The sequence below is a fragment of the Alcaligenes sp. SJTW-7 genome, from assembly GCF_047716895.1.
Classification (GTDB): Bacteria; Pseudomonadota; Gammaproteobacteria; order Burkholderiales; family Burkholderiaceae_B; genus Alcaligenes; species Alcaligenes ammonioxydans.
Window position 1 is genome coordinate 1,258,536 of record NZ_CP136682.1, and the last position, 114,218, is coordinate 1,372,753.

Consider the following 114,218-nt stretch of genomic DNA (forward strand, 5'->3'; position numbering starts at 1 on the left):
GCTTTTGTTTCAACCGACTACTAAAGGGAATCCATGCCTCTACACGCCAAGGATGATATCCGCAATGACCTTCTCGATGACGTTTACGCGTCCACCGATTTGTCGGTCTCCATGCCCAAGTACAAAATGCCCGAACATGAGCACGCTCCCAGGCACGCGTACCAGGTAGTCCACGATGAGCTGATGCTCGACGGTAACTCCCGTCAGAATCTGGCGACGTTTTGCCAGACCTGGGTTGAGGAGGAGGTCCACAAGCTGATGGACGAGTCAATCGACAAAAACATGATTGACAAAGATGAGTATCCCCAGACGGCCGAAATCGAGTCACGCTGCGTGCACATGCTTGCTGACTTGTGGAACTCTCCGGACGCGAAGAACACCTTGGGTTGCTCGACCACGGGCTCCTCCGAGGCCGCCATGCTCGGGGGGCTGGCACTTAAGTGGGCATGGCGCAAGAAGCGCAGCGCGGCAGGACTTTCGACCGATAAGCCCAATCTGGTTTGCGGTCCTGTGCAAATTTGTTGGCATAAATTTGCGCGTTATTTCGATGTGGAATTGCGTGAAATTCCCATGGAAGAGGGTCGGCTCATTATGAGTGCCGAAGAAGTATTAAAACGCGTCGATGAAAACACCATTGGTGTGGTGCCCACCTTGGGTGTCACCTTCACCTGCGAGTACGAGCCGGTCAAGCAGGTTCATGATGCCTTGGATAAATTGCAGCAAGACACGGGGCTGGATATCCCGATTCACGTTGACGGTGCCAGTGGCGGGTTTCTGGCTCCCTTTTGTGCCCCTCAATTGCAGTGGGATTTTCGTCTTCCTCGTGTGGTGTCGATAAACACCTCGGGTCATAAGTTTGGGCTTGCCCCCCTGGGGGTAGGTTGGGTGCTCTGGCGTGATGCCGCCCATCTTCCTGAAGAGTTGATATTCAATGTGAACTATTTGGGTGGCAACATGCCGACCTTTGCATTGAATTTTTCCAGGCCTGGCGGCCAGATCGTGGCCCAGTACTACAACTTTTTGCGTCTTGGCAAAGCGGGCTATCGTCGTATTCAGAACGCTTGCTATGACACGGCACGTTATCTTGCGAGCGAGATTGGCAAGTTGGGTCCGTTTGAGATCTTGTTTGACGGTGACCCTGATAAAGGTATTCCAGCCTTGTGCTGGAAGATCAAGGACGGCGCGAACCCGGGTTTCAATCTGTATGACTTGGCCGATCGCTTACGTTCGCGCGGTTGGCAAGTACCTGCGTACTCCATGCCGGCCAATCGCCAGGACCTGGTGATCCAACGCATCCTGGTGCGCCATGGTGTGACGCGTGACCTGGCTTCCCTATTGCTGGATGACTTCCGTCGTTGCCTGGATTATTTCTCCTCCCATCCCGTTGCCGTACAGGGGCAGCAGGACGAGTCTGGCGGTTTTCATCACTAACTTGACGCGGTGAACCCTCTGTAAAAACGATGTGCTCAGGCGTGGAATCTTCTTTTTGAGAGGTTCCACCAAATGAGCGTGTCGAAATTTGCGGGGGCTAGCCAGGTTCTGGAGGCCATCCAGCATCTGCTAGCCGTTTGGGCACGATGCAGGGTGCACGCAGGCTTGGTTGCAACCCCAGGCATGTATGGCGGATATATCGAGAACTTAATCTGAGTAGCGCAAGCGGCTTCATAAAGTGCGCCTATCAGTTGCTTTCGGTATGGGAAAGCGAAACCATTGATTTTATGAGTATGATTGTTGGGTTTCAATGGTTTTAGATTAGCTGGTGCCGATGAAAGGAATCGAACCCTCGACCTTCTCATTACGAATGAGCTGCTCTACCGACTGAGCTACATCGGCTAACCTAAGACGATAAGTATATCCTGTTTCTTTCTGGTTTGTAAATTCTCTGTGCGCATGAAAGGTGCAACATGCTATGTTGAGCGTTTTCAGCCTGTTAAGGGGATGATGATGCTAGGGATCAAGATTGGTTTGGTGGTAGCGGCTTTCTTGCCTTGGTTGGCCGCCATTTGTGCCAAGGCGGGGGGTTCAGGTTTTGATAATCATGACCCGCGGCCCTGGCTGGCGGGGTTGACAGGCTGGCGGGCGCGCGCCAATGCGGCTCAGGCCAATGCGTTTGAGGCCTTGCCTTTCTTTTTTGCGGCGGTGTTGTTGGCGTTGTGGTCAGGAGCCGATCCTCTGCGTGTGCAAAGTCTGATGATTTCCTGGATTGTGCTGCGTGTTTTGTATTTGCTGATGTACATCATGAACAAGGCAGCCTTGCGCTCCTTGGTCTGGTTCCTGGCCGTCGTGGTCAATATCTGGATTGTGTTTTTGCCCGTATTGCGGACTTGAGATACGGCGCTGGGCATGCTGGGCACCTTATGAAACCGGTGTTCAGCACGCCCTTGAGATGCTTGATGGTGAAGACGAGCAGGCCAGCCATAAGGCCGGCCTGTTTTTATTTGTTGGTGCTTTCCTGGTCTTCTGCTTCAATCCGGGCGCTGATGGCCGAGGGAAACAGATCCCAGCATGCGATGAACATGGCGGCGATCAGCGGGCCGATCACAAAGCCGTTCAGGCCGAAAATCGACAAACCGCCCAGGGTGGAGATCAAGATCACGTAGTCCGGGATCTTGGTGTCTTTGCCGACCAGCAAAGGGCGCAGCAGGTTGTCGACCAGCCCAATGACCATAATGCCAAAAGTAGTCAGGATAATCCCGGGGACGTAGTGCCCCGAGACGAAAAAGTAGATGGCAACGGGAGCCCAGATCAGCGATGCGCCCACGGCGGGCAGCAAGGAAAGCACAGCCATCAGGACACCCCAGAACAGAGCGCCCTGAATGTCCAGGAACCAGAACATGACGCCGCCCAGCGCACCTTGTGTGGCGGCCACCGCAATATTGCCTTTGACGGTGGCGCGTACCACGGTGGTGAACTTGCGGAAAAGATGAGTCTTTTGGTTCTCGCTCAGTGGAATCAACTGACGGTAGTGACGGCCTAGCTCTACCCCGTCGCGCAGCAGGAAAAACAGCATGTACAGCATGATGCCCAGGCTGACCAGGAACTGGAAGGTGTTCTGGCCGACATTGAGCGCCTGTTTGGTCAGGAACTGGCCGCCCTGAACGGCGAACTGCGAAAACTTTTCTTGCAGGGAAGCGGTGTCATGCAGGCCAAAGCGGGCGGCAAAGTCAAGGACGCTGGGGGGGAGGGCACTGAGGATCTTTTGTAGATAGGCTCCGGGATTTAACTGGCCACTGTTCATCAGATCGTATAAGGAGGCGATCTGCTGCACCAGGGATATAGAGATCAGGATGACCGGAATAATGACAATCAGGATAATGATCAGCAGACTGATCAGGGCTGACAGGGAACGGCGGCCTTTGGTTTTGGCCAGGAGTTTGCGCTGCAGGGGGGCAAACAAAATGGCCAGCACCGCTCCCCAGAATACCGCGCCATAAAAAGGAAGAAGTATCCAGACAAAGGCGGCGGAGACTGCGGCCAGCAAAAGCAAAAAAGTATGGAATTGTAGATTTGGCCGGGTGGACATGGAAGTTTTCCATTAGCGTGAATTTGAGGCGATTGTAAGGGGGAATCCTGACTGCCGGAGTGAATCTTGGTATCTGTTTATTGGGTTTCTGCTGACGTTAAAACACGCCTGCGCCCTTCTTGTTTGTCACGGCGGGGGCAAATCGGCGGGCAGGGGCTGGGCCCCTGAGGTCAGCGCTTGGCCTGACGGGCCAGTTCCAGGTAATGGCTGGCGCGCCAGATGTGCTGGCTGCTGCGCTCAAACCAGCGGTGAGTATCTGTGATTCGCAACGTGCGCGAGACATCGTCCTGTCCTTGGGGGGCAGCCAGAAGCTGGCCGCGTACCGTATCCAGCAATTGGGCCTGAGACTGAGCCCGAATCTGCATTTGCTCCTGCCAGTCAACGGGGGCTTGTGCATGCAGGCTTTGCTGAGCCAATGTAGTCAGTTCTGACGCCAGGCTCCGGGCGTGCTGGTAGCGTTGGTCCAGCAGATCCGTGCCCGGCTGGTACTGTAAGCGGCCACGCAGGCGCTGCATATGATCGATGGCATGCAAAAGCGCGCTGATGTGGGCGGCCACTGCTGGATCATCCGCCGCGCTGGGAATGCGCAAGACAAACTCGTAAGCCTGATCGAGTACAGTCCCGATCTGCTGCAGATCGGTTGCTGCCGTATCGGGGCGGCTCATGGCCAGACTGTGCTGATACAGGTTCAGCAAACGTTGTGCCTGCTCTTGCAAGGTGCGTTGTGTGGTCTCCAGTGCCAGGGCAGGCACTTGCAGCAGGCTGTCGTCCAGATGATGCGGGGGGCGAGCAGCCCGGTCAGGCACCAGCTTTTGTACCCAGCGGGCAAAAGGCTGGGTAAAGGGCAGGCACAAGGCGGCGCCCAAGCCAATGAACAGGCTGTGAAAGGCCGCCAGGCCCAGGGCTCCGGGAGAGGTATTGATATAAGAGCCGGTGGCGTACATGGCTTTGAGAAACAGCGGCAGAATCAGCAGGCCCAGCAAACCGGCAATGACGTTGAACAGGATATAGGCAATGGCTGTGCGTTTGGCATAGATTGTGCCGCCAATAGCGACCAGAACGCCAGTCAGGGTGGTGCCGATGGAGGCTCCCACGACGATGGCTGCCGCTTGGTCAAAGCTGATGGCTCCTGCATCCAGCGCGGTCAAGGTCATGGCGATGGCCGCCGTCGAGGACTGCAGCACCGCGGTCAGGGCCAGCCCGGTCAACATGATCAACAAGTGAGCGCCATAACCGCCGGCAGGCAAGTGGGCCAGGCTGAAGTTGGCCGCCAGACCTTGCATGCCATCCTGCAACATGCTCAAGCCCAGAAATAGGGTGCCGAAGCCGGCCAGGGCACGGCCCAGTTCCTTGTGACGACCCGGAGCCAGCAGTTTGAGCAAAGCCCCCAGACCGATTAATGGCAGGGTGTAAAAACCCAGATTCACTTTGAGCCCCAGGCCAGAAATGATCCAGCCGGTAGCGGTATTGCCAAGGCTGGCACCAATAACCACGCCAATGGCTTGTGTAAAGGAAATCAGCCCGGCACTGACAAACCCGATCAAGGTGACGGTCGTGGCTGTCGATGACTGGGCCAGTGCCGTAATCAGCGCCCCAGAGGCAAAGGCTTTGATGGGGCGACCGGTAAAAGCCAGCAGTATCTGTTTGAGGGAGCCGCCTGCAAACGCGACCAGTCCTTCGGACAGAAGCATCATGCCAATCAGGAACAGGCCAAGTCCCCCTAAAAAGGGGAAAAGAGTATCGAGCATAGAAGCGTGCGAACAACGGAATAATCGATAGGCCCAGGTGTGACAAACCCGGACAAAAGGTTGGATGCTGCATTATCGCCAGTTACGCTCGCAGATGGCGTGAAATTCTCCAGTGATGAACACGGCTTGTTCCTGACGACGAAGAGGGCATACGCAGTGCAGGCTCTTTGTATTGAATAAGAGCGTTGACGTTTTTAGTGCTGAGGAAAGAGCGCAGGTTCGAACACGTTGGGGAGCCGGCTCGCAGGGGCAGACGGCAGGGCGCTTTGAGGGCTGGGCAGGTATAGGGAGTTCATAGGTGGCATGTCTATGCCGTCCTGGCGCATCAGCGCTTGCGCACGACGAGTTTTATCCTTGATGCCTAACTGGAACGAGCTCAGGACTTAACGGTGCATACGCCGGTGCTGATCAAGAAAGATTATAAAGAGTGGCGGGGTACGTGATTGAGGTAGAGGATGGAGGGAGAGAGAGCCGAGCGTTTTACTCCTGATAACTGACAAAAGGAGATCGCCTGCGCTCAAAAGCTGCGGGCCCTGGCATGGGGTAAACCGCGTTGCGGGATGGCTGGCGCGTCAATCCACGGGTTGCGCAGCGTCGATAAAGCGGGATCTGTGGGAGTCGGTCTATCACCCGCACGAGTAGGCACGGCTGATGATGGTTGTGATTGGCCCTATTGAATGAACGAGGAACTTGGTTCAGGCCAGATGTAGAAAAGCCCAGCTGCTTGCGTAGCTGGGCTTTGGTATTTTTGGCTCCCCGACCAGGGCTCGAACCTGGGACCTGCGGATTAACAGTCCGTCGCTCTACCGACTGAGCTATCGGGGACCAGCAAAGAAAATAATTATAGAGTGAAGGTTGCGGGTTTGTAAAGCGTTATTTTTAGAAAAAGTGAATTTCATCGACGCAAACTGGGGAGCAGGCTTGGCAATAGGCGTAAATCCTGAGTTTTTCGGCAGGAACATACCGTCCGGTCAATGAATCAGTCAAGCCGATTTGTAGCATATGGTTGCAAGCCGTTTGTTTAAAGGCTTTGCGGCTTGCTAGCTGGCTTTTGGAAAATTCTCGGCAGATGAGAAAACTAGGGAAAATGCGGATAAAACCCCGCAAATATGCGAGTTCCAGTTGATTGACATCAATATTGTTTATGTCTGAAATATAAATGCTTGCAGTATATGGGTCTCAACTATCCAGCCTGTTTTGAGCCGCGTCTCAAGATGTGCCGGTTGGGGTGTTTTGCTGTCAAGACAGAGGAGGGAGTGCAGTGAGCTCGTGCCGGGACTTTTTGTCGGCAGGCTGGCTCAGCACTTGAACAACAAGGCCGGAAAAAATCATAAGTCCTCCGGCATTCAGACGTTTACAGAGAACAGAGAACATGAAAAAAACTATCTTGGCAGCTTTGCTGATGCCTGCACTGGCAGTTCCCGCTTTCGCTGCATCGAATGTGACCTTGTATGGCGTGGTCGATACGGGCCTGGGGTACGAACAATGGAAAGGGGACGACATGAAGGGAGGGGCAGGCAAACGCAGTCGTTTTGGCTTGTATGACCAGGGTTGGATGGGTAACCGCTGGGGGCTGATGGGCAGCGAGGATCTGGGCGGCGGGCTCAAGGCCAACTTCATGCTGGAAAGCGGCTTTGATCTGGGCACTGGCAATCTGCGCCAAGGCCGCTTGTTCGGCCGTCAGGCAAGTCTGGGTTTGAGCGGTGAGTCTTGGGGGCGTGTTGACCTGGGTCGTCAGACGACGGTCACTTCCCTGTATGTGGCGGGGGTAGCCAGCCCGTTTGGTGGCAATGGCTATCAGTACGGCGTCGGGGCGGCATTTGATTCGGCCAATACGGTTCGCTATGACAATATGGTGGCTTATCAGAGCCCCGAGTTCTCCGGTTTTCAGTTCGGTGCGGGTTACTCGTTCAACACCAATGGACCTCAGCAGTGGGATCGCAGTGGTTTGAGTGGCAATGCCATCAACAGCGATGAGGCCAACGTGAAAGCCGTCAGCGTGGCCATGCGCTATACCAATGGTCCCTTGAAAGCCGCGCTGAGCTTTGACCAGGCCCGTTATGGTTCTGCTCGCGAGCGTGGCGGCAATCTGGTGGCGGCCCAAAGCGGGAATGTGAGTGCCTGGAATCTGGCTGCCAGCTACAAGTTCAGCTTTGCAACGCTGCATGCCGCTTTTGGTCAGAGCCGCAATGGGTATATTGGCGGCTCCTTGCAAACCGAGCAGTTTGGTCCCGGCTTGCATAAAGACCTCAAGGTCAACTCCTATGCGTTGGGCGTGACGGTACCGGCAGGCAAGGCAGGTTCTGTGCTGGCTTCCTGGACGATGGCTGATCCACGTTCGACACCGCGCAGCACGGATGATGCCAAGACCCAACATGTGTTCAGCGCGGGCTATTTGCACAATTTGTCCAAGCGCACCAGCCTGTATGCAATTGGCTCTTACGCTCGCAACATCGGCTACTACAGCGACCTCAAGAGCACGGTTGCCACGGTGGGTGTGACGCACCGGTTCTGATCTTTCCGACTGATTCGGTCAATTTTGAGCCGGGGTAGTGCGTTAGCAGCGGCGGCGCCGGCTCAAGCAGGAGCGAAGTCAGGGGAAAGAGCCACAGCGGGCCTGCATCTCATGCAGGCCCGCTGTCTTTTTTGGGATCGGGTTTTGTTTGTCCAAATGTTAATGACGCGGTCTACGCGTGCCGCGTAACGGACAAAGACATGCACAAAAAAAATCAGCCCAACGCAAACGCGATGGGCTGATTTTGACGGTTTTCTTGGCTCCCCGACCAGGGCTCGAACCTGGGACCTGCGGATTAACAGTCCGTCGCTCTACCGACTGAGCTATCGGGGACCAGAGAAAAAGAATATAGCACGTATTTTGAAAAGTGTGCAAGTTTTTAGAGGGGAAAATGGCAAGGATCTGGGCGGGATGGCGGGTGGTCTGTTTTTTTGCTGCTCGCAGGCCGCCGTGGGGCGACTCTCAGCCCTCTGAACGCGCGTGCGCTTTGTGGGGCAGCATGGTCGTTGCACAGGGCAAAGAGTAGAATCGAATTCTTCTTGCTTTTATTGACTCTTTTTTCTGTCGGGGCCAGCGGCTGTTTTGCTGACAGTGTCGCCCTGCAAAGTGATGAATCTCCATGCAAGCTCGTCAAGGCCCCAGTGCGCAGCGCAGTTCCTTTTTGATTGGACTGGCGCTCTCAGGGGGCGGCTCTATCCTTTTCTCGGCCAAAGCGGTGGTGGCCAAGCTGACGTATCAATATGATGTCACTGCGCTGACCGTCATTGGGTTTCGGATGCTCCTGTCCTTGCCTTTTTTCCTGGCCATTGCCGTTTGGCAAATCCGCAAAGTACGACAGGGCAAGCTGGCGGCGTTAACCGGCCGTCAGAAGCTGGAACTGGTGGTGCTGGGTTTTCTGGGCTATTACCTGGCCAGTCTGCTGGATTTTATCGGGCTTGAGTACATTTCGGCAGGACTGGAGCGGCTGATTCTGTTTTTGTCGCCGACCTTTGTGCTGATGTTCTCGGCCATTTTCCTCAAGCGCCGTATTCTGCCCAAGCAATGGTTGGCCTTGGCGCTGGCTTATCTAGGGGTAGGGCTGGTCTTTATACAGGATCTGAGCCTGACAGGTGACGACGTTCTGCTGGGTGCATTGTGTGTGCTGGGCTCGGCTATTTCCTATGCCATCTATCTGATTGGCTCGGGTGAGTTGCTCAAATCCATTGGCTCCACGCGTCTGGTGGCGTACGCCATGTCATTTTCGGCGGTCTACACCCTGATTCACTTTTTCGCCGTGTTGGGCTGGCAGGGGCTGGTGCAGCCTGCGCCGGTCTACGGCCTGTCCATGATTCATGCGGTCTGCAATACGGTCTTGCCCACCTTCATGACCATGTGGGCCGTAGAGCGCATTGGCGCACCGATGAGTGCGCAGATGGGCTTGATCGGGCCGGTCTCGGTACTGTTTCTGGCCAACTGGTTTTTGGGGGAACCCATTACGCTCATGCAATTGCTGGGCACGGCCTTTGTGTTGAGCGGCGCGATGGTTTTGAGCCGCCGCTAGGCGCAGGCCGGGGCGGGCTTATTTCCCGCCTGCCAACCTTTTTTCAATTTCTTCGCGGTGCACGTCATACGTAGTGAAGCCGGCCAGGTTTTGCGGCATATTCAGCTTGTCCCGATGCTGCAGGGTTTGACGGATATCCTCCAGGCCACTGCGCCAGTGCTCGCGCATGGTTGTGCGGCCAAACTGATAGTCCTTGTAATGCTGCTCGTAGGGCTGGTTGCGGTAAATCAGGTGCACTACGTTGTAGCGCTTGTTGCTGGCCAGTTCTTCCGCCAGGCGGCAGGGTAGCCGCTCTTTGCGCTGGTCCTCGGGGATCAGCGCCAGCAGTTCGGTCAGGATATGACGCATGTACTGCGAGTGGCGCATGTCCTCGGTCACCATACGTGTCCGGCTGGAGTAGCGGATTTCGTTCAAGCGGTCGCTGACCTCACCCATATTGGTTGGGACCGGTCCTCGAGCACTCCATAAATCCACTTGAAAGACCAGGGTGTCACGGCGGGGCGATTGATCCAGCACATAAGACAGTGGGGTATTGGAGACCAGACCCCCATCCCAGTAGTACTGGCCGTCAATTTCCACCGGGGCAAAGGCGGGGGGCAGAGCGCCCGAGGCCATGAAGTGCTCGGCCCGCAAGACGGTGCGATGGTTGTCAAAATAGACAAAGTTGCCCGTGCCCACATTGACCGCGCCCACTGAAATACGCTGACGCTTGTCGTTGATGCGATCAAAGTCGCATAGACGCTCCAGCGTGTCTTTCAGGGCACTGGTGTCATAGTAACTGGCTCCTTCGGGTACGCCCGGCGTGGCCTGCATAGGCGGGGGGAAGCGGGGACGGAAGAACCCGCGCTGGCCCAGAACGAGCGCATTGCTGGCATTAAAGGCGCTGATCGCCTCACGCATCATGTCGTTAATCCCAAAGAGCGCACGCTCCAGACAGGCTGGGCCAGACCAGCCGAAATAAGGTTCGCAAATGGTGTTCCAGAACTCGCGCAGACGCTCTACCTGGCGCTCGGGGGGATTGCCCGCAATAATCGCCGTGTTCAAGGCGCCAATCGAAATGCCGGACAGACAGTCGGGCTCGATTCCGGCTTCCAGCAATCCCTCGTACACACCGGCCTGATAGGCTCCCAAGGCACCGCCTCCTTGCAGTACCAAGGCGACAGTCTCGTAAGGGGGAAGATAGGATGGGCGGGCAAAATCGGGGGTATCTTGCGCTTGCGGCATGGGGGCAAGGTTCATGACAGGGCTCGGTTCAAGAGGGGCAAAAGATCGGGACTGGTGATCCCATCTGTTTGTGCTGCACTGCAGCAAGAATACCATTGCTGTGTGTCAGAACGCGGACCAGAATGCAAACTAGCGTCAATTTTCAGGAGACGAGGAGCCGGCTGGCGGGTTGTGCAGGTGTTGTGCAAAGGCGCTTAACACCTGACTGCGGTAGCGCTCTTTATGCAGCACCAGCGACAGACGACGTTTCAGATCCAGAAAGGGGGTATCCAGAATACGAAGTCGCTGATTGGCCACCGCATCCAGGGTGGCCGCCTGGGGAAGGCAGGCCAAGCCCAGTCCGGCGATGACCGCCTGTTTGATGGCCTCCACCTGGCCCAGCTCCATCAATACATGTCCACCGGGTAATGTATTCAAGGCTTGTTCGGTTAGTGCCCGCGAGGCTGAGCCCCGTTCGCGCATGATCCAGTTCATGCCTGCAAAGTCCTGTTTGTGCAGGGTGGTCCGGGTTGCCAGTGGGTGATCGGGGGCGGCGCAGACGACCAGCGCGTCCTCGCGCCAGATCCAGGTCTCCAGTTGGGGGTGGTTGACCGGCCCCTCTACGCAGGCAATATCGCAGCGGTGTTCCAGTAACTGGCTGATGATATTGGCCGTATTGTCGACCGATACATGTAAAGACACGCGCGGGTGCTGGCGTACAAACGACCCCACCAGATCGCCAATCAGGTAATTGCCCACGGTATTGCTGGCTCCGATGCGGATTTCACCGCGCAATTCACGTTCTTCCTGCTGGCTTTGCATCTCGCGCAAGCGCTCCAGAATTTCACGTGCATGCGGTAGCAACTGTTTGCCGCGACTGGTCAGTTGCATACGCCCCGGCGTGCGCTCGAACAAGGGGCTGTCCAGTTGCTTTTCCAGTTCGGCCAGCGCCATGCTGGCCGCCGGTTGGGATAGGTGAATCTGGGCCGCGCAGGCGCGCACGGTGCCTAAGGTGGCTATACCGACAAAGACTTCCAGTTGTCTGATGCTGATCGCGTTCATGATAAATAAAATTGATACTTACGATAAGTAATAATGAATTTTTTAATACTCGGGGTCAACCTAAAATTACTTTTACTTATTACCCTATCTGGAATGACACGATGAGCAGTGTGACCGATTTACCCGCCGCACCTACCGCCTTGAAGGCGCCGGACACATCGGGTTTCTCTCTGAAGCCGTCGCGTTGGTGGGGTTTTTTGTTGGCGGTGGCGGTGGGTGTCGCCGCCATGGGCCTGGGCAAGCTTTGGCCTTTGATTGGTGGCCCCGTCTTTGCCATTGTGCTCGGTATGGTGTTGCGTAACACGATGGGCGTGGCGACGCTGTTTCAGCCCGGCTTGCGCTTTTCGTCCAAAGTGTTGTTGCAGTGGTCAATTATCGGCCTGGGCTTTGGACTGAGCCTGCCGCAAGTAATGCGTACCGGTTTGGATTCTCTGGCGGTGACTTTGGTGACATTGACAGTGGCCTTTGTGACGGCTTTGCTGCTGGGCCGCGCTCTGGGGATTGCGTCCAAGCTGCGTACCCTGATCGGGGTGGGCACCGCGATTTGTGGCGGCTCGGCGATTGCGGCGGTCACTCCAATTCTCAAGCCTGAAGAGCATGAAACGGCGCTGGCGATCTCGACCATTTTTATTTTCAATATTGTGGCAGTGCTGGTGTTCCCCTTGGCCGGTCACATGATGAATATGTCGGATGCGGGCTTTGGGGTATGGGCTGGCACGGCGATCAACGATACCTCCTCGGTGGTGGCAGCTGGTTACAGTTACAGCCGTCAGGCAGGCGACCATGCCACGATCGTCAAGCTTACTCGCGCGACTCTGATCATTCCGATCTGTCTGATTCTGGCCGGGCTGGAAGTATGGCGCTCGCGTCAGGCCGGTCGGGATTTTGATCTGATGCGGGTGTTCCCCTGGTTCATTGTCTGGTTCATGGTGGCTTCAGCTGTGCGCTCGATGGGCTGGGTGCCCGTGCAATGGCTGGAACCGCTGCGTTTTATGGCTGAGTTCCTGATGGTGCTGGCATTGGCCGCTATTGGACTGTGTTCAGACCTGCGTGTGATGGCCCGAGCCGGTGTGCGACCTGCCTTGCTGGGACTGGGGGTGTGGATAGCGGTGGCCGTCAGCAGTTTGCTGGTTCAGCGCTGGATTGGCGTCTGGTAAAAAGCAACCGGAAAAAAACCTGGCCGTGGCTTAATCTGCCACGACCAGGTTTTTTTTGTGAGCAGCCGGCTGGTGCTCAGACGAACCAGGAAGCAGGGCTGCGGTAAATGGCCACGCCCACGATGTAGGCAAAGATCGCAATCGCGATCAGTGCCGCAACCCCCCGGCTGAAAGCCGTCTTGCCACGCTTGATGGCATAGCTGCCCACCACGATATACACGATCAGCAGCACGATTTTGGTAATGAGCCAGGGCTGATTGGCCGCGGCACCCAGCATGCCCGCCAATGCCAGGCCACAGACCAGCAAAACGGTGTCGATCACATGGGGGGCGATTCGTACAAAACGATGTTGCAGACAGGCAGAGCCACTGACTGACCAATAGGCCCGGATGATGAAAAACAAAATACTCAGCCCGGCGGCTGTCATGTGCAGGTGTTTGAGGACCATGTATGTCATGCCTGTTGTTTCCTTCTGAAGTTCAGGGTGCAGAAAAAGGCAGTATACGCAGGCTGGGCCTCAAAAGTTTTTCTGTGTCGGGGCTCACACTTGCCCCGACGCAAAAGTCCGCCGTACTTAGAGCAGATTGACAGGCAGTTTCAGATAGACCTGACCGTTGCTTTCGGGCTCGGGGAAGTGCCCCGCCCGGATATTGACCTGGATGGAGGGCAGGATCAGGCGCGGCATGCCCAGCGTTTTGTCCCGTGCCGTGCGCCGCTCGCAGAACTGCTCTTGGCTGATGCCGTCACGCACATGGATATTGCCTTCTTTTTGCGCTTGCACCGTGCAATGGGATTGAGGTTCGCGCCCTTCTGGCGGGTAGTCGTGACACATGAACAGGACGGTCTGTGCTGGCAGTGCCAGCAGGCGTTGAATGGATTGGTAAAGCTGACTGGCGCTGCCACCCGGAAAGTCACAACGGGCGGTGCCGACATCGGGCAAGAACAAGGTATCGCCCACAAATACACCCAGTCCCTGGACGTGATAGGCCATGTCCGCGGGCGTGTGACCAGGGACATGCAGGGCCTGAACCTGGAGGGCACCGATCTGGAAATACTCCTGGTCGCGAAACAAAGTATCAAACGGCGTGCCGTTGGCCTGAATTTCGGCCTCTATATTAAAGATACGGCTGAAGGTGGCCTGCACTTGCTTGATATGTTCACCAATCGCAATTTTCCCTCCGGTTCGCTCCTGAAGCCAGACCGCGGCAGATAAATGGTCGGCATGGGCATGGGTTTCCAGAATCCATTGCACCTGAAGTTGATGCTGCTGCACAAAGTCCAGCACCTGTTGAGCGGTGGCGGTGTGGCTGCGGCCCGAGGCCGCGTCATAGTCCAGCACCGAATCGATGATGGCGCATTCACGTTGGCCGGGCGCATAAACCACATAGGTGAAAGTGGCCGTATCGGTATGAAAGAAGCTGGCGACCTGGGGTTGGAGCATGTCAGACCTCGTGGTGCTTATAAAATATTAAAAAATATTATATAATAATATATATTGTGTTTTTGTAGAATGATATGAATCAAACTGAACTGGAAGCCTTGCGGCAGGTGGCTGGCCGTGCCAGCAGTCTGCTGGCTAGCCTGGCCAACCCCGACCGTCTGATGATTCTCTGCACCTTGGTGCAGGGGGAATGCAATGTGGGGGAGCTGGCTCAGCGTAGCGGTATTGCACAGCCTACCTTATCCCAGCAATTGACGGTATTGCGGCGGGAAAATCTCATTGCCAGCCGTAAAGAAGGCAAATACGTGTATTACCGCCTGGAAGATCCGGCGGTACTGGCTGTCATGCAGACGTTGTATGGAATTTTTTGCGCCCCGGGAGGCACTGATGATCACCATTGATTGGACTTCGTTTACCCCATGGAGCGCCCTGCTCGGGGGCGCCCTGATCGGTTTGGCAGCGGCCATTCTGGTGCTTTTTAATGGCCGTGTGTTCGGCATCTCCGGGCTGCTGTCGGGCACCTGGACCGGGCAGGCTGGTGACCGGGCCTGGCGTTGGATGGCGCTGCTGGGCATGGCGGCGGCCCCTTGGCTGTATCGCCTGATCGGCGAGACCGTACCCCCAGTACAAGCCCAGCCTTGGATGTGGGTCGTGGTGGCAGGCTTGCTGGTGGGGTTTGGCACCCGTTTGGGCTCGGGTTGCACCAGCGGGCATGGCGTGTGCGGTTTGTCACGCCTGTCACCGCGCTCATTGGTGGCGACCCTGGCTTTCATGGCCAGCGGTTTTTTGACTGTGTTTGTGTTGCGTCACGTGCTTTAAGGAGCCGCCATGCATTACTTCATCGCGTTGATTTCCGGCCTCATTTTTGGCTTGGGCTTATTGATTTCCGGCTTGGCGAACCCCAGCAAGGTTCTGGCGTTTCTGGACCTGGCGGGAGCCTGGGACCCGTCTTTGGCGTTGGTGATGGCAGCCGCTATTGCCGTGGCCATTATTCCTTTCAGCGTGGCGCGTCGTCGTCCTTGCGCGTTCGTGACGGGCCAGCCCATGAACCTGCCCAAGCAACGGCAGATCGATCGTCCACTGGTATTGGGCTCCTTGATCTTTGGGGCAGGGTGGGGGATTGCCGGCTTTTGCCCAGGGCCGGCAGTGGTGTTGGCAGCCTCCGGCGCTCCCTTGGCGCTTGTCTTTCTGGTCGCGATGCTGATCGGTATGGGGGTGGCAGGCCGGGTGCGCACTTAATTGTCGGGCTCACATGTGCGGCCCACGCGGGTTAACCCAAGTGGGTGCTGGGAGCCGGAACGTGATCCGGCTCCATATTGACCAGGCCTTGCAAAATACCGCAGTGCTCCAGGCCCCCGGCTTGTCCGCAACGGTGACGCAGTTCGGTCAACTGCTGTTGCAGATGCTCCAGCTCGGCAATTCGCACCGCCACATGTTCAATGTGTTCATCCAGCAGCTCGTTGACGGGGGCACAGTCCTGGGCTGGACCATCCATAAAGGCCAGCAGGCTGCGGATTTCCTCATGGGTCATATCCAGGCTGCGGCAATTGCGGATAAACCGCAGCCGCTCCAGATGAACCGGACGATACAAGCGGTAATTGCCTTCGCTGCGCTCAGGTTCGGGCAGTAGTCCGACCTTCTCGTAATAGCGGATTGTTTCCGTGTTGCAGTGGCTTTTTTCTGCCAGTTCACCAATTTTCATTGCTCTGCCTCCAGGGGGCTTGACCTTGTAGTTACTTTAGGCTTTCTACTGGGCTCATGCAAGCAGCGAGGAATTGCGATGACATCCGCTAACAAGACATCAAGGTTCGACAAAGGGCAGGGCGCAGCCAATGTTCGTCCGGCTGAGCACGACCATGCGCATAGCCACGATCATGAACACGCCGTTGGCGATCATAGTCATGACCATAGTCATGAGCATGATCAGGTTCGTCCAGACTCCCAGGCCCATGAAGGAGCGTGCTGCTCGAGCCCGGCTGTTGGCCCTACGGTGGCGCTGGCGGCCAGCACCGACACGCGGCTGGTGGTTCATATTGCCGATATGGACTGCCCGGCCGAAGAGAATATGATCCGTTCGGGTCTGAAACGTCTGGACCAGGTACAGAGTCTGGGCTTTGACCTGATGCAGCGTGTCCTGACCGTGGAGCATGCAGAAGGGGCACGCGACAAGGTATTGAATGCATTGCGCGGTTTGGGCTTTGAGCCTCGCATGGCTGACGAGGCGCCGGTGCCAGCAGCCTCGCCCCGCCAGGGACTGGTTCGCATTGTCGCTGCGGTGGTGCTGGCCTTGGGCGCCGAGATTAGCCATTGGCTGGCGGCCCCAGAGTGGCTGATTGTGGTTCTGGCTGGGGCGGCGATCCTGTCCGGCGGCGTGCAGGTGTACAAAAAGGGCTGGATTGCCTTGCGCAATGGTCAGCTCAATATCAATGCCTTGATGAGTATTGCCGTAACCGGCGCGGTGATTCTGGCACAGTGGCCGGAAGCAGCCATGGTTATGTCTTTGTTCAGCCTGGCAGAATGGATTGAGGCCCGCTCTCTGGATCGTGCTCGTAGTGCGGTCGACAGCTTGCTCAAGCTGGTACCCGATGAGGTGCTGGTCAGTACGGATGGTAGCCAATGGCAACGGATGCCGGCCAATCAGGTTCAGGCGGGTTGGCAGGTGCGCGTGGCGCCCGGGGAGCGTTTCGGCCTGGATGGCAAGGTCTTGCAAGGTGTAAGCACGGTTAATCAGGCTCCGATCACGGGCGAGAGTGCGCCCGTGGACAAGGCCCCCGGCGACGAGGTGTTTGCCGGGACGATTAATGGCATGGGCGAGCTGGTGTATCAGGTGCAGTCCGCGCACGATGAAACCTTGCTGGCTCGTATCACGCGCTCGGTTCAGGAAGCCCAAGCCAATAAGGCGCCCATTCAGCGTTTTGTGGATCAATTCTCGCGTGTCTACACCCCATTGGTGGTGCTTGCCGCGGTGGTGATGGCCTTGGCCTTGCCCCTGATGGGGGGGGTGAGCTGGACGGAGTCTGTGTATCGGGCTCTGGTCTTGCTGGTGATTGCCTGTCCTTGCGCTCTGGTGATTTCCACCCCGGTGGCGGTGGTCAGTGCTTTGGCGAGCGCCGCACGCGCCGGTATTTTGATCAAGGGGGGCGTGTATCTGGAGCGTGCCCGACAGTTGCGGTATCTGGCTGTGGACAAGACGGGCACATTGACCCTGGGCGAGCCTTCCTTGAGCGAATATGGCAGCCTGCGTCAGAGCCTGTCGGATGGTGATGTGCTGGACATGGCGCTTGCGTTGGCCGAGCGTTCTGACCACCCGGCCTCTCAGGCGATTGCACGAGGCCGTGTCAGTTCGGGCTCATTAAGCCTGGATCAGTTCGAGGCGATAGCGGGTAACGGTGTGCAGGCGCAAGGTGTGACGGGTCAATTGCGTTTGGGCAAGCGCAGTTGGGTGCTGGGATCCCATCAGGCCCAGACCAGCCCGGCCGAGCTGCAGGCCGTGCAAAGTGGTGCCACCATGGTGTATCTGGGGGACGAGCAAGGTTTGCTGGCCTGGTTCGCGATGAGCGATACGCTGCGTCCCACCACCACACAGGCGATCCGTGACTTGCAGGCGCTGGGTGTGCAGGTGGAGGTGCTCTCTGGTGACCATGAGCAAGCCGTGCGCCATGTGGCCCAGCAAGCCGGAATTCAGGATTTTCGAGGTGGTTTGCTGCCACAAGACAAGTTGGATCGGATCGAGGAAAAACTGGGTAAAGGCCTGGTAGCCATGGTGGGCGATGGCATCAACGATGCCCCCGCCCTGGCTCGTGCGGATGTGGGTATCGCCATGGGTGCTTTGGGTTCGGACATTGCGATCGAGACGGCCGATGTGGCTTTGATGGACGATGATCTGGGCAAGATTGCCGTGTTGATGCGTCAGTCCCGGGCTTTACACCTTGTGCTGTGGCAGAACATCAGCCTGGCCTTGGGCATCAAGGCTGTGTTCCTGGTGATGGCTCTGACCGGTCAGGCCACCATGTGGATGGCTGTGTTTGCCGACGTGGGGGCCAGCCTGCTGGTGGTATTGAACAGTTTGCGTCTGCTGCGTGCCCGGAACGCGTAACCCTCTTGTTTGCTAAAAAAACTCCACCTGATTGAGGTGGAGTTTTTTTATTGCCGGGCTGCCCCCCAACTCGGCTCCCCCTCTCGGTCAAAATGGGCTCCTTGGGGATGAGCTCTAACCCCCAGTAATGCATCACAGACTGCTGTGTGCCAGGCCAGTTTGAACGGCCTGCAGGTCGCGAGCTGGAGCGCAAGCCGCGGGCGCAGCATGGGGTTTCTTTTAAGCGTCATCAAATAAGGCCATCACTAACGTGAAGGTTGCGGCGTGCGCGGTAGTATCATTAAGACTCCATTTGAGTGTAGGCCCCGCTTGTTTCTCATCTGTGTCGAGCAGGCTGGGCATGATAAGGACGCGCGATGATTGCACTGCTGGAGGCGGGTCGAGCCGGATTTCTAGGGCGAAAATATTGGCTGAATAATGTGCTGGCCGGTTTGGTGGTGGGCGTGGTGGCCTTGCCGCTGGCCATGGCCTTTGCCATTGCCTCCGGGGTCAAGCCGGAGCAGGGTTTGTATACCGCCATTGTTGCAGGTCTGGCGGTTTCATTATTTGGCGGGAGTCGGGTTCAGATTGCAGGGCCTACGGGCGCTTTTATTGTGATCTTGTCCGGCGTGGTGGCGCAGCATGGCGTGGCCGGGCTGCAGATTGCCACCTTGATGGCCGGGGTGATTTTGCTGCTGCTGGGCCTGTTGCGCCTGGGGGCGGTGATCCGCTTCATCCCCGATCCGGTCATTGTGGGGTTTACGGCCGGTATAGGCGTGATTATCTGGGTAGGGCAGTGGCGGGATTTCTTCGGTCTGCCCGCCGTTCAAGGCCAGCACTTTCACGAAAAACTCTGGTTCCTGCTGCATAATCTGCCGTCTCTGGACTGGGCAACCACGCTGCTGGGGATGTTGTCCCTGGCTATTTTGATCGTTGTGCCCAAGATTCCGTCCCTGGCGCGCTTGCCTGGGCCCTTGGTGGCTTTGGTCTTCATCACCCTGCTGCAGGCCGTGCTTCGGTTTGAGTCTGTAGCGACCATCGGTTCCAGCTTTGGCGCCTTGCCCAGTGGCTTGCCCGCTTTCCAATGGCCGCAGATTACGCTGACCCGTGTGGTGGAGTTGATCGGGCCAGCTTTTGCTATCGCCATGTTGGGGGCGATCGAGTCTCTCCTGTCCGCAGTGGTGGCCGATTCGATGACAGGCTCACGCCACGACTCCAATCAGGAGCTGGTCGGCCAGGGGATTGCCAACGTGCTCTCACCCTTGTTTGGCGGGATTGCCGCCACGGGGGCGATAGCCCGTACCGCCACCAATATTCGCAATGGCGGTAACAGTCCCATTGCTGGTGTGGTGCATGCGATTTCTCTGGTGCTGGTCCTGCTGCTCTTGGCGCCTTTGGCCGCATATATTCCTTTGACGGTACTGGCTGCCATTTTGTTCATGGTGGCCTGGAATATGAGTCAGGCCAAGTTGCTGCTGCGTTTGCAGCGGCGCATGCCCCGGGCTGACCTGTTCATTTTGTGGGTGACATTTGCCCTGACCGTGTTCGCGGATCTGGTGGTGGCCGTCAATATCGGGGTGATCCTGGCCATGTTGTACGTGCTCAAACGCACCTCTGACGGGGTGCAGGTACGGGCGCTGGAAGGCCGTCGTTTGCAGCGGGCACTGGATGTGTCTTTTAGCCAGGAGCTGCGTCAGGATATCTCGGTGCTGACCCTGGAAGGTCCTTACTTTTTTGCCAGTGTTGAAGCAGTCAATCGCGCACTGCTGTCCGTGCCAGACCCAATTCGAGCGGTGGTCGTGCGCCTGAATTATGTGCCTTTTGTGGACGCCACTGCCATGCAGGCCCTGGAGTCTGCTCTGACAGAGCTGGAGCAGCGCAATGTCATGGTCGCCTTGTGCGAGGCTAATGAGAAAGTGACTCGCAAGCTGATTCGCATGGGCTTGTTCAAACAAATCCATGCCCAGCGTGTTTTCGATAGTTTGCAGACGGCCTGGGACAGTGTCAGCGCGACACTGGACCATCGGTCCGGTCAGGACAACGGGGCGGCAAGCTCGGACGTGCAAGCGGCCCCGTAGGCCTGGAGAGGGGGCTCGGTCACCGCTGGCTGTTGGCAATGACAGAAGGCTTAACGGAGCAGTTTGAACTCATCGTCACCCATAAAGGCATAGCGCAGGGCGTCGATCAAGGCCAGAAAGTAGGCCAGCGGGGACCAGATGGCAAATAAAACCAGGAACAGTAGGCCCATGCCGATCTGACCCAGGTAAAAACGGTGTACGCCCAGCCAGCCCAGGAAAATTGCCAGAACAATGGCAATCTTGCGATGGCTGTTGGGTTTGGTCAGCTCGTCTTTCTTGCTGGTTGAGATCCAGATGACCAGCGGGATGGTGATCAGAAGGGCGATCAATGCCTTGCCCCAGTGGACTGTCAGGTATTGCTGGACTTCACGCATCAGGTCGACGAAGTCATGAAACAGAAACCCCAGGTAGGACGCGAGGTAGCGGAGAATGGCTTCGCCAAAAGTCAGGCCCAGCATGACGATCAAAAAGATGGCAATGCCCAGAATGATTTTTTGCAGCATGGTGTTTCCGTCAAAAAAACAGCAGGTTCAATAAGTGCGGGCCTGACGCACGGCGTGCTCCCAACTGAGCATCAGGTTTTGCGCTTCATCGCGCGACATGGTCGGTTCAAAGATCCGGTCACACTGCCACAGCGATGCGATATCGGCTGGACCAGCGTACAGCCCGCTGCCCAGGCCCGCCAGGTAAGCGGCGCCCAAGGCCGTGGTTTCAATAGTAACGGGGCGCACGACGGGCAGGCCTAACAAGTCTGCCTGAAATTGCATCAGAAGATTATTCGCGCACGCGCCGCCATCTACGCGCAGCTCGTGCAGGGCCGGGCCGCCATTGGCTTGGACGTCACGATTCATGGCCTGCAATACCGCAGCGCTTTGATAGGCGATGCTGTCCAGGGCCGCGCGTGCAATGTGTGCCATGGTCGAGGCTCGTGTCAACCCGGTTATGGTCCCACGCGCCTGTGCATCCCAATAAGGCGCTCCCAGGCCGGTAAAGGCAGGCACCAGTCGCACACCCTGGGCATCGGGAACGCTGCGCGCCAGCGCTTCCACCTGAGCGCTGTGCTCCAGAGCACCCAGACCGTCGCGTAGCCACTGGACAACCGCGCCGCCGATGAACACGCTGCCTTCCAGCGCATAGGCGGGTGCGTCTTCATACTGGGCCGCGCTGGTGGCGATCAGCCCGTTTTGGGAATGGGGCACTTGCGAGCCACAGTGCATCAACAAAAAGCAGCCTGTTCCATAGGTGTTCTTCGCCATGCCTGGTGTGGTGCAGGCCTGGCCGAACAGGGCGCTTTGTTGGTCGCCCGCCACACCGCAGATAGGAATGGGGCTGCCCAGGACATCCGGGCTGCACCGGGCAAACTCCGAGGCGGAGCGCTGGACCTGGGGCAGGACGCTGGCAGGAATGTTGAACAGCTCCAGCAGCTCCTGATCCCACTGATGACGATGAATGTTGTAGAGCAGCGTGCGTGAGGCGTTGCTGACATCGGTGGCATGCACCTTGCCGCCGCTCAAGTGCCAGATCAGCCAGCTGTCGATGGTTCCAAAGGCCAGTTCGCCACGCTGTGCCCGTTCTCGGGTGCCGGGCAAGGTGTCCAGCAGCCAGCGCAGTTTGGAAGCGGAAAAATAGGCATCAATCGGCAGGCCAGTTTTTCCGGTAATGCGGGCTTCGTGCCCTTGCTCGCGCAACTGGGCGCAGAAGTCCTCGGCGCGCCTGTCTTGCCAGACAATGGCCTTGTGCAGGGCTTGTCCGGTTTGCCGGTCCCATAGCACGGTGGTTTCACGCTGATTGGTAATGCCGATAGCGTGAATGTCCTGGGGGCGTAGACCTGCCTGCTCGATTGCTTGTCGGGCGGTCCGAAACTGAGTGTCCAGAATTTCCTGGGGGTCGTGTTCCACCCAGTCTGTGCGCGGATAGTATTGTTGAGTTTCCTGCTGCGCCTTGGCCAGAATGCGGCCATCTGCCGCTACAACAAGGCTGCGCGAGCTGGAGGTTCCCTGATCGAGAGCAAGTAGGAATGTCATGCGAATGAGGCGGTAAAAGCGGAGCAGTCCACAGTGTACTGGCTCTGTGTGCTACTCGGGGGGGTGAGCACAGGAGGCGGACAAGTTTCACTGGACGGTAAAAGATCAGGGGCTAAAATCAGGGTAAATCCCGAGCCAGTCAGTGTTTTTTCGGGTGTCTGCTAATTTCAGGTCCAACTTTTATTTATGACTACATTAAGTTCCCCCTTATTGACCGATAGAGCCCAGATGCTGGGTGCCCTGGCGCGCACCACGCAGGTGGATATGGTCGTGATAGGGGGTGGCGCGACAGGACTGGGCGTGGCCCTGGATGCCGCCCTGCGCGGTTTGAGTGTGGTGGTGCTGGAAGCCTGGGATTTTGCCAAGGGCACGTCTTCGCGGGCCACCAAGCTGGTACACGGTGGGGTGCGTTATCTGGCCCAGGGCAATGTCAGTCTGGTGCGGGAGGCCTTGCGCGAACGCATGCATTTGCTGAGCAATGCGCCGCATCTGGCACAGCGCCTGCCTTTTGTCATGCCCAGCTACAAGTGCTGGGAAACCCCATTCTATGGGGTGGGTTTGATGGCATACGACGGTTTGGCGGGACGCGAGGGATTGGGGCATACCCAGTTTCTGAGTGCATCCAAAATCCGGCAGCTTTTGCCCGGAGCCCGGCAAAGTGGCTTGAAAGGGGGTGTCAAATATTGGGATGGTCAGTTTGACGATGCCCGTCTGGCCTTGGCGCTGGCTCGTACGGCAGCCTTAAAGGGGGCTTTGCTGATTAATTATTGCCCGGTGGTGGAGGTGATGCACCGGGAGGGCAAGGTCTCTGGCGTGCGTTGCCAGGACAAGGAAAGCGGTCAGGTTTATGAGATCCAGAGCTCTTGTGTCGTCAATGCCACTGGAGTGTGGGTCGACCAGATTCGGCAGCTGGATGCGCAGGAAGCTGGGCGCGAACTGCGGCCCATGGTCTCACCTAGTCAGGGCGTACACCTGGTCGTCGACCAGGAATTCTTGCCGGGTGAGCATGCATTGCTTGTGCCACGCACCCAGGATGGGCGGGTCTTGTTTGCTGTGCCCTGGCTGGGCAAACTGATTCTGGGCACAACCGATACGCCTAGAGACGATATCCCGTTGGAGCCGCGTCCTTTGGCTCAGGAAGTGGATTTTATTTTGAAGGAATCCGCGAACTATCTGCAAAAAGCGCCCACCGTACAGGATGTCCGCAGTATCTGGGTGGGGCTACGACCCTTGGTGCGTCCGGCTGCTGAGTCGGCCGCGGGACAGACGCAGTCCATCAGCCGCGAACATAGTATTACGGTGAGCGCCAATGGCCTGTTGACAGTGACGGGGGGGAAGTGGACAACCTACCGGGCCATGGCTGAAGACGTGCTGGAACGCTGTCAGCAGTCCGGCCTGCTGGGGCCCTTGCCGGCCTGTCGAACGCAGGACCAGCGTCTGGTGGGCGCTTCCTATGTGGGGGATCGGCGCGTTTTGGGCCGTACGCCCGGCTTGGATGCCTATGGCAGCGAGGCCGATTGGGTGCAGACGCTGCCGGGAGCCGATCAGGAGCTGGCTCCTGGTTTGAGCGTCGCCATGGTGCGCTTTGCCTGTCGCTTTGAATATGCCCGGACGGTTGAGGATGTGCTGGCCCGTCGTTCGCGTCTTTTGTTTCTGGACGCACGTCTGGCGCAGTCAATCGCCCCGGCGGTGGCGGCGATTATGCTGGAAGAAACAGGGCGTTCGCCGGAATTGGATGCCTTTTTGCAGTTGGCCGAGCAATACGCCACGGTGCCCACGTCATAAGCGCCTGTTCTGCTGCTGACAGGCCCTTGCCTGAGAGAACGTCAATGAAAAAAGAGCCTTGCTGACCAAGGCTCTTTTTTATGCCGGCTTGCCGGGGCATCAATCAAAAAAGGTGCGGGCGGTTTCAAAGCGTTTGGCGAAATAGGGATTATCAAGCGAATCAATCCGTACCCGCCCTCCACTGGAGGGGGCGTTGATGAACTGTTGCTTGCCGATATAAATGCCTACATGTGAGTTGGGTGTGCCCAGCGTGTTGAAAAACACAAGATCACCGGGGCGCAGTTGTGCCCGGCTGACGCGACGGGCAACGCTGGCCTGATCGCGGGTGCGGCGCGGAATGGGGGAGCTCGATTCCTGGCTAAAGACATAGTGCACCAGTCCGCTGCAATCAAAACCGGTTGAGGGTTCACGGCCTCCGTAACGGTAGGGCGTCTCCAGCAGGGTCAGCGCCGACAGGACGACGGCCGAGCGACGCTGATTATCCAGGCTGATGGATTGCCCCGTAGGGAGACGGGACGAGGGGCTATGGGCGCATGCCGCCAGCACCAAACTCAGGCATAAGGCGAACAGACGTTGCGTAAAAGCAGCAGGAACCATGGGCTGTTACAAAACGGATGAGGGCGCAGCGGGCAGGGGGGCTACTCGCAGATTATCCGATATTTCGTCGCTTTTTAGGCCAAGCCTGAGAGGGATCGTCGAAATATGCATTAATTAATGACCAATATCTGCAACAAAACATATTTTTGATACAAGCGTTTTGATTTTTGTCATGTTACATCTAGTTTATATCTACAACATTAAGTGAGCATCTGATAATATTCTGCTGTGCCTTGATGCATTTATTGCATATATACGACGTTTTCTATGTTTTAAGAGCATTTATAGACAGTGTGTGTCAGAAGCGTCGATAATGTAAAAAATATATTCACGCAATAGATTGCCAGGCATGATACATATTTATGTAACTTTATATGTTTTAAATGTGTTTTGTTACAAGAAACTAGCTGATTAACAGATTTACAAGGATGGCTGACATGCCCGTATCGGAAAATTCGCTGCTGAATGATATTCAGGAAGTCAATTTGTCGTACTTGTTACTCGCGCAGCGTCTGCTGCGGGAGAATTTTTCGGCAGGTATGTTCCGTTTGGGCTTCGACACCGATGTGGCAGAGACTTTGTTGCGTCTGTCACCGGCCCAACTGGTCAAACTGGCCAGCTCCAGCTCGTTGATTTGCGGCTTTCGCTTCAACGACTACGACCTGCTCACCACGTTGACGCAGAATGTGCTGGGAGGGGTATTGCAGCAGGCTCACTCCACCATTCTCCTGTCCCAGCGGGCGACGGCAGAACAGGCTGGCTGAGCCAGTCCCGAACTTATTACATCAAGAACTATGGCTATAAAAAGCGTCGCCAAAGAGGCCCAGGAAATTGGGCTTGCTTCCGACATGATTGAGCTGGGGGCGCGCTTGCAGGTTCTGCAAGCAGAAACATCGTTAAGTTACGACCGGCTGGCCCGTTTGTACCGCGAAGTCAAAGGCTGCTCGCCGCCTAAAGGCATGCTGCCTTTTTCGGTTGACTGGTTCATGACCTGGCTGCCCAATATTCATTCCAGTCTGTTCTACAGCATTTACCAGTTCATGGCCTTGCATACGCCTTGCGACAAAAGCCGTGCGCTGGTCGAGGCGTATCGCCTGTATCTGGAGCAGTCTTCGGCAGGTCGTCTGGATGTGGGGCCAGATGAAGAACCGGTGCTGAGCTTCACCCGCGCCTGGATGCTGTTGCGCTTTTTTGATAGTGGCCTGTTGCAGTTGTCCCAATGCGAGCGCTGCAAGGGGGGGTTTGTGGCCCATGCGCACGATCCCGAAGCCGGCTTTATTTGCGCTATTTGTCGCCCGCCTCCGCGAGCTGGCAAGACGCGTGCCAGCAAGGCGCGCAGCACAGCGAAATCGCCTGCCGGCAAAAGTCGAAAATCCAACTCGACCAGAGAGCCGCAAGCCGGGGTCTCGGGGCACGTCGCCGTTCAGGCAGACGTGCCCGTTTAGCAATAGCTTTTGTCGTCAGTATGCAGCAAAGCCGGATGGATGCTGGTTTTTGATGTGGATCTGATACCAATCTGAATGTGTCAAGGCAACCGGAAGCGTTGATCTAGGCTGGAAAAAGGCCGTTAACGTGTCGTTTTAGCCCGGTTGCTTGCCGCCATCATTAGCAGCGTGTATTTGAAGAAGGCGTATCCGTGCTTATTATCCTTGGATATATCATTGTTTTCGTCTCCGTTTTCGGGAGCTTTGTAGGGCTGGGCGGGCATTTGGGTGCGCTCTACCAGCCTTTTGAATTACTGCTGATTGGTGGCGCGGCCCTGGGGGCCTATTTTGCGTCCAACAGTGGCAAGTCCATCAAGCTGCTGGCCAAAGCCTTGCCGATTGCCTTTCGCAGCAGCCCCTACAACAAGCAGTTGTACATGCAGTTGATGGGCATGCTGTCCGTACTGCTGAACAAGGCTCGTCGCGATGGCATGATGTCCATCGAGGCCGATATCGAAAACCCTGAACAAAGTCCCATCTTCGCCGATTACCCCAATGTGGTGAAAGATCCGGCCTTGATGAACTTTGTGTCCGATTACTTGCGTTTGATGATCAGCGGCAATATGAGCTCGTTTGAGATCGAAACCCTGATGGATCAGGATATTGAAACCCACCAGCACGAGCGCAATGTGCCCGCGCGCGCCTTGCGAGAGGTCTCCGATGCCTTGCCCGCCTTCGGGATTGTGGCGGCAGTGCTTGGCGTGGTGAAAGCCCTGGCATCGGTGGATCAGCCGCCTGCTGTGTTGGCCGATCTGATCTCCAAGGCCATGGTCGGGACGTTTCTGGGTATTTTGCTCGCTTATGGTTTTGTGGCTCCTTTGGCCGCGACCATCGAACGCCGCACTTCGGATTCGGTCAAGGTGCTTGAATGCATCAAGGTGACCTTGCTGGCCAACCTGAACGGCTACCCTCCCCAGTTGGCGGTGGAGTTTGGTCGCAAGGTGCTGTTTTCCTCCGATCGCCCTTCGTTCCAGGAACTGGAAGAGCATGTCCGTCAGGCCCGTTCGGGTGGCGGTCGCAAAGCCTAAGCGGATGCGTTCATGAGCAATCACAAGGATCGCGTGGTCATCCGTCGCAAGAAGATGGCCCATGCCGAACACCATGGCGGCAGCTGGAAAATTGCCTATGCCGACTTCATGACGGCGATGATGGCCTTTTTCCTGGTGATGTGGATTCTTTCGCTGGTTCCCAAGCAGGACTTGAAGGAAATCGCCGATTATTTTCGCATGCCCTTGATGGATGCGATCTCCGGCGGTTATCAGGCCGACTATTCACGCAGTGTGATTCCAGGCGGTCAGCCCAGTCTGGTTCCCAACCCCCATTCTGGAGTCAACTCCAGCCAGGCGGCAGACGACCGTCAGGATGTCGAGCGTCTGGAAGATTTGAAGTCCGCTCTGGAGGAGTTGATCCGCATCGATCCGGTCTTGAGCGAGTTTCGTCCGCAATTGCTGCTGGACATGACTCAGGACGGTTTGCGCATTCAGATCATTGACCGCCAAAGCCGCCCCATGTTTTCCACGGGCAGTGCGCATGTGCAGATCTATATGCGGGCGATTTTGCGCTCGCTTAGCGCCCCGCTCAACGAAATGCCCAACCGCATTCTGATTTCCGGTCATACCGATTCGCTGCCTTACGCCAGTGGCGAGCGCCTCTACAGCAACTGGGAACTGTCCGCTGATCGGGCCAATGCGGCTCGCCAGGAGCTGGTGGCCGGCGGTCTGGCCGAGGCCAAGGTCAAGCAGGTGCTGGGTTTGGCCGATACTGTCAGCCTGGTTAAAGATAACCCCGCCGCAGCCGTAAATCGGCGTATCAGCCTGCTCGTGCTCAATAGCCGGGCGGAACGACGCATGGACGAGCAGGCGGCAAGTGGTTCGCAAGAGTTTGATTTGCGCGAAGCCATGCAGGAGACCGACGGGCCAATCAGTATTCATATTCCCGGTTTGCCTGCCATGCCTTCTGCTTTGCCGGTAGTGCCTTAGGACCTGTTTTCAGGCCCGGATGGCCCACGGGTTTGGGCTGTGCTTTTTGTTTTGTTGTTCTAAGCCATAACCAAGAAGGAAGTGTTCATGAGCTCCGGCGTGGATCTGAGTCAGTTTTACGAAACCTTTTTCGATGAAGCCGATGAGTTGCTGGCGGACATGGAGCGCTTGCTGCTGGAGCTGGATCTGGATGAGCCAGATCGTGACCAGCTCAATGCCATCTTTCGGGCCGCGCACTCCATCAAGGGTGGGGCGGGCACGTTTGGCTGTTTCGGTCAGTTGGCTGAGACGACTCATTTACTCGAAAATCTGCTCGATCTGGTCCGTAATGGCGAGATGCAATTGCGCAAGGACATGATTGACCTCTTTCTGGAAACCAAGGACGTGCTAACCGGACAAGTCAATGCCTACCGCGAGGAACAGGAGCCTGACGAGGAAGCCTACACTCGCATCTGCGCGCAGTTAAGGCAACTGGCCCTGGAACAAAAGGGCATTCTGGCAACGGACACGAAAGGCGCAGAAGCGATTTTGCAAGCTGAAGCCGAAGCAGAGCCCGAGCCGGAACCGGCCGCCAATACGGAAGGCTTGCCGCTGTGGGTGTCCATGGGGCCGGTCTCGGATAAGGATGCCGAGGCCTTGCAACAGGAAATGGAGTTGATGGGCACCATCGTCCATCAAACTCGCGAAGGTGATCGCCTGGATATCTGGGTGGAAACCACGGGTTCGGCTGACGATATCCTGGCCGTGTGCTGCTTCATTCTGAATGCCGATCAGGTGTCGGTAAAACCGGCCGCCGCGCCTGGGCAAGCGGTGACGTCTGCGTTCACTGCGGCACCCGCCGTGGTTCCCGCGGCTGCAGTGGTTGTCGAGCCTGCAGCCCCCGCTGTCGCGCCGGCCGCTCCGGCGCCCGCAGCGGCTCCGGTTGCCGCTGAGCCTGAGAAAACGGCAACGACGGTTCCTGCTGCTCCCAAAGCGGCCGACAAACCCGCCAAGGCGGCAGCACCCAAGGAGTCCGGCACCATTCGTGTGGGCGTGGAGAAGGTCGACCAGATCATCAATCTGGTGGGCGAACTGGTCATCACGCAAGCCATGTTGGTGCAGACGGCCTCTACGCTGGACCCGGTGGTGCACGACCGTTTGCTCAACGGTATCGAGCAGCTCGAGCGCAATGCGCGTGATCTGCAAGAGTCGGTCATGTCCATTCGCATGATGCCCATGGACTATGTGTTCAGCCGCTTTCCGCGCGTGGTGCGTGAAAGTGCCGCACGCATGAACAAGAAGATTCGTCTGGTCACCAAGGGGCAGGCCACCGAGCTGGACAAGAGCCTGATCGAACGCATTATCGACCCGCTGACTCACCTGGTGCGCAACAGTATCGACCACGGCATTGAAATGCCCGAGGATCGGCTGGCAGCGGGCAAGGAAGAAGAGGGCGTGCTGACCTTGTCAGCCCAGCATCAGGGTGGCCACATCATTATTGAAGTGGTGGATGATGGTGCCGGCCTGAACCGCGAACGTATTCTGAAGAAAGCCATGTCCTCGGGCCTGCCGGTAACCGAGAGCATGCCGGACGACGAAGTCTGGCAACTGATCTTTGCCCCCGGTTTTTCCACCGCCGACAAGGTTACGGAAATTTCCGGGCGTGGCGTAGGCATGGACGTGGTGCGACGCAATATTCAAAGCATGGGTGGCCATGTGCAGCTGTACTCGCGTGCGGGCAAGGGAACGACCACCCGTATTGTTCTGCCGCTGACGCTGGCGATTCTGGACGGCATGTCGGTACAGGTGGGCAATGAAGTGTTCATCCTGCCGCTGGCTCATGTAACCGAATCCATGCAGCCTACTGAAGAGCAGTTGCGCCGCGTAACCGATACCGATCACGTCATGTTTGTGCGTGGCGAGTATCTGCCCCTGATTTCCTTGCGTGACATCTTCTCGGTTGAGGGGGCCGAGACCGATGTGACGCGCGCGATTGCCGTTATCTTGCAGGCTGAAGACATGCGCTTTGCCTTGCTGGTCGATCACCTGATCGGGCAGCATCAAGTCGTGGTCAAGAACCTGGAAGCCAACTATAGAAAAATTCCGGGTATTTCCGCTGCCACCATTTTGGGCGATGGCAGCGTAGCCCTGATTGTTGATGTTTTTGCCTTGCAACGTCTGGCGCGGGACCCCGCCTCGACGTGGGCCTGATTATTCGGAGATCTTTATGTCCAACGACTTTACTTCCCACTCCGAAGCTGCCGAGGCTGGCGGCAAGGAGTATCTGGTATTTACTCTGGGCGACCAGGAATACGGCATCGATATTCTGAAAGTTCAGGAAATACGCGGCTACGACTCTCAGACCGTAACGCGTATTGCCAACGTGCCCAACTTCATCAAGGGTGTCACCAATCTGCGCGGTGTGATTGTGCCTATCGCCGACTTGCGGGTGCGCTTTAACATGGAGCGGGTGGAGTACGACCACCAGACCGTGGTGGTGATTCTGAATCTGCACGACCGCGTAGCAGGTGTGGTGGTGGATGGGGTCTCGGACGTGCTGGTTTTGCAGTCGTCCCAGATCAGTGCCGCCCCCAGCTTTGGCACAGCTTTCTCGACCGAGTACCTGACCGGGATCGGCACGCTGGGTGAACGCATGCTGATTTTGGTGGATATTGAAAAACTCATGACCAGCGAAGAGATGGCACTGGTCGATAGCGCGGTGGCCTGATCACCCGAGTCTGCAAAGACTTGCAAAGCGGGGCCTGTTGAGCAGGTCCTTCAAGGATTGTTCGGGTCGGGGGAGGCGTCACAAGCGCCTCTGATGTTCTGATCTACTCTAGACAAGGTGCTTGCGATGCTGGATGGATTACGTTTGGCCAATCTGAAGGTGCGGACCAGTCTGATTCTGGTACTGGTGTTTTTTCTGGCAATGCTGGTGGCGGGCGCGGCTTTGGGGATTTTGTCCCTGCGTGCCAATAACGGTGCGCTGCAAAGCATCGTGGTCAACCAGCGGGTAGGCTCGGCCATGTATCAGGCGATCGAGCACTACAAAGAGACCCAAACCCTGATTGGACGAGCGGCCATCAGCTATGTGGTCAGCAACGATCTGCAAAACCAGGACCTGATGGCCGAGTGGAGCGATGCGGCGCCTGAAACCTCAGCGATCAGTTCGGCAACCCGTGATGCGCTGGAGGCGACACGCAAGCAGTTCGAGCGTGCCCAGGAAGCGTTTTTTGAGTATCAGGGCGTGGCCACGCAGCTGGAAGGCACCAATGACTACTATCAGCGTGTAGATGCGGCATTCATGTCGCTGATGCAAGGCGGGGTGCTGCCTTTGATTGCCTATCTGGAGCAGGGCGATATTGCGGGTTTTCGCAGTTATGTCGCCACGACCACCAAGTTCCTGGAAGAAGATCTGTACAGCGCCTTGAACTCCTTGCAAGAGGCTCAGCAGCGCTCGATTGATACCCAGTACCAGAAAGAGAACGAGCAATACAACCTGGTAATCCGTCTGGTCGGACTGGCCATGGTGCTGTGTCTGTTTATTTCCTTGGCGGTGTATGTGTTCTTGAATCGCATGGTGCTGCGTCCCCTGCGTCAGGCTGGGGAACATTTTGACCGGATTGCCAGTGGTGACCTGACCCAGCGTGTAGAGGTCAAGTCCACCAATGAGATCGGCGTGCTCTACGATGCGGTCCGCCGTATGCAAAACAGCCTGCAGTCGATGGTGCAGACCGTGCGCCAGGGGGTGGAGGAGATTACCTTTGGCTCACATGAGATTTATGTGGGCAATACGGATCTGAGCAGTCGCACGGAAGAGCAGGCTGCCTCCTTGCAGGAGACGGCGGCCAGCATGGAGCAGTTGGCCAGTACGGTTCGCCAGAACTCCGATAATGCCCAGCAGGCCGACAAGGTTGCCAAGAACGCATCGGAAGTGGCGCTGCGTGGCGGTCAGGCGGTCTCTACCGTGGTGCAGACCATGGAGGATCTGTCTGCCAGTTCGGGGCAGATCGCGCAGATCGTGAACGTGATTGACGGCATTGCTTTCCAGACCAATATCCTGGCCTTGAACGCTGCCGTGGAAGCAGCGCGCGCCGGCGAGCAGGGCAAGGGTTTTGCCGTGGTGGCCGGGGAAGTGCGTAGCTTGGCGCAGCGCAGTGCGCAGGCCGCCCGCGAGATCAAGGGTTTGATCGAGCAGTCGCTGGCCAAGGTCAAGGAAGGGACCCGTCAGGTGGACGAGGCGGGCAAGGTGGTGATGGAAGTGGTTAGTTCGGTACAGAGCGTGACCACCATCATGGCAGAAATTTCTTCCGCCTCGAACGAGCAGTCCGAGGGGATTGAGCAGGTAAACCGGGCGGTTGCACAAATGGATGTGGTTGTGCAGCAAAACGCGGCTCTGGTGGAGCAGGCGAGCGCAGCGGCCGGGTCTTTGCAGGATCAGGCTACCCGTCTGTCCGATGCGGTGTCGGCGTTCAAGGTGAGCGCGCACGACATTATTGATGATCCGTTTGAGTCGTCCGGACCGGAGCGTTTGCGTTCCACCGAGCGTCTGTCGACGGGGCCTTTTAGCGGGACCTTGGCCAGCCTGTAGCGATATGAGCACATCTGTGGAACCTTTTGTTTATACATTGCCCTCGATCCCGCAAGCCTCGAGGGCCGACTGTGAGCGAGCCGCGCGCTTGCTCAAGTCGTATGCGGGCATCATCTTAGGTACCCACAAAGAAGACATGGTGGCCCGCACGTTGGGCATGCGCAGCCAAGGTGCGGGGTTGCGGGAAGTGCGTCAGTACCTGGACGTTCTGGAGCAGGACACGCATAGCCAGGAATGGCAGGATTTTGTTAACGCTTTCACCATCAATCACACTGCATTTTTTCGCGAGCAGCATCACTTCGATATTCTGGGCAAATTTGTCAGCACACGCGGCAAGCCGCTGGATATCTGGTGCAGTGCGGCCTCGACCGGCGAGGAGGCATATTCGATTGCCATGACTGTGCGCGAGCACTGTCCCTCGCCTGATGTCAACGTGTCCATCCTGGCCAGCGATATTGACTCGGCTGCCCTGGACAAGGCCCGGCAGGGGGTCTACACCCTGGAGCGCATCCAGCCTGTGCCCGATCTCTGGTTGCCCCGCTATTTTCAGCGCGGCGTGGGCGCGCGCAAAGGGCTGGCACGGGTTAAGCCCGTGTTGCGCAACATGGTGGAGTTCGAGGAGTTCAACCTGGTGGGGCCAACCTGGCCCTCGTCCAGTCGTTTTGATGTGATCTTCTGTCGAAACACCATGATTTATTTTGATCGGGATGACCAGACGCGCATTCTGGAGCGATTTGCCGCCGTGACCAAACCGGGCGGCCTGCTGTTTGTCGGGCATTCGGAGAATTTCTCTTACCTGACCAAGGCATTTCGCCTGCTTGGTCAGACGGTATATGTCCGCAATTAGGGCCTGACCGCCTCTTGCCAAGCGCCAGGCTCTGTCGGCGCTTGAAATTGGGATTATGAGTAGCATGAAGAAAATTCGAGTTTTGTGTGTAGACGATTCCGCCCTGGTGCGCAGCCTGATGGTGGAAATTATCAACAGTCATGCGGATATGGAAGTGGTGGCGGTAGCCCCGGACCCGCTGGTGGCGCGCGAGCTGATCAAAGAACACAATCCAGATGTCCTGACGCTGGATGTGGAGATGCCTCGCATGGACGGCCTGGATTTTCTGGAGCGCCTGATGCGCTTGCGTCCGATGCCGGTCGTGATGGTCTCTTCGCTGACCGAGCGCAATTCGGATGTCACCTTGCGTGCACTGGAGCTGGGCGCCGTGGACTTTGTGACCAAGCCCAAGCTGGGCCTGCGCGATGGCCTGCTCGATTACTCGGACCTGATTGCCGACAAGATCCGTGCGGCCTCCATTGCCCGTCCGCGCCGTGCTGTTCCGGCCGTGCTAGGCGCGGCCCCGGCGCGCCGCCTGACGCATAATTTTTCAACGACTGAAAAACTGATCATGATTGGCGCCTCCACGGGTGGCACGGAAGCCATCCGCCAAGTGCTTGAGCCCTTGCCGGCCAATTGTCCGGCCATCATGATTACCCAACATATGCCTGCCGGTTTCACACGCTCGTTTGTGAACCGACTCGATGGCTTGTGCTCCATGCAGGTACATGAGGCTGAGGACGGTCAACGCGTGCTGCCCGGCCATGTGTATCTGGCGCCAGGCGGGGTCGCTCACATGAAGCTGGCCCGTTCAGGGGCCAATTATGTGGTCAAGCTGGTCGATAGTGAACCGGTCAATCGTCATCGGCCTTCAGTCGATGTCCTGTTTCACTCTGCCGCCGAGCTGGCCGGACGCAATGCCGTGGGGGTGATTCTGACCGGCATGGGCAAGGATGGCGCACAAGGCCTGCTGGCCATGAGACAGGCAGGAGCCTTGACCTTTGCCCAGGATGAGGCCACCAGTGTGGTCTTTGGCATGCCGCGTGAAGCCTTGCAAATTGGCGCAACGGATATCGCCTTGCCGTTGGGGCAGATCAGCGAACGAATTCTAGCCAGTGTGGGGGCCTTTGGGCACCGTGTATAAACGGGCCTGAACGCACTGGCATGCTACTCATTTGGAGAATGTAAATGGTACAAAAAAATATAAAGATTCTCGTCGTCGATGACTTTCCTACCATGCGCCGGATCATCAAGAACCTGCTCAAGGATCTGGGATACGAGAATGTGGATGAAGCTGAAGATGGCCAGATGGGCCTGGAGAAATTGCGTAATGGCAATTTTGAGTTTGTGGTCTCGGACTGGAACATGCCCAATCTGGACGGGCTGGAGATGCTCAAACAGATTCGCGCCGATGCCAACCTGGCTTCGTTGCCGGTGCTCATGGTGACGGCTGAAGCCAAGAAAGAAAACATTATTGCCGCCGCCCAGGCAGGGGCCAATGGCTATGTGGTCAAACCCTTTACCGCCGCAACGCTGGAAGAGAAGCTGAACAAGATCTTCGAGAAAATGGGCGGTTAATACGGAGTACGTCATGGACCCACAGCAAACACCGACTCATCCTGATTCCCAAAGCGTACCGGTTGATCTGGTCTACCGCATCGCCAATCTGACCCGCCTGCTGCGGGAAAGCATGCGCGAACTGGGTCTGGATCAAGCCATCAAAGATGCCGCGCACGCGATTCCGGATGCCCGCGATCGTCTGCACTATGTGGCTCGCATGACCGAGCAAGCCGCCAACCGGGTGCTCAATGCTGCCGAGCAGGTGCGTCCTTTGCAAGAGTCTTTGCAAGCCGACGCCCAGGCGCTCGATGTGGAATGGGAGCAATGGTTTGAGCAGCCCCTGGACCAGGATCAGGCCCGCGAGCTGGTCAAGCGCACGCGTGGCTTTTTGCGCGATGTGCCCGTCAAGGCCCAGCAGACCCAGGACAACCTGCTGGAGATCATCATGGCCCAGGATTTTCAGGATCTGACCGGGCAGGTGATCACGCGCATGCTGGGCGTGGTCGGCACCATCGAGACCGAGCTGGTCCAGGTGCTGGTCGACAATGTGCCCACGGAAAAACGCGAAGAAACTCAAAGCCTTATCAATGGTCCAGTGGTCTCGCCGGTGGCCTCGGAAGTGGTCACCAGCCAGGATCAGGTGGACGATTTGCTGGCCAATCTGGGCTTTTGAACCTGTCCCTTCGAGACGGCTTGTGTCGACATTAAAAAGGCGCTGCGCACTGCAGCGCCTTTTTGCTTGTGGGGAACAGCCTGCTTTTATCGGGCTTTCTCCGCGCTATCAGAGCGGCGGTGCTCTTTTAGAATGACCCCGCGACCTGTAGTGCGAGCGCGACATTTGTGCTGGGCGCCTGATTCATTCCTTCAATTCCTGCGTCTTGGCAGTCCATGGCAGAAGACAGCGATCTCGAAAAAACAGAACCGGCCTCGCCCCGGCGCCTGGAAAAGGCGCGGGAAGAAGGGCAGGTGGCCCGTTCCAGAGAGCTGACCACGTTTTTGATGCTGCTGGCCGGCATTGGTGGAATCTGGGTTGGGGCTGCGTATCTGTATGAAACCTTCGGCGGTATCGTGCGGCGCAGCGTCTGGTTCGATCCCCGTGTCGCCCATGACCCCAATGCCATGGTGGTCCAGGCGGCGGGGCTGGCTGGCGAAGCACTCAAGGGGCTGGCGCCCTTGTTTGCACTGCTGGTGCTTGTCGCGATACTGGCCTCCATTGCACTGGGTGGGATGAGTTTTAGCGGCAAGGCGCTGCAACCCAAGTTCGAGCGCATGAATCCGGCCAAGGGCATCAAGCGCATGTTTTCCATGCAAACGGTGATTGAACTGATCAAGACCCTGGCCAAAGCGGGTCTGGTCGGCTCCGTGGCGGTCTATGTCATTTGGACCGAGCGCGAGCAGATGACAGCACTGATGTATGTGCATCCCACAGCGGCCATCGCCACGGGAATGACCTTGATCATCAAGTGTTGCGCCCTGATTGCCGCCAGCCTGCTGGTGATTGTGTTGATTGACGCGCCCTGGCAGCTGTGGAGCTTTTATAAGAAGCTGCGCATGTCGCGTCAGGACGTAAAGGAAGAACATAAGGAAAGTGAGGGCGATCCGCATGTCAAAGGGCGCATCCGGCAGCAGCAGCGGTCCATGGCGCGTTCGCGCATGATGTCCCAGGTGCCGGGCGCCGATGTGGTGGTCACCAACCCCACGCATTATGCGGTCGCGCTGAAGTACCAGGATGGCAAAGGTGGCGCGCCACGCGTGGTGGCCAAAGGAACGGGCCTGATCGCCGCCAAGATTCGCGGGCTGGCGGCAGAGCATAAGGTGGCGATGCTGGAAGCACCCGCGCTGGCGCGAGCCTTGTATTTCAATGTTGAGCTGGAGCGTGAGATTCCTGTGGACCTGTACTCGGCGGTGGCCGAGGTGCTGGCCTGGGTCTATCAGCTTCGTAACTGGAACAAGGGGCAGGGCGAACGTCCGATCATGCCCACCCGACTGAACGTGCCCACGGGCATGGATGAAGGTCCACTGCGTTCGCGCAAACATTAAAAGCAATGAACAATTTTTTTGCCTTACTGAAACAAAACGGGGGACAACACGCCCGGCTTCTCGCCGGCCCGGTGCTGATTCTCATGGTGATGGCCATGATGATTTTGCCCTTGCCGCCGTTTCTGCTGGACCTGCTGTTTACCTTTAATATCGCCCTGGCCGTCATGATTTTGCTGGTGGCCATGTTCACCAAAAAGCCCTTGGATTTTGCGGCTTTTCCGGCGGTGCTGCTGTTTGCCACCTTGTTGCGTCTGGCCCTGAACGTGGCCTCCACGCGGGTGGTGCTGATGAACGGTCATAAAGGACCGGATGCGGCGGGGCAGGTGATTGAGGCCTTTGGTCACTTTCTGGTCGGCGGCAATTTTGCCGTGGGTCTGATCGTGTTCGTGATTCTGGTCATCATCAACTTTGTGGTGATTACCAAGGGTGCGGGCCGTATTGCCGAAGTGGGAGCCCGCTTTACCCTCGATGCCCTGCCGGGCAAGCAAATGGCCATTGATGCGGATCTGAATGCCGGTCTGATTGGCGAGGAAGATGCGCGACGTCGCCGGGCGGAAGTCTCGCAGGAGGCCGAGTTCTACGGTTCCATGGACGGTGCGAGCAAGTTTGTGCGCGGTGATGCGGTGGCCGGTCTGCTGATCATGGTCATCAACGTCATCGGCGGTCTGATTATCGGCGTGCTGCAGCACGGCCTGTCTTTCTCGGAAGCCGGCCATGTGTATACCTTGCTCACCATTGGTGACGGGCTGGTCGCGCAGATTCCCGCCCTGATTATCTCCACAGCGGCCGGGGTCGTGGTCTCGCGGGTGGCCACTGATGAGGATGTGGGCCAGCAGATGGTCAACCAGCTTTTCCGCAATCCCATGGTGCTGTATATCACTGCCGGGATTCTGGGCTTGATGGGTTTGATTCCCGGCATGCCCAATCTGGTGTTTCTGTTGTTGGCGGCCATTCTGGGAGCGGGGGCCTGGCTGATGCAGAAACATCAGGCAGAACAGGCACAGCAGACCAGTGAACCCAATGATGAGGTCTTGGCGGCAGCCGATTCAGCGGCCAGCGAAGCCAGCTGGAATGATGTGTCCATGGTCGACCCCTTGGGGCTGGAAGTGGGCTATCGCCTGATCTCGCTGGTGGACCACGCTCAAAATGGCGAGTTGCTGCACCGTATCCGCAGTTTGCGTAAGAAGTTTGCGCAGGAAGTGGGCTTTTTGCCGCCCGTCGTTCATATCCGGGACAACCTCGAACTCAAGCCCAATGATTACCGCATTTTGTTGGCCGGTGTGGAGATCGGGCGCGGTACCGCCACGCCGGGGCAGTGGCTGGCCATCGATCCTGGCGGTGTCACCATGAAGCTGCCGGGCACCCCGACCAGCGATCCGGCCTTTGGTCTGCCCGCTGTGTGGGTTGACGTGAGTATGCGTGAACAGGCCCAGATTGCGGGCTATACCGTGGTCGATGCCAGCACGGTGATTGCCACGCACATCAATCATTTACTGCATCGCCACGGGGCTGAATTGCTGGGCCGTCAGGAAGTGCAGCAACTGCTCGACCATGTGGGGCGCGAGGCTCCCAAGCTGGTCGAGGATTTTGTGCCCCAGACCCTGTCTCTTAGCCTTTTGCTCAAGGTCTTGCGAGGTCTGCTGGCGGAAGATGTGCCGATTCGCGATATGCGCAGCATTGTGGAGACCTTGGCCGAACATGCGCCGCGCATTCTGGCTCCCGGTGCCGTCCAGCCCGGGCAAGAGGCAGGCGAGCTTCTGGCCGTTTTGCGGGTGGCACTGGGCCGGGCCATCGTACAACAGTGGTTCCCCGGCGAGGGCGAACTGCGCGTGATTGGCTTGGATGCGCGTCTGGAGCGTGTCATGACGCAGGCCTTGACCAGCAGCGGCGCTCTGGAGCCCGGTCTGGCCGAGTCGGTGCTGACCGATACCATGCGGGCCGCCCAGTTCCAGGAAGAGCATGGCGACCCACCCGTGCTGGTTGTGCCGCCCATTTTGCGGGCGACCCTGTCTCGTTTCCTGCGTCACCACATTCCCCAGTTGGGTGTCTTGTCTAACGCTGAAATTCCTGAAGAACGCATTCTTCGGGTCACCACCATTATTGGTCAGTCTGAATGAATATAAGTCGCTTTTTTGGCAGTACCAGTCGTGAGGCCATGCGTCAGGTGCGCCTTGCTTTAGGCCCGGATGCATTGATTGTGTCCAACCGTCGAGTCAATGGCGGGGTGGAAATTCTGGCCACGGATTCCAGCTCGGTTCCCGGTGCTACGGCCGAGCGTGCGCCCATGCCCACGGGCACAGCGCATCAGGCAGCGGGCATACGTCAGCAGGACATGGCTGCGCCACCGGCTGCCGACAATGTGATGGGGGCAATCGGTGCGTTGCGCGGTGCCTTGGAAGGCCGGATGGATGATCTGGTCTGGAGCCATCAGATGCGCCGCTCTCCGGTTGCGGTCAATCTGTTCCAGAGCCTGTTGTCGCAGGGTTTTAGCACCGCGTTATTGCGTGCGCTGCTCAAGCGCCTGCCGCCCGAGCTGGGCGCGCGTGCTGCCTTGCAGTGGGTGCGTACCGAACTGGAAACCCATTTGCCCGTGTTGCGGGCTGAGGATTCCCTGTGGCAGCCGGGGCTGGCCCTGGCGCTGGTCGGTCCTACGGGGGTGGGCAAGACCACCACGCTGGCAAAGCTGGCGGCCCGCGCCGTACGTCGTTTCGGCCCGGATAAAGTGGTTTTGCTGACCACGGACACCTATCGGATTGGTGCTCATGAACAATTAAAGATTTATGGCGACCTCATGCGAGTGGCCGTACATATTGTTCAGGATGTGGCGCAGTTGCGCAGCGTGATGCTGGGCGTGCGGCCCGATCAGGTGATCCTGATCGACAATATGGGGATCAGCCAGCGGGATCGCTATGTGCGCGAACAGGCCGCTTTGCTGGCAGGTGCCGGTCGCCGCGTACAGCGCCTGCTGGTGCTTAACGCCGCCAGCCAGGGGGATACCTTGGATGAGGTGGCCCGCAGCTATACCCAGGACGGCGGCACGCCGTTGAACGGCTGCATCATCTCCAAAGTGGATGAGGCCATCAAGCTGGGTGCTCCCCTGGATACAGCCATTCGTTTCAAATTGCCAATCCATTATGTGTCCAACGGCCAGAAAGTGCCCGAGGACTTGCGCTTTATGAGTGCGGGTGAACTGGTCGATTCTGCCTTGCAGGTTCGCGAGAGTCAGCGCCCTCTGTATGCGGCCAGCTCTGGCGACCTGGCCGCCTTGCTGGAAAGTGGCGGGCAGTCCGCTCAGGAGCATCAGGCCGAGGAAGAGCGCCGGGCGCGTGTCTTGCCGCGTCTTTTGTCTGCTGCCTCGGCGGGTGGCCCCGTCGGCTTGGAGCAGGCACGGCGTGCCGCCGCTGATCTGGACGAGCGATTGGCCTGCGCCGAAGCTTATGACTTTTGGCGTGACTTGCACGCCCCTCATGCTGCTGTGCAGGATGGGGCGGCTGCACAACGAGCCGAAGGCTTGATGCGCGCCGCGTGTCAGGAAGTGAGCGAATGCGATGTGTCTCGTTTGCTGGTGATCCACGCAGATCATCAGCCTGCAGGCAGTCAGGAGCAGTGTTCGTTCAGTTTCCTGTTCAGCCCCAAAGGTCAGGCTCTCAGCGTTCCCTACTATCAGCGTCAGACACCGTCACAGTGGTCGGATGTACGTGGGGTGCGCAGCATGGAACGGCCCAGTCCCACACAAGCGCTTAACCAGGCCATGCAGGTTTTGAACACCCAGGCCCAGCCGGTGAATCTGCTGCATATTTTTGAAGGCGGATCGCCCACCATGTGGCGTCAGTGGGCCGACATGCCTGCAGACTGGCTGGCGCTGATCCCCGGCGCGACCTCCCTGTGGCACAAGGACGGTAAAACCACGCCGAATGCCCTGAGCAAACCGTTGGCCTTTCATGCCATTCCCGATCTGGCTGCTCGCCTGCACCTTGAAACACTGGGCCGGGTCAGGCTCAGTGAAATCGCGCTGTGGTATGCCGTTGAGCCGGTGCAGTTGCGCCAGCGTCAGGGCGAGCCTGTTCATCTGGATCTGATTGTGCTGCGTACCGTACGTCGGCATGATGGCAAGGTGTTGAAGACCCGTTTTGCGCTCATGCATCAACATGCAGGTGCCGAGCCGATCGCTCCGGCCAGTCTAGCCTGCTACATGATGCTGCGTAGCGAAGTGCAGGAAATGGCACGCTTGTTCAACACCGTGCGCGGCATTTTGCCAGCCAGCCACTCTGAGTTTGAAGAAGAACTTCATCTGCTGGCAGCCGCCCAGTTAACGCTGGCCTGCTGGGACTTGCTGCAGGCCCCCGACAACCGTGGTGTGCGGCAACTGAGTGCCCGCCTGCTGGGCAAACCGGGGCTGAAGTCCAGTCAGTCGGTCGATGCGCTGGTGAAGATGCTGGTGTTGAAAGAAGCGATGAGTTAAGTCCAGCCGTCCAGCCCTGTGTAAAAGCCTGCCAAACGGCAGGCTTTTTTTATGTTTAGCGTCGTCGCAGATGGCCGGGCGCTCAGTGAGATGCGTTGTGATGATGCTCGGGCAGCTCGTTGCGCCGCCAGAGCGCATGATGCATGAGCAGTTCCTGCCTTGTGCAGGAAGCGCTGGCACACTGTAACTTGTCTTGGGGGGAGGTGGAGTTTGCCCTGACCGGACGTTCGCAGGCTGTCAGGGCGAGGTGTCAGACTTTCAGACTTAAAGAGGACTGCGTATTTTGCGTCTTGCCCGACGCATCGTAGAACGTATTGCGGCCCGTGAAGGCTTCTAGCGCATCCAGGTTTTGCTGGGTGTCGGCCAGAAAAGTATCAACCAAAATGCGATTGTTGTCGCTGGCGTTGCGCACTTTTTGGCTCAGCTCGATCAGTTGCTCCAGCTCGTGCTCCAGCTCATCCTGTTCGGCAGCGTAGCGCAGGCCCTGATTGCTGTTTTCCAGTCCGCGTGCTTGCAGCAGTTGGGCGCGGGTCTGCTCCAGTTGCTCAATGCGTTCGAGCACCTGGTACTTGCTCAGGGTGATCTGGGCCAGTTCCTGAGGCTCAAAGCGACGCAGCAGCAAGGTATTTTCTTCGACCAGCAACTGCTCGAAATCCAGCAGGGCTTGGTGTTGATCGGCAAGGCAGGTTTGCAAAGGCATGGCCGTTTGGGGTGAGTTACTTGAGAAGATCGCGCACGGAGGCGATCAGGGAGTCGGCAATCCGGCTGGTGTCAATTTTGAGCTCGCCGGCGGCAATAGCCTGGCGCAAGGCCTCGACTTTTTTCATGTCCACATCGGCGCTGCTGTCTTGCAGCGAATTGAGCTGGCGGGCTGCGGCGCTGAAATCCACTTCGTTGGTGCTGGTGCTGTTGTATGCCTGGCGTGCACGACTGGGAGCCGTGCTGCGTTCTGCGGCAGAGGTTTCAGCAAGAGGTGTCTTGAGGGAGGAGGGGCTGATCTTCACGTTTTTCTCCGTGCGGCCTGTTCTTTGCGTTGATCTTGTAACGGCGCTCTGGACGCAAACTTTAGCATGCTCATCGGATTTCGTTCAGAGAATGACCTGGACCGTGGAGGCATCCAGGACAGTGGCCGAAATGATTTGCCCTGAACTGGCCTTGATCTGAATTTGGGTGCCCGGTGCTCCGCTTTGCAGAGCCTGACCCTCTCCACTGGCGACAAAGCCCATGCCGCGTGCAATGGTGCGAACCATTTGGCCGCGTGTTACCGATTGTGGATCGCGTAGCGCCGAGGCTCGTATCGCATTGCCCAACGGGATGCGCTGGCTGGCGACATAGCCGATGATCCGCTCCGGATCAATGACCACGCCATTGGCCAGCGCCAGCAAGTCCCCCTCGCGCTCGACCAGATCATCTTGCTGAATGGTCTCGCCTGGGTTGATACGCCGGCTGCTCACGTAATAGCTGCCCTGGATCGATAGCGTAGCGCCTATCGACGTGCTCCAGCTGTGCGGGCTCAGGCAGCGCACGCCCACGCTCATGCGCGAGCGCAGGCGTTGGCCGCTGGGCAGGAAGATCTGGTTTTGGGCGCAGGCCGGCATAGTGTCAAGGCGCGAGGTATCCAGCGTGATCGTGGCGACACCAGGATACATCTGCGCCTGTTTATGTAAAAACTCCTGCGCCTGCTCCTGCATGGCTTGCACACTGACTACGTTGGCTGGCTCCTGGGCGCGCGCAGTCACGCTCGCCCCCAGGGCGAACAGACATACGCAAAGCAGGAGTCTATACAAGGTCATGGCTGAATTTTACGGGCTCAGCCGCCGGGTCAAGAGCTGAACTGGCCGATAAATTGCGTTTTGTTCCCGGGTTTGTGATGCCGTGCCTCTGGCTACCATTCTGTCATGTCGGTGAAAAGGCGTGCGCGCGTTCACTGTATTTTGAACTTGAACACAGAATATTGGCTTGACTCCATGATTGATCGCATCGGTGAGCACCTGAAGTTTTACCAGACGGCACTGGCTGTGCGCCAACAGCGCCAAGAGGTTCTGGCCTCCAATATTGCCAACGCCGACACGCCCAACTACAAGGCACGGGATATGGACTTTACGGCCACCCTGAAAGCTGCTTTAGGGGGGCAGGGCCAGATGGCATTGCCCAATACCAGCCTGTCCCTGACATCGGTCCGTCACATACCCGCCCAGGCCAGCCGTCCGCCCAGCACGGACGAGCTGCTCTACCGCGTCCCCGTACAACCATCTTTGGATGGCAATACGGTTGAGATGGACGTCGAGCGCATGCAGTTTGCCGATAACACCTTGCACTATCAAAGCACCATCAACCTGGCGTCCCAGCGTTTGAAAGGCTTGATGGCAGCCTTGCAACAGTAATAGCGAGTCTTCATGTCCAGTTTCAGTATTTTCCAGATTGCCGGCTCTGCCCTGACAGCGCAGTCCCAACGCATGAACGTGTCGGCCAGCAACCTGGCTAACGCCGACAGCGTGGTCGGGCCCGATGGTCAGCCATACAAGGCTCGCCAGGTCGTGTTTCAGATGACTCCGCAGGGCAACAGTCCTGTCGGTGGCGTGCAGGTGCTGGGGGTGCAGGAAAGCAATGCGCCGGGTCGATTGCAGTACGACCCCGGCAATCCCTATGCCGATGCCCAAGGTTATGTGACCTTGCCCAATGTGGATGTGGTGGCCGAGACCGTCAATATGCTGGCCGCGTCGCGCTCCTATCAGGCCAATGTAGAGGTGGTGAACACCTCCAAAAACCTGATGTTGCGCACCCTGACCATTGGCCAGTAAACCGGTTTACGCAAAGAGAGAGCATGAGCACAGTCACCAACGATCGCAGTGCCCTGGACCCCACCGCCGGGGCGATGGCCGGGATAGATGCCCGTAACAAAAGCGCCATGGCCGAAACGGAAGACCGTTTCCTGACCATGCTGATTACACAGCTGCGCAATCAGGACCCACTTAACCCCATGGACAATGCCCAGGTCACCAGCCAGATGGCACAAATGTCCACGGTGGCCGGGATTCAGCAATTGAACAATACCTTGCTGGCCGTGGCCGGACAGATGGATGTCAGCCAGTCCATGCAGGCTGCCAACCTGATTGGCAAGCAGGTGCTGGTGCCAGGTGCGAAAGTGTCCCTGGGCACGAGTCCGGACGGCGAGAAAGTTGCCATGCCTTTTGGGATTGACCTGGTCAGTGGCAGCAGTACCACCTTGGTGCATATCAAAGACAGCAGTGGCAAGGTGGTGCGCGAGTACGAGCTGGGGCCCAAAGAGGCCGGGGTGTATTCGCTGAGCTGGGATGGCCTGGACAACCAGGGCTCCCCGCTGGCCGACGGTTCCTACACCGTCAGTGTGTTGGCCAGCAATGATGGCACGGCTGTGACAGCCAGCCCATTGACGCACGGCAAGGTCGATAGTGTGGCTTATACCTCCAGCGGCCTGATGCTGGATCTGGGTCTGGCAGGTTCATTCTCCCTGCTGGATATACGCAAAATTATGTAAGCGTTGCTGGCCTCTTGAGCGCGCTGGGCCAACACGACATTAAAAGGAAATTTCATGAGCTTCGGACAAGGATTGAGCGGCCTGAACGCCGCCTCCCAGAACCTGGATTCTATCGGTAACAATATCGCCAACTCGGGAACGGTTGGCTATAAAGCGTCGAGTGTGCAGTTCGCGGACGTTTACGCGAACTCGCGCGTCGGTCTGGGCGTGCAAGTATCGCGCGTCAGCCAGCGCTTTTCGGTGGGTAACATCAGCTCCTCGGGCAATATGTTTGACATGGCCATTGACGGGGCCAATGGCCTGTTCCGTCTGGAGCAAAGCAACGGTGCCGTGCTGTTTTCGCGCAATGGCCAGTTCTATCCCGACAAGGCAGGCTATTTGGTGAATGCCCAGGGCCACTACCTGACTGGCTATGGCGTGGGCAGCAGCCAGCTTGAGCGCTTGCAGGTGCCATCGGCAAACGTGCCGCCCAAAGCCACGACGTCCCTGGATTTCAAGCCCAACCTGCCCGGTGGTGCCGAAGCAATTCCAGCCCAGGATGCCAATGGCAATCCCATCAATATCTTTGACCCCAAAGACAGCACCACCTACAGCGAATCGTTTAGCTACTCCGTTTACGACTCTCTGGGCAACAGTCACGAAATCTCTCAGTACTTTGTCAAGCGGCCTGCCAATGCGGGCGGTGAAAGTGTATGGGACGTGTACTACATGGAAGGCAGCACGCCTTTGTCGCCCGCCAAAGCGACACTGACTTTTAACGGTGCCGGGGTGCTGACCAGCCCGACCCCTGCAACGGTCAACCTGACCTTGGCCAACCCCGGCGGCAATGCCTCCCCGGCCGACGACCTGGTCTTTGATGTGCGCTATACCGGCACGACCCAGTTCGGTGGCGAGTTTGCCAAAGGCAAGCCTTACCAGGATGGCTACGCCACCGGTGAATACGCTGGCATGAACATCGACAAGGACGGCACCATGGTGGCGTCCTACACCAACGGCGTCACTCAACGTCTGGGTTCGCTGGTTCTGGCCGACTTTAGCAACTTGCAAGGCCTTAGCCCCGTGGGCGGCAACGCCTGGGCAGAGACCGGCGCGTCGGGTCAACCCATTCTAGGCCGTCCTGGCGAGAACGGGCTGGCCACGATCAAGGGTCAGGCCGTGGAAGACTCCAATGTGGACATGGGTCAGGAACTGGTCAATATGATCATTGCCCAGCGCACCTATCAGGCCAATGCCCAGACCATCAAGACACAGGATCAGGTTCTGCAAACCCTGGTCAACCTGCGTTAAGAGCTGTCATGGATCGCCTGATTTATACCGCCATGAATGGCGCTCAGCGCACGCTGGAGCAGCAAGACGTCATCACCAACAATCTGGCCAATGTGAACACGTCCGGTTTTCGCGAACAGCTCGCGTATTACCGCTCGGTGCCCGTTACCAGTGAGGACGGTGCGCAGACCCGTGTGGGCACCGCCACGGTGACGCCGGGCAGTCGTTTTCAACCGGGCACAATGGCCGAAACCGGTAATGCACTGGATGTGGCCATTGCAGGTCAGGGCTGGTTTGCCGTTCGTGCGCTTGATGGCCAGGAGGCCTATACCCGGGCAGGCGATCTGGTCGTCAATGCCCAGAACCAGTTGGTGACGCAGTCCGGTTTGCCCGTGCTGAGCGCCGACGGTCAGGCGATCGAGATTCCCGATCGGGGAACCGTCACCTTTTCCAGTGACGGTCAGTTGACTGCCCTGGGAGCTGGCGACAATCCGCGCGACATTCAGGTGATGGGGCAGTTGAAAATGGTCAACCCACCCGCCGCCGACCTGTTGCGGGGCCAGGATGGTTTGTTTCGTATGAGCAGCGGTGCACCGGCTCCCGCGGACCCGTCGGTGCGGATGGTGTCGGGCTTTATTGAAAAAAGCAACGTGAACCCGGCTGAAGCGATGGTGGCCATGATTGCCAATGCTCGTCGTTTTGAGACCCAGATGAAGGTCATCCAGGACGCCGGCGTACGCGAGGACCGGGCCAACTCTCTACTTTCATTTAATGGCTAAGCCTCGCGCATGACGCGAGCGCTAGCTTCAAGGATTACACACACATGATTCGCTCTCTGTGGATTGCCAAGACCGGTCTGGAAGCCCAGCAGACCAATATGGATGTCATTTCCAATAACTTGGCCAACGTCAATACCACCGGTTTCAAACGTACCCGTGCGGTGTTTGAAGACCTGATGTACCAAACCCTTCGTCAGCCTGGTGCTCAGGTCGGCGCTGCCAACCAGTTGCCTACGGGTCTGCAGATCGGGACGGGCGTGCGCACGGTGGCCACGGAGCGTATCCATAGTCAGGGCGATATGAAGCACACCGGCCACAATATGGACATCGCCATTCAGGGCAGTGGGTTTTTGCAAGTGGAAATGCCGGATGGCACCTTCGCCTATACGCGTGACGGCAGTTTGCAACGCGATCAGAATGGTCAGCTGGTGACAGCCGGCGGCTACCCCATTCAGCCTCCCATCAATATCCCGGATAACGCCCTGGAACTGACCATTGGGCGCGACGGGACCGTGTCGGTTACTCAGCCCGGTGCCGCGGGCGCCAGTGTGGAGGTGGGGCAACTGCAACTGAGCACCTTCGTCAACCCGGCCGGTTTGCAAAGCATGGGCGAGAACTTGTACATCGAAACCGATGCGTCGGGGGCCGCAAACTTTCTGCAGCCAGGTATGGATGGCGCAGGGCTGGTCATGCACAAGTACAACGAAACGTCCAACGTCAACGTGGCCGAGGAGCTGGTCAATATGATCAGTGCCCAGCGTGCCTACGAAATCAATAGCAAGGCCGTGTCCACCGCTGACCAGATGCTGGCTCGTCTGACGCAGCTGTAAACCTGAAGAGATCGTGACAATGTTCCAAGCTCTGTTGAGCCGTCTTGCCCTGTGTGCGCTGCTTGTCTTGTCCGGTTGCGCGCTGGTGCCCCCTGAAGATGTGGTCACCGGCCCCTTGACCGCGGCTCCGCCTCCCGCCATTCCTGCGGCTGTGGTGGCAAATGGCTCCATCTACCAGCCCTCGGCGTATGGCAACTATCCGCTGTTTGAGGACAGACGGCCCCGCAATGTGGGCGATATTGTCACCATCATGATTCAGGAGCGCACCAACGCTGCCAAGAATGTGTCGACCAACACGGACCGGACCGGTAGCGGCGGCTTGGACTTTACGGGTGTCCCGGCTTTCCTGCCCAATGAAATAGGCAGCAAGCAGAACTTTGAGGTGTCCGGCTCGAACAAGGCACAAGGCAAGGGCTCCAGCCGCGCCGACAATACGTTCAGCGGCACCTTGACCACGACGGTGGTGGGCGTGCTGCCCAACGGCAACCTGCAGGTCGCCGGGGAGAAGCAGATCGCCATCAACCGGGGCAGTGAACACATCCGCTTTTCCGGCGTTGTGGACCCGCGCTCCATTACCGGCAGCAATACGGTGTCGTCCACGCAGGTGGCCGATGCCCGTATCGAGTTTCGTAGCAAAGGGGTGATGGACGAAGTCCAGACCATGGGTTGGCTACAGCGTTTTTTCCTGAATATTTCCCCGTTCTGAGCCTTTTGCTTGCTATGGCATTTTCCATGAGTCGTACTCCTTTCTCTTCTTACCGCGACATGCTGCGGGCAGCCATGCTGGCAGCAGGCCTGTTGCTGGCTCCGCTCAGTCAGGCCGAGCGAATCAAGGATCTGGCGTCCATCCAGGGGGTGCGCGACAATCCGCTGATCGGTTACGGTCTGGTGGTGGGTCTGGACGGCAGTGGCGACCAGGTTCGCCAAGCGCCGTTTACGCAGCAAAGTCTGACCAATATGCTGTCGCAACTGGGGGTGACTATTCCCCAGGGCAGCAATATGCAGCTCAAGAACGTGGCGGCTGTGATGGTGACAGCCCGCCTGCCCGCCTTTGCCCGTCCTGGCCAGTCTGTGGACGTGGTGGTGTCCTCCATGGGGAACGCCAAGAGTCTGCGCGGCGGCACCTTGCTGATGACGCCCTTGAAAGGTGCGAACGGTCAGGTGTACGCGATCGCACAGGGTAACTTGCTGGTAGGCGGCGCCGGTGCCGAAGCCGGCGGTTCCAGTGTCCAGGTCAACCAGTTAAATGGCGGCACGATTCCTGGCGGTGCCACGGTCGAGCAAAGCGTGCCCACAACGTATGCGCGGGACGGGGTGATCAATCTGGAGATGAACACCTCGGACTTTGGGACCGCCCAGAACGTGGTGGCTGCCCTGAACAAACAGTTCGGTCCGTCCACGGCCACGGCGCTGGATGGGCGCCTGATTCAGGTACGGGGTCCATTGGACCCCCAGGCCCAGACTGCTTTTATTTCCCATGTGGAAAACCTGCAAGTAAATCTGCCGCCAGCGCGCGCACGGGTGGTTATCAATGCGCGTACGGGTTCGGTGGTCATGAATCGTACCGTCACCATTGATGAGGCCGCGATTGCCTATGGCAACTTGTCGGTGGTCATCAGCCGTCAACCGCAGGTCAGCCAGCCCGATACCCCGTTCGGTGGCGGCCAGACGGTCGTGGCTGACAGCACGCAGATTGAAATGCGCAGTGACAGTGGTTCGCTGCAACGCGTAAAGACCAGTGCCAATCTGGCCGATGTGGTGCGGGCGCTCAATGCCTTGGGCGCTACCCCTCAAGATTTGTTGTCCATTTTGCAGAACCTGAAAAGCGCGGGCGCTTTGCGGGCAGATCTGGAGATCATCTAATGACGGTGCAGTACTTTCCTCGTCCAGGAACGGGAACGCAGGTTTCAATTTTTGACCCGCAACAGTTGGCTCAGCTGCGTCGGCAAGCCGGGCAGGACGATCAGAATCAAGCGACTCAACTGCAAGTGGCCCGTCAGTTCGAGTCCCTGTTTATCCAGAATATTTTGAAGCAGGCGCGAGCCGCCAATCCTGAAGGCGGCATGTTTGATACCCAGTCCGTGCGCATGGCGCAAAGCCTGGGCGATGAGCAGTTGGCCCTGCAGTTGGCTGACCCGGGCATCGGATTGGCCAAGGCCTTGCAGGCTCAGATGAGCGGGCAAGACAGCGAGCCCTTTGGCGCTGCGTCCTATGACCCGGAAACCGCGTCTTCGCGTCGTGCGGATTTGCGCTCGCGCATGCCCAATGACCGCTCCATTGATGCGGCCTCCATTGCCGAACTGATCGACAAGCTCAGCAATAACAGCACGGTGCAGCGCTTGTACTCTTCGATTCAGGGGGCGCCCAACCACATCCGTCAGTTTGTAGACCGCATGAATACCGCAGCCAAAGTGGCCGCAGAAGACAGTGGTGTCCCCGCCAAGCTGATCCTGAGTCAGGCGGCCTTGGAGTCGGGCTGGGGCAAACGTGAAATCATGCATGCCGACGGTTCCACCAGCCACAATTTGTTTGGGATCAAGGCCACCCCCTCCTGGAAAGGAAAAACGGTAGAGGTCATGACCACCGAATACCAAAACGGTGTGGCCCGGAAGATGACGCAAACCTTTCGTGCCTATGACTCTTATGCCGAGTCCTTTGCCGACTACGCGCGTCTGATCGGCAATAACAAGCGCTATGAAAGCGTCAAGCACGCCGCAACGCCGCAAGAGGCTGCGCAGCGTATTCAGGATGCAGGCTACGCCACGGATCCTTCTTACGCCAAAAAACTGATTGCCATCATGGCCTACTTTGATGGTGGCAAGTCTTAATTATTGTTACAGGTCTAAATAATGCACCAAGGTGGTCGTTAAAAAGCAGCATGTTCATTTTTCGCCTTGGACACAACGGGCCGGGCAGGACAGAAAGGATTTGATATGAATCTCGCCAACCTTGGTATTACCGGCTTGTATGCCGCTCAAAAGCGCATGCAGGTGACGGGCCACAATATTAATAATATCGATACCCCTGGCTATAACCGCCAATCGGTTCTGGTTGAGACGGCTGGTTCGGTAGGAGGCAGTGCCGGTTATTACGGCCGCGGTGTGCAGGTCGTGACGGTGCAGCGCTCCTACGACAATTTTCTGTATCAACAGCTGGTGCGTTCCCAGACCGCCGGAGCGGCTCTGGTCAGCTACGGCACCGAAATTGCCCAGCTGGACAATTTGTTCTCGGATCGTACGGTCGGTGTCAGCCCCGCCTTGCAGAATTTCTTTGACGGGCTGGAAGCGGTTGCCTCGCAGCCTGCCGATCCTTCGGCACGCCAGGAACTGTTGGGCCGCGCCGAAAGTCTGGCCACCCAGATTCGTGACGCCACCTCCTACATGAACCGCGTGAACGAGAACATCAACACGCAGGTTGGAACCACGGTTACCCAGATCAACAGCTATCTGGAGCGGATCGACAACGTCAATAAGCAGATTGTGGCTGCCAAGGGAACCACGCCCGGGCACGAGCCCAATGATCTGCTGGACCAGCGCGAACAGTTGGTGGCCGAACTGGGACAACTGATTGACGTTCGCACCGTCGAGCAGGACGGGCGCTTGAGCGTGACCACCGCAGGTGGCCAGATGTTGTTGGGTGGCGAGCGGGTCTATCCCTTGCATGCGGTGCGTTCCGCAGAAAACCCTGAGCGGTTTGTGGTCGGGTTTACGTCTGCCCTGAACGTGGACGGCAAGATGGTGGTGACCGAGTTTCGTGAAGGCGCGATCAAAGGCGGCACGCTCGGTGGCCTGCTGCAGTTCCGTCAGGAAAGTCTGGAGCCCGCCATCAGCGCCCTGGGGCGTCTGGCCGTGGGCCTGGCCCACACCGTGAACGATATTCACCGTCAAGGCATTGACTTGAAGGGGGAGGCGGGCAAAGACATATTCAGCGTCAGTGGCCCCAAAGTCGTGGCCAATGGCACCAATCCCGTCAGCAGTGGCGTACCCGGTGTGTCCTTCTACAAGGACCCGATTGATCCGGCTGATCCCAGCAAGGGTTACACCCAACCCGTGGACAAGCTGACCGGCGATAACTACCGGATCGAGCGTGTGGACGGACGCTTTCAGTTGCGCAATCTGAGCAGCAACGACATTACGCCCCTCAATGGACCGGACCAGGACGGCGGCATTACGCGGGTGGATGGCCTGGAAATCGACGTGTCCAGCCTGAAGACCCAGTCGCAGGATGGGGATTCCTGGCTGGTTCAGCCTACCGCCACCGCTGGCAGCAATTTACAGGTGGAGATCAAGCGTCCCCAGGATATTGCCGCGGCCAACCCGGATACCGGCTCGGCCAATGGCACGATCGCTCAGAAACTGGCGGATCTGCGCAATACCAAAGTGTTGGCGGACGGCTCCCTGAGCCTGAATGACTCCTTTGGCCAGATCGTGAACCGGATTGCGGTGCAAACGCAGCAAAACGGCACCGCGGCCAAGGCGCAACTCAAGCTGATCGAGCAGAACTATGCCGCTCAGCAAGCCTTGTCGGGCGTTAACAAGGATGAGGAATACATCATGCTCCAGCGTTTTCAGGAACAGTATCAGGCGGCCGCCCGTTTGATTGATGTCAGCTCCCAGATGTTTGACACCCTGTTGGGCCTGCGTACGTAAGTACGGCGATTCAGTCTTGAAATTGGAACCTTGCTATGCGTATTAGTTCTTCTCTTTTTTTTCAGACAGGCCTGAACTCGATCAACAAGCAGCAGTCCGATCTGATGCGTGTTTTTCAGCAGATGGGCTCGCAAAAGCGGATGATCACCCCCTCGGATGATCCTTTGGCGTCGGCCCAGACCATTAATCTGGCGCAGTCGCAGGCCATGGACAAGCGCTATGGTGAAAACCGCGAAGTGGCCATGCGTTCGCTGGGTGAGGAAGAAAACCTGCTCAATGCCGTCAACCTGCAGTTGCAGGGCGTGCAAACCCGTTTGGTGGAAGCTTCCACGGGCACCATGTCGGATGCCGATCGCAGCACCTTGGCTACCGTGATCGAAAGTGCGCTGGATACCCTGTTTGGCTTTGCCAACACCAAGGATGGTTCGGGCCAGTATCTGTTCTCCGGGGCTAAAGGGACGACTCAGGCGTTTGAGCGGACGGGAAACACCTTTACCTACACGGGTGACACCAACAGCCGTGATATTCAGGTTGAGCAAACCCGCCAGATGGACTCGGCCGATCATGGTCGCACCATCTTCGAGCGGGCCAACCCCGGATCGACAGCCTACTTCACCCAGGCCAACGCCAACAGTGGCTCGGCTGTGCTGAGCGCCCCCAACGGCAACTCGTCCTTGCCTGGCGCGCAGGCCAATTACACCATCCGATTTACCTCGGAAACGGATTACGACATCGAGGTGAACGGGGCGGTGGTCAGTCAAGGTGTGCTGGATGAGAACGAGCGTCAGCGCATCAGCCTGCCTGGCGGGGTCAGCGTGCAGATCGAAGGCAAGCCCGCCGTAGGCGACAGCTTTGCCATCAGTTCGGTGGACAGCACCAGCCCGGCTGACATGAATATGTTCAACACCTTGCAGTCGGTGGTGGACGCCTTGCGCAAGCCTGTCAGTGGGGACCCGGTTGCCCAGGCCGAGTTTCGCAACGCGATGAACTCAGCCATACAGCGTATCGGGGAGAACTTCGACAATGTGCAGACCGTAATTTCGTCGGTCGGTACGCGCATGAATGAAATTGATGCGCTCAGCGCCAATGGGGCTGCCCGAGCCCTCAATTACACCAATGAGCTCTCGCGTCTGGAAGATCTGAATATTTTTGATGCGTCCACTCAGTTGGAGCTGCGCAAGGCTGCGCTGGAAATGTCGGCGATGGCATTTCAGACGATCCAGAGCATGAGCCTGTTCAATTTGAATCGCTAGGACGCTGTTCCTTTTTTGGGTGGTTTTTCCTTAACCGGCAGTCAAGCACCACGTGCGGGAATCTTCTATGCTTTTTAAGAATTTGAGTCTAAGGGTCGGCATGACCTTTTGTATTGCTGCTCTGATGGCATTGACAGTGGCCATGGCAGCCTGGGCGCTGTATTACTTTCATGGTCTGTTGGCCCTGGGCTCCGGTGACGCGGTGTTGCGCACCTTGCAGGAGCAGCAGAGCACCTTCAACATTGTCTTGACCGTCGTGCTGGTGCTGGCCGTGTTGTTGGGGCTGGCGGCCATCAGCTACTTTCTCCGTCGGGTGGTGCGTCCCTTGGGTGACTTTGCGGCGTACTTTGATGCCATTGCCAAAGGCGACCTGACCCAACGTATCCATGTTCTGACCTCCAACGAAATCGGTGACTTGTTCGAGTCGCTGGGTCGCATGCAGGAGTCCCTGGTCAAGACCACCACGGCGGTGCGTCTGGGACTGGAGGAGATTCATGCCGGCGCACAGGAAATTGCCCAGGGCAACACCAATATCAGCAGTCGTACCGAAGAGCAGGCTGCTTCCTTGCAGCAGACGGCTGCCAGCATGGAACAATTGGCTGGGACCGTTCGCCAAAATGCCGATAACGCCCAGCAAGCCAATCAGTTGGCCGCGACCGCCTCGGATGTAGCACATCGTGGGGGGAGCGCCGTCAATGAAGTGGTAGCCACCATGCAGGGGATTTCGGCCAGTTCCAACAAGATCTCCGATATTGTGGGCGTGATTGACAGCATTGCTTTCCAGACCAATATTCTGGCCCTGAACGCGGCGGTTGAAGCGGCTCGTGCGGGTGAGCAGGGCAAGGGTTTTGCCGTGGTGGCCGCTGAAGTCCGCGCTCTGGCACAACGCAGTGCGCAGGCCGCGCGTGAAATCACGGCCCTGATCGAGGATTCGGTGCGTAAGGTCACGGAAGGTTCCTCGCAGGTGGAACGCGCGGGCGCCACTATGCAGGAAATTGTGGATTCCGTGCGTCGTGTCACCGACATCATGGGTGAGATCACGGCCGCAACGATTGAGCAGTCCTCCGGTATCGATCAGGTGAATCGCGCTGTCTCGCAGATGGATGAGACGACGCAGTACAACGCCCGTCTGGTGGAGCAGGCCGCTCTGGCTTCCTCGGGGCTGAGCGAGCAGGTCACCAAGGTCAACCAGGCGATCGCGTTCTTTCGCTCGCCGGGCACGGAAGTGATCGACGTCAGCGCCCGCCGCGTCGCTAACCGCCGCAGTGCCAGTGCATCCTCATCGGACGCCGAGACACGTCGCACGCCATCCTTGAAAGGTGTGGCGAACGCTGCCAAACCTGCTGCGGGCGTGAGCAGGGGGCTGTCGGCTCCCGCCAAGACCTCGCCGCCTGCTGCCAAGGCCACCGCCGCTACTCAGGAAGATAGTCAGCGTCTGTTGCGTCCCGACTTGAGCGGCAAGCCTCACAGTGCCTCTTCGGACGATGATTGGGAGGAGTTCTAATGCCTTGCTCCCGACTGGGTATCTGGGTCGGGCGGGGCCGTAAGACGCTGATCGGTTTGTGCTTGCTGACCCTGGCTGCTTGCGCCACCCAGGGCTCGTCTTTCAAGGCGTCGGGGCTGAATGATCTGGTCCCGGGCCAAAGCACGCGTGCTGACGCTGAGCAGTCCTTGCAAGGCCGTCCACACCAGGTCTACCGACAGCTCGACGGCAGTGAAATGGCCGTGTGGTTCCAGGGGACAACCCTGGCAACGGACGCGGTCTATTTTCGCCAGGAGTTGTGGCTTCAGTTTGATGCCCAGGGGCGTTTCCAGCATGTGGTCAAACGCAGCCATATTCCTTCCATGTACCGCGAGCAAGCGCGTAGCGCTACTACAGGCTCGGTCACGATTGAGCACCCTGGCACGGAGATGATTACCATCTTGCCGGTCAGCCACTAGAGTTTTCTTTGGATTTAGCAAATGCTGGGTATTGAAAGCAGTCTTCCGTCCGCGTCCCGCGCATCTAAACGTCGTTCCTCCAAATCGTTTCGTCCCAGCCTGAAGTCGGCGTCGGGCTTGAAGATCAGCACCATGCTGATGATTTGCATGGGATTGTTTTTGGTCCTGATTGTGGCGGTAGGGGGGCTGGCCGCCTATTACCTGCAGCAAAGTGGCGAGGCCTTGCGTACGATCAATCGTCAGGATCAGCGTGCCATGCAGATCCTGCAGTTGAACAACAATATGATGGAAGCCCGTGTCAGCTTGATGAGCGCGGCGCGCTTCTATCAGGAAGCCGGTATTGATGATGATCAGAACCTGCTGCAAAGTGCCGAGAACTCTGTCACGTTGGCCACGCAAAAGCTGGATGAGGTGCGCAAGGCCTTTGCCGATATTCGTGCCAATATGCCGACCGAGCCTGAGCTGCGCCGTTTGGCCATGGGACTGGTTGCGTCCTATCAGGCTTATCTGGATGACGGGATTGAACCCATGGTTCAGGCACTGGAAACCCGTGATTACAGTACCTTTTACTTTGTCAGCGAAGGTTTTGGCGTTTTGCGCGCTGCCACTTTCCAGTTCCGCATTGAGGAGCTGAGCAAGTTCTACAACGAGCAGACTGACGTGTTGCTGGAGCAGGCAGAACTGCAAACCCGTGTGGCCAATATCGTCATCGCCCTGGCCTTGTTGCTGGGTCTGGCCATTATTGTGGCCTTGCGACTGGTGCTGGGCCGCACCGCGTTGACCCCCTTGCGTGAAGCCGGTATGCATTTTGACCATATTGCCAACGGCGATCTGACCAAGAAAATTACCTACCGCTCGGCCAATGAGGTCGGGGTGTTGTATGACGCCATGCGTCGCATGCAACAAAGCCTGCAGGGGATCGTGCTGACCGTGCGCCAAGGTGTGGACGAGATCGCCTCGGGTTCTTCGCAGATTTTTGCCGGTAATACCGACTTGAGTTCCCGCACCGAGCAGCAAGCTGCCGCTTTGCAGGAAACGGCGGCCAGTCTTGAAGAATTGGCCAGTACGGTGCGTCAGAATGCCGACAATGCCCATCAGGCCGATCAGTTGGCGCATAACGCCGCCAAAGTGGCACAGCAGGGTGGTGAGTCGGTCGGCGCGGTCGTTCACACGATGAACCAGATTTCCGCTCGTTCCGGACAGGTAGCCGACATTGTTAACGTGATTGACGGTATTGCCTTCCAGACCAATATTCTGGCCTTGAACGCCGCGGTGGAAGCGGCTCGCGCGGGAGAGCAGGGCAAGGGCTTTGCCGTGGTGGCCGGAGAGGTGCGTAGCCTGGCACAGCGCAGCGCCCAGGCCGCCAAGGAAATCAAAGGTCTGATCGAAGCCTCGCAAAACGAAGTCCAGACCGGAACGCAGCAGGTGGCCAGTGCGGGCGACATCATTCAAGAGGTGGTGCGTGCGGTCAATAGCGTCACCACCTTGATGAGCGAGATTTCCTCGGCCTCGCAGGAGCAGACGGCCGGTATTGAGCAGATCAACACGGCAGTGGCTCAAATGGATGCTGTGGTGCAGCAAAACGCCTCGCTGGTCGAGGAGGCGGCGGCTGCGGCAGGCTCCTTGCAGGCACAATCCGAGACCCTGGCAGAGGCCGTGTCCCAGTTCAAGGTTCAGGAAGGGGATGTGATTGATATGGCCGAACGCGATTACGACCGGTTGCGCTAAGCCTTTTGGGGGAAAAAACGGGCGGGTGCCTATAGTTGAAATCCCCTAGAAAATCAGGGTCCGCGAGGGCGATGCTGCATGGCACAATAATTCTTTGTCCCTAGCCAGCAGAGACGCCCATGTCCTTCGCGATTCCCGGTGAATCCGTGGCCAAGACGGCGGTGCGCCAGAAAGCGCCCGGCATCTTGGCCTGGTTGATTGCTTACCCACCTTTTGATCAGATGCAGGCACAGCACTGCGATTACCTGATCGAACATAGTGAGCTCCGGTTTTTCTCGGCCGGGCAGGTGCTGTTGGAGCAGGGCGCGCGCGTCGATCAGCTCTATCTTGTTCGCCAGGGACAGATCGGCACCCAGGCGCACGGCGAAACCCAGGAGTATGTGGAAGGAGACCTGCTGCCAGTGCGTGAGCTGGTGTCCGGGCAAGCGCTGGAGAGCGCCTACCAGGTACAGGAAGACTGTTTCACCTTGTGTGTGGCCGGTGAGGCCGTTGCGCATCTGTTGAGCATCAGCGAACCGTTTCGGGATTATTGTCTCCGCGGCACCAGCAGTTTGCTGGCTTCGGTCTGGCGCAGCGCTCAGAAAAGCGCCAGTGCCGATCTGGGGGCCAGTTATACCTTGGACATGAGTCTGCAGTCCCTGACAGAACGGGGACTGCTCAGTTGTCTGCCTGATTGTCCGGTCGAGCAGGCCGTCAAAGACATGCACGAGCGGCAGGTCAGCAGCATGGTCGTGGTCAATGCCGATCAGCATCTGTTGGGGATCTTCACCTTGCGCGATCTGCGCCGTCTGGTGGCTGGAGGCCAATACGATCCAGGTCAGGCCATGTCGGAAATCATGACGCCGGACCCGGTCTGGCTTGCGCCTCAGGCTTCGGCGTTTGATGCGGCGCTGTTGATGGTCGAGCATCAGATCGGTCATGTCTGCCTGGTTCAGGATCATAAAGTGGTGGGCATGGTGTCCGAGCGCGATGTGTTCTCCTTGCAGCGCGTCGATCTGGTCCACCTGTCGCGTGCCTTGCGTTGCGCCCAGGATGTGTCCGGGCTGGTGCGCTTGCAAGCCGATATTGGCCGACTGGTCGATGCCATGCTGGCCCACGGTGCGCGCTCTGAGCAACTGACAGCCGTAATTACGCGTTTGAATGACCATACGGTTCAGCGCACGATCGAACTGTCTTTGCCCGGCTCGGGGCTGGATGGCATCGAGTTTTGCTGGCTGGCCTTTGGCAGCCAGGCCCGGGGTGAGCAGACCCGCCACACCGACCAGGATAATGGCATTTTATTTAGCGCCAGCTCGCCGGAGCAGGCCAACGCCTACCGGGCCTTGCTCCTGCCGTTTGCGCGTCGGGTCAACGAGGCTCTGGACCGTTGCGGCATGGCCTGGTGTACGGGCAATATCATGGCCAGCAACCCTGAGCTATGTCTTTCCGAAGCGGAATGGTTACATCGTTTTCAGATCATGATCGAGCGGCCGGCACCCGAGCAGTTGCTTGAGTCCACGATTTATTTTGACTGCCGGAGCATCTGGGGGCAGACCAGCCTGTTGCAACGTCTGCAGCGGCGCGTGCTGGGCATGGTGAACGATAATCCGGTGTTTCAGCGCATGCTGGCTCAAAGCACCTGTCAAACCCGCATTCCCAGTGGCAAAAAGCGCAGTCGTTTGGAGGCCTTGATGGGGCAGGGCGATGACAAGCTGGATATCAAGAAGCAGGCATTGGCCCCGATGGTGGATGTGTTGCGCGTGCTGGCGCTGGCCCACGGCTGTGAGTTGCCTTCGTCCATGGACAGGTTGGCGGTGTTGACCCAGCGTGGCGTCTTTAGCGCAGAGGAGTCGGAGGGCCTGCGCGAGGCCTACCGTTATTTGCAGTTGCTGCGTTTGCAACATCATCAGACGCAGTTGCAACAAGGCCAGGAGCCGGACAATCTGGTGCGTCTGGGCAGCTTGGGCGCACTGGATGCCCGTGTCTTGCGCGAGGCCTTGTCACAAGTGCGTCGTGCCCAGCGTATTCTGGCGTTCCGGTACCGCTTATGAAATTGCTCTCTTGGCTCCCCTGGCGACGCGCTTCCTTCGCTGCCCGTAGCCCCTCCCTGTCCTGGAGCGGGGTGGATGAGCTCACATGGGACGAAGCGGCATTTACCGTGTTGGACCTGGAAACCAGCGGGCTGGAACCCAAACGCCACCATATTGTGCAAATGGGCGCAGTACGACTGGAGCGGGGCTCGATTGCCCTGGGCAATGTGTGGGCCGGTCTGGTGCGCGCACACGGCGAACGCAGTCCAGAGAGTCTGCTGATTCATGAGATCAGTCCGCAGCTGCAGGAAAAAGGTGAACCCTTGCCGCAGCTCATGCGTGACTTTGCCCGTTATTCTGAAAACTCGGTCTGGGTCGCCTGGGATGCCGATTTTGATCTGGCATTTCTGGACCGTGCCTGGCCTCAGGCCGGTGTGCAACAGGCCCGGCCTCTGGCCCTGGATCTGGCTGAACTGGCAGCGTGTCTGCTGCCCGAATGGCGTGGTCGTCGACTGGGCCTGGATGATTGTCTGCGGTATTGTGGTCTGCCGGTCAGTGAGCGGCATGATGCCCTGGGAGACGCGTTGATCAGCGCCCAGTTGATGCAGTTGTTGATTGGACGTGCCAAACAAAAAGGTGTCCTGACGCTGGGCCAGGCCCGGCGTCTGATGCAGGCGCACAAGCAGCGCCAGGCCCATGCCTTTTAAGGGCCAGCCAGCCCGAGGGCAACCCGCATCATGGCTTCGTAGCCGGAGTTGAACAACTGGGCGAGAAAGGGCGTGGTTTGCGGGATCACCACGACCAGCAAGGTCAGGCCGATGGTCAGCGTAATCGGAAAACCCACCGCAAAAATCGTCAGTTGTTGGGCGGTACGGTTCAAGATGCCGAAGGCCAGGTTAATGGTCAGAAGCACAATAATCAGCGGCAGGGCCAGCAGCATGCCTGACACCCACAACTCGCTGCTCCAGTCCAGCAATGCCCCCCAGCCATTGATGTTCAGGTCTGCACCGATGGGCAATACGTGGAACGTGCGCACCAGCACACCCAGCAAAAGCAGATGACCGTTCAGGGCCAGAAAAGTCAGCACCGCAATCACGTTCAGCAGCCGCGACAGCACGGCGGTATTGGCGCCCGTGGCCGGATCAAAGAAGGAGGCGAAGGACAGGCCCATCTGCAGCCCGATGAACTCGCCCGCTGTCTGTACCGCTGCGAATACGATACGCATGGTCAGCCCCAGCGCGACGCCGATAAACACTTGTTGCGCCGCAATCAGCAAGGCCTCGTACGAGGCGGTGGGCAGATCAGGCAGTGGGGGCAGCGAGGGCGCTACGATCAGAGCGAGGATAAAACCCAGCCCGATCTTGGCGCGTTTGGGAATGGCGGATTCACTGAAAAAAGGAACTGTCGCCAGGGTGGCCAGAATGCGGATGAACGGCCACAGAAAGGCGTTCAGCCAGGCATGGAGCTGGGCGGAGTTCAGGTCAAGCACGGTGCGCCTGGGGCCTGCGGGTCTGACAAGGCCGTGCGCCTTGCCAGACACATGGTGGTGGGCTCACGGCAGCCTCCTCGCTCCGGCCTGTCCTAATTGACCAGGCCGGGAATGCCGCGTAGCAGGCCCTGCATATAGTCGACCATATTGTTGATCAACCATGGGCCCAGCAGCACTACGGTAATGCCCATGGCCAGCAGCTTGGGGATGAACGACAACGTCATTTCATTGATCTGGGTGGCCGCCTGGAAGATACTGATGCCCAGACCCACGACCAGCACCACGATCAGCATGGGGCCGGCCATGGACAGAGCCAGTTTCAAGGCGGTATAGGTCATGGACATGACGGTTTCGGGAGTCATGGCGGTCCTTTATTGATAGAAGCTGCGGGCCAGCGAACCCAGCAGTAAATGCCAGCCGTCGGCCAGTACAAACAGCATGAGCTTAAAGGGCAGCGAAATGGTCACGGGCGGGACCATCATCATCCCTAAGGACATCAGCACGCTGGCAATGACCAGGTCGATGATCAGAAAGGGAATGAAGATCGTAAAACCGATCTGGAAAGCGGTTTTCAGTTCGCTGGTGACAAAGGCGGGCACCAGCACACGCAAGGGAACTTCTTCGGGCGTTTGCAGCTCGCCCACGCCCGCCATATCGCCAAACAATTTCAAGTCGGCTTCGCGGGTCTGATGCAGCATAAAGGTTTTCAGGGGCTGAGCGCCTTGCTCCAGGGCCGCCTCAAAGCTGATCTTGTTTTCCGACAGAGGCTTGTAGGCGTCCTGATACACCTGGTCAAACACCGGCGACATCACGAAGAAGGTCAGAAACAGAGCCAGACCCACCAGCACCGTATTGGGTGGCGCTGTCCCCGTGCCCATGGCATTGCGCAGCAGGCCCAACACGATAATGACACGGGTAAAGCCGGTCATCATCAGCAGGGCCGCCGGCAGAAAGGACATCATGGTCAGCATGGCCAGGGTCTGGATGCTGAGCGACCAGGTTTGCGAACCGTTCGGGCCCGCGGTGCTGGTGATGGCCGGAATGGCCTGCCCCACGGCCTGGGAAGGCAGGAACAGGCAGATCAGAGCCAGAAGCAGAGCGATACTGACGTGTGCTCGGGCAGGGGATGAAAATGCAGTCATGATGCGTTCAGCGGGGCGCACGGTGCTGGTCCAGATGGGTCTGGAAATCCGCCTCGGGGCTGGCAGACGCCTGTGTGTGCAACAGGCTGATCTGCTGGGGAGTGATGCCAATCAGAATTTCGCGCTCGTCAATCCGGATCAGGGCGACGCTGCTGCGCGGGCCCAGCCGCCGGTTGTCCAGAATCTTGATGCGTTGCTGATTCTGATTCCTGAGCAGCCCGCCGCGGCGGGCCACCCAGGCTGCTGCCAGAATCAGGCCCACAACCAGCAGCAGGCTAAGCATGATTCTGACGAGCTGGGCTTGTTCCATGTTCTAGCGACGACCGTTCAGTCGCTGGATACGGTCCGAGGGCGTCACAATATCGGTGACGCGAATCCCGTACTTGTCGTCTACGACCACCACTTCACCTTGGGCGATAAGGTAGCCGTTCACATAAATATCCAGGGGCTCGCCGGCCAGGCCATCCAGCTCCACGACCGAGCCCTGGCCCAGTTGCAGAATGTTCTTGATGGTCAGGCGGGTGCGACCCAGCTCTACCGACAGCTGGACGGGGATGTCCATAATCATGTCGATATCGGTGGTTGCCGTGTTCTGGGCCGGTTCCATGGGGGGGAACAGATTGCTGGCCGGGCTGGGTTCGTGCACCGGCGTAGCCGCGCTTTGCTCGGCCAGGGCCGAGGCCCAGTCATCTTCCAGGGGCTGTTCCAGACCTTGGGCCTGGGTGCTGCTTTGGGTGCCGGCCTGTTGCTCAGCCATCGCGGCTGCCCAGTCGTCCTCGGGCGCAGACCGGTCGTTAGGGTTGTGAGGGTCGCTCATAGGGACTTACCTTTAGTCAAATCGCTGTCGTTGGTGGCCAGGATGTTTTCTACCCGCAGGGAGTAACGGCCGCCGGAAGTGCCATACTGGCATTCCAGAACCGGCACCCCATCCACGTGGGCTTCAATTAGAGTGGGGATGTCAATGGGCAACACATCATTGACCTTGAGCTGAGTGAGCTCGGCAATGGTCATGTCGATATTGACAAAGTTGGCAATCAGCTCGACTTCGGCGCTGCGCACCTGGCGCGAGAGCTGCTGGGTCCAGCGCTGGTCGATGGCATCGGTGCCCTTGTCTTGCAAGGGGCGCGTCAACAGGTCGCGCACCGGCTCGATCATGGAGTAGGGCAGGCAGATGTTCAGATTGCCGCCTTGGGCGCCGAATTCAATATTGAACGAGGTCACCACCACGATATCGTTGCTGCTGCTGATGCTGGCAAACTTGGTGTGCATTTCCGAGCGCATGTACTCCGCCTCAAGCGGGTAGATCGACTCCCAGGCGCCGCAATAGCTCTCCAGGGTCAGGGTCAGCAAACGCTGGATAATGCGTTGTTCTGTGGTGGTGAAGTCGCGACCTTCCACACGCGTGTTGTAGCGGCCATGGCCACCAAACAGGCTGTCGATAATCAGAAAGACCAGGTTTGGGTCGTAGGTGAACAGCGACACGCCACGCAGGGGCTTTAAGGCAACCATGTTCAGGTTGCTGGGCACGGGCAGGTTGCGCTCGAAGTCCGAGTACTTCTGAATGCGAATGGAGCCGACGGTAATGTCGGCGTTGCGGCGCATGAAGCTGAGCATGGTCGAGCGCAGCCGACGGGCAAAGCGCTCGTTGATCAGCTCCAGCGTCTGCATGCGGTGGCGCACCACCCGATCTGGCGAGGTCAGGTCATAGGCCCGCACGCCAGAGAGGTTTTCATTCAGGGGCTTGGTGTCAGCGCCTTCGCCGGTAACACCGGCCAGCAGTGCATCGACTTCGTCTTGGGATAAGAAGCTCTGATACGACATTTATTGGATGACAAAGGCGGTGAACAGGACATCATTGATGTGCGGAACAGCAGGATTGGGCGGGTAGGGCTCTTTCAGGCCCGCGCTCAGCTGTGCAACCAAGGCTTGACGCCCTTCGGAAGTCTGGATGTAGGTGGGACGCTGTTCAGCCAGGATCTTGAGCACCCGGTCACGAACCATGGGCATGTACTCCACCAGCATGGCGCGCGAACCATCATCCTGAACGCGCAAGGTGATGCCCACATACAGAATGCGCGAGCGGCCATTCTCGTTCAGGGTGACGGTGAACGGGTCCAGCGGCGCAAAAATGGGCTTGGCGTTGATCTTGACGGCGGCAGGCTCGTCAGGGGCAGGAGCGGCTTCAACCGACTGGCCTTTTTCTGCCCAGGCCAACCACGCAGGCGGGCTGCTTTGTTGCCAGGAGTAGTACAGGGTTGCGCCCACGCTAGCGGCGATAATAAACAGAACCAGCAGACCGGTTTTCATCAGGCGTGCAAGTTTGGTGGGTGCTTTTCGGGCCATGTGATGTGAGCGATGTATTTTCTAGCGTATGACAAACAGACAAACGCATGTCTGGCCTGAGCCTGACTGCATGCCTGAGCTATTGTGCCGGAGGTCAGACAGGACAGGCCCGGCGAATAGACGCTGCTTTTCGAGCTTAATCATGCTTTTTGCCGGGCGGTCCGTGGGGCTGGGAGTCAGGCGAAGGTGTCAACCAGCGCATCCGGGTTCAGTGAGCGGGTAGCGCTGCGGTTCACCAAGAGGTCGGTCTCCTCTGGGGATGCCACCGTGTTCAGGCTGAAGGCGGTTTGCTCGCCCTGGCTGCCTTGGGCTGCCAATTGCTCGCGAAAGGCCTCATGCGAGGCGTGCTGGTCACCCACGTCCGCCTGGCCCAGAGTCAGGCCGTTTTCCGCGAACTGCTGTTGCAGTTGTTGCAGGGACTGCTCCAGGGCCTGACGCACTTGGGCGTGGGGTGAGGTAATCATGGCGTGGGCCATGCCGTCCTGCATCTGCAAAGTAATGCGCAGGGGGCCCAGTTCAGGCGGGTCCAGGCGGATATCAGCACTTTGAATGCTGCCTTGGGCTTGCTGGGCCAGTGTAATCATCTGGCGTCCCATGGCAGCGCCCCATTCAGGGGATTGAACCGGTGTGGCAATGGCCAGCGTCATTGCGCTGGGTAAGGCGGCGGGACTGTTAGCCGGGAGCGTGCCGGGCGTGGCGCTCAGTTGGGCCAGCAAGGACGCATCCAGAGCGGGCAGATTCAGGTTCACGCCTGCACGAGCATCCTCCGCCATGTGTCGACCCAGGGCCGCCAGAGACGCTGAAGCGTCATCCATCAGATGAGCTTGAGACGACGCTGTGCTCGCGACGAGCTTGGTGTTAAAGGCGGTGTCGTTTACGACGTGGGCCGCATTGACAGCCGCTTTGCGGACGGGGGTGGCAGCCAGCGGATTACTGTTCTCAAGGGATTTGGGCAAGGCCAGTTCAGCACTCAGGTCAACATCTGCTTGCGCCGCAGTGGTTTCCAAGGGGGTCGCCACGGCTGCGGCGCGGGTACTGCTCAGCTCGGCGGCCAGAGTCTGGCGCGTGTGGGCGGCGGTCACAGGTAGCGTGCGCTCTGTCTGCGCTGCTTTGATCTCGGTTTTGCTGTTCTTGATGGCTTGCACTTGCGACAGAATGGACAAGGCCATTGCGGGCAGGCCGCTATCGGCCGGTGCCTCGGTGTCCAGCTCCAGGTCGCTCTGATCGGCGATCATCAAGGCCGGGTCTGTGATCAGGGTGTCCAGCTCACTGGCCCCCGCTGGCCCGGCTACTGTCTCAGCCTGTTTGGGGCTGCGTGCGAGAGCCTGGGTGTGAGCGTGGTCCTGTCTGGCAGCGGTCCCTGTCTTGCCGGCCCCTTTGCCTTGCACGTGTTGCTGTTGCGTTTGCAGATGCTGGGCAAAGCCTTCGTCCTTGGGCGCGTGCGCAGCCGCAGGCCCGGCCGTAGGGGCGACGGGGGCCGAGGGTGCGGCAGGAGCCGCAGGTAAAACCGAAAGAGTGGGCGAAGTCATGGCGGCGCTTGTTTAATAGGCGGTCTGGCTGCGGGTAAAGAGACGAGCAGCGATTTCGTCGCTGTTTCGTTGTTCCATTCTTTGCTGCTGGACGTGTTGAGTCTGGAGACGACGATCGATCAGGGTTTCATAGGCTTTCAGGCGTTGCTGGTGGCCATACCAGATCTGTCGTCCCTGTTCCATCTTCTCTTCCAGCGCATGGATAACACTATTTTGCTGGGAAATGGCCTGGTCCAATGTCACGATAAAGCGGCGGAAATTGTGATAGTTCGCCATGGTTACCCCCGCCTGACCCACATTGAGCAGGCGCTGGGCATAGTCCTGTCGATAGGTTTGCAGCATTTCCAGTTGCGATTGGGCCGCATCGCGCTGCGTGCGCAGTTCCTGCAACTGACGGGCGGCGTCGTCAACCTGATTCTGACTGAGATCGACCAGCGTATGTAAGGAGGCGTTGGCTTTCATGCTTATTGCTCGCTATTTAAAACGGCATTCAACTCATCAAAGGCGCGTGGCATATCCACACGTTGCTGCATGCCCTGGCGCAGGTAGGCTTCTAGCCAAGGGTAGCGATCAATGGCCTGGTCAATGGCCGGGTCGTTGCCCCGGGTGTAGGCGCCCACCGCAATCAGGTCGCGGTTGCGTTGATAGCTGGAGAGCAGACCCTTGAAACGGTGCACCATCTTGACTTGCTCAGGGTCCACGATGCTGGGCATGACCCGCGAAATGGAGGCTTCAATATCAATGGCAGGGTAGTGGCCGGTTTCGGCCAGACTGCGCGACAGCACAATATGGCCGTCCAGGATTGCTCGGGCCGAGTCGGCAATCGGGTCCTGCTGGTCGTCGCCCTCGGTCAGCACGGTGTAAAACGCCGTGATTGAGCCGCAACGGCCCTGCGCATTCGGTTCGCCATTACCGGCGCGTTCCACCAGTGCGGGCAGTTTGGCAAATACCGAAGGGGGGTAGCCTTTGGTAGCGGGCGGCTCGCCGATCGCCAAGGCGATCTCGCGCTGCGCCATCGCATAGCGCGTCAGCGAGTCCATGATCAACAGGACATTTTTGCCCTCATCGCGAAAAAACTCGGCCAGACGGGTGGCATAGACCGCGCCTTGTAAACGTAGCAGGGGAGAGACGTCAGCCGGGGCAGCGACCACTACCGAGCGTTGCAGACCTTCCTCGCCCAGGTTGTGCTCAATGAATTCCTTGACTTCTCGGCCCCGTTCGCCAATCAGGCCGACGACAATAATGTCGGCCTGGGTGTAGCGCGCCATCATGCCCAGGAGCACACTCTTGCCTACACCGGAGCCGGCAAACAGCCCCATGCGCTGACCACGACCGACGGTGAGCAGACCATTGATGGCGCGCACGCCGACATCCAGCACCGTGTCGATCGGGCTGCGCTTGAGCGGGTTGGGTGTGGTGTGGCTGAGCGGGACGCAGGATTGGGCGTCGATCGGACCCAGGCCGTCCAGCGGGTTGCCGCTGCCGTCCACGACCCGGCCCAGCAGCCCCGGGCCAACCGGAACGTGGCGAGAGCGGGCCTGGGCAGGCAGCCTGTCGGGTTGATCGGAGTCGGGCAGGGGAACGGGGGGCTGCAGTTGGGCCTCGACGGGCACCACGCGTGCCCCTGGCGGCAGGCCTGAAATTTCGCTCAGGGGCATCAGGTACAGGGACCGGCCCTCAAAGCCCACAACCTCGGCTTCTGCCCAGATATTCTGGGCGGCAGACAGCTCCACTTTACAGGCGGCACCTACTGCCAGTTTTAAACCTGTGGCTTCCAGCACCAGACCGGTGGCGCGCACGACACGGCCGCTGCGCAAACTGGGCTCGATCGCTTGTACCCGTTGTTGCGCCGATAGCAGTTGGGCACGCCAGCGTTCGGGGGTGGGGGCCAGCTTGGCAGGGACCATTCAGGGCTCCGAGGGGACCGCTAAGCCCAGGCTGGCCAGTGCCCGTTTCCAGCGGGTTGCAAAGGTCGCGTCGATATCGCCGTAGCTGGAGCGCACTCGGCATTCGCCACGTTGTAGCTGGGCATCTTCCTGCAGGCGCCAGGCGCGGGGCTCTCCCTGTTCAATCAGAAATTCACGCACCAGACTGATGTCGTCCGGGTGCAGGCTCAGTTCCAGGGCGCTGGTATCACCGGGATCGCTGCGCAGCACCTCGGCGACCAGATCGCGGATGCGGCCGGGCTCGGAGGTGATGGTGCTTTGCAAGACATGCTCGGCAATGCGGGTGGCCAGCTGAATCAGCGCCTGCCCCATTTCCTGATTCATCATTTCGATGGATTGGGCGCAGTTCTGGTTCAGGGCAACAAATTCCTTGATGTACTGATCGATTTGTTCTTGCGCCTTGGCCATGCCGGCGCTGATGCCGGCCTCATAACCCAGGGCATGGCCGCTTTCCTGGCCCGCAGCCAGTCCTGCTGCGTGACCTTGATCGAAACCGGCCTGATAGCCTTGCTGATGGCCTTCTTCCTGTGCCTGACTGCGCTGCTCGTCCAGTTCGCGCTGCAGCTCTTCCTGGGTGGGAGGCACAAATTCTGGTTCTTGCGGCTCGTTGGCAGGGGCCGGGTCATCGAGCCCTTGCATCTGCCAGCGGGTCCAGCTGTCCTGCAGCTCTGAGTACGCCGAGGCTTTGCGATGGCTGGGCATCTATAGGCCCCCTTGACCAGCGCCGCGCCCCAAGGCCGGACGCAAAAAACAAACGGCCCACGCCAGCCGGGCCTGTTCAGACGCGGCCATCCTAGACATACTCGTCCCCGCTCAGGCCACCCAGTGTGATCTGGCCGGCTTCGGCCAGACGGCGTGCCACCTGCACAATGGCTTTTTGCTCCTGCTCCACCTTGGACATGCGGATCGGGCCCTGGGCGTCGATATCCTCGCGCAACATTTCGGCGGCACGGTTGGACATGTTGCGAAAGAACTTGTCGCGCAGCTCTTCGGGCGCGCCTTTGAGGGCGATGGTCAGTGCAGAAGTTTCGATTTCCTTGAGCAGCAACTGGATAGCGATGTCTTCCACATCGGCCAGGTTCTCGAACACGAACATCTCGTCCACGATGCGCTGGGTCAGGTCGGCATCCATGCCGCGCAGGCTGGTCAGTACGGACTCTTCCAGGCTGGCGTTCATGTAGTTCAGCATCTCTGCTGCCGTGCGCGGCCCGCCCATCTTGCTGCGTTTGGCGCCCTGGCCGGACAAGATGCCGTTCAACACTTCGGTCAGCTCGTTCAGCGCGGTAGGCTGTACGCCGCCAAAGGTGGCAATGCGCAAGACCACATCGTCACGCAGGCGATCCGGGATGTGTCCCAGAATATCGGCGGCACGGTCACGTTCCAGGTGTACCAGAATGGTGGCGATAATTTGCGGGTGCTCGTCGGCAATGAGCTCGGCCACGCTGGAGGCGTCCAGCCAGTTCAGGGCGTCAATACCGCTGCTGGCGCCTTCGCCGTTCTCCAGCAAGTCCTCGATCAGGCCAGCGGCACGGTCCGAGCCCAGCGCTTTGGTCAATACCGAGCGGATATAGGCGTTTGAATCCAGCGCCACGGCCATGAACTGGTCGGCTTCCTGACGAAAACTCTCCAGCGCCTCGTCCATATCGGCACGGGTCAGCTGCTTCAAGGAGGCCATTGCCGTACTGAGCTGCTGCACTTCACGGGGCGAGAGGTGACGAAACACTTCGGCAGCGGCATCTTCCCCCAAGGACATCATCAAAATCGCACTGCGTTCGATGGAGTCGTCCGGTTTAGCCGTTTTCATTTTTTTCATCTTTGTTTAACCAGGAGCGCAACACCATAGCCACGGCGCGTGGATCGTCGTGAGCCAGCTTGCGGGCGGTGTTCAGATTCTCTTCGTAACGGCTCATTTCAGCAGCGCGCTGTTCAGCGGCATGCTCACGAGCGGCATCCTCTTTCTGACGCTCGACGCGGGCATCCGCCACCGCCTTGGCCTGAATCAGGCCCTGGACGATGGGGTTGATGACGATGCGCCACGCCATGAACAGAATGAATGCAAAGACCACATACTTGATCAATTCCATGGCCAGCTCTCGGTACTCCGGATTTTTCCAGAAGGGGGTATCAATATCGCCTTGCTCGTTGAACTGACCGTTCACCACGCTCAGGCTGTCGCCTCGCTCAGCCGAGTAGCCTACGGCCTGTTTGACCAGATCGCGGATTTTGTCCAGTTCTTCCTGGTCCAGCGGCTGGTTGTCCTTGTCGGTGTTGCGATAGTTCACCACCACGGCCACCGACAGGCGGCTTAGCTGGCCCATGGGCCCTTTGACGTGGCTGATCGTGCGGTCCACTTCATAGTTGACGGTGGAGTCGTTGCGCGCATTACCGGTGTTTTGCAAAAGACGGGCCTGCTCGGCCAGGGAAACCAGTGAAGGGTCCGTGCTGGCAGCGGCATCGGCCGTCTGTGTCGTGTTAGTTGCGGCCGTGTCATTACCGGCGGCAGCGGGCGCTTGTGGCTGAGTGGGAGCGGCTGGCGGGTTGACCAGATTGGCCGTGGCATTGTTGGGGGCCTGATTGCTCAGGGCACCGGGAACGCCCTGGGGCTGTTGCGGATTGCGTTGCAGGGAGGAACTGGTCTGCTGGCTGCGTACCGCTGCCTGGCCAGGTTGCTGATTGGGCTTGTAGACCTCGGAGGTCTGTTCGCGCCGTGAGAAGTCCACCTCGGCGGTCACTTGTGCACGCACATTGCCCGGGCCCACCAGCGGGTTCAGCAAGGTCAGAATACGTTGTACGGCGCGGTACTCGATGTCGTTGACAAAGTTGCGCTGCTGATTGTCCGCGCCCATCTCTCCCGCGGGTGCGGTGAGCAAACGACCATTCTGGTCGATGATGGAGACCTTGTCGGCTTGCAGATTGGGCACGCTGGAGGAGATCAGCCAACTGATGGCCGAGACCTGACCCTCACTCAGATCGCGGCCAGGGTAGAGCGACAGCACCACCGAGGCGGTGGGCGACTGGCGATCGCGTACAAACAAGGTCTCACGTGGCATGGCCAGGTGAACCCGGGCTTCCTTGACGGCATGCACGGCCTTGATGGAGTTGGCCAGTTCGCCTTCCAGCGCCCGCTGATACGTGACTTGCTCCGTGAACTGGCTGGCCCCAAAGCGGCTTTGATCCAGCAGCTCGAAACCGGCATTGCCGCTGCGCGGCAAACCTTGCGAGGCCATTTGCATGCGCACATCGTGGACCCGATCCTCAGGAACCAGAATCGCGGTGCCGTTTGTGTTGAATTGGTAAGGCACATTCATCTGGCCCAGGGCCGAGACGATGGCGCCGCCATCACGGTCGTCCAGATTGGAGAACAGAACCTGGTAGGTTGGGCCACGGCTCCACATCAGGATGGCGACAATCAGGGCGATCAGAGCCGCGCCCAGCCCGATCAATGCCGTCTTGGGCAGGGTGCGCAGCGTGTCGTAGCCAGGAATTTTATTCAGCATCTGTGCTGTCTGACTCATGGATGACCTTGGTGAGGCAGAGGCAGGGTTCTGCATGGAATCAGGGGAGTTCAAATCAGGACGTGCTCAGGCAGCATTAAGGGAAAGGGCGGCGGGCATGAAAGGATCAGGCGCTTACACCGGCATACTGGCAATTTCTTGGTAGGCGGCCACTAAGCGGTTGCGTACCTGGACGGTGGCCTGAAAGCCAACGCTGGCTTTTTGCAGGTCAATCATCACGTCATTCAAGGAGATTCCGGGCTCGCCCATTTCAAAGGCCTGGGCCTGAGCGCTGGCCTCGTTTTGCGCCTGTGACACCCGGTTCAAGGAGCGTGCCAGCTCGGCGGCAAAGCCCCCAGGCGCAGCGCTGCTGGCCGGGGAGGACACAGAACTGGAAGCCCCGGCAGCCTGCGCGACAGCGCGCATCTGGGCCAAAAGGTTTTCAATGCTGGAGAGATTGGAAATCGACATGTTCGCTTGCCAGAAAGTCAGGATGGGCTGCACGCACAGGTGCGGGCAGCTTGCCGTGCTTAATGTAACGTTTTGAACGCGAGGCTAAGCAGGGTATCTAAGCCCAAAAACAGGGGCTTTTCAGCCCTTCTAAACGAGGGCATCAAGGTTTTGAGGCATCGTGCAAGGCCTGCAAGGCTTGTGTGGCTTGGGGATGGCCTTGTTCCAGCGCATACAGCCAGGCCAGCAATTCGGCGACGGCCTGATAGAGCTGGGGAGGAATATGACGGTCCAGGTCCACTTGCATCAGCAGGCCCACCAGCTCGGGGGACTCGTGGACGTACAGGTTATGCTCCCGGGCCGTTTCGATGATTTTTTCAGCCAGGGTGCCGTAGCCTTTGGCGACTACGCGCGGAGCCCCATCCTTGGGGTCGTAGCGCAAGGCCAGGGCCTGCGGACGATGGGTCGGTGATTCAGGCTTCATCGGGCAGGTCCTGCGGCAAGGTCGGGTCAGCCTCGATCTGCAACTGGCTCAGAATCAGGCCCTGGCCCTGCAGGCGTTCACGCAAGGGCAGGCTGTGCTCGTCCAGGTAGGGAGCGGACTGCTCGGCCTGGATATGGACCAGCAACTGCTGATTCAAAAGATTCAGGCGCAGGGTGATCGGGCCCAGGGTGGGCAGGTCCAGTCGCACGGTGCTGGACCAGTGCTCTGTCTCTTCGTCTGATTGGGCTTCGTGACGCTGAATGCTCCAATCCATCTCCGCCTCTGGCCAGGCCTGGCCCTGCCATTGCAGACTCTGGTGGGCCAGTGTGTCCAGTTGCTGGCGCAGCAGCAGGCTGTTGGCCGGGTCCGGGGCAGAGGGGGGCGTTTGACTGGCAGGGCTGTGGGCGGATGCCGGTTCGGCCGAAGGGCGGTGCTGGTTTTGTGGTTCCAGCTGCAGTTCGCTGACGCTACGTTGACCAAAGTGCAGATCATTGAGGTGAGACTCGTAAAACAAGCCGCTGTGTTGCAGGGCCTGGGGTAACGCCTGGGCGAAGTGTTGCGCCAGTGCGGCCGTGCTGCCGGTGGGCAGGGCTCCGGTGGCCGTCGTGCCCGTGGCCGCCGTCCCGGTGCCGGACAGGCCTGCGGGGTTTGCGGGTGTGCCGGCCGTGCCGCCAGCCGTCGCGCCTGGCCCCGCGTGGGCACCTCCCGTTGCGCTGCTGCCGGGCAAGGGCAGCCCTTGCTGAGTCAGGGTGGCCATGGTGCTGGCGGCCGTTTGTGCCATGCCGGCGCGTCCACCTGCCTGACCATCGGTGCCGGGGCGGGCGGCTTCGCTGGCGTCTGCTTGCAGTGTAGGGTGGCTGGACAATAAGGCCTGTCTGCCCTGAATGGCGGGCGTTCGATCCGGAAAGCGCTCCAGCAGGGAAAGAATCAGTTGAGCGGTGCGTCCCAACGTTGTCGGGGCTGAGCTGGTGGTGCTCGTATTGGGGCCGCGTGCAGTCAGGGCCGGATCGGTCAGGCTTTGACCGGTTTGTGTACGCAGGTTCCGGCTGTCGCGACCCTGGGTGTGGGCACGAGCCTGATCTACGCTTTGGCGTTGATCTCGCGCGGTCTGATTTTCAAGGCGCTCGGCGCGTTGACTGCCCGGTGTCTGGCTGATCGCATCCGGTCGGGCGCCCGTGGCGATATTGCTTTGCTGTCCTGTGCTGATACCCAGAACGGCATCCAGCCGCTGAATAAGCAGCGTCCCCAAGGGGGAGGGGCCGCCAATGCTCATGGATGAACGCTAGGGCTGTAGTACGCTTGCAATACCGTTTGCTGGCGTTTCATATTGCCCAGCAGGGCGCCCAGCCGGCTCAGTTCCGGGGTGGCCAGGTGACGGATCTGGGCGTCATCGGCCAGAATCTGCGTCAGCAGCTGACGACGTGCCTGCTTTTCGGTTGCAGACAGATCTTCCATGTTTTTGAGTTTTTCCACGGCGAGTTGATAGTGTTCGGATTGCTCAAACACATCCTCCCAGCGTGCTGATTGGGCAAGCTCCAGCATGTGACGGGTGATGCCGGCGATTATTTGATATTGGTCGACGATCGGGTTAGAGGTATCGCTCATGTTCGTACCAGGCGCAAAAGGCGCAAAGGAGGTTGGAGGTGCGGATCAGAGACGCGCTCTGGTCTGCGAGCCCCGGAGTCAAGCTGGCTGCTTGGCACGTTGGGTGTCAACATTGCTGCGCCAGGCATCGGCAATATCGGTCAGCATACGTTCGGCCAGCGTCAGCTTTTCCGCGTCATTGCGAAGATTGGCCAGCATCAGGTTGTGCAGGATCAAGTCATAGGTTGCGACCAGATTGCGAGCCAGCTCTCCGCCCTTTTCGGTATCGACGGCCATTTTCAGCCCGCTATCGACGATATCGATGGCCTTCGATAAGGATTGCCCCCGCCCGGCAATATTGCCTTGTTCCATGTGTAGACGGGCTTGCAACATGGCTGTGCGCGCGCCGTTGAACAACAGGGTAATCAGATGTTCGGGACTGGCGCTCAGGACCTCGGTTTCCAGGCCTACCTGGGCGTAGGTGCGAACCGATTGTTGGCCAAAGCGACGGGAAGGGGCAGGATAGCTCATAGGGGTTTATTTATTGCTGTTCATATTGCCCAGCATGGACAACTGCTGGGTGAGGTAATCGCTGGTGCCTTTCATTTGGTTCACCATTCTGTCTAACTGAATAAATTGCTTACGATAAGCCTCAATCTTGTTGTCTATGCGTTCGGCAGTGGCAAGGGCTTGTTTTTCAAGGGTTTTCCCAATTTTGTCAGCGCCGTCGGTTGCATTGTCGATAAAACCGCCTTTTTTGACGTATTCATCCGCTGCTTTGTTAATACGGTTTCCAATAGCATCCTCACCAACAAACAGGCGTTGGACATCGGCCATATTATCTTTCAGCGCAGTTGCCAGTTTCTTGTCATCAACAACTAAGTCTCCTGTTTTTGGGTCGGCTGTGATGCCCATGGAGGCTAGGGAGCGTAAATTTCCTTCAGTAGTTGGAATATTCAATGTGGAACGTAAACTGGACTGAATCCGGCGGGGCATGGAGTCGCCCGTTAAGGCAGAGCCTTTTTTGTTTTCGACATCGTAGGAGGTCAGTGAGCGAATCGTACTATTTAAGGCGTTATAAGCTCCAACGAAGTCTGAAATAGCCTTGCTTGGGATGCTGTCGTCTCGTGTCACATCCAGGCTGATCGCGTCTGAACTGGCTTTGTTGAGAGTGATCTCCAGACCTTCTACAGTGTCTTTCAGGGTATTGCTTTGACTGATGATGTCAATGCCATTAATAGTGGCTTTGGCGTTGACGGCTTCACTCAGTTGTTTCATCCCTTGAGCAGGGCTGCTTTCAGTGGCTGCTGTAAAAGAAAGCAGACCGTCCAGATTAGCATTTTCGTCTACAGAAATAGACTGGATAGAAGCCTGCTCTCCGGTTTCGGAGGCGGTTAAAACTAATTGATAGGGGCGATCGGGATCACCGTTATTAATGATAGTCGCCGTAACGCCTAGTTTAGGGTCAGCATTGACCGCTTGCATGACTCCCTGCAAAGAGGTGTCCTTGCCAGTCAAATCCAAGGTATGTGCTGTTCCATTTTGCAGGGTAATGGTTACTTTTCCATCAATACCGAGTGGGGTTGTGCGATCACTTATTTTGCCAGTACTCAGTGAGTGTTTGCTGGCAAGCTGTTCGACCACAATACTGTACTGGCCAGGGGTCGCCTTGTTGTTTCCTGTGACAGAGATACCGTCGCCTGCGGCCTTGACTTTTACTGCCCCGTATAGACTTGGGTCATTGAGTGTTTTTCCTGCGCTTTGCAGGGCAGTAATAGACGCCTTGAGTTTGCCGTAAGCGGAGATCCGACTCACATTTTCGATTTGGCGATTCTGAATAGCGGTCAGGGAGACATTCTCTGCTTTTCGCAGGTCTTCCAGTAACTCATCCAGCTTCAGGCCTGAGCCAATACCGATTGAAGAAATAGCCATATCAAATACTCCTGTAGTGTCCTATTTTGTCGCGAATATGCCGCGCGCAAAGCCCATGTCAATGGGACGTTTCGATGCCAGTTTGGTTTTTAAACCTTCACGCTGACGGCGTTGCCCTGCAACTGAACGATCATTTTGGCAATCTGGATAACCGCGTCGGACGGCACGGTGCGCAGTACCTCGCCGGTCGTGTTGTCCACGATCGAAACTACCAGTCGCTGCGCCTCGTCATCCATATCAAAGCGAATGCCCGTGGACCAGGCCTGCAGGGAGTTGTTGATCTGCTCCAGCGTGTCGTCCAGCGTGTTGACCATGCCGGGCAGGGGTTCGCGCTTGTCGGGCCAGCGCTGCTGCAACTGGGTATCCGTACCGGTTTCCTTGGCAGGCGTCACTGTCGTGGCTGCTGACGGCAGGGGGGTGCCAGGGTTTTGTTCCACCGGGGAAGCCAGGGGCACCAAGGCCGTCGTTTGAGATGAAACTGAGTTGATCATGACATCACTCCAGAAGGGGCTTGGTGGCAGGCCGCAAGAGCATGGCAGGGCTTGGCACCTGTAACGCTCCAATTACGGCACCCACGCGCGTATCTTTAGGAGGTATTTTGGCTTTTGGCCCGGTCAGGCCCGTTTAAAGCCTGAACAAGATGGCGAAAGACAGTTTGATTTGGGGACTGTGTGGCAGGAGTGGCAGGCAAAATAGCCCCATCTTTATTGTCCGGATTCGTGCCTGTCCATGCCTCGTTCAGAAGACGTCCTGGTTGAGCAGTACGCCCCACTGGTGCGCCGCCAGGCGCTTCAGCTTGTGTCGCGCCTGCCTCCCAGTGTCGAGCTGGATGATCTGATGCAAGCGGGCATGATGGGCCTGCTCGATGCCGTACGCCGCTACCAGGTGGTGGCCGAGGCCCAATTTGAAACCTACGCCGTGACCCGTATCCGCGGGGCCATGCTGGACGAATTACGCAGTCAGGACTGGTTGCCGCGCAGTGTGCGCACCAAAGCTCGTCAGATTGAAGTAGCCGTCAGCACCTTGCGTCAGGAACTGTTGCGTGAGCCCACCGAGTCGGAAATTGCCCAAGCCCTGTCCATGAGCATGGACGATTACTACGAGCTGCTGGACGAGGCAGTGGGGGTTCAGGTGATTCACTACGAAGACCTGAAACGCCACGCTGACCCATCAGCCGATGCGCTGGAGTTTCTGGAGGACAATTCGCGGGAGCAGGCATACTTTGACAACCCCTTGAACCTGTTGACCTCCCAGGGACTACGACAAGCCTTGATTACCGCCATCGATCAACTGCCCGAGCGTGAAAAACTGCTTTTTGCGCTGCAATTTGAGCAAGACTTGAACCAGAAAGAAATTGCATTGGTGCTGGGGGTCACCGAAGGTCGGGTGTCTCAACTTCGTAGCCAGGCCGTAGCCCGTATCCGTGCCTGCCTGGCAAAAGACAAGTGGGACGCTATTTCTGACAGTGCGGAGTTTCAGGTACTTTTGTAAGCCTGCGCCTACCGGCTGCTAATCTTCCACTTTCTTGACTGATTATTCTATTAGCATGTCCGAGTTCAAGAAGAACCCGGCACAGGTATTGCGTACGGCTGGAGAAAAGCCTGTTGCCGTATTGAGCCATAACCGACCCGCCTTTTATATGGTGACGCCTCGCTTGTGTGAGTCGTTGGTCGAGGAAATGGCTAACCGGGATTTGGATGAGTTGGTGCGTCAATGGCTGGCGGTCAAAGATACGGCGGTCGAGGTTGGTCTTGAGCAGCTCTGAGAGACAGCCCATAAATACAACTTAAAGTTCGTGCCCGAAGCGTTGCGGGAGTGTGAGCGGCTGGATGGAAGCGTTAAAACCACCTTCAAAAGTCTGCTTCGCAAAAGACTGGATACAGTGCATGTGTCGGGTCCGCCTTGCGAGGCGATTTGTTGAACTGCTACAAAATCAAGCTGCCTCAAGCAGGGCTATCGTCTTGTTTATACCGTTGAGGATGATGTTCTGGTGGTTCTGTTCTTGGCGGTAAACAGGAGGGAGGGCATGGCAGTGTACTGCGCTGCTATTCAGCGATAAAGTGAGGATTTGGACTAAGTGTCGAGCAGGCGGCAATTGCAGTCTGACTTCTCTGTGATGTCCTGTCGTGTTGATTCAGATGGAAAAAAGCCAGCCCGTTATTGGGCTGGCTTTTTGTCGTGCATTCACTTCGCTTGTTAATTCAAAGTGAATGGTTCGGCAGCGTCAATTAACGCAGCAGCGACAGTACAGTTTGTGGCACTTGGTTAGCCTGTGCCAGTACCGACGTGCCAGCCTGTTGCAGGATCTGAGCGCGAGTCATGTTGGAGACTTCGACTGCGTAGTCGGCGTCTTCAATACGCGAACGAGCTGCGGACAGGTTGGTGACCGTGTTGCTCAGGTTGGCGATCGTGGACTGGAAACGGTTTTGGACAGCACCCAGTTCACTACGCAGAGCATCAACGCGAGAAAGCGCTTTATCCAACGTCTCCAAGGGGTCTTTCGTCGCCATCTCGGATTTAGCAGCAGACTCTGTAATCAGCTTTGTGTTGCCAGCGTCGGTTTGAGTGATGTACATCGTATTAGCGCTCGCCCCAGTGCCATCCTTGACTTCATCGCCGGCAGCTGTTGCGTGATACGTTGCGCCGGCAAGTTGCAGAGTCGTAGCGCTACGCTTGCCTCTTTGCAGGTCGAGATCTGCAAGGGTTGCTTCACGATTGCTAACCGAAGAACTGGTCGTGAGCGAACCGTTGACGGCAGAAGTATAAACGGCTGTGTCGGTAGCGAGGTTAGCAGTACCAGTAGCGTCCGTGAGGGTAAACGTGACCGTTTTATTATCGATTTTTGCGGTCGCTACTCCAGTGTTGGCTGTTGTCTGAGCGGTGGTCACTGTGAATTCCATGCCGTTCAGCTTGAATGTGTCACCTGCCGCCTTGTTAGTCATTGCCCCGCTCAAAGAGGTGGCAAATGTGCTTGCTGCTGCTGTCGACGTGTATGTAGCGGTGCCGTTGCTGACGTTAGCTGCAGTCACCAAGCTGCCGTCCTTAGCGCTTACATATAGTTGCGCAGCGCCGGCTTTCACCACGCCCGAGTCAATGTCGACGGTTACAGGATCGCTTACGGGTGCCGGAGACGCGGCACCATCAGTAACAGTGAGGCCAGTGTACGTGTGCGTGCCAGTCGCGCCTTGGCCAACGAGGTCGCTAACGGTTGCCTTAGTGGCTCCGTTAACGGTGAAGCCATTAAGTCCAAGAGCCTTAGAGTCGATTTTTTGAAGATTGATGGAGATGGTTTCGTTGTCGTGTGCGCCAACTTGGATCTTCAGATCACTATCGTTTGCAAGTACCTTCACACCGTTGAACTGAGTCTGTTCCGAAACGCGGTTGATCTCATCAAGGCGCTGGCCGATTTCGTCTTGGATGGACTTCAGGTCTGAAGCCGAATTTGCTCCGTTAGTGGCTTGGACGGTCAGCTCACGAACACGCTGCAGGTTGTTGTTGATCTCGTTTAACGCGCCTTCAGTCGTCTGAGCGATGGAGATACCATCGTTGGCGTTACGCGAAGCCTGGGTCAGACCCTTGATGTTGGCGGTGAAGCGGTTGGCAATAGCTTGGCCAGCAGCGTCGTCCTTGGCGCTGTTGATGCGCAGGCCGGAGGACAGACGCTCAATGGCTTGACCCAGTGCGCCTTGCGATTTGCTCAGATTGCCTTGGGCAACGAGGGAAAGCGAGTTCGTATTGATAACAGACATGGTAACTCCCAATGTTGAGTAGAGCGGCGAAACGGTTTCGCCCTTTGCCCAGGAAAGCGTTGGCGTTCTGCTAGGCCCCAGGGGGCTGATCGCGCATTCGACACACTGCGTTCTTCCTGTACAGCAACATTAACGGAAGGGGTGAAAAACTCTTTAGGGGCCTGTTGAGAAAATTTTCTTCACGTGGCCTTCACGCCTTGATTGCCGCGGCTTCAAGCAGGGTGCTCCGGTGTGCTGAGCAGTCGGCTTGCTGTCGTGCTCTGGCCCTCAGGCCCGATTTTTCCCTGGTCGCTTCTCGAAAATGGAGCAACTGGCTCCGTGCCCCAGCATCCAAACCCGTGGTTTTGTCTGAATGGCGTCGTGCTAAAAAGCAGACGGGGCCATCGATTGACGGCCCCGCATGGAAAAAATTGAGCATGACACTCAATAAGGCGGATTCAAACCCCTGATCCGCCCTGGTGCTTACACGGCAATGGGCTTGCCGTCCGTACGCTGGATCACCACGGTCGAAGAACGTGGACGTACCGTGTTCATGCTGACGACGGTGGCGTCCTGCGTGTCATAAGCGGGCCAGTTCGAGGGGTGCTGAATGTTCAGGAACAGGCTGGTGTGATCCGGGGTCATGGCAAAACCGGTGATCTCGGCTTCATTGGGCCCCACAAAGAAGCGGCGCAGCTCGGCCTGATTGGCCGCGTTGATGGCCGGGCCGGTACCTGTGCTGTCAGCCAGGGCGCCGGGGATAACGGCCAGCATCTGGTCGTTGGTGGCGCGGGCGACATTGTTTTTACGTCCACCATCGATGCCATTGTCCGTCTGGATCCAGAGGATGCCCCGGCTGTCAAAAGCCAGGCCGTCCGGGCTGGCCAGTTGGTTCAGATCCGTCAGGCCAGAAAGGTTGGTGTCCGCATCCGCACCGGCATCCGAGCCGAACACAAAAATGTCCCACTTGAATTTGTTCGAGTCTGCCTCGTCGTGCCAGCGAATCACGTGGCCGTTTACGTTGTTCAGACGTGGGTTGGCCGGGTTGGTGCCCGTAGAGGCATTACGGCTGGTGTTGTTGGTCAGCGTCAGATAGATGTCGCCGTTGCTTGGGTGGGTGGCGGTCCACTCGGGGCGATCCATCGGGGTGGCACCCACAAAGTCAGCGGCACCGCGTGTGTTGATCAGGATGGCATCGAGGCTGCCAAACTCTTGAGCCAGCGTGCGCCCATTTTTGCCAACCGTTGTTCCTGTCAGGGCTAGCCATTCGCCCGAGCCGTCTTCGTTGAAGCGGGCGACATACAAGGTCCCCTTGTCCAGATACTTGGCGCCAACGGCCAGACGGTCGGTGCGCTGTGCGTCTTTCGGGTCCCAGTTGGCCTCGGAGACAAAGCGGTAGACATACTCAAAACGCGAGTCGTCACCACTATAGAAAGCCAGTGGCTTGCCAGCCTCAGGTTTGCTGTAGGCGCATCCTTCATGCGCGAAGCGACCCATGGAGGTGCGTTTGGTGGCGATGCTGGTGGGGTCGTACGGGTCGATCTCGACCAGATAGCCAAAGCCGTTGACCTCGTTGCGCCAGTCTTCGGTGGGGCCTTCGCCGGTTTTAGTTACGTTAAAGCGCGCGAATTCGCCCAGAACTTCCGATGGGTCTTGGGCGGCGGTTTCCCACTGGTAACGGCCGGTAGGGCCGGGCGATACGCCCACACGCTGCTGGTGTGCGGGACGATTGCTGGTATTGACAAAGCAGGCGGCCCAGTTCTCTTCGGCGGTGATGTAAGTGCCCCAGGGGGTCGTGCCGTTACCGCAGTTATTGTTGGTGCCACGCACTTGCGTGCCGTTGGGCGAAAAAGGCGTTTTGGTCCAGTCCGTGCCGCCGATGGGGCCGGCCAGCTTCATGGGGGTGGCGGAGGTGAAGCGACGGTTGTAACGCGAGTTCTGGACGATGTCCCAGCGGCCCTGGTTGCGACGAATGTGGATGATCGCTACGCCATGGGCATTGATTTCCTTGCGCACTTCCTCGGCAGGCCGTTTGCCATCGACCAGGGTCGGGCCATTGGGGTGCAGGGCATTGGCGTCAATGTATTCGTGGTTGACGGCCAGCAAGCCCTCAGTGGAGCTGCCTTCCAGTGGGAAAAAGTGCATGCCGTCATGGTGCATGCCCATGGAGTTGAGCAGATCACTGGAGCTGTTGTTGCCGTTTTGGTCCCAGGGCAAGGCGTTGTCGTTAATGGGCGTTCCCCACGGGGCCAGCACATGGGCGGTATAGCCGGGAGGCACAACACAGCCATCTGTCATGGAAGTGGGCAGGGACTCAAACCCCAGTTTGAGCTTTGCCGGTGGTTCTGGATCAGGATTGGGGCTTGGGGTAGGGGTATGGCCACTGCCGCTATCGGACGAGCTGCTGCCGGTGCTGTTGCTGTCACAGCCAGCCAGGCCAAAGCCGGTCATGGTGGCCAGCGCAGCGGCCAGGCCTCCGCGCATGACGGCACGGCGAGACAGGCTTCGTTCCAGAATTTCGCTAAAAGGGGTGTTCTGACTGGCGTTACGTACAGTCTTGTCGGAGATATGTTTGCTCATAGTGATGAATAGCGCCAAGGCTGAGTTAGGGGGTAGCGCTCATCCTAGTCGGTCAACGTGAAAGGTCTATGACAAAGGCCGGAATGTTGCCGGGGTCTGGCCGGCAAACGTGCCGCAGATCGGGTCATAGCGCGGGTTGGCGGGCTGGATGCGCGTGACCAGTCCTTTTTTTGGGCCTTTTTCCACGGACTGAAACTGGGGGGGGCAGGGTCTAATTCTGATTAGTAAGTCAAGGCGGCGCTTATTTCTGCAGGGTCAATGTTGATTTGCGTACGACGGCGTACATTTTTATCAGCAGGGCCGAAAGGTAGGCGGTTTTATTTCCCTCTTTAATTGGTCTCTCAGTATCAAAACGACTTTCCGTTCTTTTTGGTTCCGGTTTTTTTAAAACCCTTAAAGGGGTTTTTCTCCCTGTGCACACCCTATGACTGGGCATTTTCCTGAGGCTGTGGAAGTAGCTATTTGTTGTACTATGTTTCTTTTTTTTATTCGGGAACTCAATGAAGCAAGGGGTTTTACTGCGCAGTGGCCGTGCCGATGCTTTCATGGCTTTAGGTGAGGGCGGCCGACCGGTATTTCGCTCCGCTTTACAGTTGCGAGAAGCTTTGCGCCGTCGGGCCGGCCATGTTGCCGATCATCTGGCGATTCCGCAAAGCAATGAAACAGGCTCCACACTGGACTGGTACAGCCCGATCCCAGGTCAGGTGGTGCCTTGGACGGCAGCAACGGCGCAGGAACGTGAGGAAGGCCTGAACCAATTAACGGCTTTTCAGGCCAGGCTGGATGAGATGACGCCCGCTGTGGACGCCGATGAGCAGGAAAAGGACGCCTTGGGCGACAAGGCCCTGTTCTCCAGTCTGCTGCGCCGTGTTCTGTATTTCCCGGATGAAAACTTTGTCTATCTGGTCAACGGCAAGCCCGTTCTGACCTTCTGGGGCTTTTTGCACCACGGAGCGGACCAAACCCAAGATCCCTTGCTACCCTTGAGACCCGCTCCTCAGGTGGCGCCTGCCGTCGTGCCTGCCCCGCTGCCGCCAGTCGAGCCCGCCGTGGCTCCGGTTGTGGCTCCCGTGGCAGCAAGCTGGTGGTCCCGCTGGTGGTGGCGTTTGCTGGCCTTATTGCTGCTGCTGGCCTTGCTCCTGTTTGGCTTGCGCTGGTGTTCGACGCCCCTTGTGCCCAATACCCCTGTGGCGTCGTTGAGTTCCAGTGTCGGCAGCTACCTGCCCGAGAAAGTGCGTAACTGGCTGGGTTGGTCCTTGCCCACGCTGGATACGGGCGTTCTGCTGCCCAATGCTCGTGTCGATGCGACGGGGCGTGTTACGGCAGGCTCGGTGCCCGTGGTACCGGGCGCGCCAGGCTCGGGTATGGCTCCAGGGGTAAGGGCGCCTGACGCTGTTGCTCCGGGAACGGGCGTTCCTGTCGTGCCGGGTGCTCCAGAGGGAGGCCAGGCTCTGGATGCTGCGCCGCCAGCTGATCCGGCCGCGAACGCGCATGCCCATCCCCAGCCGCCGCAGTTGCCAGACGGGCCTGCCAACCCGCCTGCCGATCCTGCCGCGCCTCCGACTCTGGATGCCAATCCGACTAGCCCTGCAACGTCTGCGGCAGTTCCCCCCGGTTCTCTGGTGGTGCCGCCCGATGCCTTGCAAACGGGCAAGATGGATTTCCTTAACGGCCAATGGGCCGCCCGCATGGGAGTGCAGGACAGTCAGACCGGTAAACCCGTGCAACTGCAATATCAATTGAAAGACGGTGCAGGCCATGTGCAGATCAAGCGCGGGGACGGCGTGCAGTGCGAGGCTCCTGTGTCGGCCTTGGCCGATCAGGGCCGTCTGATCTTGAATGCTAATTCCGCCGCCAAATGTACTGACAATGCGGCCTACGATATGCCCAAGATTGTGTGTGATCCCGGTGCCGCAGGAGCTGCCGCCCAGTGCGCGGGCATGTACGGCTCCAATGCCTTTCCTCTGATCTTGCAGCAATCCGAATGATGAGTGCCTGAATCTTATGTTGCCTGAATTACTCAAACACGATGGCTTGGTTACTTTGATTGAAAATACCGGAGTCCAGTTCATGGACTTCGGTTTTGACATCAACGCTCCCACTTTGGGTAGCAAGAAGCTGGGCACCTTGAACCATTCTTTTTTCAGCACAAATGGCCAGAACTGGCGTTTGCTGTTTGAAGGTCTGCAGTTTGGCCAGGAGCAGACCCTCTTTCACCAGCCCGAAGGCGAGGTGGGGGTCTATCAGGGAGGGGGGCGCAATGATCAGGAATGCGATGTGTCCCTGAGTCGTACCCTGGACCTGTTCGATGGCCTGTGGCTACCGGTGCCCTATGTTCGTTTTGTCGCCCCCCATCGTTTCGATCATGGGCCAGCCAGTTGGAGCCGCCTGCGGGTGGTGCGTCTGGAAACGCCCGATCGGGACGGCAACACGCACCGTATTACGCTTGCCTGCGACACCAGCGTGGTGGACCTGACTGAAGGCGCGGCCTATCTGGCCCCCTTGCGAGAGGACATCAACGCCGGCGCCCTGTTTCGCCTTGCTTGCGATAGCGCCCATATGGACTGGTTCCTGAACCGCGACTGGGTGCAGGAATGGCTGCTGGAAGTTTATAAAGACAACGTCAACAAAACGCGCAACATCGACTTTGGCGAAGAGGTCAGCGCCTTGCGCTCGGCTCAGTTGCACTTTTTGAACCTGCTCAGTCTGTTCGCGCCCCCGCATGAGAGTGTGGAAGAGCGTACGGAAGCCTGGGTACGCTTGCCGGACATCAAGGTGTTGGCGGCCAACTGGCAAAGCGAGCAGATCATTCCGGTAGATCTGGTGCTGGATGTAGGGAACTCGCGTACTTGCGGGATTCTGATTGAAAACCATGGCCAGGACGATTCGGGGCTGCGGCAAAATTACGTGCTGCAGTTGCGCGATTTGTCCCACCCGCATCAGGTGTACAGCAAGCCATTTGAAAGTCGTGTCGAGTTTGCGCAGACGGACTTTGGCAAGAATCATCTGTCCCTTAAAAGTGGCCGTCCCACCGCTTTTTCCTGGCCTACGCTGGTGCGTGTTGGCGATGAGGCTGCGCGTTTGGCTGCGCGCCGTCGTGGCACCGAAGGCACCACCGGCCTGTCCAGTCCTAAACGCTACTTGTGGGACGAAAACGAATACAAGCACGGCTGGCGTTTCAGTCAGCAGTACGACCGTTCCGATGCAGAGCCGCGTGCCCTGGCAGCACCGTTCTCCCTGCACATTGACGAGCGGGGCGAAGCGCTGTTCACCTTGGAAGAAGACGACCGCCTGCCGGTGTTTGAGCCGTTCTATTCGCGCAGTTCGGTCATGACATTCATGCTGACCGAAGTGCTGGCCCAGGCGCTGTTGCAAATCAACAGTCCGGCCCAACGGGTGCGTCAGGGGCATTCCAACAAGCCGCGTCGCCTGAGCAACATCGTGTTGACGGTACCGCCCGGCATGCCTTTGGTAGAGCGCAGCCTCCTGTCTGAGCGTTTGCGTCAGGCCATTGGTCTGCTGTGGACCAGCCTGGACTGGTATCAGGGTGAAGAAGATCCTTATGCGCTCGAGCCTGTCGAATCGGGTCGCATGCCAGAGAGCCTGCGTGTGCCTTTGCCCGAATTCCGGGTGGAATGGGACGAGGCAACCAGTTCGCAGTTGGTCTATCTGTTTACCGAAATTACCCAGAACTTTGCCGGCCATGCCGATGAGTTCTTTGATGCCGTTGCGGCCCCCTACAAGGAAGATCGGGAAACGCTGACCTTGGGCATTATTGACATTGGTGGGGGCACCACCGATATCGTGATCAGCGACTACACCTTGCGTCGCCCGGCAGGAGCGGGCGGTGGCAGCAACCTGACCATCTCGCCCAAACAGCGTTTTCGCGACAGCTTCCGCGTGGCCGGTGACGATATCTTGCTCGATGTGATTCAGCGTTATGTCCTGCCCGCGTTTGAACACGCCCTGAGTCATGCCGGTGTGCAGGATACGGACGTCTTCCTGTCGCGTCTATGCGGCAATGAAAAAGCCGATGCCAATAAAGCCGTCTTGCGCCAGCAACTGGCCCTGCAGGTCTTTGTGCCGCTGGGGCTGGAGTTTCTGAAACGCTATGAAGCCTACGATCCGCACGAGGACCCGCGCGCTGTTCAGTCGGTGCCCTGGGGCCAGTTGCTGGACTTTGAACATGTGCATGGCGATCAGGGCAATGTTCCCCTGTCCCATGCCTCGGCGGGGGCGGCCGATGCCCTGCCACGCGTTTCCGGCAAAGTGGTGCAGTATGTGCTGGACGAACTGCACAAGCATGTCGGTCAGCGCGTGGAGCTGGAGCTGGCCCATGTTGAGCAGTCCTTTGATCTGGCCCATTTGCACCAGGGTTTGGTCACGGGTTCGCTGAACATTAACGACCCTTTGCGCGCTTTTTGCGAAGTGTTGAACTATTACGACTGCGACATTGTGCTCATGGCCGGGCGTCCTTCGCGCCTGCCAGGCGTGCAGGCCTATGTGCGCTCACAGATGCCTGTCTCGCCTGCGCGATTGTTGCCTTTGCACAATTACCGCACCGGCAGTTGGTATCCTTTCCACACCAATGGCCGGATCGATGATCCCAAGAGTACGGCCTCGGTGGGCGCCATGCTGTGCCTGCTTTGCTACAACATGAATATTGACCAGTTCAATTTCAAAGTATCGAATCTGCGGCCGCGCTCCACCCTGCGCCATATCGGGATTATCGATTCCAATAATCAGATCAAGGATCAGGATCTGGTCTACAAGGATGTGCTCCAGATTGACCCGGATACCCGCGAGGAAATGGTGACGCTGGAAAGCGTCAGCAGCGAGGACTCGGACGGCTATCACCTCTTGATGCAGGGCAGTTACCTGCGTCTGGGCTATCGACAGCTGGATGTCGAACGCTGGCCCGCCTCGCCCTTGTATTACCTGCATTTGAACGAGAAGGTGCGTCGCCAGATGGCGGATGCGCCTGACGATGATGGGCAACTGCCTTCCATGGAAGTGAGTTTGCAGGTCAATCAGAAAGTGCGTGACAAGCAAGGTCGCCGCATGATCAGCGACCGCCTGGAAGTGCGTCGCTCCAATCCGCGCGACTTCAAATTGTCCAGCCCTGTGCCCAAGGCCGTGCGTATCCAGCTCAACACCATGCTGGAAGCAGGTCTGGGTGATTCTCCATATTGGCTCGATAGCGGGAGCGTAGTGCTCAAATGACGGACATGACAACCTTACAGAAGGATTTGTGCCAGGACTGGCAGAACGTATATCACGGTGCAGGACAGGCGATTGAGTGGGTCATGCAGGCGCGTGGCTCGTCGCAACGCCTGAATGCGCAGGCCGACAGTCTGGTGCTGGAGCTGCGCCGTGCCCGTAATACAGCCCGCAGTCTGAGCGTGGTGTCGGGGCGCCCCATGACGATTGGGTTTTTTGGTCTGTCGCAAGCGGGCAAATCCTATCTGATTTCCAGCCTTGCCGCGGGGGGCAACGGACGCCTGGAAACCCGTTACGGTGGTGAAACCATCGACTTCTTGCGCCACGTGAACCCACCGGGAGGCGGTAAAGAAGCCACGGGTCTGGTGACGCGTTTCAGCCGTAATGCGAGCCCAGGTCCCGAGGCCTACCCTGTCGAACTGCAGATTTTTTCTGAGGTCGATATGGTGAAAATCCTGGTCAACAGTTATTTCAATGACTTTGACAAGGAGCAGGTCGGTTATACCTTTGCTCCTGATCGTATCAAGGCCTTGATCGACTCGCTCAAAGGCCGCGCGGGCCTCACCGATACCGGCTTTAGCGCCGATGATGCCGTGTCCTTGTGGGATTACGTGCGCGGCAGTTTTGGCAATTCCACCCGCTTGCTCGATAGTGTTTATTGGCCCGAGCTCATTAATCTGGCCCCCGCTTTGCGTCTGGAAGATCGGGCACAGCTGTTCTCCATCTTGTGGGGTGAACAGGCTGAGTTGAGTGAACTTTATATCGGCCTGGCTAAAGTGCTGCAGGCCCTGGGCCATCCCAGCAAGGTGTATGCACCCTTGACCGCCCTGATCCGTCGCGAAGGCGATGGCTTTGTGCAGCAGGACAGCATCATGAACGTGGATGTGCTCGAATCCTTGGGCAGTCCCGCCGAGAAAAGCCTGAGCGTTTTGCCCGTGCGCGAGCACGATGGCCAGACCGTTGTTGCTGCCCAGGCGGTGGACGTGCCCTTGGCCCATCTGGCCGCGCTGACCGTTGAGCTGACCTTTCCCTTGATCGGTGAAACCCAGGCCAGCGGTGTGGACAAGGTAGACCTGCTGGATTTTCCCGGTTACCGCGGTCGCCTGAACATTCGCTCGGTGCAGGAGGCCGGTGCCGCGTCGGAGAGCAGCGGTGGCAATCCTGCCTCGCAGCTGATTCTGCGCGGCAAGGTGGCCTATCTGTTTGAGCGCTATACCGACCAGCAGGAGATGAACGGCCTTGTCATGTGTACGGCCTCGGACAAGCAAAGTGATGTCAAGGACGTGGAACCCGTGCTGACACGGTGGGTGCATCGCACTCAGGGGGCCACACCGCAGGAGCGCCAGAACCGCAAAGTGGGCCTGATGTGGGCCATTACCATGTTTGACAAACGTATTGGCGCCTCCCTGATTCAGGATGATGCTCAGGTGCGTGACAGCTGGGATGGCTTGATGAAGATGAGCTTCAAGGAGCGTTTTGGCCACTGCGAATGGTTGCAGCAATGGCGTCCCGATCAGCCGTTTTCCAACACCTTCCTGGTGCGCAAGCCCGGCATGCCCACGCCGTTTATCGATCTGGATACAGAGAGCCGGGAGCTCTCCATTACCGCCTCTGTGGCCGAGAAAATGGGGCGCATGCGCGGCAGCTTTATTGAGAACCCGCTGCTGGCGCAGCAACTGAGTGATCCAGCCCAGGCCTGGGATGCCATGCTCGCCTTGAACGATGGTGGCATGCAGCGTTTGCGCGCTTATGTGGCCCAGATCGGCGGCCTGGATTTCAAGCTGATGCGCCTGCAAGAGCAGTTTCGCAGTTTGCATGACAACCTGGTCAAGAAGTCCCTGTATTCCTGGTACAGCCAGGATGGCGATCAGCAATCGGTAGTCAAAGAGGCGCTGGCCAAACAGTTCCGTGAAGAATTGCCTGCCTATCGTGCCCTTGTGGGCGAACTGCTGGCGGCCTTGCACCTGTCGCAAGACACCTTGCGAGATCTGTTCTTGAGCCTGGGTTCCAGCAAGAGTGAGCCCGATGAACCGGGCGTGTTGGTTCAGGAGCAGCCTTTCGAGCAGCAGTATGCCGATCTGGTTTATCGCAGTTGGGTCAGTCAGTTGCGTGACCTTCCTGCCAGCCGCACCAATCAGAATGTGTTGCGCATGCCGGTCGATTTGCTCGCCAGCCTGGTGGAGGAGTTGATTGTGGCCTCGGATCGTTGGGCCTTGCGCGACAAGCTGCTGGCCGCGCTGACCAAGCGTCGTCAAAGCGGTGTGCGGCGCGAGCGCCTGGCTGATCGTCAGGTCTGCAATGTGTCCATGACGATCAGCGAGTTTGTGACCTGGTTCTACCTGAAAGGCGGCACCGAGGATTTCTTCAAGACCCCCAGGACGTTTGCCCCCGATGGCATGCCGGCACTGCCCGCCCAGCCCCAGGATCACGGTGCTCTCTTTTTTGAGCAATGGCTGGCCGCTTTGGCGCACACCACCTTGCATAACGCGGGTTATGAGGGCGGGCGCGAACTGAGCCTGGAGCAAAATCAGGCCTTGGGCCGCATTTTGGACTGTTTTACCGATAAGAGCGTGGCATGAAATTAAGATTTAGTTTGCAGGCGTTGGAGCCTGCTGTTCCGGGCCGCGCTCGTTTGTATGTGCGTGATCTGGATGATGAGCTGGAGCTGGGGGACTATGCGATCGCCATTCAGCGCAGCCAAAACAGTTATTACCTGCATTCGGCACAAAGCTGGGATGCTTCTTTGCGTTGGTTGCCGCAACAAGGCTGGACCGAGCATGAAGAGGGGATTGCGGTTCTGCTGAACGCCGACATTGTGGATTCGCTGCTGGCCAATGCCAGCGATGCGTATCAGATCACCTTGGCGGATAGTGGTGGTGAAGAGTTGGGTCGCAGCCCGCTGAAACTGGACAAGGCCATCTTGCCTTCTACTGCGGGTGGCCATGCCCAGGCAATGGAACTGACCATGCCGGTAGCCGCTGCACCCGAAACACCCGCGCCCGAGCCTGTTGTGGAAACGCCTCCTGTGGTTGAGACGGTGGCTCCTCCAGCGCCGGAACCCGTCAAGGTGGAGATGCCTGCCCCCAACGTGGACACGGTGGCTCCTGTCGAGCCTCCCGCCAAAAAAGGTGGCATGGCCAAATGGATTGTTCTGCTCGTCCTTTTGCTGACTTTGCTGGGCGCAGCCGCCTACTGGTTCTACAGCCAGTCCGCCAAGGACGACAGCCCGGCGGCCCCCGAGGCACCCGAGCCCAAGCCCGCCGTGGTGAAGACTGACAACTGCACCATGGACAAGCTGGCAGATCGGCCTGGGCTGCAGTTCGTGCAAGAGTGTGTCAAGGAAAGCAAAACGTCCGAGCAGTGGCTGGCTGTGATTGAGGAAGTCAAAAAGGCGGGGCAATGCGACGTCGCCCAACGCCTGTATGTGAACAAGGCACAGTCTGGTGATGTGAAGATTGCCCTGGCCTATGCCCGTGAATATGATCCCCAGGATCACCCGGCGCATGCCTGCTTTGGCAAGCCCAATCCGGCTACCGCTGCGTACTGGTATGAAACCGTCTTGCTGTCCGATCCCGATAATGCGCACGCCAAGGCCCGCTTTCAGGAGCTGAGCCAATGATGATCCGTCCGCTGGTTCGATTCAGTTTGCTTGCTGCGCTCTTGTTGGGGGCAGGCCAGGCACAGGCGGCCGCCCCCTTGCTGCAAGAGGGTAAAAAGACGCTTTATCAACGCGTCCTGACCACGCCTTCCTGCCGTCTGTTTTCTTCGGCAACGGATCAACAGGGCAAGCCAGTTCCCGCCTTTAGCCGTTTTTATATTTATCAGCGCATCGAGCAGGCCGGGGCAGAGCGCTTGCAGGTGGGCCCGGACAGCCAGGGCAAAACCGTGGGCTGGCTGGACAAGGCCTGCACGGTGGACTGGAAAATGCAGTTGACCCTGGCCTTTACCAACCCGGCCAACCGTGACCGCATGTTGTTTTTCCAGGAGCGCACCTTGCTGGAAAAAGTCCTGGACACGCCTGACCCGGCAACCCTGGTGGCTCCTATCCGTCAGGCGCTGCGTAAAGACGCGCAGGCCGAGGGTGTGCTGGCCCAGGAACCTGAGTATTTTGTGGATGTGCAAGAGCAGTTCTACCTGTTGCCCGTTTTGAGTGGCGAAGAGGTGATGACTGAAAACGGTTTCCGTACGCGTTTGCTCAATGTGGCCTCGGTCAGCAAACAGACAGCCGATCAGAACGAGCCGGACGCCGCCAAGAACGAGCCGCAGCCGGATCAGGATGCCCTTCGCACGTCCCAGATCAAGGGCTTTAGTGCGGCAGTCGTTTTTGTGATTGACTCCACCATTTCCATGGACCCCTACATTGAACGTACCCGCGAGGCGGTACGCAAGGTCTATAGCAAGGTGGAAGAGCAGGGCCTGTCAGAGCAGGTCAAGTTCGGGTTGATCGCGTTTCGCTCCAATCTGGACGCGGCGCCGGGCATTGAGTATCTGACGCGCATGTATGCAGATCCCAATACCGTCACCAGCAGTGAAGACTTCCTGGCTAAAGTGGCCGATCTGAAGCAGGCCAAGGTCTCGACGGTTGCCTATGACGAAGACGCCTACGCCGGGGTGCTCGAAGCCCTGGACAAGGTGAACTGGAATGATTTTGGCGCGCGCTACGTGGTGCTGATTACCGACGCCGGGGCGCTGGAAGGCAATAACACGTACTCCTCGACCGGCCTGGATGCGCCGCAACTGCGTATTGAAGCGGCCAAGCCGGGGGTGGCGATCTACACCCTGCATCTGAAGACGCCCTCGGGCAAGAACAACCACGCCAAAGCCGAAGACCAGTACCGCGAGCTGTCCACGTATGGGGGCACGCAGACTTCGCTGTACTACCCCGTCAATGCCGGTGATGTGAACCAGTTTGGCAAGATGGTCGATAACCTGGCCACGGCGCTGACGGAGCAGGTCAAAGTGGCCTATCAGGGCGGAGATGCCATTGGCAGCGCGGCCCGCGCCGAGGAAACGGGCGATAGCACGACTGACCAGATGCTCTCGGACGCCGAGTTGATCGGCCATGCCATGCGCCTGGCCTATCTGGGTAAGACAACCGGCACCACCGCGCCCGAGGTATTTCATGCCTGGATCAGCGATCGTGACCTGGTGCGCCAGAACATTCCCACAACGGATGTCCGTGTTCTGTTGACCAAAGCCCAGTTGAGTGATCTGAGCGCTGTGGTTAAACAGATTCTGGAGGCGGCCAACGAAGGCATGATTTCGCCTACCGACATGTTTAACCGCTTGCGTTCCGTGGCCGCCGCCATGGGGGCGGACCCCAGCACCTTGAAGCAGGAAAAGGGCACCAAGCTCGCCGAGCTGGGCCTGATGAGCGAGTATCTGGACGACTTGCCCTACCAAAGCGCGGTACTGAGTCTGGACGAAGATACCTGGAGCAGTTGGGATGCCCTGAGCCAGGAGAAATTCATTCGTGATCTGGGCATCAAGTTGCGCCATTACGAGCGTTACAACGCGGATGCGGATCGCTGGGTGTCATTGGCCGAAGGGGCAGATGCGCGGGATGACGTGTATCCCGTGCCGTTGGAGATGATGCCCTGACATGCTCCGCATTCAGCAGTTAGAGGTTTCCAGGGGGCAAGGCCCCCGGGCTTTTCGTGTGCAATTGCCTGCGCTCGCTCTGGAAGCGGGGCAGATCGTGGCCGTGACCGGCGTCAGCGGATGCGGCAAAAGCACCTTGCTGGAGACCCTGGGACTGTTGCTCAAGCCCAAACAGGTCAAAGCGTTTCGTTTGGGCAGGCAGGCCATGGATATCAAGGCCTTGTATGCCGATGGTCGTGAATCCGAGTTGGCGCAATGGCGTGCCAGGAACCTGGGCTTTGTGCTGCAAAATGGTGGTCTGCTGCCCTACCTGTCGGTCTGGGAAAACATGGTTCTGCCACGGCGCTTGTTAGGCATGCCGATCAAGGCCGATCATCTGGATGCCGCGATTGCCACCCTGAAGCTGGGGCGGCTGCTGAATCTGTACCCCTCTGCCTTATCGATTGGAGAGCGCCAGCGAGTTGCTTTTTCGCGCGCGATTGCCCACGCTCCCGGCCTGGTGCTGGCCGATGAGCCTACCGCAGCCCTGGACCCCGAAACCGCTCATGATGTGTTCCAGCTGTTTTTCAGCCTGGCCAGGGAGCTGGATCTGGCGGTTTTGCTGGTCTCGCATGATTGGGACAGTCTGAGCCAGTTCGCCATTCCGCGCCTGCAAGCCAGATTGGAGCCCGGTTTGAGTGTTTTCCTTCCTCAGGGGGATGCGACATGCTGCTAAGCGTGTGTCGACTGGCCTGGGCTGACTTGCGCTTTGACTGGCGCATCTCTTTTTGCATGGTTGCGGCCATGGTCGCCGTGGTCGCGCCTTTGCTGCTGCTCTTCGGTCTGAAGCACGGAGTTGTCACTCAATTGCAGCAAGCGTTGCTGCATGATCCGCGCAATCTGGAAGTAAAGATGCTGAGCAGCGGCAGCTTTGATCAGGCCTGGCTGGACCGGCTGCGACAGATGCCCGGTGTGGCATACGCCGTGGGCATGACGCGTTCGCTGAACACGCAGGCGGATCTGCGCCTGGACCGACGTCGTTTTCTGGAAAACGTTGAAGTGCTGGCCAGTGCGCAGGGCGATCCTTTGTTGCAGACCCAGGCTCGTGATCTGTCCCCCCAGGAAATCATTCTGACGCAGGAGGCTGCGCGCCGATTGAACTGGCAGGCGGGCGAGTTGGTTCATATTCGTGTTGACCGTCGTCTGGACGGGCAGCGCGAGCAGGGCGATAAAGCCATGACCGTGGTGGATGTGCTGGCTGAACATCGCTATTCGCGTCCTGCCGTGTTCGTGGCCCCGGAAACCCTACTGGCCCTGGAATACGCTCGCGATGGTTTTCAAGTGCCCGATTTTGCCCTGTTCAGCGGCAAACCCCTGGCCGCTGATATGCCCGTGCTGTATGCCCGCGCCCGGGTCTATGCCAGCACGATCGATCAGGTCGGGGCGGTGGCCAAGGGGCTGGAACAGCAGGGTATTCCGGTGGCCAGCCGGTATGCCGACATTGAAAACGTTCGCGCCATCAATCGTGTGCTGAGCCTGATTTTTGGCGTGATTGCTCTGACGGCCATGGTGGGCTGCGCGGCCTCGTTGGGCGGTGCCTTTCTGGCTAATGTGGATCGCAAACGTAAAGATCTGGCGGTCCTGCGGCTGCTGGGTATTGATAGTGGCGGTGTCATTCGTTATGTGCTGATTCAGGCACTGGTACTGAGCCTGATCGCCTATGCCCTGGGGCTGGGCCTCTATGGCCTGGGCAGTGCTTTATTTAATCAATTACTAGTGGGAGATGGCCTCCAGACGGACTTCGTATGTCGTATCACCCCGGCCCATGCCTTGTACGCCTTATTGATGGTGGCGAGCCTGGCCTGTGTGGTGGCGGCGATCGGAGCCTGGCGTGCCGTTCGCGTTCAACCTGCGGAGAGTCTGCGTGAAATGTAAATTGTGGTTCAGTGCGGCGACGGCGCTGCTGGGTATGAGCGCGCTTGCTCAGGCGGCACCTTGGGAGGAGAAGTACTACAACCCCAAACCTGCCGAAGGCGATGTGGTGTTGCCCATGCCCTGTGAGGGTGCCATGGTGTTTCGCCGTGTCGCGGTGCCGGTGGCCGGCCCTCTGGATGATATGCGTGTGGTGGTGGGGCAGGAAGCGCAAGAATGGGGTTATATCGAACACAAACGCCCTGACTTTATTGCGGGCAGTTTTACCGATGGCAAGACCGGTTCATCGCGCTACTACCTGATGGCCAAGTATGAGCTGAACAAATTGCAGTACCAGTCTCTGACAGAAGCCACCTGCCCGACACCCAAAAATACCTTGGTGGTGCCGCAGACCGAAATCAGCTGGATGGACGCGATCCGTGTGTCCGACCTGTACAACCAGTGGTTGCGCGACAATGCCGCCGACAAGCTGCCCAAAGAAGACGGCTTGGCTGGGTTTGTGCGTCTGCCAACGGAAATCGAGTGGGAATACGCGGCCCGTGGTGGCTCGTCCTTGTCTTCGGCCGAGTTCCGTGACGTGCGCTATCCCATGCCTGAAGGCATGAACGACTACGAGTGGTATGCCGGGTCGCAGTCGTCCAATGGGGCGGTTCAGCTAATGGGGCGGCTCAAGCCCAATCCGCTGGGGCTGCACGACATCTTGGGCAATGTGGACGAGATGATTCTGGAGCCGTTTCGCTTGAACAAGCTGGATCGTCAGCATGGTCAGGCAGGCGGCTTTGTGGTGCGGGGCGGCAATTTCCTGTCCAAGCCCGAAGCCTTGCGCGCTTCGGCGCGCAAGGAATTAGCCTATTACGGCTCCAAAGGGCCTACCCAGGCCAAAACGACGGGTATGCGGCTGGCTCTGGTGTCAATTGCCCTGACTTCGCGCGACCGGGTGCAGGCCATTGAAAAGAGCTGGCAGGCCTTGGGGACCGAGCAAGGCGCTGTCAACCCGGATGCGCCGGCACAAGAGTCCGCCGTGCAGCGTTTGGGCTCCCTGGCCAGCAGTCTGGAGGACGACACGCTCAAGACGCAGCTCAAGCAGCTGGAAGGGGATTTGCGCGCTGCCAATTTGCGACAGGAGGAAATGCGCGACCAAGCCATTCGCGCCAATCTGGAGCTGGGCTCTTTTCTGTGCACCAAACTTAAAGACGACGTCTTGTTCGTGGAGCTGCTGCAACGAAATTACGAGGCGCTGTGTCAGGCCAGCCCGGACGACAAACAATGTGTCAGCCGCAAATTGAAGCTGGATGAACAGCACGATCGTGTTGCGAAACTGGCGCGTTATTACGCCAGCAACTTGATTGACGCCTCGTCCCTGTACGGGCTCACCTTGCTGGAAAAACAGGTGCCGGTCGCACGCCAGATGATGGAACAGAACAAGAGCCTCAGCGCCCTGAAACCTTATCTGGACGTGCACTGGAAGAATCAAAAAGACTATTTGAAAACAGATTCGATTGATATCAGTGCCTGGAAGAACAACTGCAAATCGATTCCCAACTCGTAAAGAGCGGGTCAATAAAAAATAGACGTACTTCAATTGGAAGAGGAAGTTATGCAACACGTGCGCCGTTTTACCCCTAGAACCTTACTGGGCAGTCTGATGCTGGGTGTGGCTTTGCTTTCGGGCTGTGCCAGCACGGGCAGTAGTTTGCTCAGTGGTGCTCAGGCCGATGATCGTCTCACCAGTGGTCAGGATGCCAAATTCTTCAGCCGCTCTGGCTTTCAGGCCTGCGCCGGCGCGGCGGCGGTGGGCGTGCTGGCTTGCATGCTGTCGAACTCCAGCAACAAGGCGGCTTGCGCGATTATCGCGGGCGTGGCGGCCTGCGGGGTCGCCATGGGGACCAACTACTATCTGGATCAGCGTCGCACCGAATACGCCAATACCACGGAGCGTCTGGCCGCCATGCAACGTGACGTCGAGGCCGATACTGCCAATATTCTTGAGCGAACCCGTACGGCCCAGCAGGTGATTGCTGACGATAAAAGGCAGATTGCCGACATTGAAAAGCACATGAAGGCCAAGACGATGGAGAAAAAACAGGCTGAAAAGCAACTGGCCCGTATTGATAAGAATATCGAGGTTCTCAATCGCGATCTGAAAAACATGACTGAAAAAGTCAGCCTATATCGGGATGTGGCCGATGCGGAGCGCAAGGACGGAGGCAAGAAGGCGGAAGTCCAGCGTCTGGATCGTCAGATTGACGAGATGAATGTCAAAGTGGCCGTGCTGCAAAAAGAAGTGGACGACCTGTATTCCATGCGTTCTGCAGTGACCTTGGGTTAAAAGGGATTTTTCATGCGAGTATTTCTACGTTGGTCACCCGTTGCGGCCAGTCTTGTGCTGGCAGGTTGCGCCACCACCATGAGCGAGTGTGATCCGTCGGATCAAAACGCCGGTTTCCTGACCAAGATCAGTTGCGACACCTCGGGCGCCTATCGCCAGCACATTGACACGCGTGAGCAAAGTTTGCTGAGCGCGCAGCAAGCCAATGCGCTGTTTCATCAGGTCTACAAGGATATTCAGGCTCAGCAAAGCTTGAGCAACGCCAGTCTGGCCCGGCAGCGTCAGGCCCAGACTGCGCTGAACCGTTCCATGGGGCAGTTGTTGCGTAGTTTGCAGGCCAGTAAAGGTCAGCAAGCCGGCTTGCTGAATCAGCTCAAGGATCTGGATAAAGGGCTCAAGGACGTAAACCGTTCCACCGAAGACAACAGCCCGGCCGCGATAGCCCAAAAGCAGCAGCAGTTGCAACAGCTGCAAAAAGATGTCAGCCGCCTGCAGTCCAGTTTGGGATACGACGAGTAAAGGCCTATGCAGCGCGTCATACTTGATTCGGTGGGGCCCTCCGGGGCCTATCGTCAGCATCAGCTTGCGCTGGATATCCTGAAGCGTCAGGATGAACCCCTGACGCATCTGTTTTCCATTTATCAGGCCGATGGTTCGCAGACGACGGCCTGGTGGACGGGCCTGCAGGGCCAGGCTGTGGCCAAAAGCAGTTTGCCGGCTGCTCAGCAACAGGCACTGGACGCGCGTTATCAGCAAGCGTTGGACCGGATTGAGCTGTTGATTCGCCAGTTGCACGATCAGGGGGCGAGCCAAGATGCGCAGGCGCTACAAGCCCTGCTGCAAGACGGGGCGGCCCAAGGGGCGATCTACAGCGTAGGCGGCAAGCCGTTGCTGGTGATGAGCGAGAATCCGGCGCTGTCGCCCGAACCTTTGTTCGCGTCTGCCCGACGTCGGATGGCCGGAGCAGCGGCCGTGCCGCCGGGTCCACCGGCGACAGCGGCTCTTGGGGCTGGCGCGGCTGTCATGGGGGAGCCTGCTGCCAAGGCTCGCCCGCTTCTGTGGTTTCTGTTGGCCGCGCTACTGGCCCTCCTGCTGGCTCTGCTATTGTCCTGGTGGTTCAAGTGGCCTGCCAGCTGGTGGGACAGGAGTGGGATGCCCGTGGCCCCGCCCGCAGTGGTCAAGCCAGCGCCTGCGGTGCAGGAGCCTGTCCTGCCCCCGGTTGTGCCTGCTCAAGAGCCGTTGGCGCCGGTCCCCGAACCGCCCAAGGTCGAGCCTGTGGTACCGGAGGCGCCCGTGCCTGAGCCATCGCCTGCGCCCAAACCCCAGCCCGATCCCAAGCCTGCCCCCAAGGTGTCATCAGACCCTAATTTTGTGTGTGCGCACGATGATAAGGGCCAGGTGCTCAAACCCGAGGTCTACCTTATTTTTGATACGTCCATGTCCATGCTGTTGAGCGTGGATGCCAAGATTCAGGACGAGGAGTGGTTTTTCAGCCAGGACTTGAGCGATATGGGTTCCTGGAGCGATTACGCGACCCAACGGGCTAAAACCCTGTTTGAAGGGACGTCGCGCATCAAGGCGGCGCGCAGCGCTTTCTCCAGCATGGTGGACAGTTTGCCCGCGGGGCAGGACCTGCATTTGATAACCTTCGCGCAGCAGTGCGCCGCACCCAATTACCAGGGCCGCTTTACGACGGCTCAGCGGGGACGGTTGAAAAACCTGATTCAGACTATCGAGGCCAAGGACAGCACCAATCTGGTTCATTCCCTGAATCTGGCGGCCAGTCGGGTGGATGGCGTTAAACGGGATGCTTTGATTGTCTTGTTTGTTGATGGCAATGACGGTTGCGAGCAGGATATTTGCGCTGTGTCCCGCAGTATTGCACGCGCCAAGCCGCGCTTGCGGATCAATGTGGTGGATATCACCGGTCAAGGCCTGTCCGCCTGTGCGGCTACGGCGACGGGCGGTGTCACGCTGGCTCCCAAGCAAGCGGGTCAGATTGCCCAGGCCTTGCGCGATGCTACAACCGACTTTGTGAAGCGTGCCGAACAGGCTTGCCAGTAAACCCCCGGCATGTGGCTGGGCCTGAATCAGCCTGGATTGCCCCAGGCTGATTTGCTTCTGGACAGCCAGAAAAAGACAGGGTGACAATAAGGGGGTCGCTGAACGACGCATAGACTGTGCACATGCCTGTATCTCCCTCTCGCCCCGATTCGCCTGAACGTCGTCTGCGTCGCATGAAACGCGGCGCCCTGGCTTTGCTGGGCCTGACGATCAGCCTGTTCCTGCTCAGTCACGCCATGATTGGCCGGGGCGAGGCTGCGCCGGTTGCTGGACTGTGGCCTTGGCTGCGTGCCTTTAGTGAAGCGGCCACGGTGGGCGCGCTGGCTGACTGGTTTGCCGTCGTGGCCTTGTTCCGGCATCCCCTGGGCCTGCCTTTTCCGCATACGGCCATTATTCCCAATAAGAAAAACAGTCTGGGGGAAAGTCTGGGCGTATTTGTGCGCGACCACTTTCTGGATTCGGCGATGTTGTTGGAGAAACTGCGCAGTCTGGACCCGGCGGCTCGCCTGGGGCAGTGGCTGTCGCAACCTGAGCAAAGCGAACGTGTGAGCCGTGCTTTGCAAACGGCCCTGGGCGAGGCCCTGCGTTTACTGGACGAGCGTAGCGTCAAACAGGCCCTGACCGATGGGGTGCGCAGCTATCTGATGCGGGTGGATATGGCGGGGACCAGCTCCCAGATTCTGGGCTTGCTGACGCGTAATGCCCGGCATCAGCGCCTGCTCGATGAGGTCTTGCAGCAATTGGGTACTTATTTGTCCAATGAAGCCGTCAAGCAACGCGTGGCGGCTGTGCTTGTGCGTTACGCTCAGCGCGAATGGCCCAAACTGTTGGCGATGGTGGGCGTGGTGACCTCCGTGGACGAATTGTCAGGCAAGATGGCCGACCGTTTGGCGCGTGCGCTGGTGGACGAGGTACACACAATTTTGAGTGAACCCGAGCATCCCTTGCGTAAGGATTATGAGCAGTGGGTGCTCGATTATATTCAGCGCCTGGGCCAGGACCCTGAGCTCAGAGAACAGGTCGAAGCCATCAAGCAGCGGTTTTTGCATCACAAAGAGGTGGGCGAATACATCGATGGCATCTGGACTGATGTCATGCGTGTGCTGCGCAGCGATCTTGCCAGACCGGACTCCTCGGTTGCCGCCCATTTGCGGCAGGTGGCTCAGGACCTTGGCGCCCGCCTGAATACCGACGCCACGTTGCGGGCCACCTTGAATGAGCATATGTTGTCGGCGGCGGCCGGGCTGGCCGAGCAGTTGCGCGAAGGGGCCAAGGATCATATTTCGCGCACCGTTCGTCAGTGGGATGACAGGCAACTGGTGCGCGAGCTGGAACTGACGGTGGGTACCGATCTGCAATACATCCGCTTTAACGGCACGGTCGTAGGTGGCCTGGTGGGCGTGGGCCTGCACGCCATCCTGCTGTTGGGGCTGGTCTGACAATAGCAGTCAGAGTGGTGCCCGGCGAAGATGCAAACCGTGCCCGGCGAACGAACATGTTCGTCGCTGCCAGTCAGAATGTGTTCAGATCTCAGGTCGGAGCGGGCCAGGGCGTAAGCGGGTGGGGCAGCGAGCCGCTGGGGCCTTTGCCACCCAGCCCTTCACTCAGGCCACTTTCAGCAAGGGGACGGGCTTCTGGGTAGCATTTGGGTCGGGCACGTAAGTCGAGCGGTTCGTCATGCCGGTATTGAGCAATTGAATCGACAGTTTCAGCTCCTTGGCCTGGCGGCTCAGTTCGTTGACGGTCTCGCCCAGGTTGCGAGCCAGATCCGCGTTGTCGTTGATGTCGCTGTCCATGGTGGATACGGCATCGTTGATTTGCGCCAAACCGTTGGCTTGCTCGTTGGAGGCGGTGGAGATTTCGCTGATCAGATGGGTGACATCTGAGACGGATTGCATGATCTCGTCCATGGTGGAACCTGCCCGCTTGGCGTGATGCGCCCCGGTCGCCATGCGTTTGAGCGAATCCTCCACCAGGTTTTTGATTTCCCCGGCGGCTTGGGCACTTTTTTGCGCCAGACTGCGCACTTCACCGGCCACCACGGCAAAGCCCTTGCCTGCCTCACCCGCGCGGGCCGATTCTACAGCGGCATTCAGGGCCAGGATATTCGTTTGAAAAGCCAGTCCTTCAATAATCGACACAATATCGCCAATACGCTCAGAGCTGTTGTGTATGTCCTGCATGGTGCTGACCATGTCCTGAACCACTTCACCACCTCGCCGTGCGGTAGACAGGCTCTGGTCGGCCAATTGATTGGCCAGACGGGCATTGTCCGCGGTCTGCTGCACATTCATGGTCAACTGCTCCATATTGGCGGCGGTGCGCTGTAAGGAGCCCGACTGAGCGGCGGTACGATGGGAAAGCTGGCGATTGCCCTCTTCAATCTGTGTGGACACATCCAAAGAGGCCTGGATGCCTTGATGCACGTCGCAAGCCAGACCCAGCAGGCTTTTGCGCATCATGTCCATGTAGAAATAGAGCTGTGCGATTTCCTGGCTGCGGGTGTGCTGGGGGTTCAGATCGATCAACAGGTTGCCGGTGGCAATTTGCTGGGCGATATGGGTGGCGCTGTGCAGGGGCTGCATCATGCGCTGGGTGACCATCCAGCCGTAGGCCAAGGTTACCAGGCTGACCAGCCCCAGACTGCTCAGCCCGACAGTCAGATACGTGCCGGATGCGCCACTGCCCACCAGCAAGCCGGCGCTCAAACTTACAAGTGCCGTGGTCAGAAACCCAAATCGCAACAAGCTGGCACGCAGGCTGCGATTCAAGGGTTGGAGCAGGGTGTTCAGAACCGAGCGCCAGCCTCTGGCCTGCAATTGACCTTCGTGTAAACGAAAACCGCGCAATCCTTGTTGCTGGATGGAGTGGTACAGATACTCCGCTTCTTTGATGTCCTTGGCTTGGGCACGTACCCGAACCGAGGCGTAGCCGCTGACGCGGCCGTTTTCAAATAAAGGAATGACGCGGGCTTTGACCCAGTAAAAGCCGCCGTCTTTGCGGCGGTTCTTGATCAGCCCCGACCAGGATCGTTGTTGTTTGAGTGTCTGCCATAAATCCTGAAAAATCACGGCCGGCATGTGGGGGTGGCGCACAATATTGTGGTGTGCTCCGATCAGCTCGTCGTGGCTGTAGCCGCTCACCTCGATAAAGGCGGGATTGGCATAGACGATGCGCCCTTTCAGGTCGGTCTTGGAGATTAAATAGGTTTTTTCGGGTACCTGTGTTTCATGAGAGGTAATGGCTTGGTTTTCACGCATGATCTGGCCCTGTTAAAGACGTAGGCGGAAAAGGACAGATCATTATGTTGCATATCGACTTAATTTTGTTACTTAGTATTTGTATTAAAGTCTAAATGTGTCACCGTGATGACGAAGAAAAACCGGTTCAAAAAGCGTGATCTGATCTCTATAAGCAGTTGATTTTATTAATTATTGTTTTTTTGCTGGTCTGGCGGTAAAAAACCGACCCCAGATTAAATGTTTTGTCTAGCTGTCAGTAGTATCAGGATCGGCAAGGGGGCTGCCGATCCTGAAGGGCCTGCTTAGCGACGAATCGCTTCAAGTCTGGCGTTCGCCGTTTTGGCGCTGTGAGCCTGGAAGGCCGGTGTGTTCTGGTAGGACAGCACCTGCACGGTAGAGGCTTGACTCAACTGAGCCAGGGCCGCCGGGGCACCCTGGGCCGATTCCACCGAGCCCGTATTCAAAGCCTTGATTGCATCGGCCAGCTCGGACGCTTCCGAGGCCAGGTCGCTCATGGTATTGCCCAGATCCTGCACCAGGGCGGCGTTTTGCTGGGTGACACCATCCATTTTGGCCATGGCCTCATTGATCTGGTCCAGGCCACTGGCCTGCTCGATCGAGGCGGTCGAGATTTCGCCAATGATGTCCGTGACACGTTTGACCGAATCGACGACCTCGCCCATGGTGGCGCCGGCGCGGGCCGCCTGTTCGGCCCCGATGGCCATGCGGCTGACAGAGGCGTCGATCAGGTTCTTGATTTCTCCGGCAGCTTGCGAGCTCTTTTGAGCCAGGCTACGTACTTCACCGGCCACGACCGCAAACCCGCGTCCCGCTTCGCCGGCGCGAGCCGATTCCACCGCTGCGTTCAACGCCAGGATATTGGTCTGAAAGGCAATGCCTTCAATAACAGTGACGATATCGCCAATGCGACGTGAACTGTCGTGAATGCCTTGCATGGTTTGCACCACTTCGTTCACCACAGCGCCGCCACGTTGGGCAATCTGCATACTGGCATCGGCCAGTTGGCTGGCTTGATTGGCATTGTCGGCGTTCTGGCGCACCGTCACGGTCAGCTCTTCCATGCTGGCGGCGGTTTCCTGCAAGGAGGCGGCCTGATCTTCAGTGCGGGAGGCCAGATTGGTATTGTTCACCTCTAGGATGCGGGCGGCATGAATCGAGGCGTCAATTCCGGCTCGGGCATCGCTGGCAATGCCCACCAGACTTTTGCGCATCAGGTCCAGGCAGAAGTAGAGCTGACCAATTTCCGAATTGCTTTCGCTGGAGCTGACATCAATGTCCAGTTGCAGATTGCCGGTGGCAATTTGCTGGGCGATCAGCGAGGCCTGATCCAGGGGGCGGATGACGCGCTGGGCAATCAGCCAGCCGTAGCCCATCATGACCGCACTGGCCAGACACAAGCCACCGGTCAGCCACAGGCCCGAGCCTTGGGGAACCCCTCCCGTCAGGGCGAAGTACAGCGCAGTTCCGGTGGTGGCCAGCGCCAGTGTGCCCATACGGAACAGGCTGGCCCGCAGGGAGTTGCTAAATGGGCGGCGCAACTGGCTCAAGGCCTTTCGCCAGCCGGTCGGCACAGCACGACCTTCATGCAAGCGCACGCCGTGGGCACGTCCCTCATTGATGGCGGTGTACAGGCGCTCAGCCTCGTCAATTTGTTCCTGGCTGGGTTTGACCCGGACCGAGGCATAGCCGGCTACCGTGCCATTTTCATAAATGGGCACCGCCATGGCGTAGACCCAGTAAAAGCCACCATCCTTGCGTCGGTTCTTGACCACCCCCATCCAGGGGCGCTTGTTTTGCAAGGTGTCCCAGAAATCCTGAAACGCCTCGGGCGGCATGTCGGGGTGGCGGACAAGATTGTGCGCCTTGCCGATCAGCTCTTCCCGGGTGAAGCCGCTGATGGCGATAAAGGCCGCGTTCGCGTAGGTGATCCGTCCTTTCAGATCGGTTTTTGAAATAAGGTACTGATCGGCCCGGACGCGAACCTCGTCCTGGGTAATGGGGAAATTCTTACGCATTCATCATCCTGGAGGGGAGCAACAAAGGGGACGCGAGGGGCCGTCAAGCCCGCAGGGGCCATGCAAAAAAAGCAAAGGTTTCTACGCCCGGTTACTGACTGCTCTGAACTGTCAGAAACCTTCTATTTTTGCGAATGGCGGAGCAGAACAAAGCGTGAAACTGTTGACTGATCCGGCCTTTGACTGAGCGCTTGCTTGTCATTTATGGCAAACACATACAGTTCAAACGCTTAACGGCTGCCAAACAAAATTCTTTAGGCTTAGATGTTCATGGATCATAATTTGATCATCTGAAAATAATGTACGGACTGTATTGCGTGGCGTACGTGCTCGCTCCGAGGTGGGGGCGGCTCAGGGCTCGCTTATAATCGGCCACACGCGCATGGGCGAGATTCAGAAGGAGAATATGTGATCGATACGCAGGAACCTGTAGTCAGCGCTGAGCTGGTCGCTGTGTTAGTCGCTGTCAGCGACGGCGAGCCCCGTGTCTTGACCACGGATGGCGGGCAGGCCTTGCCCGCCGGGCCGTTTCAGCATACGCATCGCTCTTTGCAAACGGGGCTGCGCGATTGGGTGGAAACGCAAACCCATCACCCGGTAGGGTATGTGGAGCAGCTTTATACCTTTGCAGATCGCGATCGTTTTGACGCTCAGGGAACGCGTATCGTGTCAGTCAGCTATGTGGGGCTGACGCGGGAAGTGGGTCAGCCGGATGTGGCTCAGGTGATCTGGCAGGATTGTTATCGTTACTTTCCGTGGGAGGACTGGCGTGAGGGTACTCCTTCGATTATTCAGCAGACCATCGTGCCGGCCTTGTTGACGTGGTGCGAGCAGGACGAGTCCTTGCGTGCATTACGACGTCAGCGCGTCAATTACAGCTTTGGGCTGGAGGGCGCCATCTGGAACGAAGATTTTGTCTTGCAGCGCTACGAGCTGCTGTACGAAGCGGGCCTGTTACCCGAATCCTGTCGCCGTCGCCAGCAGGAGCAGCAAGCGCAGGGCAAGCAGGATGCCTTGGGACTGGGCATGCGCCACGACCATCGCCGGATTCTGGCTACGGGTCTGGCGCGCCTACGCGCCAAAATCAAATATCGCCCCGTGGTGTTTGAGCTGATGCCCCCGGAGTTCACCTTGCTGCAATTGCAGCAGGCGGTCGAAGCGCTGGCTGGCCGTGGCCTGCACAAGCAGAATTTCCGCCGCTTGATTGAGCAGCAGGCATTGGTCGAGGAAACCGGCGCGATGAGCATGGGCGGCTCGGGGCGGCCTGCCAAGCTGTTCCGCTTTCGGGGTGACGTGTTGTTTGAGCGGGCTATCTCGGGTAGCAAGTTGCCCTTGGCGAAACAGGCGCGTTAAAAACTGGGCCTATGGCTTGACAGTGCTTATGCTCAGGAATAGCATAAATGCACCGTGCCATTAGGCCTTATTTTTTAGCGATTTAAATACTCATAATGAGCATAATTAATGCCCCTGCGCCGGCTGCGCAAGCTGCGCAGACACGCGCGCACCGTATTCCTTCCCTGCCCGACGTGATGCTTGAGCCTCTGGTGCGCGCCACCTTGCAGGAAGATCTGGGTCGTGCGGGTGATCTGACAACGGACGCCATTGTGCCTGCCGACTCTCGTACGCAAATGCGCCTGGTAGCCCGCGAACAAGGCGTGTTGGCTGGTCTGGATCTGGCTCGTCTGGCGTTTACCTTGCTGGACCCTACGCTGCGCTTTGAGGCCCAGCTTCAAGATGGGGATGACCTGATGCCGGGTGCCCAGATCGCCGTCATCAGTGGCTCGGCCCGCTCCATGCTGACGGCAGAGCGTAGCGCATTGAATTTTCTGGGGCATTTAAGTGGCGTGGCATCGGCAACGGCCTCCATCGCCCGGGCCATTGCGCCTTACGGCACCCAGGTTACCTGCACCCGCAAAACCATGCCCGGCCTGCGCGCAGTGCAGAAATATGCGGTGCGCGTGGGCGGTGGCAGCAACCATCGCTTTGGTCTGGATGATGCGGTGCTGATCAAAGACAACCACATCGCTGTGGCCGGGGGCGTGAAAGCGGCCGTGGAAGCGGCTCGCGCCTATATCGGCCATCTGGTGTGCATCGAGGTGGAAGTCGATACCCTGGAGCAGCTCGATGAAGTGCTGGAGCTAGGGGTGGACAGCATTCTTTTGGACAATATGGATATTGCGACCTTGAGCGAGGCTGTGGCCCGCGTTGGTGGCCGCGCCAAGACCGAAGCCTCGGGTCGTATCACGCCCGAGACCGCGGTGGAAATTGCCCGCTGTGGCGTGGATCGGATCGCGGTGGGTTGGATTACACACAGCGCCCGTGTGCTCGATATTGGTCTGGATGCTTGAGTAACAAGGTGCTGGCGGTCATGGCGGGTTTTCAGGTGAGCAAGCGGGTGGCAGCGGCCGCCTTGCTGGGGGTGGTGGCGTGGGGCGCAAGCCCCTTGACGGGGCGGGCCAGCGAGGTAGCAGTCGCCCAGACTGCAAAGTATCCCCTCAGACCCATTACCGTGATCGTGACCTTTCCGCCGGGTGGGGGAACCGATTTGCTGGCTCGCAAGTTGGGCCCCCGTCTGGAAAAAGCCCTGGGCCAGCCGGTCATCATCGACAATCGGCCCGGGGCCAGTGGCAATATTGGTGCGCGTGCCGTGGCTTATGCCCGTGCCGATGGGCATACCTTGCTGATGGCCAACAGTTCCTTTGCCATCAATCCAGGTGTGTTCCGCAACCTGGGTTTCAAGCCTAAAGAAGACTTCGCACCCATTGCCAATATAGGCTTTGTGCCCTCCGTCATTGTGACCGGGAGCGGCTCGGATATTCAGAGTCTGCAGCAAGTCCTGCTGCAGCAGTCCGAACCGGCGTTGGCCTATGCGTCATGTGGCAATGGCACCCCGCAGCACCTGGCCGGAGAAATGCTCTACGATCTGCGTGGTGCGGCCTTATTGCATATCCCTTACCGAGGCTGCGGCCCGGCCTTGAACGATGTGGTCGCCGGGCAGGTGCCGATTGGCATCGTCACCTTGTCCAGCGCAGCTACCTTGATCGAATCCGGACATCTGCGCGCTCTGGCGGTCACCTCTGCCCAGCGCAGTCCGGTACTGCCTGATGTGCCGACGGTGGCTGAAGTGAGCAAGACAGGGTTTGAACTGGATCAGTGGCATGGCTTGCTGGCTCCTTCCCACACCCCCGAACCCATCATCACTACGCTGAATCGTGTCGTGCAAAAAGCCTTGACGGACCCCGCCCTGCAGGCGGAATTGCTGGCATTGGGTTATACGCCGCAAGAAGGAAACGAGTCTGCCCGGCCCAGCGGCTTCAAGGCCATGATCTGGAACGATATCGACCGGTTCGGGGCCCTGTCGTCCAAAATAGGCTTGCAGGTGGATTGATGCGGCAGCGGTGTGGCCTTGAGTGCGAGGCCGTTTTTTCAGGTGCGGATCGCCCCTTGCCCGCGCATGCACGCAGAGTCAGAATCAGGCAGCCGTTTCAGGCTGCCTGGCTGAGGCTAAACATCGTCGGGGCACAGAAAGAGGGCTCGAGCAGCGTGTCAGCGACGTAGGCGGAACGCGGAAAACGGCCTGCAGGTGGTTAAAAGAAGCTGTCTTCCTCAGGCGTTTCAGGAACAGGCTGGGTGGCAAACCAGTGTTTCTCCAACAGCAGCGTATGCGTCAAACCGTCCTTGCTGCAGTGAGAGTCAATCTCGATCTGGCCGCGCTGGCTGCCACCTTCATTGAAGTTGTCGGCCTCGACTTCGGCAGCGGCCATATACGCCTGTAGGTTCAGCTCAGGCTGACCACGATCCAGCACAAACTGACGAATGGCTTCCGCGCCTAACTCATTGAGGGTATAGGTGTAGTTCATGGCGTGCTCCTGATTATGGCTAATGATAATACGGGCCCCTACGCGTGAATCCTAGCATGCTCAGTCTCAACAACGGATAGCAAAGCGTTACCGGTTTTGGATAAAAAAACAGCGATGTGCGAGGGGCACACCGCTGTGGACAAGGCCATTTTAGGCAGACGGTTTAAAAGCTGCCAAAAATCGTACCCAGCGTAATCACGGTTATCAGCGCCACAATAGGGGCTGCCATCGTCACCATGGCAATATTGCCGTAGGACTGGCGGTGGTTCAGCTTGCAGATGGACAACAAGGTGATGATGGCCCCGCAATGGGGCAGGGTGTCCAGGCCACCTGCGGCCATCACGGCGACACGGTGCAGCAATTCGGGGCTGATGCCGGCTTGTTGAGCCATGGCCAGATAGTCCGGGCCCAGGGTCTGCAAGGCAATGCTCAAGCCGCCCGAGGATGAGCCGGTAATACCGGCCAGCGTGGTCATGGCGACTGCCTCGGAAATCAGTGGATTGCCCGGTGCCACGTTCAGTACAAAGTCCCGAATAATCGCAAAGCCTGCCAGGCTGGCAATGACCGCACCGTAACCAACTTCAGAGGCGGTATTGAACAAGGGCAGCATAAAACCGAATACCCCTTTGTTGATGCTTTCGCGCAGGTTTTTCCAATGCCCCAGACGGCTGATGATCAAGACCAGAATGGCCGTGATCAACGCAATAATCAGCGCCCACAGACCGGTAATTTTGGCCGGGTCCAGCTGAGGGAAACGCTCGGCCATGAACCCGAAGTTTGTGTCGGGGAAAATGCCATAGGTGAACAGGGCATTGACGCCGATCACCAGAATCAAAGGCAGCAAAGCCAGGAAGATGGGCATGGGTTTCTCACCTTCCGTGCTATCGGGGGTGCTGGCGTCGAACTTATCCTGCCCATGATCCCCGTAGGTCTCGCCTTGGGCAATGGCCTTGCGAGCCCGTGACTGCAGCCACCACAAGCCACCGAAGGCCATGATCAAGGCACCAATAATTCCCAGTCCGGGCGCTGCAAACACGTTGGTGCCGTAGTAAGGGATAGGTATGGCGTTCTGGATGGCGGGCGTGCCGGGCAGGGCGGTCATGGTAAAGGTAAAGGAGCCCAGGGCAATGGAGGCAGGAATCAGACGCTTGGGAATGCCCGCGGCACGAAACAGATCCTTTGCAATGGGATAGATAGCAAAGGCCACGACAAACAAGGACACGCCGCCATAGGTCAGCACAGCACACACCATCACAATAGTGGCAATCGCGTGGCGATGCCCCAGCTTATGGGTGATCCACTTGGCAATGGCCTGCGCCGCTCCGGAGTCCGCCATCAACTGACCAAACAGGGCGCCCAGCAAGAAGATGGGCAGGAACTGCAGCACATAGCCGCTCAGTGCGCTCATGAAGGTGGAGGTATAGATGGGCAGCAAAAACCCGGAATCCCCCGAAAGCAGCACGGCCAAAGCGGCCATCAAGGGAGCCAGCAACAGAACCGTCACCCCCCGATAAGCAAAAAACATCAGCAGTAAAAGCGAGACAACGATAGCAAGCGTACTGGCCATAAACAAAGTTCCTGTGCAAGGTCCGGATCACGGACGTCAATAAATGAGGTGGGGTCGAACGCCAAGCAGGCAGTGTAGCAACAGGCAATGACAAAACGGCTTGATAGCGCGCAAGACGGGGACCGGGCCCCAAAGACGGAGTTGCATCGGGTTTCTTACATCTTGTTTCTTGATGATGAGAACGGGCTAGGGTTACGGGAAATGGGTAAAGCTAGTAAATACAAGGGCTTAGCGGTTTTATGGGTGGAAGACATCAAAAAAAGTAAAAAATTTCGAGAGAAGTGCTTGCCAAAAGAAGAAACCTTGCTATAATTTCTTCTTCGGCGCATTAGCTCAGCAGGTTAGAGCGACGGAATCATAATCCGCAGGTCCCCTGTTCGAATCAGGGATGCGCCACCAGAATACCCCTGTTAAATCAGGACATTAAAGCCACCCCTTGGGGTGGCTTTAATGTTTTCTGCGGCTGGGTGTCAACCAAGTGTCAACGGAGGATTGAGGTGACGGTTGCTGATGCTGACCATTTCGTGTCTTCGCCACTTGCATGCGCGTTTCGGCTTCATGTGTGGGCACGCTGCAATTGTCTCGTCGACACATCATTGACTTGGCCAAGTGCCGCTTGTCACCATTGACATCTTGAGACGGTGCCTGCCATGTCAAGGGCGGGCACGGAAGCTGCAGCCCGGCTGGCCGGGACCGGGTGAGTATCCGGCGAAGCGAATCCTTGACACACCATTGATTACCGCGCTGCCTATCGGCGAGCGTGGGGTTTGGGGGAAAAGCCTATGATGGTGAGCGCCAACAATAATTAGTCGGATGGGGACAAAGTCAGTAAAAGTAGTAAGCCGACCTAGCTACCTTGTAGATAATTCGATAAAAATTGGAATTTCTGATAGATCCGTTTGGCACCTAGCTAATAACGGTAATGATGATTTTTGATGCATTGCCTCTGCAATGGTATCTCCTACGACCATTGGGAAGTAGCGATGATCTTTGATAAAACCTGGTTCTCTGCCCCAGGTTATCGCTCCGCGAAAGGAGTCTGCTATTTGAGGATTGACCGCGGCGATGCTGCTCATAAGGGTAGGTTCAATAATTTCCCCAGTAGCTACGGTCAGCCATGCGTGCAGGTTTATTCCAGATCGATTTTGATCTCTCAGCTCGGGCAAGGAGATTCCTAATGTGCTCCATTTTTGAAAATCCTCCCAGCTTGGATTAAAAACGGTCTTATTAGATTTCCAGAGCTGACCGATCGTGAGCCACACAGGGACTTCAAGTATTTTCTCGGCATAGGGACGAATATAATGACACCACTTTAGGCACTGTCCTGCTGAACTGGAGAAATCAATAATATTAGCTGCCTCTCCAATCTTCCGAATAAAATCCCCATCAGCCCCAAGCACATCACAATTCTTCCAGTTTATTTCTGGAGTATCAAAGCCCAGCGTTCTTGTAAATAGAGCAGATTGCTCAAGTAAAACTTTATAGTCACCGATTTCATTCATGCCCTGCGGTAGAGAGGGAAAGGGCGCAACTGAACTAGGTAAGCCAAAAAATTTTAATATTTTCTTAAACATATCTTTCTCAAAAAAATTCACCAATTATGCCGTAAGCTATTGATTGTGGCTGCGCCAGCCGCTGAATGAGCGATAGGGTTGCAGCTTTTCACTATGCAACCACTCAGTCATGTGCAACGTGGATCAGCAGGACATCAATGGATTAAGTGTTCTTGCTGTATCCAGATGTTCTGGGGCAAGATGCGCATACCGCATGGTGGTCTTTAGATCCTGATGCCCCAAAATACGCTGTAAAGCGAGAATGTTACCGCCATTAATCATGAAATGGCTGGCAAACGTATGACGCAGCACATGGGTAAGCTGCCCCATCGGCAACTGAATACCGGCGCGTTCAATTGCTTCTTTGAAAGCACCAGTACAACCCGTGAAAATTGCACCCATATTCCTGTGCGCTACATGATGAGCAGAAATCTCGTCTTGCATTTCCTGGCTAATCGGTACTGCCCGCGCTTTTCCTGTCTTTGTTCGGGCAAATTGGATCAGTCGTTGTCGAACCTGTTGTGGTTGTAGTTGTTCTGCTTCACTCCAACGGGCTCCCGTAGCAAGGCAAATTCGAGACACCAGATCCACATGTGGATTGGTCGATTTTTTCAGCTCGACCAGCAGCACCGCGATTTGCTCCTTGGTCAGATAAGACAGCTCATTTTCCTGTACCTTGAACTGGCGCAAATCTTTTAGCGGATTACTTCGTTTCCAGACACCAAGCCGGATCAGCTCATTGAACATGGCCCGCATGTATGCATGCTCACGATTCACGGTGTTCAAGGAAATGCCAGGGTAATCCCCCCAATAAAGCGGTGAGATCAGAAGTAGAATTTTCTCATTGAGGAGTTCTACAACATGAAGCGATCAAGATTTACAGACAGCCAGATCATTGAAGCCATCAAGCGGGTAGAGGCAGGCCTTGCTGTTCCCGAGGTGTGCCGGGAACTGGGCGTGAGTTCAGCCACGTTCTACAAGTGGCGCTCGAAGTACGGTGGTATGGACGTGTCGCTGATGGCCCGGATGAAGGAGCTGGAAGCCGAGAATGTCCGGCTACGCAAGATGTATGTCGAGGAGAAGCTCAAGGCCGAGATTGTGACGGAGGCGCTCGAAAAAAAGTGGTGAGGCCGTCTCGCCGCCGCGAGATGGCTCAACGAGCGGTGCAAGAGCGAGGTATATCGATCCGACTGGCCTGCGCGGCATTTAGCGTCAGCCAGACTTGCTATCGGTATATCGCCCGGACTGACGCCGAGAGCGAAGAGATTGCCAATTGGCTGTTGCGCCTGACAGGGCACCATCGCAACTGGGGTTTTGGTCTGTGCTTTCTGTACCTGCGTAATGTGCGAGGCTTTGGATGGAACCATAAACGCGTGTATCGGATCTACCGCGAGCTCGAGCTGAATCTACGGATCAAGCCACGCAAAAGGCTGGTGCGCCAGGTGCCTGAGCCGTTGACGATACCGTCGCACATCAACCAGGTTTGGTCGATAGACTTCATGCACGACCAGCTTGCCGATGGGCGCAACATCCGTGTGCTGAACGTGATCGACGATTTCAACCGAGAAGCGTTGGGTATCGAAGTGGACTTCTCGCTGCCCTCTGAACGGGTGATTCGCACGCTCAAGCAGATCATTGGATGGAGAGGAAAACCTTCAGCCATTCGCTGTGATAACGGTCCGGAGTATCTGAGCACAGCGATCGTCCAATGGGCTGGCGCATGGAACATCAAGCTCGAGTACATCCAGCCCGGCAAGCCGCAACAAAACGCCTACGTTGAGCGATTCAACCGAACCGTTCGCTACGAGTGGTTGTCCCAGTATCACTGGGATGATCTGGACCACGTTCAACGCGTCGCCACGCAGTGGATGTGGTTTTACAATCATGAACGCCCACATATGGTCTTGGGCGGATGTACCCCAAAACAGCGGCTGGCCATGGCCGCATAGCATTCCTACTTCTGGCAATCGTTAAAAATGGGGGGATTACCATGTGACCATGCACGATGGCGCGAACACTGCGGACAGGCTGCTTGTATCCGGTGCGGTAGCGGTCGATAGACCAAAGGCAGGTATTTTCATCCTCGGCGCTGAATTGGTGCTCGTATACGGCCTGCCAGTCGTCATATGGGAAGTCGGCATGGATGATGCCCACTGGCCCATTTGCTGTGTCCACTTCAATCGCCAAGGGTAGTTCACGTAGGCTTTGTGCAATACGCTGGTGCATCAGCTCGTCTAGGCTGTCGAGCCATTGCCCGCCATGTGCGGCATGGTCAATATCTGGCAGTGGATCACCTGACACCCGACGCCAGGTCATCAGATCGTGATTGCCACAGACTGAATGAAACCAAGGCTGCGCAAGCCACTCCAGCACCAGGGCAGACTCTGGCCCTCGGTCTACCAGATCACCAACGGCGAATAGCCGGTCATGTGCTGGTGAAAACCGCACCTTGCGCAGCGCAGTATCCAGCTTGCTGAAACAACCGTGAATGTC

At 58.0% G+C, this 114,218-nt stretch carries 101 protein-coding genes, 4 tRNA genes and 1 pseudogene (1 of these 106 only partly in view); 61 read left to right on the forward strand and 45 right to left on the reverse strand.

Annotated elements, in window-relative coordinates; all coding sequences use genetic code 11:
- Positions 1-33 precede the first annotated feature (33 nt).
- A complete protein-coding gene (locus RSQ48_RS05545) occupies positions 34-1,431 on the forward strand; it encodes a glutamate decarboxylase (RefSeq protein WP_003804739.1) in 1,398 nt (465 codons plus the stop codon).
- 326 nt (positions 1,432-1,757) lie between these two features.
- Here RSQ48_RS05545 and RSQ48_RS05550 read toward each other — a convergent pair.
- Positions 1,758-1,833, reverse strand: a tRNA-Thr gene (locus RSQ48_RS05550).
- Positions 1,834-1,944: 111 nt separating this feature from the next.
- On the opposite strand from RSQ48_RS05550, the gene RSQ48_RS05555 reads away from it, so the two are divergent.
- Positions 1,945-2,328, forward strand: a complete 384-nt coding sequence (locus RSQ48_RS05555) for an MAPEG family protein (RefSeq protein ID WP_131071891.1) — start codon at positions 1,945-1,947, stop codon at positions 2,326-2,328.
- Between the two features lie 106 nt (positions 2,329-2,434).
- Here the strand turns inward: RSQ48_RS05555 and RSQ48_RS05560 are convergent, their stop codons facing one another.
- The 3 genes from RSQ48_RS05560 to RSQ48_RS05570 form a co-directional block, all read right to left on the reverse strand.
- Positions 2,435-3,523 carry an AI-2E family transporter gene (locus RSQ48_RS05560; RefSeq protein ID WP_003804737.1) on the reverse strand — a complete coding sequence of 363 codons (1,089 nt, stop codon included), beginning with the start codon at positions 3,521-3,523 and terminating at the stop codon, positions 2,435-2,437.
- A gap of 170 nt (positions 3,524-3,693) precedes the next feature.
- The gene (locus RSQ48_RS05565) at positions 3,694-5,271 is read right to left on the reverse strand and encodes a Na/Pi symporter (protein ID WP_039943999.1); all 1,578 of its coding nucleotides are present in this window, start codon (positions 5,269-5,271) and stop codon (positions 3,694-3,696) included.
- A gap of 749 nt (positions 5,272-6,020) precedes the next feature.
- Positions 6,021-6,096, reverse strand: a tRNA-Asn gene (locus RSQ48_RS05570).
- A 547-nt stretch (positions 6,097-6,643) separates the two neighbouring features.
- Here RSQ48_RS05570 and RSQ48_RS05575 point away from each other — a divergent pair.
- Positions 6,644-7,786, forward strand: a complete 1,143-nt coding sequence (locus tag RSQ48_RS05575; RefSeq protein WP_003804735.1) for a porin — start codon at positions 6,644-6,646, stop codon at positions 7,784-7,786.
- Positions 7,787-8,043: 257 nt separating this feature from the next.
- Here the strand turns inward: RSQ48_RS05575 and RSQ48_RS05580 are convergent.
- A tRNA-Asn gene (locus RSQ48_RS05580) sits at positions 8,044-8,119 on the reverse strand.
- A gap of 286 nt (positions 8,120-8,405) precedes the next feature.
- On the opposite strand from RSQ48_RS05580, the gene RSQ48_RS05585 reads away from it, so the two are divergent.
- Positions 8,406-9,326: a DMT family transporter gene (locus tag RSQ48_RS05585; protein WP_003804734.1), complete on the forward strand. Its 921-nt coding sequence runs from the start codon at positions 8,406-8,408 to the stop codon at positions 9,324-9,326.
- 18 nt (positions 9,327-9,344) lie between these two features.
- Here the strand turns inward: RSQ48_RS05585 and RSQ48_RS05590 are convergent, their stop codons facing one another.
- A complete protein-coding gene (locus tag RSQ48_RS05590; RefSeq protein WP_003804732.1) occupies positions 9,345-10,565 on the reverse strand; it encodes a DUF3734 domain-containing protein in 1,221 nt (406 codons plus the stop codon).
- A 120-nt stretch (positions 10,566-10,685) separates the two neighbouring features.
- A complete protein-coding gene (locus RSQ48_RS05595; protein ID WP_003804731.1) occupies positions 10,686-11,591 on the reverse strand; it encodes a LysR substrate-binding domain-containing protein in 906 nt (301 codons plus the stop codon).
- A gap of 101 nt (positions 11,592-11,692) precedes the next feature.
- Here RSQ48_RS05595 and RSQ48_RS05600 point away from each other — a divergent pair, with 101 nt between their 5' ends.
- Entirely contained in the window at positions 11,693-12,748 is a 1,056-nt protein-coding gene (locus RSQ48_RS05600) for a YeiH family protein (RefSeq protein ID WP_003804730.1), read from the forward strand.
- Positions 12,749-12,824: 76 nt separating this feature from the next.
- On the opposite strand, the gene RSQ48_RS05605 is transcribed toward RSQ48_RS05600, so the two are convergent.
- Positions 12,825-13,205, reverse strand: a complete 381-nt coding sequence (locus tag RSQ48_RS05605) for a SirB2 family protein (RefSeq protein ID WP_003804729.1) — start codon at positions 13,203-13,205, stop codon at positions 12,825-12,827.
- A gap of 117 nt (positions 13,206-13,322) precedes the next feature.
- The gene (locus RSQ48_RS05610; RefSeq protein ID WP_003804728.1) at positions 13,323-14,189 is read right to left on the reverse strand and encodes an MBL fold metallo-hydrolase; all 867 of its coding nucleotides are present in this window, start codon (positions 14,187-14,189) and stop codon (positions 13,323-13,325) included.
- A 74-nt stretch (positions 14,190-14,263) separates the two neighbouring features.
- Here RSQ48_RS05610 and RSQ48_RS05615 point away from each other — a divergent pair, with 74 nt between their 5' ends.
- From RSQ48_RS05615 to RSQ48_RS05625, 3 genes are read left to right on the forward strand one after another with little or no spacing between them, the layout of a single operon-like run.
- A complete protein-coding gene (locus RSQ48_RS05615) occupies positions 14,264-14,590 on the forward strand; it encodes an ArsR/SmtB family transcription factor (protein ID WP_003804727.1) in 327 nt (108 codons plus the stop codon).
- Complete coding sequence (locus RSQ48_RS05620; protein WP_059317953.1) at positions 14,580-15,008, forward strand: YeeE/YedE family protein; 429 nt, start codon at positions 14,580-14,582, stop codon at positions 15,006-15,008. Before RSQ48_RS05615 ends, RSQ48_RS05620 begins: the two co-directional genes overlap by 11 nt.
- Before the next feature lie 9 nt (positions 15,009-15,017).
- Positions 15,018-15,428 (forward strand): DUF6691 family protein, encoded by a 411-nt coding sequence (locus tag RSQ48_RS05625; protein WP_003804725.1) that lies wholly within the window; start codon positions 15,018-15,020, stop codon positions 15,426-15,428.
- A gap of 31 nt (positions 15,429-15,459) precedes the next feature.
- On the opposite strand, the gene cadR is transcribed toward RSQ48_RS05625, so the two are convergent.
- The gene (cadR, locus tag RSQ48_RS05630) at positions 15,460-15,891 is read right to left on the reverse strand and encodes a Cd(II)/Pb(II)-responsive transcriptional regulator (protein ID WP_003804724.1); all 432 of its coding nucleotides are present in this window, start codon (positions 15,889-15,891) and stop codon (positions 15,460-15,462) included.
- 288 nt (positions 15,892-16,179) lie between these two features.
- Between cadR and RSQ48_RS05635 the strand changes: the two genes are divergently transcribed.
- Complete coding sequence (locus RSQ48_RS05635) at positions 16,180-18,285, forward strand: heavy metal translocating P-type ATPase (RefSeq protein ID WP_415302352.1); 2,106 nt, start codon at positions 16,180-16,182, stop codon at positions 18,283-18,285.
- Positions 18,286-18,641: 356 nt separating this feature from the next.
- Positions 18,642-20,342: a SulP family inorganic anion transporter gene (locus tag RSQ48_RS05640; RefSeq protein ID WP_415302211.1), complete on the forward strand. Its 1,701-nt coding sequence runs from the start codon at positions 18,642-18,644 to the stop codon at positions 20,340-20,342.
- 50 nt (positions 20,343-20,392) lie between these two features.
- Here RSQ48_RS05640 and RSQ48_RS05645 read toward each other — a convergent pair whose 3' ends face one another.
- Positions 20,393-20,845, reverse strand: coding sequence for a TM2 domain-containing protein (locus RSQ48_RS05645; protein ID WP_003804721.1), 453 nt, complete (start codon positions 20,843-20,845; stop codon positions 20,393-20,395).
- Between the two features lie 27 nt (positions 20,846-20,872).
- Positions 20,873-22,366 (reverse strand): glycerol kinase GlpK, encoded by a 1,494-nt coding sequence (gene glpK, locus RSQ48_RS05650; RefSeq protein WP_415302212.1) that lies wholly within the window; start codon positions 22,364-22,366, stop codon positions 20,873-20,875.
- A 186-nt stretch (positions 22,367-22,552) separates the two neighbouring features.
- On the opposite strand from glpK, the gene RSQ48_RS05655 reads away from it, so the two are divergent.
- Positions 22,553-24,151 carry a glycerol-3-phosphate dehydrogenase/oxidase gene (locus RSQ48_RS05655; protein WP_039943995.1) on the forward strand — a complete coding sequence of 533 codons (1,599 nt, stop codon included), beginning with the start codon at positions 22,553-22,555 and terminating at the stop codon, positions 24,149-24,151.
- A gap of 99 nt (positions 24,152-24,250) precedes the next feature.
- Here RSQ48_RS05655 and RSQ48_RS05660 read toward each other — a convergent pair whose 3' ends face one another.
- A complete protein-coding gene (locus RSQ48_RS05660) occupies positions 24,251-24,748 on the reverse strand; it encodes a C40 family peptidase (RefSeq protein ID WP_003804718.1) in 498 nt (165 codons plus the stop codon).
- A 437-nt stretch (positions 24,749-25,185) separates the two neighbouring features.
- Between RSQ48_RS05660 and flhD the strand changes: the two genes are divergently transcribed.
- From flhD to flhF, 14 genes are all read left to right on the forward strand, one after another.
- Positions 25,186-25,512 carry a flagellar transcriptional regulator FlhD gene (gene flhD / locus RSQ48_RS05665; RefSeq protein ID WP_003804716.1) on the forward strand — a complete coding sequence of 109 codons (327 nt, stop codon included), beginning with the start codon at positions 25,186-25,188 and terminating at the stop codon, positions 25,510-25,512.
- A 30-nt stretch (positions 25,513-25,542) separates the two neighbouring features.
- Positions 25,543-26,193, forward strand: coding sequence for a flagellar transcriptional regulator FlhC (flhC, locus tag RSQ48_RS05670; RefSeq protein WP_415302213.1), 651 nt, complete (start codon positions 25,543-25,545; stop codon positions 26,191-26,193).
- A gap of 191 nt (positions 26,194-26,384) precedes the next feature.
- The gene (gene motA, locus RSQ48_RS05675; protein ID WP_003804713.1) at positions 26,385-27,260 is read left to right on the forward strand and encodes a flagellar motor stator protein MotA; all 876 of its coding nucleotides are present in this window, start codon (positions 26,385-26,387) and stop codon (positions 27,258-27,260) included.
- 12 nt (positions 27,261-27,272) lie between these two features.
- On the forward strand, positions 27,273-28,211 hold the full coding sequence (gene motB / locus RSQ48_RS05680) for a flagellar motor protein MotB (protein WP_003804712.1): 939 nt from the start codon (positions 27,273-27,275) through the stop codon (positions 28,209-28,211).
- 87 nt (positions 28,212-28,298) lie between these two features.
- Positions 28,299-30,401 carry a chemotaxis protein CheA gene (gene cheA / locus RSQ48_RS05685; RefSeq protein WP_415302214.1) on the forward strand — a complete coding sequence of 701 codons (2,103 nt, stop codon included), beginning with the start codon at positions 28,299-28,301 and terminating at the stop codon, positions 30,399-30,401.
- A gap of 16 nt (positions 30,402-30,417) precedes the next feature.
- Positions 30,418-30,918: a chemotaxis protein CheW gene (locus RSQ48_RS05690; RefSeq protein WP_003804708.1), complete on the forward strand. Its 501-nt coding sequence runs from the start codon at positions 30,418-30,420 to the stop codon at positions 30,916-30,918.
- Between the two features lie 126 nt (positions 30,919-31,044).
- Entirely contained in the window at positions 31,045-32,781 is a 1,737-nt protein-coding gene (locus RSQ48_RS05695) for a methyl-accepting chemotaxis protein (protein WP_003804706.1), read from the forward strand.
- Between the two features lie 4 nt (positions 32,782-32,785).
- Complete coding sequence (locus RSQ48_RS05700) at positions 32,786-33,628, forward strand: CheR family methyltransferase (RefSeq protein WP_230406275.1); 843 nt, start codon at positions 32,786-32,788, stop codon at positions 33,626-33,628.
- A gap of 64 nt (positions 33,629-33,692) precedes the next feature.
- Complete coding sequence (locus RSQ48_RS05705; protein WP_415302215.1) at positions 33,693-34,751, forward strand: protein-glutamate methylesterase/protein-glutamine glutaminase; 1,059 nt, start codon at positions 33,693-33,695, stop codon at positions 34,749-34,751.
- Between the two features lie 44 nt (positions 34,752-34,795).
- Complete coding sequence (gene cheY / locus RSQ48_RS05710; RefSeq protein ID WP_003804700.1) at positions 34,796-35,185, forward strand: chemotaxis response regulator CheY; 390 nt, start codon at positions 34,796-34,798, stop codon at positions 35,183-35,185.
- A 13-nt stretch (positions 35,186-35,198) separates the two neighbouring features.
- Positions 35,199-35,840, forward strand: a complete 642-nt coding sequence (gene cheZ / locus RSQ48_RS05715) for a protein phosphatase CheZ (protein ID WP_003804698.1) — start codon at positions 35,199-35,201, stop codon at positions 35,838-35,840.
- Positions 35,841-36,055: 215 nt separating this feature from the next.
- Positions 36,056-37,207: a flagellar biosynthesis protein FlhB gene (flhB, locus tag RSQ48_RS05720; protein ID WP_003804696.1), complete on the forward strand. Its 1,152-nt coding sequence runs from the start codon at positions 36,056-36,058 to the stop codon at positions 37,205-37,207.
- A 5-nt stretch (positions 37,208-37,212) separates the two neighbouring features.
- The gene (gene flhA, locus RSQ48_RS05725; RefSeq protein WP_336579682.1) at positions 37,213-39,324 is read left to right on the forward strand and encodes a flagellar biosynthesis protein FlhA; all 2,112 of its coding nucleotides are present in this window, start codon (positions 37,213-37,215) and stop codon (positions 39,322-39,324) included.
- Positions 39,321-41,669 carry a flagellar biosynthesis protein FlhF gene (flhF, locus tag RSQ48_RS05730; RefSeq protein ID WP_415302216.1) on the forward strand — a complete coding sequence of 783 codons (2,349 nt, stop codon included), beginning with the start codon at positions 39,321-39,323 and terminating at the stop codon, positions 41,667-41,669. The genes flhA and flhF overlap by 4 nt, the downstream gene beginning before the upstream one ends.
- 250 nt (positions 41,670-41,919) lie before the next feature.
- Here the strand turns inward: flhF and RSQ48_RS05735 are convergent, their stop codons facing one another.
- From RSQ48_RS05735 to flgA, 3 genes are all read right to left on the reverse strand, one after another.
- Positions 41,920-42,369, reverse strand: a complete 450-nt coding sequence (locus RSQ48_RS05735) for a flagella synthesis protein FlgN (protein ID WP_003804691.1) — start codon at positions 42,367-42,369, stop codon at positions 41,920-41,922.
- 16 nt (positions 42,370-42,385) lie between these two features.
- Positions 42,386-42,673 carry a flagellar biosynthesis anti-sigma factor FlgM gene (gene flgM / locus RSQ48_RS05740; protein WP_003804690.1) on the reverse strand — a complete coding sequence of 96 codons (288 nt, stop codon included), beginning with the start codon at positions 42,671-42,673 and terminating at the stop codon, positions 42,386-42,388.
- A gap of 84 nt (positions 42,674-42,757) precedes the next feature.
- Positions 42,758-43,408, reverse strand: coding sequence for a flagellar basal body P-ring formation chaperone FlgA (flgA, locus tag RSQ48_RS05745; protein WP_415302217.1), 651 nt, complete (start codon positions 43,406-43,408; stop codon positions 42,758-42,760).
- A 228-nt stretch (positions 43,409-43,636) separates the two neighbouring features.
- On the opposite strand from flgA, the gene flgB reads away from it, so the two are divergent.
- From flgB to RSQ48_RS05825, 16 genes are all read left to right on the forward strand, one after another.
- The gene (gene flgB / locus RSQ48_RS05750) at positions 43,637-44,053 is read left to right on the forward strand and encodes a flagellar basal body rod protein FlgB (protein WP_003804685.1); all 417 of its coding nucleotides are present in this window, start codon (positions 43,637-43,639) and stop codon (positions 44,051-44,053) included.
- A 12-nt stretch (positions 44,054-44,065) separates the two neighbouring features.
- The gene (gene flgC, locus RSQ48_RS05755) at positions 44,066-44,470 is read left to right on the forward strand and encodes a flagellar basal body rod protein FlgC (RefSeq protein WP_003804683.1); all 405 of its coding nucleotides are present in this window, start codon (positions 44,066-44,068) and stop codon (positions 44,468-44,470) included.
- Between the two features lie 23 nt (positions 44,471-44,493).
- Positions 44,494-45,186 (forward strand): flagellar hook capping FlgD N-terminal domain-containing protein, encoded by a 693-nt coding sequence (locus RSQ48_RS05760; protein WP_003804681.1) that lies wholly within the window; start codon positions 44,494-44,496, stop codon positions 45,184-45,186.
- Positions 45,187-45,240: 54 nt separating this feature from the next.
- Complete coding sequence (flgE, locus tag RSQ48_RS05765) at positions 45,241-46,473, forward strand: flagellar hook protein FlgE (protein ID WP_003804679.1); 1,233 nt, start codon at positions 45,241-45,243, stop codon at positions 46,471-46,473.
- An 8-nt stretch (positions 46,474-46,481) separates the two neighbouring features.
- On the forward strand, positions 46,482-47,231 hold the full coding sequence (gene flgF, locus RSQ48_RS05770) for a flagellar basal-body rod protein FlgF (protein ID WP_131071437.1): 750 nt from the start codon (positions 46,482-46,484) through the stop codon (positions 47,229-47,231).
- Positions 47,232-47,275: 44 nt separating this feature from the next.
- Positions 47,276-48,061 (forward strand): flagellar basal-body rod protein FlgG, encoded by a 786-nt coding sequence (gene flgG / locus RSQ48_RS05775; protein WP_003804676.1) that lies wholly within the window; start codon positions 47,276-47,278, stop codon positions 48,059-48,061.
- A 19-nt stretch (positions 48,062-48,080) separates the two neighbouring features.
- Positions 48,081-48,767 carry a flagellar basal body L-ring protein FlgH gene (locus RSQ48_RS05780; RefSeq protein ID WP_003804673.1) on the forward strand — a complete coding sequence of 229 codons (687 nt, stop codon included), beginning with the start codon at positions 48,081-48,083 and terminating at the stop codon, positions 48,765-48,767.
- A 26-nt stretch (positions 48,768-48,793) separates the two neighbouring features.
- A complete protein-coding gene (locus RSQ48_RS05785) occupies positions 48,794-49,924 on the forward strand; it encodes a flagellar basal body P-ring protein FlgI (protein ID WP_080585005.1) in 1,131 nt (376 codons plus the stop codon).
- Positions 49,924-50,889: a flagellar assembly peptidoglycan hydrolase FlgJ gene (flgJ, locus tag RSQ48_RS05790; protein WP_415302218.1), complete on the forward strand. Its 966-nt coding sequence runs from the start codon at positions 49,924-49,926 to the stop codon at positions 50,887-50,889. Before RSQ48_RS05785 ends, flgJ begins: the two co-directional genes overlap by 1 nt.
- Positions 50,890-50,994: 105 nt before the next feature.
- Positions 50,995-52,710: a flagellar hook-associated protein FlgK gene (gene flgK, locus RSQ48_RS05795; protein ID WP_003804667.1), complete on the forward strand. Its 1,716-nt coding sequence runs from the start codon at positions 50,995-50,997 to the stop codon at positions 52,708-52,710.
- Positions 52,711-52,745: 35 nt separating this feature from the next.
- Positions 52,746-53,963, forward strand: coding sequence for a flagellar hook-associated protein FlgL (gene flgL, locus RSQ48_RS05800; protein ID WP_003804665.1), 1,218 nt, complete (start codon positions 52,746-52,748; stop codon positions 53,961-53,963).
- A 100-nt stretch (positions 53,964-54,063) separates the two neighbouring features.
- Entirely contained in the window at positions 54,064-55,467 is a 1,404-nt protein-coding gene (locus RSQ48_RS05805; protein ID WP_003804663.1) for a methyl-accepting chemotaxis protein, read from the forward strand.
- Entirely contained in the window at positions 55,467-55,904 is a 438-nt protein-coding gene (locus tag RSQ48_RS05810; RefSeq protein ID WP_219235860.1) for a hypothetical protein, read from the forward strand. Before RSQ48_RS05805 ends, RSQ48_RS05810 begins: the two co-directional genes overlap by 1 nt.
- A 21-nt stretch (positions 55,905-55,925) precedes the next feature.
- Positions 55,926-57,632 (forward strand): methyl-accepting chemotaxis protein, encoded by a 1,707-nt coding sequence (locus RSQ48_RS05815; RefSeq protein WP_003804659.1) that lies wholly within the window; start codon positions 55,926-55,928, stop codon positions 57,630-57,632.
- Between the two features lie 119 nt (positions 57,633-57,751).
- A complete protein-coding gene (locus tag RSQ48_RS05820; RefSeq protein ID WP_240209346.1) occupies positions 57,752-59,662 on the forward strand; it encodes a DUF294 nucleotidyltransferase-like domain-containing protein in 1,911 nt (636 codons plus the stop codon).
- Entirely contained in the window at positions 59,659-60,348 is a 690-nt protein-coding gene (locus RSQ48_RS05825) for a PolC-type DNA polymerase III (RefSeq protein ID WP_059317901.1), read from the forward strand. The genes RSQ48_RS05820 and RSQ48_RS05825 overlap by 4 nt, the downstream gene beginning before the upstream one ends.
- On the opposite strand, the gene fliR is transcribed toward RSQ48_RS05825, so the two are convergent.
- The 20 genes from fliR to RSQ48_RS05925 form a co-directional block, all read right to left on the reverse strand.
- Entirely contained in the window at positions 60,345-61,130 is a 786-nt protein-coding gene (gene fliR / locus RSQ48_RS05830) for a flagellar biosynthetic protein FliR (RefSeq protein WP_039943987.1), read from the reverse strand. The two genes, RSQ48_RS05825 and fliR, sit on opposite strands and share 4 nt — an antisense overlap.
- A gap of 92 nt (positions 61,131-61,222) precedes the next feature.
- Positions 61,223-61,492 carry a flagellar biosynthesis protein FliQ gene (gene fliQ, locus RSQ48_RS05835; protein WP_003804652.1) on the reverse strand — a complete coding sequence of 90 codons (270 nt, stop codon included), beginning with the start codon at positions 61,490-61,492 and terminating at the stop codon, positions 61,223-61,225.
- A gap of 9 nt (positions 61,493-61,501) precedes the next feature.
- Positions 61,502-62,272: a flagellar type III secretion system pore protein FliP gene (gene fliP / locus RSQ48_RS05840; RefSeq protein WP_039944016.1), complete on the reverse strand. Its 771-nt coding sequence runs from the start codon at positions 62,270-62,272 to the stop codon at positions 61,502-61,504.
- 7 nt (positions 62,273-62,279) lie between these two features.
- Positions 62,280-62,555, reverse strand: a complete 276-nt coding sequence (fliO, locus tag RSQ48_RS05845) for a flagellar biosynthetic protein FliO (protein WP_003804646.1) — start codon at positions 62,553-62,555, stop codon at positions 62,280-62,282.
- A gap of 30 nt (positions 62,556-62,585) precedes the next feature.
- Entirely contained in the window at positions 62,586-63,089 is a 504-nt protein-coding gene (fliN, locus tag RSQ48_RS05850) for a flagellar motor switch protein FliN (RefSeq protein ID WP_003804644.1), read from the reverse strand.
- The gene (gene fliM / locus RSQ48_RS05855) at positions 63,086-64,093 is read right to left on the reverse strand and encodes a flagellar motor switch protein FliM (protein ID WP_059317899.1); all 1,008 of its coding nucleotides are present in this window, start codon (positions 64,091-64,093) and stop codon (positions 63,086-63,088) included. The genes fliN and fliM overlap by 4 nt, the downstream gene beginning before the upstream one ends.
- Positions 64,094-64,579, reverse strand: a complete 486-nt coding sequence (locus RSQ48_RS05860) for a flagellar basal body-associated FliL family protein (RefSeq protein ID WP_230406276.1) — start codon at positions 64,577-64,579, stop codon at positions 64,094-64,096.
- A gap of 212 nt (positions 64,580-64,791) precedes the next feature.
- Positions 64,792-66,144 carry a flagellar hook-length control protein FliK gene (locus tag RSQ48_RS05865; RefSeq protein WP_415302219.1) on the reverse strand — a complete coding sequence of 451 codons (1,353 nt, stop codon included), beginning with the start codon at positions 66,142-66,144 and terminating at the stop codon, positions 64,792-64,794.
- 12 nt (positions 66,145-66,156) lie between these two features.
- Positions 66,157-66,606: a flagellar export protein FliJ gene (fliJ, locus tag RSQ48_RS05870; RefSeq protein ID WP_003804635.1), complete on the reverse strand. Its 450-nt coding sequence runs from the start codon at positions 66,604-66,606 to the stop codon at positions 66,157-66,159.
- Between the two features lie 2 nt (positions 66,607-66,608).
- Positions 66,609-68,051, reverse strand: coding sequence for a flagellar protein export ATPase FliI (gene fliI / locus RSQ48_RS05875; RefSeq protein WP_003804631.1), 1,443 nt, complete (start codon positions 68,049-68,051; stop codon positions 66,609-66,611).
- A complete protein-coding gene (gene fliH / locus RSQ48_RS05880) occupies positions 68,052-68,792 on the reverse strand; it encodes a flagellar assembly protein FliH (protein WP_003804630.1) in 741 nt (246 codons plus the stop codon).
- Positions 68,793-68,883: 91 nt separating this feature from the next.
- Positions 68,884-69,894 carry a flagellar motor switch protein FliG gene (gene fliG, locus RSQ48_RS05885; protein WP_039943984.1) on the reverse strand — a complete coding sequence of 337 codons (1,011 nt, stop codon included), beginning with the start codon at positions 69,892-69,894 and terminating at the stop codon, positions 68,884-68,886.
- Positions 69,881-71,605 (reverse strand): flagellar basal-body MS-ring/collar protein FliF, encoded by a 1,725-nt coding sequence (gene fliF, locus RSQ48_RS05890; RefSeq protein ID WP_003804626.1) that lies wholly within the window; start codon positions 71,603-71,605, stop codon positions 69,881-69,883. Before fliF ends, fliG begins: the two co-directional genes overlap by 14 nt.
- Before the next feature lie 114 nt (positions 71,606-71,719).
- Positions 71,720-72,055, reverse strand: coding sequence for a flagellar hook-basal body complex protein FliE (fliE, locus tag RSQ48_RS05895; protein ID WP_003804624.1), 336 nt, complete (start codon positions 72,053-72,055; stop codon positions 71,720-71,722).
- 142 nt (positions 72,056-72,197) lie between these two features.
- A complete protein-coding gene (locus RSQ48_RS05900) occupies positions 72,198-72,518 on the reverse strand; it encodes an EscU/YscU/HrcU family type III secretion system export apparatus switch protein (protein ID WP_219235867.1) in 321 nt (106 codons plus the stop codon).
- Entirely contained in the window at positions 72,508-73,791 is a 1,284-nt protein-coding gene (locus RSQ48_RS05905; protein WP_415302220.1) for a flagellar hook-length control protein FliK, read from the reverse strand. The genes RSQ48_RS05900 and RSQ48_RS05905 overlap by 11 nt, the downstream gene beginning before the upstream one ends.
- Positions 73,788-74,123, reverse strand: coding sequence for a flagellar protein FliT (locus RSQ48_RS05910; RefSeq protein ID WP_003804618.1), 336 nt, complete (start codon positions 74,121-74,123; stop codon positions 73,788-73,790). Before RSQ48_RS05910 ends, RSQ48_RS05905 begins: the two co-directional genes overlap by 4 nt.
- Before the next feature lie 78 nt (positions 74,124-74,201).
- Positions 74,202-74,633 (reverse strand): flagellar export chaperone FliS, encoded by a 432-nt coding sequence (fliS, locus tag RSQ48_RS05915; protein WP_003804615.1) that lies wholly within the window; start codon positions 74,631-74,633, stop codon positions 74,202-74,204.
- Positions 74,634-74,639: 6 nt separating this feature from the next.
- Positions 74,640-76,034, reverse strand: coding sequence for a flagellar filament capping protein FliD (gene fliD / locus RSQ48_RS05920; RefSeq protein ID WP_415302221.1), 1,395 nt, complete (start codon positions 76,032-76,034; stop codon positions 74,640-74,642).
- Positions 76,035-76,123: 89 nt separating this feature from the next.
- A complete protein-coding gene (locus tag RSQ48_RS05925) occupies positions 76,124-76,525 on the reverse strand; it encodes a flagellar protein FlaG (protein ID WP_301607055.1) in 402 nt (133 codons plus the stop codon).
- A 238-nt stretch (positions 76,526-76,763) separates the two neighbouring features.
- Between RSQ48_RS05925 and RSQ48_RS05930 the strand changes: the two genes are divergently transcribed.
- Together RSQ48_RS05930 and RSQ48_RS05935 are read left to right on the forward strand one after the other, a co-directional pair.
- Positions 76,764-77,525, forward strand: coding sequence for an RNA polymerase sigma factor FliA (locus RSQ48_RS05930; protein ID WP_219235873.1), 762 nt, complete (start codon positions 76,764-76,766; stop codon positions 77,523-77,525).
- 55 nt (positions 77,526-77,580) lie between these two features.
- Entirely contained in the window at positions 77,581-77,799 is a 219-nt protein-coding gene (locus RSQ48_RS05935) for a type II toxin-antitoxin system Phd/YefM family antitoxin (RefSeq protein ID WP_301607057.1), read from the forward strand.
- Between the two features lie 463 nt (positions 77,800-78,262).
- Here RSQ48_RS05935 and RSQ48_RS05940 read toward each other — a convergent pair whose 3' ends face one another.
- Entirely contained in the window at positions 78,263-79,783 is a 1,521-nt protein-coding gene (locus RSQ48_RS05940) for a flagellin (protein WP_415302222.1), read from the reverse strand.
- A 462-nt stretch (positions 79,784-80,245) separates the two neighbouring features.
- Entirely contained in the window at positions 80,246-82,342 is a 2,097-nt protein-coding gene (locus RSQ48_RS05945) for a PhoX family protein (RefSeq protein ID WP_415302223.1), read from the reverse strand.
- Between the two features lie 500 nt (positions 82,343-82,842).
- Between RSQ48_RS05945 and RSQ48_RS05950 the strand changes: the two genes are divergently transcribed.
- The 12 genes from RSQ48_RS05950 to RSQ48_RS06005 all read left to right on the forward strand — a co-directional run bounded on the left by RSQ48_RS05950 (position 82,843) and on the right by RSQ48_RS06005 (position 100,906).
- A complete protein-coding gene (locus tag RSQ48_RS05950; RefSeq protein ID WP_415302224.1) occupies positions 82,843-84,330 on the forward strand; it encodes an SrfA family protein in 1,488 nt (495 codons plus the stop codon).
- A gap of 16 nt (positions 84,331-84,346) precedes the next feature.
- Entirely contained in the window at positions 84,347-87,565 is a 3,219-nt protein-coding gene (locus tag RSQ48_RS05955) for a virulence factor SrfB (RefSeq protein ID WP_059317891.1), read from the forward strand.
- 5 nt (positions 87,566-87,570) lie between these two features.
- Complete coding sequence (locus tag RSQ48_RS05960) at positions 87,571-90,141, forward strand: virulence factor SrfC family protein (RefSeq protein WP_415302225.1); 2,571 nt, start codon at positions 87,571-87,573, stop codon at positions 90,139-90,141.
- Complete coding sequence (locus tag RSQ48_RS05965; protein WP_415302226.1) at positions 90,138-91,181, forward strand: hypothetical protein; 1,044 nt, start codon at positions 90,138-90,140, stop codon at positions 91,179-91,181. The genes RSQ48_RS05960 and RSQ48_RS05965 overlap by 4 nt, the downstream gene beginning before the upstream one ends.
- On the forward strand, positions 91,178-93,163 hold the full coding sequence (locus tag RSQ48_RS05970; RefSeq protein ID WP_153008893.1) for a vWA domain-containing protein: 1,986 nt from the start codon (positions 91,178-91,180) through the stop codon (positions 93,161-93,163). The genes RSQ48_RS05965 and RSQ48_RS05970 overlap by 4 nt, the downstream gene beginning before the upstream one ends.
- A 1-nt stretch (position 93,164) precedes the next feature.
- The gene (locus tag RSQ48_RS05975; protein WP_415302227.1) at positions 93,165-93,878 is read left to right on the forward strand and encodes an ABC transporter ATP-binding protein; all 714 of its coding nucleotides are present in this window, start codon (positions 93,165-93,167) and stop codon (positions 93,876-93,878) included.
- Positions 93,869-95,077 carry an ABC transporter permease gene (locus RSQ48_RS05980; RefSeq protein ID WP_003804592.1) on the forward strand — a complete coding sequence of 403 codons (1,209 nt, stop codon included), beginning with the start codon at positions 93,869-93,871 and terminating at the stop codon, positions 95,075-95,077. Before RSQ48_RS05975 ends, RSQ48_RS05980 begins: the two co-directional genes overlap by 10 nt.
- Positions 95,067-96,623 carry a formylglycine-generating enzyme family protein gene (locus RSQ48_RS05985; protein ID WP_415302228.1) on the forward strand — a complete coding sequence of 519 codons (1,557 nt, stop codon included), beginning with the start codon at positions 95,067-95,069 and terminating at the stop codon, positions 96,621-96,623. Before RSQ48_RS05980 ends, RSQ48_RS05985 begins: the two co-directional genes overlap by 11 nt.
- 48 nt (positions 96,624-96,671) lie before the next feature.
- Positions 96,672-97,403 carry a hypothetical protein gene (locus RSQ48_RS05990; RefSeq protein ID WP_003804589.1) on the forward strand — a complete coding sequence of 244 codons (732 nt, stop codon included), beginning with the start codon at positions 96,672-96,674 and terminating at the stop codon, positions 97,401-97,403.
- A 12-nt stretch (positions 97,404-97,415) separates the two neighbouring features.
- The gene (locus RSQ48_RS05995; RefSeq protein WP_415302229.1) at positions 97,416-97,922 is read left to right on the forward strand and encodes a hypothetical protein; all 507 of its coding nucleotides are present in this window, start codon (positions 97,416-97,418) and stop codon (positions 97,920-97,922) included.
- Positions 97,923-97,928: 6 nt separating this feature from the next.
- The gene (locus tag RSQ48_RS06000) at positions 97,929-99,467 is read left to right on the forward strand and encodes a hypothetical protein (RefSeq protein ID WP_415302230.1); all 1,539 of its coding nucleotides are present in this window, start codon (positions 97,929-97,931) and stop codon (positions 99,465-99,467) included.
- 122 nt (positions 99,468-99,589) lie between these two features.
- The gene (locus tag RSQ48_RS06005; protein ID WP_301607072.1) at positions 99,590-100,906 is read left to right on the forward strand and encodes a DUF445 domain-containing protein; all 1,317 of its coding nucleotides are present in this window, start codon (positions 99,590-99,592) and stop codon (positions 100,904-100,906) included.
- A 165-nt stretch (positions 100,907-101,071) separates the two neighbouring features.
- Here RSQ48_RS06005 and RSQ48_RS06010 read toward each other — a convergent pair whose 3' ends face one another.
- Positions 101,072-102,727, reverse strand: a complete 1,656-nt coding sequence (locus RSQ48_RS06010; RefSeq protein ID WP_003804583.1) for a methyl-accepting chemotaxis protein — start codon at positions 102,725-102,727, stop codon at positions 101,072-101,074.
- A 284-nt stretch (positions 102,728-103,011) separates the two neighbouring features.
- Complete coding sequence (locus RSQ48_RS06015; RefSeq protein ID WP_059317883.1) at positions 103,012-104,745, reverse strand: PAS domain-containing methyl-accepting chemotaxis protein; 1,734 nt, start codon at positions 104,743-104,745, stop codon at positions 103,012-103,014.
- Between the two features lie 408 nt (positions 104,746-105,153).
- Between RSQ48_RS06015 and RSQ48_RS06020 the strand changes: the two genes are divergently transcribed.
- The 3 genes from RSQ48_RS06020 to RSQ48_RS06030 all read left to right on the forward strand — a co-directional run bounded on the left by RSQ48_RS06020 (position 105,154) and on the right by RSQ48_RS06030 (position 108,133).
- Positions 105,154-106,098, forward strand: coding sequence for an NUDIX hydrolase (locus RSQ48_RS06020; protein ID WP_003804578.1), 945 nt, complete (start codon positions 105,154-105,156; stop codon positions 106,096-106,098).
- 95 nt (positions 106,099-106,193) lie between these two features.
- Positions 106,194-107,093, forward strand: a complete 900-nt coding sequence (gene nadC, locus RSQ48_RS06025) for a carboxylating nicotinate-nucleotide diphosphorylase (RefSeq protein ID WP_131071456.1) — start codon at positions 106,194-106,196, stop codon at positions 107,091-107,093.
- 20 nt (positions 107,094-107,113) lie between these two features.
- On the forward strand, positions 107,114-108,133 hold the full coding sequence (locus RSQ48_RS06030; RefSeq protein WP_059317950.1) for a tripartite tricarboxylate transporter substrate binding protein: 1,020 nt from the start codon (positions 107,114-107,116) through the stop codon (positions 108,131-108,133).
- A gap of 199 nt (positions 108,134-108,332) precedes the next feature.
- On the opposite strand, the gene RSQ48_RS06035 is transcribed toward RSQ48_RS06030, so the two are convergent.
- Both RSQ48_RS06035 and RSQ48_RS06040 read right to left on the reverse strand, forming a co-directional pair.
- On the reverse strand, positions 108,333-108,605 hold the full coding sequence (locus RSQ48_RS06035) for a hypothetical protein (protein ID WP_003804572.1): 273 nt from the start codon (positions 108,603-108,605) through the stop codon (positions 108,333-108,335).
- Positions 108,606-108,768: 163 nt separating this feature from the next.
- On the reverse strand, positions 108,769-110,172 hold the full coding sequence (locus RSQ48_RS06040; RefSeq protein WP_003804570.1) for a GntP family permease: 1,404 nt from the start codon (positions 110,170-110,172) through the stop codon (positions 108,769-108,771).
- A gap of 87 nt (positions 110,173-110,259) precedes the next feature.
- On the opposite strand from RSQ48_RS06040, the gene RSQ48_RS06045 reads away from it, so the two are divergent.
- Both RSQ48_RS06045 and RSQ48_RS06050 read left to right on the forward strand, forming a co-directional pair.
- Positions 110,260-110,484 carry a hypothetical protein gene (locus tag RSQ48_RS06045; RefSeq protein ID WP_003804567.1) on the forward strand — a complete coding sequence of 75 codons (225 nt, stop codon included), beginning with the start codon at positions 110,260-110,262 and terminating at the stop codon, positions 110,482-110,484.
- A gap of 10 nt (positions 110,485-110,494) precedes the next feature.
- A tRNA-Met gene (locus tag RSQ48_RS06050) sits at positions 110,495-110,571 on the forward strand.
- A 452-nt stretch (positions 110,572-111,023) separates the two neighbouring features.
- On the opposite strand, the gene RSQ48_RS06055 is transcribed toward RSQ48_RS06050, so the two are convergent.
- Positions 111,024-111,746: a hypothetical protein gene (locus tag RSQ48_RS06055; protein WP_415302231.1), complete on the reverse strand. Its 723-nt coding sequence runs from the start codon at positions 111,744-111,746 to the stop codon at positions 111,024-111,026.
- Between the two features lie 123 nt (positions 111,747-111,869).
- A complete protein-coding gene (locus RSQ48_RS06060) occupies positions 111,870-112,502 on the reverse strand; it encodes a tyrosine-type recombinase/integrase (RefSeq protein WP_415302353.1) in 633 nt (210 codons plus the stop codon).
- Positions 112,503-112,586: 84 nt separating this feature from the next.
- Here RSQ48_RS06060 and RSQ48_RS06065 point away from each other — a divergent pair.
- Positions 112,587-113,674, forward strand: a protein-coding gene (locus tag RSQ48_RS06065) for an IS3 family transposase (protein ID WP_415302232.1) whose coding sequence is annotated in 2 segments (ribosomal slippage) — positions 112,587-112,839 and positions 112,839-113,674 — 1,089 coding nt in all. Because the reading frame shifts where the segments join, the coding sequence is not laid out codon by codon here.
- Positions 113,675-113,720: 46 nt separating this feature from the next.
- Here the strand turns inward: RSQ48_RS06065 and RSQ48_RS06070 are convergent.
- Positions 113,721-114,218 (reverse strand): annotated as a pseudogene (locus tag RSQ48_RS06070) (metallophosphoesterase); its annotated part runs 66 nt beyond the window's last position; the annotation flags it as partial.

What these genes read in the sequence shown, in the direction of transcription:
- RSQ48_RS05965 (WP_415302226.1), top strand. Translation starts at nt 90,138, where the DNA reads ATGAAATTAAGATTTAGTTTGCAGGCGTTGGAGCCTGCTGTTCCGGGC.
- RSQ48_RS05640 (WP_415302211.1), top strand. Translation starts at nt 18,642, where the DNA reads ATGATTGCACTGCTGGAGGCGGGTCGAGCCGGATTTCTAGGGCGAAAA.
- RSQ48_RS05990 (WP_003804589.1), top strand. Translation starts at nt 96,672, where the DNA reads ATGCAACACGTGCGCCGTTTTACCCCTAGAACCTTACTGGGCAGTCTG.
- RSQ48_RS05955 (WP_059317891.1), top strand. Translation starts at nt 84,347, where the DNA reads ATGTTGCCTGAATTACTCAAACACGATGGCTTGGTTACTTTGATTGAA.
- flgL (WP_003804665.1), top strand. Translation starts at nt 52,746, where the DNA reads ATGCGTATTAGTTCTTCTCTTTTTTTTCAGACAGGCCTGAACTCGATC.
- RSQ48_RS05600 (WP_003804730.1), top strand. Translation starts at nt 11,693, where the DNA reads ATGAGCAGTGTGACCGATTTACCCGCCGCACCTACCGCCTTGAAGGCG.
- RSQ48_RS05695 (WP_003804706.1), top strand. Translation starts at nt 31,045, where the DNA reads ATGCTGGATGGATTACGTTTGGCCAATCTGAAGGTGCGGACCAGTCTG.
- RSQ48_RS05735 (WP_003804691.1), bottom strand. Translation starts at nt 42,369, where the DNA reads ATGCCTTTGCAAACCTGCCTTGCCGATCAACACCAAGCCCTGCTGGAT.
- fliD (WP_415302221.1), bottom strand. Translation starts at nt 76,034, where the DNA reads ATGGCTATTTCTTCAATCGGTATTGGCTCAGGCCTGAAGCTGGATGAG.
- RSQ48_RS05825 (WP_059317901.1), top strand. Translation starts at nt 59,659, where the DNA reads ATGAAATTGCTCTCTTGGCTCCCCTGGCGACGCGCTTCCTTCGCTGCC.
- cadR (WP_003804724.1), bottom strand. Translation starts at nt 15,891, where the DNA reads ATGAAAATTGGTGAACTGGCAGAAAAAAGCCACTGCAACACGGAAACA.
- flhC (WP_415302213.1), top strand. Translation starts at nt 25,543, where the DNA reads ATGGCTATAAAAAGCGTCGCCAAAGAGGCCCAGGAAATTGGGCTTGCT.
- RSQ48_RS05935 (WP_301607057.1), top strand. Translation starts at nt 77,581, where the DNA reads ATGTCCGAGTTCAAGAAGAACCCGGCACAGGTATTGCGTACGGCTGGA.
- flgG (WP_003804676.1), top strand. Translation starts at nt 47,276, where the DNA reads ATGATTCGCTCTCTGTGGATTGCCAAGACCGGTCTGGAAGCCCAGCAG.
- flgJ (WP_415302218.1), top strand. Translation starts at nt 49,924, where the DNA reads ATGACGGTGCAGTACTTTCCTCGTCCAGGAACGGGAACGCAGGTTTCA.
- RSQ48_RS05860 (WP_230406276.1), bottom strand. Translation starts at nt 64,579, where the DNA reads ATGAAAACCGGTCTGCTGGTTCTGTTTATTATCGCCGCTAGCGTGGGC.
- nadC (WP_131071456.1), top strand. Translation starts at nt 106,194, where the DNA reads ATGAGCATAATTAATGCCCCTGCGCCGGCTGCGCAAGCTGCGCAGACA.
- RSQ48_RS05995 (WP_415302229.1), top strand. Translation starts at nt 97,416, where the DNA reads ATGCGAGTATTTCTACGTTGGTCACCCGTTGCGGCCAGTCTTGTGCTG.
- RSQ48_RS05645 (WP_003804721.1), bottom strand. Translation starts at nt 20,845, where the DNA reads ATGCTGCAAAAAATCATTCTGGGCATTGCCATCTTTTTGATCGTCATG.
- flhF (WP_415302216.1), top strand. Translation starts at nt 39,321, where the DNA reads ATGAATATAAGTCGCTTTTTTGGCAGTACCAGTCGTGAGGCCATGCGT.
- RSQ48_RS05780 (WP_003804673.1), top strand. Translation starts at nt 48,081, where the DNA reads ATGTTCCAAGCTCTGTTGAGCCGTCTTGCCCTGTGTGCGCTGCTTGTC.
- fliH (WP_003804630.1), bottom strand. Translation starts at nt 68,792, where the DNA reads ATGCCCAGCCATCGCAAAGCCTCGGCGTACTCAGAGCTGCAGGACAGC.
- RSQ48_RS05910 (WP_003804618.1), bottom strand. Translation starts at nt 74,123, where the DNA reads ATGAGCGATACCTCTAACCCGATCGTCGACCAATATCAAATAATCGCC.
- RSQ48_RS05970 (WP_153008893.1), top strand. Translation starts at nt 91,178, where the DNA reads ATGATGATCCGTCCGCTGGTTCGATTCAGTTTGCTTGCTGCGCTCTTG.
- RSQ48_RS05545 (WP_003804739.1), top strand. Translation starts at nt 34, where the DNA reads ATGCCTCTACACGCCAAGGATGATATCCGCAATGACCTTCTCGATGAC.
- RSQ48_RS05865 (WP_415302219.1), bottom strand. Translation starts at nt 66,144, where the DNA reads ATGACTTCGCCCACTCTTTCGGTTTTACCTGCGGCTCCTGCCGCACCC.
- RSQ48_RS05810 (WP_219235860.1), top strand. Translation starts at nt 55,467, where the DNA reads ATGCCTTGCTCCCGACTGGGTATCTGGGTCGGGCGGGGCCGTAAGACG.
- RSQ48_RS05560 (WP_003804737.1), bottom strand. Translation starts at nt 3,523, where the DNA reads ATGTCCACCCGGCCAAATCTACAATTCCATACTTTTTTGCTTTTGCTG.
- RSQ48_RS05805 (WP_003804663.1), top strand. Translation starts at nt 54,064, where the DNA reads ATGACCTTTTGTATTGCTGCTCTGATGGCATTGACAGTGGCCATGGCA.
- RSQ48_RS05590 (WP_003804732.1), bottom strand. Translation starts at nt 10,565, where the DNA reads ATGAACCTTGCCCCCATGCCGCAAGCGCAAGATACCCCCGATTTTGCC.
- RSQ48_RS05595 (WP_003804731.1), bottom strand. Translation starts at nt 11,591, where the DNA reads ATGAACGCGATCAGCATCAGACAACTGGAAGTCTTTGTCGGTATAGCC.
- fliQ (WP_003804652.1), bottom strand. Translation starts at nt 61,492, where the DNA reads ATGACTCCCGAAACCGTCATGTCCATGACCTATACCGCCTTGAAACTG.
- RSQ48_RS05900 (WP_219235867.1), bottom strand. Translation starts at nt 72,518, where the DNA reads ATGAAGCCTGAATCACCGACCCATCGTCCGCAGGCCCTGGCCTTGCGC.
- cheA (WP_415302214.1), top strand. Translation starts at nt 28,299, where the DNA reads ATGAGCTCCGGCGTGGATCTGAGTCAGTTTTACGAAACCTTTTTCGAT.
- RSQ48_RS05565 (WP_039943999.1), bottom strand. Translation starts at nt 5,271, where the DNA reads ATGCTCGATACTCTTTTCCCCTTTTTAGGGGGACTTGGCCTGTTCCTG.
- RSQ48_RS05610 (WP_003804728.1), bottom strand. Translation starts at nt 14,189, where the DNA reads ATGCTCCAACCCCAGGTCGCCAGCTTCTTTCATACCGATACGGCCACT.
- fliP (WP_039944016.1), bottom strand. Translation starts at nt 62,272, where the DNA reads ATGACTGCATTTTCATCCCCTGCCCGAGCACACGTCAGTATCGCTCTG.
- RSQ48_RS05905 (WP_415302220.1), bottom strand. Translation starts at nt 73,791, where the DNA reads ATGAGCATTGGCGGCCCCTCCCCCTTGGGGACGCTGCTTATTCAGCGG.
- RSQ48_RS05820 (WP_240209346.1), top strand. Translation starts at nt 57,752, where the DNA reads ATGTCCTTCGCGATTCCCGGTGAATCCGTGGCCAAGACGGCGGTGCGC.
- fliF (WP_003804626.1), bottom strand. Translation starts at nt 71,605, where the DNA reads ATGAGTCAGACAGCACAGATGCTGAATAAAATTCCTGGCTACGACACG.
- RSQ48_RS05575 (WP_003804735.1), top strand. Translation starts at nt 6,644, where the DNA reads ATGAAAAAAACTATCTTGGCAGCTTTGCTGATGCCTGCACTGGCAGTT.
- flhA (WP_336579682.1), top strand. Translation starts at nt 37,213, where the DNA reads ATGAACAATTTTTTTGCCTTACTGAAACAAAACGGGGGACAACACGCC.
- RSQ48_RS05655 (WP_039943995.1), top strand. Translation starts at nt 22,553, where the DNA reads ATGACTACATTAAGTTCCCCCTTATTGACCGATAGAGCCCAGATGCTG.
- RSQ48_RS05940 (WP_415302222.1), bottom strand. Translation starts at nt 79,783, where the DNA reads ATGTCTGTTATCAATACGAACTCGCTTTCCCTCGTTGCCCAAGGCAAT.
- RSQ48_RS05975 (WP_415302227.1), top strand. Translation starts at nt 93,165, where the DNA reads ATGCTCCGCATTCAGCAGTTAGAGGTTTCCAGGGGGCAAGGCCCCCGG.
- RSQ48_RS05700 (WP_230406275.1), top strand. Translation starts at nt 32,786, where the DNA reads ATGAGCACATCTGTGGAACCTTTTGTTTATACATTGCCCTCGATCCCG.
- RSQ48_RS05615 (WP_003804727.1), top strand. Translation starts at nt 14,264, where the DNA reads ATGAATCAAACTGAACTGGAAGCCTTGCGGCAGGTGGCTGGCCGTGCC.
- RSQ48_RS06000 (WP_415302230.1), top strand. Translation starts at nt 97,929, where the DNA reads ATGCAGCGCGTCATACTTGATTCGGTGGGGCCCTCCGGGGCCTATCGT.
- fliJ (WP_003804635.1), bottom strand. Translation starts at nt 66,606, where the DNA reads ATGAAAGCCAACGCCTCCTTACATACGCTGGTCGATCTCAGTCAGAAT.
- RSQ48_RS05760 (WP_003804681.1), top strand. Translation starts at nt 44,494, where the DNA reads ATGAGCACAGTCACCAACGATCGCAGTGCCCTGGACCCCACCGCCGGG.
- motB (WP_003804712.1), top strand. Translation starts at nt 27,273, where the DNA reads ATGAGCAATCACAAGGATCGCGTGGTCATCCGTCGCAAGAAGATGGCC.
- RSQ48_RS05605 (WP_003804729.1), bottom strand. Translation starts at nt 13,205, where the DNA reads ATGACATACATGGTCCTCAAACACCTGCACATGACAGCCGCCGGGCTG.
- flhD (WP_003804716.1), top strand. Translation starts at nt 25,186, where the DNA reads ATGCCCGTATCGGAAAATTCGCTGCTGAATGATATTCAGGAAGTCAAT.
- flgE (WP_003804679.1), top strand. Translation starts at nt 45,241, where the DNA reads ATGAGCTTCGGACAAGGATTGAGCGGCCTGAACGCCGCCTCCCAGAAC.
- flgF (WP_131071437.1), top strand. Translation starts at nt 46,482, where the DNA reads ATGGATCGCCTGATTTATACCGCCATGAATGGCGCTCAGCGCACGCTG.
- RSQ48_RS05815 (WP_003804659.1), top strand. Translation starts at nt 55,926, where the DNA reads ATGCTGGGTATTGAAAGCAGTCTTCCGTCCGCGTCCCGCGCATCTAAA.
- RSQ48_RS05930 (WP_219235873.1), top strand. Translation starts at nt 76,764, where the DNA reads ATGCCTCGTTCAGAAGACGTCCTGGTTGAGCAGTACGCCCCACTGGTG.
- RSQ48_RS05555 (WP_131071891.1), top strand. Translation starts at nt 1,945, where the DNA reads ATGCTAGGGATCAAGATTGGTTTGGTGGTAGCGGCTTTCTTGCCTTGG.
- RSQ48_RS05660 (WP_003804718.1), bottom strand. Translation starts at nt 24,748, where the DNA reads ATGGTTCCTGCTGCTTTTACGCAACGTCTGTTCGCCTTATGCCTGAGT.
- fliG (WP_039943984.1), bottom strand. Translation starts at nt 69,894, where the DNA reads ATGAAAACGGCTAAACCGGACGACTCCATCGAACGCAGTGCGATTTTG.
- fliE (WP_003804624.1), bottom strand. Translation starts at nt 72,055, where the DNA reads ATGTCGATTTCCAATCTCTCCAGCATTGAAAACCTTTTGGCCCAGATG.
- RSQ48_RS05705 (WP_415302215.1), top strand. Translation starts at nt 33,693, where the DNA reads ATGAAGAAAATTCGAGTTTTGTGTGTAGACGATTCCGCCCTGGTGCGC.
- cheZ (WP_003804698.1), top strand. Translation starts at nt 35,199, where the DNA reads ATGGACCCACAGCAAACACCGACTCATCCTGATTCCCAAAGCGTACCG.
- fliI (WP_003804631.1), bottom strand. Translation starts at nt 68,051, where the DNA reads ATGGTCCCTGCCAAGCTGGCCCCCACCCCCGAACGCTGGCGTGCCCAA.
- RSQ48_RS06040 (WP_003804570.1), bottom strand. Translation starts at nt 110,172, where the DNA reads ATGGCCAGTACGCTTGCTATCGTTGTCTCGCTTTTACTGCTGATGTTT.
- RSQ48_RS06005 (WP_301607072.1), top strand. Translation starts at nt 99,590, where the DNA reads ATGCCTGTATCTCCCTCTCGCCCCGATTCGCCTGAACGTCGTCTGCGT.
- RSQ48_RS05625 (WP_003804725.1), top strand. Translation starts at nt 15,018, where the DNA reads ATGCATTACTTCATCGCGTTGATTTCCGGCCTCATTTTTGGCTTGGGC.
- fliN (WP_003804644.1), bottom strand. Translation starts at nt 63,089, where the DNA reads ATGAGCGACCCTCACAACCCTAACGACCGGTCTGCGCCCGAGGACGAC.
- flhB (WP_003804696.1), top strand. Translation starts at nt 36,056, where the DNA reads ATGGCAGAAGACAGCGATCTCGAAAAAACAGAACCGGCCTCGCCCCGG.
- RSQ48_RS05950 (WP_415302224.1), top strand. Translation starts at nt 82,843, where the DNA reads ATGAAGCAAGGGGTTTTACTGCGCAGTGGCCGTGCCGATGCTTTCATG.
- RSQ48_RS06015 (WP_059317883.1), bottom strand. Translation starts at nt 104,745, where the DNA reads ATGCGTAAGAATTTCCCCATTACCCAGGACGAGGTTCGCGTCCGGGCC.
- RSQ48_RS06035 (WP_003804572.1), bottom strand. Translation starts at nt 108,605, where the DNA reads ATGAACTACACCTATACCCTCAATGAGTTAGGCGCGGAAGCCATTCGT.
- cheY (WP_003804700.1), top strand. Translation starts at nt 34,796, where the DNA reads ATGGTACAAAAAAATATAAAGATTCTCGTCGTCGATGACTTTCCTACC.
- RSQ48_RS05925 (WP_301607055.1), bottom strand. Translation starts at nt 76,525, where the DNA reads ATGATCAACTCAGTTTCATCTCAAACGACGGCCTTGGTGCCCCTGGCT.
- RSQ48_RS05960 (WP_415302225.1), top strand. Translation starts at nt 87,571, where the DNA reads ATGACAACCTTACAGAAGGATTTGTGCCAGGACTGGCAGAACGTATAT.
- fliO (WP_003804646.1), bottom strand. Translation starts at nt 62,555, where the DNA reads ATGCTTAGCCTGCTGCTGGTTGTGGGCCTGATTCTGGCAGCAGCCTGG.
- flgB (WP_003804685.1), top strand. Translation starts at nt 43,637, where the DNA reads ATGATTGATCGCATCGGTGAGCACCTGAAGTTTTACCAGACGGCACTG.
- RSQ48_RS06045 (WP_003804567.1), top strand. Translation starts at nt 110,260, where the DNA reads ATGACAAAACGGCTTGATAGCGCGCAAGACGGGGACCGGGCCCCAAAG.
- RSQ48_RS05690 (WP_003804708.1), top strand. Translation starts at nt 30,418, where the DNA reads ATGTCCAACGACTTTACTTCCCACTCCGAAGCTGCCGAGGCTGGCGGC.
- RSQ48_RS05585 (WP_003804734.1), top strand. Translation starts at nt 8,406, where the DNA reads ATGCAAGCTCGTCAAGGCCCCAGTGCGCAGCGCAGTTCCTTTTTGATT.
- flgK (WP_003804667.1), top strand. Translation starts at nt 50,995, where the DNA reads ATGAATCTCGCCAACCTTGGTATTACCGGCTTGTATGCCGCTCAAAAG.
- RSQ48_RS06010 (WP_003804583.1), bottom strand. Translation starts at nt 102,727, where the DNA reads ATGCGTGAAAACCAAGCCATTACCTCTCATGAAACACAGGTACCCGAA.
- RSQ48_RS05945 (WP_415302223.1), bottom strand. Translation starts at nt 82,342, where the DNA reads ATGAGCAAACATATCTCCGACAAGACTGTACGTAACGCCAGTCAGAAC.
- RSQ48_RS06030 (WP_059317950.1), top strand. Translation starts at nt 107,114, where the DNA reads ATGGCGGGTTTTCAGGTGAGCAAGCGGGTGGCAGCGGCCGCCTTGCTG.
- RSQ48_RS05980 (WP_003804592.1), top strand. Translation starts at nt 93,869, where the DNA reads ATGCTGCTAAGCGTGTGTCGACTGGCCTGGGCTGACTTGCGCTTTGAC.
- RSQ48_RS05785 (WP_080585005.1), top strand. Translation starts at nt 48,794, where the DNA reads ATGAGTCGTACTCCTTTCTCTTCTTACCGCGACATGCTGCGGGCAGCC.
- RSQ48_RS06055 (WP_415302231.1), bottom strand. Translation starts at nt 111,746, where the DNA reads ATGTTTAAGAAAATATTAAAATTTTTTGGCTTACCTAGTTCAGTTGCG.
- fliM (WP_059317899.1), bottom strand. Translation starts at nt 64,093, where the DNA reads ATGTCGTATCAGAGCTTCTTATCCCAAGACGAAGTCGATGCACTGCTG.
- flgC (WP_003804683.1), top strand. Translation starts at nt 44,066, where the DNA reads ATGTCCAGTTTCAGTATTTTCCAGATTGCCGGCTCTGCCCTGACAGCG.
- glpK (WP_415302212.1), bottom strand. Translation starts at nt 22,366, where the DNA reads ATGACATTCCTACTTGCTCTCGATCAGGGAACCTCCAGCTCGCGCAGC.
- fliS (WP_003804615.1), bottom strand. Translation starts at nt 74,633, where the DNA reads ATGAGCTATCCTGCCCCTTCCCGTCGCTTTGGCCAACAATCGGTTCGC.